This window comes from Sphingomonas sp. CFBP 8760, from assembly GCF_014841615.1.
GTDB lineage: Bacteria > Pseudomonadota > Alphaproteobacteria > Sphingomonadales > Sphingomonadaceae > Sphingomonas.
Window position 1 is genome coordinate 287,378 of the sequence record NZ_JACYUG010000001.1, and the last position, 112,156, is coordinate 399,533.

At 67.0% G+C, this 112,156-nt stretch carries 113 protein-coding genes and 2 tRNA genes (1 of these 115 only partly in view); 40 read left to right on the plus strand and 75 right to left on the minus strand.

Translation table 11 applies throughout. The features are described from left to right. On the plus strand, positions 1-15 hold the end of the coding sequence (locus IFT82_RS01310) for a TonB-dependent receptor (RefSeq protein ID WP_199860270.1). The gene continues 3,012 nt to the left of window position 1, outside the view; only the last 15 of its 3,027 coding nucleotides appear in the window; its start codon lies off the left edge, out of view; its stop codon occupies positions 13-15. 94 nt (positions 16-109) lie between these two features. Next, complete coding sequence (locus tag IFT82_RS01315; protein ID WP_192123626.1) at positions 110-508, plus strand: MAPEG family protein; 399 nt, start codon at positions 110-112, stop codon at positions 506-508. A 6-nt stretch (positions 509-514) separates the two neighbouring features. Here IFT82_RS01315 and IFT82_RS01320 read toward each other — a convergent pair whose 3' ends face one another. From IFT82_RS01320 to IFT82_RS01355, 8 genes are all read right to left on the minus strand, one after another. Further along, entirely contained in the window at positions 515-1,297 is a 783-nt protein-coding gene (locus tag IFT82_RS01320) for a metallophosphoesterase family protein (RefSeq protein WP_192123629.1), read from the minus strand. Between the two features lie 46 nt (positions 1,298-1,343). Next, a complete protein-coding gene (locus IFT82_RS01325; protein ID WP_192123631.1) occupies positions 1,344-2,438 on the minus strand; it encodes a catalase family protein in 1,095 nt (364 codons plus the stop codon). A gap of 27 nt (positions 2,439-2,465) precedes the next feature. Next, the gene (locus IFT82_RS01330) at positions 2,466-3,275 is read right to left on the minus strand and encodes a PIG-L family deacetylase (protein WP_192123633.1); all 810 of its coding nucleotides are present in this window, start codon (positions 3,273-3,275) and stop codon (positions 2,466-2,468) included. Further along, on the minus strand, positions 3,272-4,558 hold the full coding sequence (locus IFT82_RS01335) for a Xaa-Pro dipeptidase (RefSeq protein WP_199860271.1): 1,287 nt from the start codon (positions 4,556-4,558) through the stop codon (positions 3,272-3,274). Before IFT82_RS01335 ends, IFT82_RS01330 begins: the two co-directional genes overlap by 4 nt. A gap of 64 nt (positions 4,559-4,622) precedes the next feature. Continuing rightward, the gene (locus IFT82_RS01340) at positions 4,623-6,041 is read right to left on the minus strand and encodes a hypothetical protein (protein ID WP_192123635.1); all 1,419 of its coding nucleotides are present in this window, start codon (positions 6,039-6,041) and stop codon (positions 4,623-4,625) included. Between the two features lie 224 nt (positions 6,042-6,265). After that, the gene (gene lpdA, locus IFT82_RS01345; protein ID WP_192123636.1) at positions 6,266-7,660 is read right to left on the minus strand and encodes a dihydrolipoyl dehydrogenase; all 1,395 of its coding nucleotides are present in this window, start codon (positions 7,658-7,660) and stop codon (positions 6,266-6,268) included. Positions 7,661-7,699: 39 nt separating this feature from the next. Continuing rightward, positions 7,700-8,113, minus strand: coding sequence for an acyl-CoA thioesterase (locus IFT82_RS01350; protein WP_192123638.1), 414 nt, complete (start codon positions 8,111-8,113; stop codon positions 7,700-7,702). 8 nt (positions 8,114-8,121) lie between these two features. Continuing rightward, positions 8,122-9,498 (minus strand): pyruvate dehydrogenase complex dihydrolipoamide acetyltransferase, encoded by a 1,377-nt coding sequence (locus tag IFT82_RS01355; protein ID WP_192123640.1) that lies wholly within the window; start codon positions 9,496-9,498, stop codon positions 8,122-8,124. Between the two features lie 132 nt (positions 9,499-9,630). Between IFT82_RS01355 and IFT82_RS01360 the strand changes: the two genes are divergently transcribed. Together IFT82_RS01360 and IFT82_RS01365 are read left to right on the plus strand one after the other, a co-directional pair. Further along, positions 9,631-10,086, plus strand: a complete 456-nt coding sequence (locus IFT82_RS01360) for a universal stress protein (protein ID WP_192123641.1) — start codon at positions 9,631-9,633, stop codon at positions 10,084-10,086. A gap of 125 nt (positions 10,087-10,211) precedes the next feature. Beyond that, entirely contained in the window at positions 10,212-12,719 is a 2,508-nt protein-coding gene (locus tag IFT82_RS01365) for a PhoX family protein (RefSeq protein ID WP_192123643.1), read from the plus strand. Between the two features lie 152 nt (positions 12,720-12,871). On the opposite strand, the gene IFT82_RS01370 is transcribed toward IFT82_RS01365, so the two are convergent. The 29 genes from IFT82_RS01370 to rpsL all read right to left on the minus strand — a co-directional run bounded on the left by IFT82_RS01370 (position 12,872) and on the right by rpsL (position 31,161). Then, positions 12,872-13,687: a PEPxxWA-CTERM sorting domain-containing protein gene (locus tag IFT82_RS01370; RefSeq protein ID WP_192123648.1), complete on the minus strand. Its 816-nt coding sequence runs from the start codon at positions 13,685-13,687 to the stop codon at positions 12,872-12,874. Between the two features lie 96 nt (positions 13,688-13,783). After that, on the minus strand, positions 13,784-14,308 hold the full coding sequence (locus IFT82_RS01375; RefSeq protein WP_192123650.1) for a methylated-DNA--[protein]-cysteine S-methyltransferase: 525 nt from the start codon (positions 14,306-14,308) through the stop codon (positions 13,784-13,786). A gap of 5 nt (positions 14,309-14,313) precedes the next feature. Next, positions 14,314-14,958, minus strand: a complete 645-nt coding sequence (locus tag IFT82_RS01380; protein WP_192123652.1) for an adenylate kinase — start codon at positions 14,956-14,958, stop codon at positions 14,314-14,316. Between the two features lie 27 nt (positions 14,959-14,985). Next, positions 14,986-16,350 carry a preprotein translocase subunit SecY gene (gene secY, locus IFT82_RS01385; RefSeq protein ID WP_192123654.1) on the minus strand — a complete coding sequence of 455 codons (1,365 nt, stop codon included), beginning with the start codon at positions 16,348-16,350 and terminating at the stop codon, positions 14,986-14,988. Positions 16,351-16,531: 181 nt separating this feature from the next. Beyond that, positions 16,532-17,074 (minus strand): 50S ribosomal protein L15, encoded by a 543-nt coding sequence (gene rplO, locus IFT82_RS01390; RefSeq protein ID WP_192123656.1) that lies wholly within the window; start codon positions 17,072-17,074, stop codon positions 16,532-16,534. 96 nt (positions 17,075-17,170) lie between these two features. Next, positions 17,171-17,347, minus strand: coding sequence for a 50S ribosomal protein L30 (rpmD, locus tag IFT82_RS01395; protein WP_192123658.1), 177 nt, complete (start codon positions 17,345-17,347; stop codon positions 17,171-17,173). A gap of 6 nt (positions 17,348-17,353) precedes the next feature. Beyond that, complete coding sequence (gene rpsE, locus IFT82_RS01400) at positions 17,354-18,160, minus strand: 30S ribosomal protein S5 (protein WP_244646339.1); 807 nt, start codon at positions 18,158-18,160, stop codon at positions 17,354-17,356. Between the two features lie 2 nt (positions 18,161-18,162). Beyond that, complete coding sequence (gene rplR, locus IFT82_RS01405) at positions 18,163-18,513, minus strand: 50S ribosomal protein L18 (protein WP_192123661.1); 351 nt, start codon at positions 18,511-18,513, stop codon at positions 18,163-18,165. Next, positions 18,513-19,046 carry a 50S ribosomal protein L6 gene (gene rplF / locus IFT82_RS01410; RefSeq protein WP_192123663.1) on the minus strand — a complete coding sequence of 178 codons (534 nt, stop codon included), beginning with the start codon at positions 19,044-19,046 and terminating at the stop codon, positions 18,513-18,515. The genes rplR and rplF overlap by 1 nt, the downstream gene beginning before the upstream one ends. Continuing rightward, the gene (gene rpsH / locus IFT82_RS01415; protein ID WP_055845506.1) at positions 19,046-19,441 is read right to left on the minus strand and encodes a 30S ribosomal protein S8; all 396 of its coding nucleotides are present in this window, start codon (positions 19,439-19,441) and stop codon (positions 19,046-19,048) included. Before rpsH ends, rplF begins: the two co-directional genes overlap by 1 nt. Before the next feature lie 9 nt (positions 19,442-19,450). Beyond that, positions 19,451-19,756 carry a 30S ribosomal protein S14 gene (rpsN, locus tag IFT82_RS01420; RefSeq protein WP_192123671.1) on the minus strand — a complete coding sequence of 102 codons (306 nt, stop codon included), beginning with the start codon at positions 19,754-19,756 and terminating at the stop codon, positions 19,451-19,453. Between the two features lie 55 nt (positions 19,757-19,811). Next, on the minus strand, positions 19,812-20,396 hold the full coding sequence (gene rplE / locus IFT82_RS01425; RefSeq protein WP_192123673.1) for a 50S ribosomal protein L5: 585 nt from the start codon (positions 20,394-20,396) through the stop codon (positions 19,812-19,814). Next, a complete protein-coding gene (gene rplX / locus IFT82_RS01430; protein ID WP_192123675.1) occupies positions 20,389-20,706 on the minus strand; it encodes a 50S ribosomal protein L24 in 318 nt (105 codons plus the stop codon). Before rplX ends, rplE begins: the two co-directional genes overlap by 8 nt. After that, entirely contained in the window at positions 20,706-21,074 is a 369-nt protein-coding gene (gene rplN, locus IFT82_RS01435) for a 50S ribosomal protein L14 (RefSeq protein WP_192123677.1), read from the minus strand. Before rplN ends, rplX begins: the two co-directional genes overlap by 1 nt. 154 nt (positions 21,075-21,228) lie before the next feature. Next, positions 21,229-21,501, minus strand: a complete 273-nt coding sequence (rpsQ, locus tag IFT82_RS01440; protein ID WP_192123679.1) for a 30S ribosomal protein S17 — start codon at positions 21,499-21,501, stop codon at positions 21,229-21,231. A gap of 12 nt (positions 21,502-21,513) precedes the next feature. After that, the gene (rpmC, locus tag IFT82_RS01445; RefSeq protein ID WP_192123681.1) at positions 21,514-21,717 is read right to left on the minus strand and encodes a 50S ribosomal protein L29; all 204 of its coding nucleotides are present in this window, start codon (positions 21,715-21,717) and stop codon (positions 21,514-21,516) included. Next, the gene (rplP, locus tag IFT82_RS01450) at positions 21,717-22,151 is read right to left on the minus strand and encodes a 50S ribosomal protein L16 (protein WP_192123683.1); all 435 of its coding nucleotides are present in this window, start codon (positions 22,149-22,151) and stop codon (positions 21,717-21,719) included. The genes rpmC and rplP overlap by 1 nt, the downstream gene beginning before the upstream one ends. 15 nt (positions 22,152-22,166) lie before the next feature. Then, positions 22,167-22,874 carry a 30S ribosomal protein S3 gene (gene rpsC, locus IFT82_RS01455; protein ID WP_192123685.1) on the minus strand — a complete coding sequence of 236 codons (708 nt, stop codon included), beginning with the start codon at positions 22,872-22,874 and terminating at the stop codon, positions 22,167-22,169. Then, on the minus strand, positions 22,874-23,251 hold the full coding sequence (rplV, locus tag IFT82_RS01460) for a 50S ribosomal protein L22 (RefSeq protein ID WP_192123693.1): 378 nt from the start codon (positions 23,249-23,251) through the stop codon (positions 22,874-22,876). The genes rpsC and rplV overlap by 1 nt, the downstream gene beginning before the upstream one ends. After that, a complete protein-coding gene (gene rpsS, locus IFT82_RS01465) occupies positions 23,251-23,526 on the minus strand; it encodes a 30S ribosomal protein S19 (protein WP_192123695.1) in 276 nt (91 codons plus the stop codon). Before rpsS ends, rplV begins: the two co-directional genes overlap by 1 nt. Before the next feature lie 3 nt (positions 23,527-23,529). Then, positions 23,530-24,369 (minus strand): 50S ribosomal protein L2, encoded by an 840-nt coding sequence (gene rplB, locus IFT82_RS01470; protein WP_056530742.1) that lies wholly within the window; start codon positions 24,367-24,369, stop codon positions 23,530-23,532. A 4-nt stretch (positions 24,370-24,373) separates the two neighbouring features. Further along, complete coding sequence (locus IFT82_RS01475; RefSeq protein ID WP_192123697.1) at positions 24,374-24,685, minus strand: 50S ribosomal protein L23; 312 nt, start codon at positions 24,683-24,685, stop codon at positions 24,374-24,376. Then, positions 24,678-25,304 (minus strand): 50S ribosomal protein L4, encoded by a 627-nt coding sequence (rplD, locus tag IFT82_RS01480; RefSeq protein WP_192123699.1) that lies wholly within the window; start codon positions 25,302-25,304, stop codon positions 24,678-24,680. Before rplD ends, IFT82_RS01475 begins: the two co-directional genes overlap by 8 nt. 3 nt (positions 25,305-25,307) lie before the next feature. After that, positions 25,308-26,042 (minus strand): 50S ribosomal protein L3, encoded by a 735-nt coding sequence (gene rplC, locus IFT82_RS01485; RefSeq protein ID WP_192123701.1) that lies wholly within the window; start codon positions 26,040-26,042, stop codon positions 25,308-25,310. A gap of 245 nt (positions 26,043-26,287) precedes the next feature. Beyond that, positions 26,288-26,596 carry a 30S ribosomal protein S10 gene (gene rpsJ / locus IFT82_RS01490; protein WP_066776796.1) on the minus strand — a complete coding sequence of 103 codons (309 nt, stop codon included), beginning with the start codon at positions 26,594-26,596 and terminating at the stop codon, positions 26,288-26,290. Between the two features lie 198 nt (positions 26,597-26,794). Beyond that, positions 26,795-27,988, minus strand: a complete 1,194-nt coding sequence (gene tuf, locus IFT82_RS01495) for an elongation factor Tu (RefSeq protein WP_192124284.1) — start codon at positions 27,986-27,988, stop codon at positions 26,795-26,797. Positions 27,989-28,073: 85 nt separating this feature from the next. Next, positions 28,074-30,170, minus strand: a complete 2,097-nt coding sequence (gene fusA, locus IFT82_RS01500) for an elongation factor G (protein WP_192123703.1) — start codon at positions 30,168-30,170, stop codon at positions 28,074-28,076. A gap of 98 nt (positions 30,171-30,268) precedes the next feature. Next, positions 30,269-30,739, minus strand: a complete 471-nt coding sequence (gene rpsG / locus IFT82_RS01505) for a 30S ribosomal protein S7 (protein ID WP_192123705.1) — start codon at positions 30,737-30,739, stop codon at positions 30,269-30,271. Between the two features lie 50 nt (positions 30,740-30,789). Beyond that, complete coding sequence (gene rpsL, locus IFT82_RS01510; protein ID WP_069206815.1) at positions 30,790-31,161, minus strand: 30S ribosomal protein S12; 372 nt, start codon at positions 31,159-31,161, stop codon at positions 30,790-30,792. Between the two features lie 267 nt (positions 31,162-31,428). Between rpsL and IFT82_RS01515 the strand changes: the two genes are divergently transcribed. The 3 genes from IFT82_RS01515 (at position 31,429) to IFT82_RS01525 (ending at position 34,284) form a co-directional block, all read left to right on the plus strand. Further along, positions 31,429-31,505, plus strand: a tRNA-Trp gene (locus IFT82_RS01515). A 285-nt stretch (positions 31,506-31,790) separates the two neighbouring features. Further along, positions 31,791-33,098: an MFS transporter gene (locus IFT82_RS01520; RefSeq protein WP_244646340.1), complete on the plus strand. Its 1,308-nt coding sequence runs from the start codon at positions 31,791-31,793 to the stop codon at positions 33,096-33,098. Between the two features lie 40 nt (positions 33,099-33,138). Then, a complete protein-coding gene (locus IFT82_RS01525) occupies positions 33,139-34,284 on the plus strand; it encodes a glycoside hydrolase family 68 protein (RefSeq protein ID WP_342355011.1) in 1,146 nt (381 codons plus the stop codon). Between the two features lie 14 nt (positions 34,285-34,298). On the opposite strand, the gene IFT82_RS01530 is transcribed toward IFT82_RS01525, so the two are convergent. The 5 genes from IFT82_RS01530 to pgsA form a co-directional block, all read right to left on the minus strand. Beyond that, positions 34,299-35,324 (minus strand): LacI family DNA-binding transcriptional regulator, encoded by a 1,026-nt coding sequence (locus IFT82_RS01530; protein WP_192123709.1) that lies wholly within the window; start codon positions 35,322-35,324, stop codon positions 34,299-34,301. Positions 35,325-35,621: 297 nt separating this feature from the next. After that, a complete protein-coding gene (locus tag IFT82_RS01535) occupies positions 35,622-38,039 on the minus strand; it encodes a zinc-dependent metalloprotease (protein ID WP_192123711.1) in 2,418 nt (805 codons plus the stop codon). A gap of 77 nt (positions 38,040-38,116) precedes the next feature. Next, positions 38,117-38,569, minus strand: a complete 453-nt coding sequence (locus IFT82_RS01540) for a molybdenum cofactor biosynthesis protein MoaE (protein ID WP_192123713.1) — start codon at positions 38,567-38,569, stop codon at positions 38,117-38,119. Continuing rightward, positions 38,566-38,823 (minus strand): molybdopterin converting factor subunit 1, encoded by a 258-nt coding sequence (gene moaD, locus IFT82_RS01545; RefSeq protein WP_192123715.1) that lies wholly within the window; start codon positions 38,821-38,823, stop codon positions 38,566-38,568. Before moaD ends, IFT82_RS01540 begins: the two co-directional genes overlap by 4 nt. A 5-nt stretch (positions 38,824-38,828) precedes the next feature. Continuing rightward, positions 38,829-39,380: a CDP-diacylglycerol--glycerol-3-phosphate 3-phosphatidyltransferase gene (pgsA, locus tag IFT82_RS01550; RefSeq protein ID WP_192123717.1), complete on the minus strand. Its 552-nt coding sequence runs from the start codon at positions 39,378-39,380 to the stop codon at positions 38,829-38,831. A 119-nt stretch (positions 39,381-39,499) separates the two neighbouring features. Between pgsA and IFT82_RS01555 the strand changes: the two genes are divergently transcribed. From IFT82_RS01555 to IFT82_RS01570, 4 genes are all read left to right on the plus strand, one after another. Continuing rightward, on the plus strand, positions 39,500-40,798 hold the full coding sequence (locus IFT82_RS01555; RefSeq protein ID WP_192123719.1) for an MFS transporter: 1,299 nt from the start codon (positions 39,500-39,502) through the stop codon (positions 40,796-40,798). A 114-nt stretch (positions 40,799-40,912) separates the two neighbouring features. Continuing rightward, positions 40,913-42,022: a DUF47 family protein gene (locus IFT82_RS01560; RefSeq protein WP_192124288.1), complete on the plus strand. Its 1,110-nt coding sequence runs from the start codon at positions 40,913-40,915 to the stop codon at positions 42,020-42,022. A 13-nt stretch (positions 42,023-42,035) separates the two neighbouring features. Beyond that, a complete protein-coding gene (locus IFT82_RS01565) occupies positions 42,036-43,037 on the plus strand; it encodes an inorganic phosphate transporter (protein ID WP_192123721.1) in 1,002 nt (333 codons plus the stop codon). A gap of 101 nt (positions 43,038-43,138) precedes the next feature. Next, positions 43,139-43,215 (plus strand) — tRNA-Pro (locus IFT82_RS01570). Between the two features lie 320 nt (positions 43,216-43,535). Here IFT82_RS01570 and IFT82_RS01575 read toward each other — a convergent pair. Further along, entirely contained in the window at positions 43,536-44,963 is a 1,428-nt protein-coding gene (locus tag IFT82_RS01575; RefSeq protein WP_192123724.1) for a phospholipase D-like domain-containing protein, read from the minus strand. A gap of 106 nt (positions 44,964-45,069) precedes the next feature. Here IFT82_RS01575 and dinB point away from each other — a divergent pair, with 106 nt between their 5' ends. Further along, a complete protein-coding gene (dinB, locus tag IFT82_RS01580; RefSeq protein ID WP_192123732.1) occupies positions 45,070-46,158 on the plus strand; it encodes a DNA polymerase IV in 1,089 nt (362 codons plus the stop codon). Between the two features lie 6 nt (positions 46,159-46,164). Here the strand turns inward: dinB and IFT82_RS01585 are convergent, their stop codons facing one another. The 3 genes from IFT82_RS01585 to glmU all read right to left on the minus strand — a co-directional run bounded on the left by IFT82_RS01585 (position 46,165) and on the right by glmU (position 50,436). After that, positions 46,165-48,015: a putative bifunctional diguanylate cyclase/phosphodiesterase gene (locus IFT82_RS01585; RefSeq protein WP_244646341.1), complete on the minus strand. Its 1,851-nt coding sequence runs from the start codon at positions 48,013-48,015 to the stop codon at positions 46,165-46,167. Between the two features lie 26 nt (positions 48,016-48,041). Continuing rightward, a complete protein-coding gene (locus IFT82_RS01590) occupies positions 48,042-48,959 on the minus strand; it encodes an ROK family protein (RefSeq protein WP_192123736.1) in 918 nt (305 codons plus the stop codon). A 73-nt stretch (positions 48,960-49,032) separates the two neighbouring features. Continuing rightward, complete coding sequence (gene glmU, locus IFT82_RS01595) at positions 49,033-50,436, minus strand: bifunctional UDP-N-acetylglucosamine diphosphorylase/glucosamine-1-phosphate N-acetyltransferase GlmU (RefSeq protein ID WP_446740935.1); 1,404 nt, start codon at positions 50,434-50,436, stop codon at positions 49,033-49,035. Between the two features lie 62 nt (positions 50,437-50,498). On the opposite strand from glmU, the gene IFT82_RS01600 reads away from it, so the two are divergent. From IFT82_RS01600 to IFT82_RS01640, 9 genes are all read left to right on the plus strand, one after another. Next, on the plus strand, positions 50,499-51,185 hold the full coding sequence (locus tag IFT82_RS01600; protein WP_192123738.1) for an HAD hydrolase-like protein: 687 nt from the start codon (positions 50,499-50,501) through the stop codon (positions 51,183-51,185). Continuing rightward, a complete protein-coding gene (locus IFT82_RS01605) occupies positions 51,185-52,402 on the plus strand; it encodes a sensor histidine kinase (protein WP_192123740.1) in 1,218 nt (405 codons plus the stop codon). The genes IFT82_RS01600 and IFT82_RS01605 overlap by 1 nt, the downstream gene beginning before the upstream one ends. A 58-nt stretch (positions 52,403-52,460) precedes the next feature. Beyond that, positions 52,461-53,504 carry a substrate-binding domain-containing protein gene (locus IFT82_RS01610; protein WP_192123743.1) on the plus strand — a complete coding sequence of 348 codons (1,044 nt, stop codon included), beginning with the start codon at positions 52,461-52,463 and terminating at the stop codon, positions 53,502-53,504. Then, a complete protein-coding gene (pstC, locus tag IFT82_RS01615) occupies positions 53,501-54,886 on the plus strand; it encodes a phosphate ABC transporter permease subunit PstC (protein ID WP_192123745.1) in 1,386 nt (461 codons plus the stop codon). The genes IFT82_RS01610 and pstC overlap by 4 nt, the downstream gene beginning before the upstream one ends. Further along, a complete protein-coding gene (pstA, locus tag IFT82_RS01620) occupies positions 54,879-56,177 on the plus strand; it encodes a phosphate ABC transporter permease PstA (RefSeq protein WP_192123747.1) in 1,299 nt (432 codons plus the stop codon). The genes pstC and pstA overlap by 8 nt, the downstream gene beginning before the upstream one ends. Further along, a complete protein-coding gene (pstB, locus tag IFT82_RS01625) occupies positions 56,174-56,956 on the plus strand; it encodes a phosphate ABC transporter ATP-binding protein PstB (RefSeq protein ID WP_192123749.1) in 783 nt (260 codons plus the stop codon). The genes pstA and pstB overlap by 4 nt, the downstream gene beginning before the upstream one ends. A 13-nt stretch (positions 56,957-56,969) precedes the next feature. Beyond that, on the plus strand, positions 56,970-57,650 hold the full coding sequence (gene phoU, locus IFT82_RS01630) for a phosphate signaling complex protein PhoU (RefSeq protein ID WP_192123751.1): 681 nt from the start codon (positions 56,970-56,972) through the stop codon (positions 57,648-57,650). 46 nt (positions 57,651-57,696) lie between these two features. After that, the gene (gene phoB, locus IFT82_RS01635; RefSeq protein ID WP_192123753.1) at positions 57,697-58,392 is read left to right on the plus strand and encodes a phosphate regulon transcriptional regulator PhoB; all 696 of its coding nucleotides are present in this window, start codon (positions 57,697-57,699) and stop codon (positions 58,390-58,392) included. A gap of 113 nt (positions 58,393-58,505) precedes the next feature. Further along, on the plus strand, positions 58,506-58,964 hold the full coding sequence (locus IFT82_RS01640; protein ID WP_192123755.1) for a hypothetical protein: 459 nt from the start codon (positions 58,506-58,508) through the stop codon (positions 58,962-58,964). A gap of 86 nt (positions 58,965-59,050) precedes the next feature. Here the strand turns inward: IFT82_RS01640 and IFT82_RS01645 are convergent, their stop codons facing one another. Then, complete coding sequence (locus IFT82_RS01645; protein ID WP_192123757.1) at positions 59,051-59,386, minus strand: DUF2794 domain-containing protein; 336 nt, start codon at positions 59,384-59,386, stop codon at positions 59,051-59,053. Next, positions 59,386-60,105, minus strand: coding sequence for a serine O-acetyltransferase EpsC (gene epsC, locus IFT82_RS01650; RefSeq protein ID WP_192123759.1), 720 nt, complete (start codon positions 60,103-60,105; stop codon positions 59,386-59,388). The genes IFT82_RS01645 and epsC overlap by 1 nt, the downstream gene beginning before the upstream one ends. 159 nt (positions 60,106-60,264) lie before the next feature. Between epsC and IFT82_RS01655 the strand changes: the two genes are divergently transcribed. The 3 genes from IFT82_RS01655 to IFT82_RS01665 all read left to right on the plus strand — a co-directional run bounded on the left by IFT82_RS01655 (position 60,265) and on the right by IFT82_RS01665 (position 62,736). Next, a complete protein-coding gene (locus tag IFT82_RS01655) occupies positions 60,265-61,032 on the plus strand; it encodes a sulfite exporter TauE/SafE family protein (protein WP_192123761.1) in 768 nt (255 codons plus the stop codon). Between the two features lie 33 nt (positions 61,033-61,065). Next, entirely contained in the window at positions 61,066-61,980 is a 915-nt protein-coding gene (locus tag IFT82_RS01660) for a hydrogen peroxide-inducible genes activator (RefSeq protein ID WP_192123763.1), read from the plus strand. Positions 61,981-62,076: 96 nt separating this feature from the next. After that, positions 62,077-62,736 (plus strand): fasciclin domain-containing protein, encoded by a 660-nt coding sequence (locus IFT82_RS01665; protein ID WP_192123766.1) that lies wholly within the window; start codon positions 62,077-62,079, stop codon positions 62,734-62,736. A gap of 77 nt (positions 62,737-62,813) precedes the next feature. On the opposite strand, the gene IFT82_RS01670 is transcribed toward IFT82_RS01665, so the two are convergent. Continuing rightward, complete coding sequence (locus IFT82_RS01670; protein ID WP_192124292.1) at positions 62,814-63,131, minus strand: 2Fe-2S iron-sulfur cluster-binding protein; 318 nt, start codon at positions 63,129-63,131, stop codon at positions 62,814-62,816. A gap of 93 nt (positions 63,132-63,224) precedes the next feature. On the opposite strand from IFT82_RS01670, the gene IFT82_RS01675 reads away from it, so the two are divergent. After that, positions 63,225-63,854 carry a DNA-3-methyladenine glycosylase family protein gene (locus tag IFT82_RS01675; protein WP_192123768.1) on the plus strand — a complete coding sequence of 210 codons (630 nt, stop codon included), beginning with the start codon at positions 63,225-63,227 and terminating at the stop codon, positions 63,852-63,854. 83 nt (positions 63,855-63,937) lie between these two features. Here IFT82_RS01675 and IFT82_RS20690 read toward each other — a convergent pair whose 3' ends face one another. Further along, the gene (locus IFT82_RS20690; protein WP_192123770.1) at positions 63,938-64,477 is read right to left on the minus strand and encodes a PEPxxWA-CTERM sorting domain-containing protein; all 540 of its coding nucleotides are present in this window, start codon (positions 64,475-64,477) and stop codon (positions 63,938-63,940) included. Between the two features lie 327 nt (positions 64,478-64,804). Between IFT82_RS20690 and IFT82_RS01685 the strand changes: the two genes are divergently transcribed. Then, positions 64,805-65,119 (plus strand): SMR family transporter, encoded by a 315-nt coding sequence (locus tag IFT82_RS01685; protein WP_192123772.1) that lies wholly within the window; start codon positions 64,805-64,807, stop codon positions 65,117-65,119. On the opposite strand, the gene IFT82_RS01690 is transcribed toward IFT82_RS01685, so the two are convergent. Together IFT82_RS01690 and IFT82_RS01695 are read right to left on the minus strand one after the other, a co-directional pair. Then, a complete protein-coding gene (locus tag IFT82_RS01690; RefSeq protein ID WP_192123774.1) occupies positions 65,120-65,854 on the minus strand; it encodes a hypothetical protein in 735 nt (244 codons plus the stop codon). It abuts the gene before it with no gap. Between the two features lie 98 nt (positions 65,855-65,952). Beyond that, positions 65,953-66,369, minus strand: coding sequence for a DUF2147 domain-containing protein (locus IFT82_RS01695; RefSeq protein ID WP_192123776.1), 417 nt, complete (start codon positions 66,367-66,369; stop codon positions 65,953-65,955). Positions 66,370-66,483: 114 nt separating this feature from the next. Between IFT82_RS01695 and IFT82_RS01700 the strand changes: the two genes are divergently transcribed. The 8 genes from IFT82_RS01700 to treA all read left to right on the plus strand — a co-directional run bounded on the left by IFT82_RS01700 (position 66,484) and on the right by treA (position 80,337). Next, entirely contained in the window at positions 66,484-67,782 is a 1,299-nt protein-coding gene (locus IFT82_RS01700) for an Nramp family divalent metal transporter (RefSeq protein WP_192123778.1), read from the plus strand. Positions 67,783-67,884: 102 nt separating this feature from the next. Beyond that, positions 67,885-70,293, plus strand: coding sequence for a glycogen/starch/alpha-glucan phosphorylase (locus tag IFT82_RS01705; RefSeq protein ID WP_342355012.1), 2,409 nt, complete (start codon positions 67,885-67,887; stop codon positions 70,291-70,293). Further along, positions 70,290-72,473 carry a 1,4-alpha-glucan branching protein GlgB gene (gene glgB, locus IFT82_RS01710; protein WP_192123781.1) on the plus strand — a complete coding sequence of 728 codons (2,184 nt, stop codon included), beginning with the start codon at positions 70,290-70,292 and terminating at the stop codon, positions 72,471-72,473. Before IFT82_RS01705 ends, glgB begins: the two co-directional genes overlap by 4 nt. 119 nt (positions 72,474-72,592) lie before the next feature. Further along, positions 72,593-73,855, plus strand: coding sequence for a glucose-1-phosphate adenylyltransferase (gene glgC, locus IFT82_RS01715; RefSeq protein WP_342355013.1), 1,263 nt, complete (start codon positions 72,593-72,595; stop codon positions 73,853-73,855). Between the two features lie 2 nt (positions 73,856-73,857). Further along, entirely contained in the window at positions 73,858-75,336 is a 1,479-nt protein-coding gene (glgA, locus tag IFT82_RS01720) for a glycogen synthase GlgA (RefSeq protein ID WP_192123785.1), read from the plus strand. Next, positions 75,333-76,946 (plus strand): alpha-D-glucose phosphate-specific phosphoglucomutase, encoded by a 1,614-nt coding sequence (locus tag IFT82_RS01725; protein ID WP_192123787.1) that lies wholly within the window; start codon positions 75,333-75,335, stop codon positions 76,944-76,946. Before glgA ends, IFT82_RS01725 begins: the two co-directional genes overlap by 4 nt. 44 nt (positions 76,947-76,990) lie before the next feature. Next, complete coding sequence (glgX, locus tag IFT82_RS01730) at positions 76,991-78,820, plus strand: glycogen debranching protein GlgX (RefSeq protein ID WP_192124295.1); 1,830 nt, start codon at positions 76,991-76,993, stop codon at positions 78,818-78,820. Further along, complete coding sequence (gene treA, locus IFT82_RS01735) at positions 78,817-80,337, plus strand: alpha,alpha-trehalase TreA (RefSeq protein WP_192123789.1); 1,521 nt, start codon at positions 78,817-78,819, stop codon at positions 80,335-80,337. Before glgX ends, treA begins: the two co-directional genes overlap by 4 nt. 4 nt (positions 80,338-80,341) lie before the next feature. On the opposite strand, the gene cyoD is transcribed toward treA, so the two are convergent. The 4 genes from cyoD to cyoA are packed head-to-tail and all read right to left on the minus strand — an operon-like array spanning position 80,342 to position 84,279. Beyond that, positions 80,342-80,743, minus strand: a complete 402-nt coding sequence (gene cyoD, locus IFT82_RS01740; RefSeq protein ID WP_192123791.1) for a cytochrome o ubiquinol oxidase subunit IV — start codon at positions 80,741-80,743, stop codon at positions 80,342-80,344. After that, on the minus strand, positions 80,740-81,375 hold the full coding sequence (locus IFT82_RS01745) for a cytochrome (ubi)quinol oxidase subunit III (RefSeq protein WP_192123793.1): 636 nt from the start codon (positions 81,373-81,375) through the stop codon (positions 80,740-80,742). Before IFT82_RS01745 ends, cyoD begins: the two co-directional genes overlap by 4 nt. Beyond that, a complete protein-coding gene (gene cyoB, locus IFT82_RS01750; RefSeq protein WP_192123794.1) occupies positions 81,372-83,378 on the minus strand; it encodes a cytochrome o ubiquinol oxidase subunit I in 2,007 nt (668 codons plus the stop codon). The genes IFT82_RS01745 and cyoB overlap by 4 nt, the downstream gene beginning before the upstream one ends. After that, positions 83,368-84,279, minus strand: a complete 912-nt coding sequence (gene cyoA, locus IFT82_RS01755; RefSeq protein ID WP_192123797.1) for a ubiquinol oxidase subunit II — start codon at positions 84,277-84,279, stop codon at positions 83,368-83,370. Before cyoA ends, cyoB begins: the two co-directional genes overlap by 11 nt. Before the next feature lie 68 nt (positions 84,280-84,347). Here cyoA and IFT82_RS01760 point away from each other — a divergent pair, with 68 nt between their 5' ends. Continuing rightward, the gene (locus IFT82_RS01760) at positions 84,348-85,193 is read left to right on the plus strand and encodes an HpcH/HpaI aldolase/citrate lyase family protein (protein WP_192123799.1); all 846 of its coding nucleotides are present in this window, start codon (positions 84,348-84,350) and stop codon (positions 85,191-85,193) included. 152 nt (positions 85,194-85,345) lie between these two features. Here the strand turns inward: IFT82_RS01760 and IFT82_RS01765 are convergent, their stop codons facing one another. From IFT82_RS01765 to IFT82_RS01795, 7 genes are all read right to left on the minus strand, one after another. Beyond that, positions 85,346-85,939 carry an ABC-type transport auxiliary lipoprotein family protein gene (locus IFT82_RS01765; protein ID WP_192123800.1) on the minus strand — a complete coding sequence of 198 codons (594 nt, stop codon included), beginning with the start codon at positions 85,937-85,939 and terminating at the stop codon, positions 85,346-85,348. Positions 85,940-85,947: 8 nt separating this feature from the next. Further along, positions 85,948-86,910: an MlaD family protein gene (locus IFT82_RS01770; RefSeq protein WP_192123802.1), complete on the minus strand. Its 963-nt coding sequence runs from the start codon at positions 86,908-86,910 to the stop codon at positions 85,948-85,950. Beyond that, positions 86,910-87,857 (minus strand): ABC transporter ATP-binding protein, encoded by a 948-nt coding sequence (locus tag IFT82_RS01775; RefSeq protein WP_192123804.1) that lies wholly within the window; start codon positions 87,855-87,857, stop codon positions 86,910-86,912. Before IFT82_RS01775 ends, IFT82_RS01770 begins: the two co-directional genes overlap by 1 nt. Then, positions 87,857-88,954, minus strand: coding sequence for an ABC transporter permease (locus IFT82_RS01780; protein ID WP_192123806.1), 1,098 nt, complete (start codon positions 88,952-88,954; stop codon positions 87,857-87,859). Before IFT82_RS01780 ends, IFT82_RS01775 begins: the two co-directional genes overlap by 1 nt. 70 nt (positions 88,955-89,024) lie before the next feature. Next, positions 89,025-90,287 (minus strand): DUF445 domain-containing protein, encoded by a 1,263-nt coding sequence (locus IFT82_RS01785; RefSeq protein WP_244646345.1) that lies wholly within the window; start codon positions 90,285-90,287, stop codon positions 89,025-89,027. A 61-nt stretch (positions 90,288-90,348) separates the two neighbouring features. After that, a complete protein-coding gene (locus IFT82_RS01790) occupies positions 90,349-93,567 on the minus strand; it encodes an efflux RND transporter permease subunit (RefSeq protein WP_192123808.1) in 3,219 nt (1,072 codons plus the stop codon). 7 nt (positions 93,568-93,574) lie between these two features. Further along, positions 93,575-94,765, minus strand: a complete 1,191-nt coding sequence (locus tag IFT82_RS01795) for an efflux RND transporter periplasmic adaptor subunit (protein WP_192123810.1) — start codon at positions 94,763-94,765, stop codon at positions 93,575-93,577. A gap of 222 nt (positions 94,766-94,987) precedes the next feature. Between IFT82_RS01795 and IFT82_RS01800 the strand changes: the two genes are divergently transcribed. Next, complete coding sequence (locus IFT82_RS01800) at positions 94,988-95,683, plus strand: SIMPL domain-containing protein (protein WP_244646347.1); 696 nt, start codon at positions 94,988-94,990, stop codon at positions 95,681-95,683. 63 nt (positions 95,684-95,746) lie between these two features. Here IFT82_RS01800 and IFT82_RS01805 read toward each other — a convergent pair whose 3' ends face one another. The 3 genes from IFT82_RS01805 to IFT82_RS01815 all read right to left on the minus strand — a co-directional run bounded on the left by IFT82_RS01805 (position 95,747) and on the right by IFT82_RS01815 (position 96,723). Continuing rightward, complete coding sequence (locus tag IFT82_RS01805) at positions 95,747-96,004, minus strand: GlsB/YeaQ/YmgE family stress response membrane protein (protein WP_192123814.1); 258 nt, start codon at positions 96,002-96,004, stop codon at positions 95,747-95,749. Positions 96,005-96,122: 118 nt separating this feature from the next. Further along, complete coding sequence (gene sciP / locus IFT82_RS01810) at positions 96,123-96,422, minus strand: CtrA inhibitor SciP (RefSeq protein ID WP_192123816.1); 300 nt, start codon at positions 96,420-96,422, stop codon at positions 96,123-96,125. Between the two features lie 100 nt (positions 96,423-96,522). Next, entirely contained in the window at positions 96,523-96,723 is a 201-nt protein-coding gene (locus IFT82_RS01815; protein WP_192124300.1) for a hypothetical protein, read from the minus strand. Between the two features lie 197 nt (positions 96,724-96,920). Here IFT82_RS01815 and mnmA point away from each other — a divergent pair, with 197 nt between their 5' ends. Next, complete coding sequence (gene mnmA, locus IFT82_RS01820; protein ID WP_192124302.1) at positions 96,921-98,030, plus strand: tRNA 2-thiouridine(34) synthase MnmA; 1,110 nt, start codon at positions 96,921-96,923, stop codon at positions 98,028-98,030. A gap of 325 nt (positions 98,031-98,355) precedes the next feature. Here the strand turns inward: mnmA and IFT82_RS01825 are convergent, their stop codons facing one another. The 3 genes from IFT82_RS01825 to pdxH are packed head-to-tail and all read right to left on the minus strand — an operon-like array spanning position 98,356 to position 100,685. Continuing rightward, the gene (locus IFT82_RS01825; RefSeq protein ID WP_192123818.1) at positions 98,356-99,153 is read right to left on the minus strand and encodes a PhzF family phenazine biosynthesis protein; all 798 of its coding nucleotides are present in this window, start codon (positions 99,151-99,153) and stop codon (positions 98,356-98,358) included. Positions 99,154-99,156: 3 nt separating this feature from the next. Then, on the minus strand, positions 99,157-100,104 hold the full coding sequence (locus IFT82_RS01830; RefSeq protein ID WP_192123820.1) for a cation diffusion facilitator family transporter: 948 nt from the start codon (positions 100,102-100,104) through the stop codon (positions 99,157-99,159). Beyond that, the gene (gene pdxH / locus IFT82_RS01835) at positions 100,101-100,685 is read right to left on the minus strand and encodes a pyridoxamine 5'-phosphate oxidase (protein ID WP_192123822.1); all 585 of its coding nucleotides are present in this window, start codon (positions 100,683-100,685) and stop codon (positions 100,101-100,103) included. Before pdxH ends, IFT82_RS01830 begins: the two co-directional genes overlap by 4 nt. Before the next feature lie 188 nt (positions 100,686-100,873). Between pdxH and IFT82_RS01840 the strand changes: the two genes are divergently transcribed. Continuing rightward, entirely contained in the window at positions 100,874-103,324 is a 2,451-nt protein-coding gene (locus tag IFT82_RS01840; RefSeq protein WP_192123824.1) for a circularly permuted type 2 ATP-grasp protein, read from the plus strand. A 16-nt stretch (positions 103,325-103,340) separates the two neighbouring features. Then, entirely contained in the window at positions 103,341-104,228 is an 888-nt protein-coding gene (locus IFT82_RS01845; RefSeq protein WP_192123826.1) for a transglutaminase family protein, read from the plus strand. 79 nt (positions 104,229-104,307) lie between these two features. Here IFT82_RS01845 and IFT82_RS01850 read toward each other — a convergent pair whose 3' ends face one another. Then, complete coding sequence (locus tag IFT82_RS01850; RefSeq protein ID WP_192123828.1) at positions 104,308-104,934, minus strand: glutathione S-transferase family protein; 627 nt, start codon at positions 104,932-104,934, stop codon at positions 104,308-104,310. A 33-nt stretch (positions 104,935-104,967) separates the two neighbouring features. Then, on the minus strand, positions 104,968-105,828 hold the full coding sequence (locus IFT82_RS01855; protein ID WP_192123830.1) for a dienelactone hydrolase family protein: 861 nt from the start codon (positions 105,826-105,828) through the stop codon (positions 104,968-104,970). Between the two features lie 275 nt (positions 105,829-106,103). On the opposite strand from IFT82_RS01855, the gene IFT82_RS01860 reads away from it, so the two are divergent. Further along, positions 106,104-106,658, plus strand: a complete 555-nt coding sequence (locus tag IFT82_RS01860; protein ID WP_192123832.1) for an SRPBCC family protein — start codon at positions 106,104-106,106, stop codon at positions 106,656-106,658. An 81-nt stretch (positions 106,659-106,739) separates the two neighbouring features. Here the strand turns inward: IFT82_RS01860 and IFT82_RS01865 are convergent, their stop codons facing one another. The 4 genes from IFT82_RS01865 to IFT82_RS01880 form a co-directional block, all read right to left on the minus strand. After that, on the minus strand, positions 106,740-107,372 hold the full coding sequence (locus IFT82_RS01865) for a CPBP family intramembrane glutamic endopeptidase (RefSeq protein WP_192123834.1): 633 nt from the start codon (positions 107,370-107,372) through the stop codon (positions 106,740-106,742). 291 nt (positions 107,373-107,663) lie between these two features. Then, complete coding sequence (locus IFT82_RS01870; RefSeq protein WP_207105716.1) at positions 107,664-109,358, minus strand: sensor domain-containing diguanylate cyclase; 1,695 nt, start codon at positions 109,356-109,358, stop codon at positions 107,664-107,666. A gap of 162 nt (positions 109,359-109,520) precedes the next feature. After that, positions 109,521-111,836, minus strand: a complete 2,316-nt coding sequence (gene clpA / locus IFT82_RS01875; RefSeq protein WP_192123838.1) for an ATP-dependent Clp protease ATP-binding subunit ClpA — start codon at positions 111,834-111,836, stop codon at positions 109,521-109,523. Positions 111,837-111,957: 121 nt separating this feature from the next. Continuing rightward, positions 111,958-112,149: a DUF1192 domain-containing protein gene (locus tag IFT82_RS01880; protein WP_192123840.1), complete on the minus strand. Its 192-nt coding sequence runs from the start codon at positions 112,147-112,149 to the stop codon at positions 111,958-111,960. Positions 112,150-112,156 lie beyond the last annotated feature (7 nt).

Here is a 112,156-nt window from a genome sequence, read left to right on the forward strand (position 1 = left end):
CAGTACCGGTTCTGACGACTGACGGCCATCGGGAGGGGCCCCGCCCTCCCGATGGCCGGAGCCGCGAGAGGCATGGGGCGTTGGGACCGCGTCATACGAAGGAATAATCATGCCGACCCTGCCCATCGAACTCGTGCTGCTCGGCTGGTCGACGATATTGCTGGTCGTCTACATCATGACCCAGGGGCAGATGGCCACCCTTGATCGGGGCCTCGGCTGGAACGCCGGGCCGCGCGACGGCGAGGCGAAGCCGCTGGGGACATTGGCGGGCCGGGCGCAACGGGCGCTGCGCAACTTTCAGGAAACCTATCCCGCCTTCATCGCCCTGGCCCTCGCGCTGGCAGTCAGTGATCGTGGCGGCGGACTGGGCGCGATCGGGGCGTGGACATGGTTCATCGCGCGGATCGTCTATCTGCCGCTGTACCTGATGGGCGTGCCCTATCTGCGCAGCCTGTGCTGGACGGTATCGGTGCTGGGCCTGATCCTGATGCTCGTCCGATTGCTGTGACCCGGATCAGGCGGGACGGCCGGCGGTGGTCGTCTCGCTGATCGAATGGCGAGGCTGGTCGTCCTGCGTCCGCACGATCGTGTCGAACCGTGTCCCGTCGATCCGGATTTCGTTGAAGGCGGGCGGGCTGTTGCGCACCCGCTTCGACAGGGTGCCCGCCCCGATCATCCGGATCGTCCAGCCCGCGCGGTCGACGGGAACGTCGAACGGATCGTGGACATGGCCCGTCAACACCGCATGGGCACCGGCGGCGGCGAGATCGGCGAGCGCCACGTCGCCCCCTTGCGTCTTGGCGGTGCCCTTCGTCCCGCCTTCGATCAGCGGGTGATGCGCGGCGACGAAGATCAGGTTGCCCGCCGGCGCCTTCTCGATCAACGCCAGCGCGGAGCGGAGCGACCGGGGGCTGACATGGCCCTTCGACCAGTTCCACCGCCACTGCGCGCGCGCCGTCGTCTTGAGTGGCACGATGGTGACGCCGGCCAGTTCCAGCGGCCGCTCGATCATCTTCTCGATCGCGGCATAGCGCGAATAGGGATTGAGGAATCGGCGGATCGGGTCCCAGTAATAGGGGATGTCGTGATTGCCGACTTCCACCGTGACCGGGGCAGCAAGGCTTTTCAGCCAGGCGCCGCCCGCCTCGAACTCGCGCGTGCGGGCGCGCATCGTCAGGTCGCCGGTCATGATGACCGCATCGGGGCGTTCGGCCTCGACGCGTTCCTTGAACCAGGCGATCGCCTGTGGGTCTTCCTTGCCGAAATGGACGTCGCTGACGTGGAAAAGAACGGTCATCGTGCCTTCCTTCCCGCTCGGCGCGATGCCGTCAACCCGGCCGGCATCAGGGCAGGTCGGCCAGAGCGGCAGGCTGATGGATCGGACAGCCGTTGAATTGCCCCCGGAATTCGGCGGAATGGGCGTAGGTGTCCTTGCGTGCCCGGTTGACGTTGCCGAGCGGGCGGTGCGCGGCGATACCATGCCAGACACTGTAGGACAGCGCATCGTCGACCGCATCGGAGCCGCCATGTTCCCATGACGGTTGCGGCGGCACGTCCAGCGTGGCGACGGTCTGGAACGGGCTGTCTTCCTGCGGCCACTCGCTGGTCGGGTCCTCGACCGGCATCGCGTCCAGATCGCGGTTGAGCTGGACCCGCAATTCCCAGCTGCCGCCCTGTTCGATCAGCACGTCGCGCACCGCCTCGCGCAGGGCATCCGGGCGATCGGTGGTGGAGATGATATCGCCGGTCAGCCGGGTCAGCGCGGGGCTGACCGGTGCCAGCTGGAATTTGGCGATGTGATCGCCGTAGCGGAACGGCGTCTGGCTGAAATAGGTTTCGCCGAGTGGATGGACGTTGGCGGCCCCACCCATCTGCTTTAACGTCGCCGATTCCAGTCCGACCGCCTCCAGCGTCGCCTCGAACGCCCGGAGCACGCCGGACAGCAGCTTCTTGCCGCCTTCGGCCTTGTCGGTGGTGCTCGCGAGCAGCTTCAGGTTCTTCGAGAACGCCTTGGCGTCGGGCGCGGCGAAGACGGGCGCATTGACCATGATGAAGTCCTGCGTCGTATCGCCTTCCGATCCCGGCAGCCGCTCACCTTCTACCCCGATCACTTTCAGCGCCAGTCCGCGCGGCAGGCCGATCGAATCGTCGAGGATGTCCCCGGGATTGGTCGAGAGCCGGATGATCGCCTCGTACCGGCCCGGTGAAGCGAACAGTCCCTGCGCCAGTTCAGGTGGCAGACCCGCCGCAACGGTCAGCGTGCCCTTGGCGATGCCATGGGCCTTGGCATGGACCGCGCGGACGGCATGGCCATAATCCTGCGAGGTGGTGTCGAGGATCGACTGGAAGGATTCGTTGAGTTGGCCGATCACCTCGGCCTCATCCGGCTGGACGGTTTCCACCGCGGGATCGAACCGGACCGGGGGATTGAGGGCCATCAGGATTCCTTTCGCTTTCGAAAGGAGTTAACGGCCGCCCCGACCCCGTGTTCCGCGAACCGAAGCAATCGCCGCCGCCGCGTGCTGCCGCCAGCCATCGCCGGTGATGGCCCAGCCGAACCGGTCGTACAGGCACGCGCCCGGCGGGGGCGGCGCGGTGAAATCATGATCGGGGGCGGCGCGCCACCGTTCGACGCGGGGTCGCCAGTCCTCGAACACGCCCGCCTGGCTGGCGTGCGCGGCCAGCGCCGCCTCGATCCGCGCGGCCTCCACCGGGGTAAGCGCGCGGCCATGTTCGGGATGGGCGGCATCGGGCCAGAACTCCGCCCAGATCCGCACGTCGCCGCGCAGGTGATAGCTGGGAAACTCGACCAGCGCCGGTGGCGGATCGAGGCGATCGACCGCCAGCCGCACCGCGCAGGCGACCGCGTCGTGATCGGGATGCCCGCCCTCATAGGCATGGGTCGCCACCATTGCGACGCCGGCCAGTTCGCCGACGAGCCGATCGGCGATCGCGGCGATGCACAGCACGGCATCCTGATCAGCGATGCCATGCCCGATCCTGCGGGGCCGTGCCGCCAGCGCGACCAGCGCGGCATCGACCTCGATCGCCCGCGCCGCCGCATAATCCGCCCGCGTCGCGAAGCCCAAGCGCCGGGCATCGGTCATGTCGCGCGGCGCGCTGTCGGTGACGTGGATCAGCAGCGCATCGTCGGCACGACCGAGCAGCGCGCCGGCAAACAGCGTCTCGTCATCGGCATGGGCGACGACGACCGCGACCGGTTCGGCGATGCGCTCGCCGCCGGCCAGCCGTGCCGCCCATTCGTCCGCCGTCATCGGACGGATACGCCGCCCTTGATGACCGCGACGGGACGTTCGAGGACCCGGACATCGGCGAGCGGATCGCCATCGACTGCGACCAGATCGCCCCAGCGGCCGACCGCGACCTGCCCGACATCGTCGCGGCCCAGCGCCAGCGCGGCATCGCTGGTGGCGCTGCGGATCGCCTCGATCGGGGTCATCCCCCATTCGACCATCTTGGCGAACTGCAACGCATTCTGCCCGGCGGGGAAGACCGCGCCGTTGTCGGTGCCGAACACCATCCTCACCCCGGCGCGGTGGGCGTCGCGGAACGTTTCGCGCTGCTTGCGGCCGATCTGGCGTTCCTTTTCGAGCGACTCCTCGTGCACGCCGTTCTTCGCCCCCTCGGCGAGGATATAGTCGTCGTCATAGATATCCATCGAGAACCAGGCGCCGCGCTCTTTGGCGAGCCTGAACGCGGCGACATCGGCCAGGCTGGCATGTTCGATCGTATCGATGCCCGCGCGCAGCGCCTCCGTGATGCCGGCGGTGCCGTGTGCATGGGCGGCGACCTTCATCCCCAGCAGATGCGCCTCGTCCGCCACCGCCTTCATCTCGTCATAGCTCATCTGCTGCGCGCCGGGCGCGTCGGTGCGGGACAGGACGCCGCCGGTGGCGCAGATCTTGATGACCTGCGCGCCGTATTTCTTCTGGGTGCGGACCAGCCGGCGATACCCGTCGACCCCGTCGGCGACGGAAGGGTTGCGGACGCCCTCGAAACTGGGGGGCAGTCCTTCGCTACCGTCGCAATGCCCGCCGGTCGCGCCCAGCGCATAGCCGGCCGGCACGATGCGGGGACCGGGGACGTAGCCGGCATCGATCGCCTGTTTCAGCCCGACATCGTTGTAATCGGTCGAGCCGACGTTGCGGACGGTGGTGAAGCCCGCCGCCAGCATCGCCCGCGCATTGGCGACGCCCACCGCCTGCCAGAAGCTGTCGGTGTAATCGAGCCGACGATATCCGCTGATCCGGGCATCGGCATCGAGATGGACGTGCATGTCGATCAGGCCGGGCAGCAGCGTCCTGCCCGGCAGGTCGATCCGCTCCGCCCCCTGCGAGATGACGGGGCGGGCACCGCCCCGGCCGGTGACGGTGGCGATGCGGCCATCGGTGATGACGATCACCGGATCGTCGATCGCCCGCCCCTTGTCGACGTCGATCAGCCGTGCGGCGGTGACCACCACCGTCTTCGCCGCCGCCGGTGCGGCCACCGTCGTACCCGCCAGCGCCATCAGCAGCGCCGCCATTTTCCGCGTCATTCGATACCCCTTTGCGATCGCCCGCGATCATGTCGCAGGCGGGGCCGATCGCCAAGCCCCGTGGTCAGGCCATCCAGTCGGCATAGCTTTGCGGCGGCGACGGCAGGACGATGCGCGCGATCCCGCCAATCGCGATCACCCCGGCCAGCACGGCGATCAGCGCGATCCGCCAGTGCCCGCGCCATGGCATCCGCCCCAGCAACGCCAGCGCCAGCGCGGTCGCGATCATCGGCCAGAGATGATAGCGGAGATCGGAGGCGATGCTGATGACGGCGAAGCTGGCTTCCAGCGCCAGCGCCGAGGCCAGCAATGCCCGGGCGATACCCGCGCCGGGACCGGCGATCCGCCAGCCGGCGGCAAGGGCGACGATCGCAACCGCGATCCAGACGACCGGCCATCCCGCCGGCGTCCCGGCAAGCCAGCCGGCCAGCCGTTCCCATTCGGTGGCCGCGCTGCGCGGTTCCGCCAGTCCCAGGTCGTTCGGCTCCGACCCGCCGGGCGGCGCGGCGCCGGGCCAGTGCGCCGGCACCCACCAACGATCGGTGGAATTGAGATGGGCGAGCCGGTGCGACAGATACGCGACCGGATGCGTCGCCGCCGCCAGGGCCAGTTGCCGGTACAACGCCCCCGCCGGCTGCCGCCACATCCGCACCGTCGCCGGGCCGCAACCGGGGGCGTCGCCCAGCCGATCCCAGAAGAACGGCGTGACGCACCGATGCGCGACCAGTCCCCTCGCCTCCGCCGCAGTGAACCCCGTCGCGGTGAACCCGGTCGCGGTCGTACCCGTCCGCGTCGCGATGCCGGCGAGATCGTAGAATGGCTGGGTCTTCTCCACCCCGCTGCCGGTCGCCCGCAGCAGATGGTGGTTGATGGCCGGCGACAGGGCGAGGGTCGCCGCGACGATCGCGACGGCGATGCCGACCCGGCGGACGGGACCGGCGGTGACGGCGAGGCCGGCGATCAGCGGCGCGATCGCGAAGACCGCGTTGGCGCGGACCAGTAATGCGTAGAGAAGGATCGTGGCGACCGCGCACCGCGCCGGCCACGGCACCGCCCTGCCCCCCAGCCGATACCAGCCGACTAGCCCCAGCGCCGCCACCATCGCGGCGACCGCCTGCGCATCCTTCAGCACCACGCCCTGCCATCCCAGGAACGGCGGCCACCAGCCGATCGCCGCGACCGCCAGTGCCGCCCGCGGACGCCCGTCGCGCAGCAGCGCGGCGGCGATCAGGGCCAGCCCGATCACGTAACCGCCCAGTTGCAGGATCAGCATCGGCCCCGTCCCCGGCCCGACAGTCGCGATCAGGACCGACCAGAGTCGCGCCATGACCGGGGGATGCCAGTCGTCGTACCGGCCGCTCAACGCCTGCGCATATTGCAGCACGCTGTCATATTCGGCGATACCCGGCCAGAACAGCGCGAGCGCGGCAGCGAACGACAGGATCGCGGCGAGCGGGACGAGTCGGCGCGGATCGCGCGTCATGGTGCCGGATCGGACCTGCCGGGATGACGACACCGATCCCCCGAGCGCGGAAAGTCACACCGGAAAGTCACGAAAGTCTCATCCTACAGGGGGTGTTCGTGACCGGTCCCGGTGGCGTCCGGTGGTGGGAAAGAGCGGTTCTGTGTCGATAGCGTGGAGCGGCGGTGTAGGACACCCCCGGTGTGGGGCGGCACGACGTTGCGCCGCGCCGCCCCCCATGATCGTCAGATATGGATCGCCCGGCCGTAGGCGCCCAGCACGCTCTCGTGCATCATCTCGCTCAGGGTCGGATGCGCGAAGACGGTTTCCATCAGTTCCTGCTCGGTCGTCTCCAGCTGGCGCGCGACGACATAGCCCTGGATCAGCTCGGTCACTTCCGCGCCGACCATGTGCGCGCCGAGCAGTTCGCCGGTCTTGGCGTCGAACACGGTCTTCACGAAGCCTTCGGCCTCGCCCAGCGCGATCGCCTTGCCGTTGCCGATGAAGGGGAACTTGCCGACCTTCAGCTCGTAGCCGGCTTCCTTCGCCTTCGCCTCGGTCATCCCGACCGACGCCACCTGCGGGCGCGAATAGGTGCAGCCGGGGATGTTGCCCTTGTCCATCTGGTGCGGGTTGCCGCCGGCGATCTTCTCGACCGCGATCACCCCCTCATGGCTCGCCTTGTGCGCCAGCCACGGTGCGCCGGTGACGTCGCCGATCGCCCAGATGCCGTCGACATTGGTCTGGCCATAGCCGTTGGTCTTGATGTGGCCGCGATCGGTTTCGACGCCCAGCGCCTCCAGCCCGATCTCCTCGGTGTTCGGCACGATACCGATCGCGACGATGACGTGGCTGAACTCGGTCGTCTCGACCTTGCCGTCCTTACCCTTGATCGATGCCTTCACCGACGATGCGCCCGGCTCGATCTTCTCGACGCCGGCGCCCTTCAGCAAGGTGATGCCCTGCTTGGTCAGCGCCTTGTCCATGAAGGCGGACACTTCCTCGTCCTCGACCGGCAGGATGCGCGGCAGCATCTCGACGATGGTCACGTCGGCGCCCATGTCGTTGTAGAAGCTGGCGAATTCGACACCGATCGCGCCCGATCCGATGACCAGCAGCTTGGTCGGCATCTCGGTCGGCACCATCGCGTGGCGATAGGTCCACACCCGCTTGCCGTCCGCCTTGGCGAAGGGCAGGTCGCGGGCGCGCGCGCCGGTGGCGACGATGATGTTCTTCGCCTCCAGCTCGACGGTCCTGTCGCCCTGCTTGACGGACAGCTTGCCCTTGGCGGTGATCGTGCCGACGCCCTCGTGGACGGCAACCTTGTTCTTCTTCATCAAGCCCTTGACGCCGGCATTCAGCTGGCCCGCCACCTTGCGGCTGCGATCGACGATCTTGCCGAGGTCGAAACCGGGTTTCTCGCAAGACAGGCCGTAGGAATCGGCATGGGTCATGTAATGATAGATTTCCGACGTGCGCAGCAGCGCCTTGGTCGGGATGCAGCCCCAGTTGAGGCAGATGCCGCCCAGCCGCTCGCGCTCGACGATCGCGGTCTTCAGCCCCAACTGCGCGGCGCGGATCGCGGCGACATAGCCGCCAGGGCCGGAACCGAGGATGATGAGGTCGTAGGTCTCAGCCACGTGGGGTCTTCCTTCTCAGCGTCCGGCGTTCGCCGGCCATTACGGATTGGGGGCGGGATCGACCGCGGGCACGCGCCGCGGCTGGCGATCCTCGCCGATCGCGACGAAGGTGAACTTGGCCTCCGTCACCTTGTAGCTGCGGTCGTCGTGGCGGGCGCGGCGCCAGCTTTCGACCTCGATCGTCATCGACGTGCGGCCGACCTTCGCCAACGTGGCATAGACCGACACCTCGTCACCGACGACGACCGGGCGGTGGAAGGTCATCCCCTCCACCGCGATCGTGACCGCGCGGCCATGGCTGTGGCGCGACGCGACCGACCCGGCGGCCGAATCCATCATGCTCATCAGCCAGCCGCCGAAGATGTCGCCATAGGGATTGGTATCCGCCGGCATCGCGATCACGCGGACCGCCGGCAACCCTTCGGGCGGCATCTCGTCGGGATGGACGTCCATCGCCGGGATCAGGCGAGCATGCCGAGCGGCCGCTCGACCAGTTCCTTGAACATCTTCATCAGCTCGGCCCCGTCGGCCCCGTCGATCGCGCGGTGATCGAAGCTGCCGGTCGCCGACATGACGGTGGCGACGCCCAGTTCGCCATCGACGATGTAGGGCCGCTTCTCACCCGCGCCGATCGCCAGGATCATGCCCTGCGGCGGGTTGATGACCGCTTCGAACTGCTTGATCCCGAACATGCCCATGTTGCTGATCGAGGCGGTGCCGCCCTGGAATTCCTCCGGCTTCAGCTTGTTGTCGCGGGCGCGGGCGGCAAGATCCTTGACCTCGGTCGAGATCGCGGACAGCGACTTGGTGTCGGCCTCCTTCACGATCGGGGTGATGAGGCCCGAGGGCGTCGACACCGCGACCGAGATGTCGGCGCGCTTGAAGGTGACGAGCTGGTCCGGCGTGAACATCACGTTGCACTTCGGCACCGCCATCAGCGACACCGCCAGCGCCTTCACCAGCAGATCGTTGACCGACAGCTTGACACCACGGCTTTCCAGCGAGGCGTTCAGTTCGCCGCGCAGCTTCATCAGCGCGTCGAGACGCACGTCCACCGTCAGGTAGATGTGCGGCACCGTCTGCTTCGATTCGGTCAGGCGGCGCGCGATCGTCTTGCGCATGTTCGACAGCTTGGCCGTCTCGTGCGGGATGTCGGGGATCGCGGCGGGCCTGGGCGCCGATGCGGGGGCCGCGGCGGCGACGGGGGCGTCGGCCGGAGCGGCCTGCGTCGCGGGCTTCGCGCCCGCCTTGGCATTGTCGACGTCCGCCTTGACGATGCGGCCATTGGGGCCGGAGCCGGACACGGCGGCGAGGTCGAGCCCCTTGGCCTCCGCCAGCCGGCGGGCAAGCGGGCTGGCCTTCACGCGGTCGCCCGTAGCCTTTGCGGGGGCGGCGTTCGCGGTACCGGCCTTGGCGGGGCCGGCATCGGCGGGACGGCCATGATCCTCGGCCTGTGTCTCGGTGCGGGGAGCGGCGTCGCCCTCGTTACCCTTGGCGTTGGGATCGGTGGGGTCGGGGCTGCCCTTGAACTGCGTATCGGTGGGCTGCGGCGTTTCCGCCTTCGCGGCCGGCGCGTCGACCGCGGATGCGTCCTCGCCCTCCTCGACCAGGATCGCGATGACGGTGCCGACCTTCACATTGTCGGTACCCTCGGCCACCAGCACCCGGGCGACGACGCCTTCGTCGACCGCTTCGAATTCCATCGTGGCCTTGTCGGTTTCGATCTCAGCCATGATGTCGCCGGACTTGAGGGTGTCACCCTCTTTCACCAGCCATTTGGCCAGCGTGCCCTCTTCCATCGTCGGCGACAGCGCGGGCATCTTGATCTCGATCGGCATGAATGTCCTCGGGCGTTCCGTAACAGGCCGCTTCTCTCGCGCCCCCGCTCGCCCCGGTCAACCCCGCGCGCTTGCATGACCGCCGATCGACCGGCAGACAGGACCCGCAAGGGCAGCGATTGGGGAGCGCAGATGCGGATATATCTGGTGGTGATCGATGAAAGCCCCGAAGCCGAGATCGCGCTCCGCTTCGCCGCGCGGCGGGCGGTGAAGACCGGCGGCGGCGTGGAGATACTGGCGCTGTTGCCGCCGCAGGAATTCATCGCGTTCGGCGGGGTGCAGGCGACGATCGAGGAGGAGGCGCGCCATCAGGCGGAGGCACTGGTGGAACGCGCGGCGGGCGCGCTGTTCGTCGAATCGGGGCTGACCCCCGCGATCACCGTGCTGGAGGGCGAAGGGCCGAAGGTGATCCGCGACGCGATCGCGGGCAACGGCCAGATCGCGGCGCTGGTGCTGGGCGCGGCGGCATCGGGCGCGCCGGGGGCGCTGGTCACCGCCTTCACCGGCGCGGACGCGGGGGCGCTGAGGGTGCCGATCATGGTCGTGCCCGGATCGCTGAGCCCGGAGGAGATCGACCGGCTGAGTTGACGCCGGTCCGGTCCTGTCGCCGTTTCGTCTTCATATCGCCACGGACCTGTCTTCATTCCGCAACGCCCGCGTCATCGTGAGCGGCCAATGCCCGGAACACTGATCTTCCGGGGAACCTTTCTGCGATGACCGATTTCTTGACGGCTTCCGGCTATGACGATGGTGATATCGACACCAATCGATCCGCCAACCCCCATATGAACGAGCTGATCGCCAGCCGTTATTCGCGGCGGCAGACGCTGCGCGGTGGCCTGTCGGCGATGACGGCGGCGGTGTTCGGGGGCATGTTGCTGACCGGCTGCGACGACGACGAGGGCGGCGACACGGTGACGGTCGGGGCCAGCGGCACCGGCACCGTCACCGCCGGGCGCACCGTGACGCTGACCGGCACCACCAGCGGCGCCGTCGCGAGCAGCGTCGCCTGGACGCAGGTGAGCGGCCCGACCGTGACGCTGGCGAACGCCGCCACCCAGACCGCGAGCTTCACCGCCCCCGGCGTGGCGACGGCGACGCCGCTGGTGTTCCGCTTCACCGCCAACAGCGGCGACGGCACCCCCAGCGTGGCGGATACCACCGTGACGGTGCAGCCGGCGGTGCTGGGCTTCACCGCCGTGCCCAAGAGCCTGGCGGACGTGGTGTCGGTGCCCGAGGGCTATGCCGTCACCGTGCTGTACCGGCTGGGCGATCCGATCGCGTCCGGCGTCGCGGCCTATGCCAATGACGGCACCGACGTGAACTTCGCGCAGCGCGCGGGCGACCATCATGACGGCATGAGCTATTTCGGGCTCGCCTCGACGGGCAACACCCCGGACGCCAACAGCAGCACGCGCGGCCTGCTGGTGATGAACCACGAGAACATCACCGAATCCTACCTCCACCCGAACGGCCCGACCAACCTGTCGAACGGCCCGCGCCCGGCCGCCGAGGCGATCAAGGAGATCGAGGCGCACGGCGTGTCGGTGATCGAGGTATCGCGCAGCACGGCGGGGGCATGGACCTACAACCAGGCATCCGCGCTCAACCGCCGCATCACCCCCAACACGCCGATGGCGTTCAGCGGCCCGGTACGCGGCACGCCGGTGCTTCGCACCCGCCAGTCGCCCGACGGCACCACCGGTCGCGGCACCATCAACAACTGCGCCAACGGCACGATGCCGTGGCACACCTATCTGACCTGCGAAGAGAACTGGGCCGGATACTTCCGCCGTGCGAATGGCGATGTGGCGGCACGGGTTGCAGCCGGACGGGGCAAAGAGAACGCCTCGCTCGCCCGCTATGGAATTGGACCCTCTTCATCACCTGCCGGTCGTCTGGGCAACTATCTGTGGTCGACCGCGACGCCGACCGATGCCAGCAGCACCGTGTTCGCCCGCTGGAACGCCAACGTCGTCGCCGACACGCCGACCGACGGCACCGGCGATTTCAGCCACGAGCCGTTCCAGCTGGGCTGGGTGGTCGAGATCGATCCGTTCGACCCCGCCTCCACCCCGCGCAAGCGCACCGCGCTCGGTCGCATGAACCATGAGGGCTGCGAGATCGGCCGCACCATCGCCGGGGTGAAGCCCGCCTTCTACATGGGCGACGACGCGCAGAACGAATATCTCTACAAGTTCGTGTCGGCGACGCCGTGGTCGGCGGCGGACGCGAACGCCACCAACCGGCTGGCGATCGGCGACAAGTATCTCGACAGCGGCACGCTGTACGTCGCGAAGCTGAATGCGAACGGCAGCGGCCAGTGGCTGCCGCTGGTGTTCGGGCAGAATGGCCTGACCGCTTCAAACGCCACCTACCCCTTCGCCGATCAGGCGGACGTGCTGGTCAACACCCGCCTCGCCGCCGACGTGCTGGGCGCGACGCGGATGGACCGGCCGGAATGGACCGCGGTCAACCCGGCGACGGGCGAGATGTACCTGACGCTGACCAACAATTCGTCGCGGACCACCACGGGCACCAACGCGGTCGATGCCGCCAACCCGCGCGCCTATACCGATCCCAAGGTCGATGGCCGCGGCCCCAGCACCGGCAACGTCAACGGCCATGTCATCCGCCTGCGCGAGGCGGGCGACACGTCGGAGGCGACCAGCTTCACCTGGGACATCTATGCCTTCGGTGCGGGCAGCGACCTGGATCCGACCAACATCAACCTGTCGGGGCTGGATGCGACCAACGACTTCTCGTCGCCGGACGGGCTGTGGTTTGGCCTGAACAGCAACGCCACCGGTCAGGGTACGCCGGTGATGTGGATCCAGACCGACGACGGTTCCTATACCGATGTCACCAACTGCATGATGCTGGCCGCGATCCCCGGCACGGTCGGCGACGGCGGCACCCGCTCCGTCACCAGCACGCTGAATGGCACCGCCACGGTGACGACGCGGATCGGCAAGGCACCGGGCGCGACGCTGCGCCGCTTCCTGGTCGGGCCGAAGCAGTGCGAGATCACGGGCATCCATTCCACCCCGGATGGCCGCTCGGTGTTCGTCAACATCCAGCATCCGGGCGAAGGCGGCAGCCCGACCGCGATCAGCAGCAGCTGGCCCGCGAACCAGTCCGGTGCGGTGGCCACCCCGGCGCGCCCCCGCTCCGCCACGATCGTCATCACCAAGACCGATGGCGGTCTGATCGGGCTGTAATCGCCATCATCCGATGACGGCGGGAAAGCCGCCCCCTCTCCCCGGCGGAGAGGGGGCGGCTTTTTCGTATCCGGACGACCGGCGCGGGACCGGCGCACAAAAAAGGGGCCGCGCACCCGGCGGTGCGCGGCCCCTTTCCCCAACCCCCGCGATCAGGCGAAGGCGACGACCGCCCGACGACGGCGGAGTGCCGCGCCCGCCAGACCGAAGCCCGTCAGCATCAGCGCCCAGCTCGCCGGCTCCGGCACCGCCGACACCGGCGCCGCGAGGACCGAGACGTCGTCGATCGCGAGACCGTCATCGGCGCCGGTGGCATCCAGATCGACCCAGCGGAACGCGAAGGTCGAACCGGCCGCGATGCCGAGGTTGGCGATCGTCGCGGTGATCGCGATGCGGTTGGCGACATCGTTGCCGTTGAGCGCGCCCACCGTCGTCGACGTGGAGGGCGAGACGAACGCCAGATCGTCCACTGTGGTCCACGACCCCGTGTCGAGGCTGCCCGCCGCGAGCCGGTACTGGAACGCCAGACCGTCCGCCTGCCGTGGGGTGTCGCCGCGGCGCCACTGTTCACCGGTGTACGACACCGTCAGCGAATCGAGCACCGAGCCCAGTGCGTTGGTGAACAGCGCACCGTAATAGGCCGGCTGGAGATTGCCGCTGGTCACGCTGCCGAGCGCACGTTCCGTGCTGCCGGCCGCGCCGAAGCTGTAGACGTTGCCGCCGTTCGCGCTGCCGATGCCGACCGCATAGGTCTGGTTGGCGTTGCTGCCGTTTTCGCTGACCTGCCAGCCGGCGGGCAGGACGCTGCCGGTGGCGCCGGTGCTGGCCAGCGTGTCGAAATTCTGTGTGTAGGCGGTCGCGCCCAGCGCGATCGGCACCGGGCTGGCCGGATAGACGGTGGCACCGGCGGTGCCGGCCAGCGCGGTGCCGGCGAGAGCGACGGCAACCGCCGCAAGACGAATGTTCATGCTTACCCCTTTGGTGACGCGGCCTTGCGACCGCGATCAAGGTAATTAGACATTAACCGTGACGCTTCGGCGTCACCCGTCTTGATGCGGGTCAGGTCAGCCGAACGGCAGCACCGGCATACCCGACTCGAACGACAGCAGATATTGCTTGGCGGTCAGGCCACCCGCGAATCCGGTCAGCCGGCCACCGCTGCCGATGACGCGGTGGCACGGCACGACGATCGACAGGGGATTGCGGCCGTTGGCGGCACCGACGGCGCGAACCGCCGCCGGACTGTCGATCTGCGCGGCGATCGCGGCATAGCTGCGCGTCTGGCCGTACGGGATCGTCTGCAAGGCGGTCCATACACGTCGCTGGAACGGCGTACCGTGGAAGGCGAGCGGCAGGTCGAAACGCTGCCGGCGACCGGCGAAAAAGTCGTCCAGCTGGATCGCCGCTTCCGCCAGCACCGGTTCTCCCGGATGGTCGTGCAACGGTGGCAGGCGGACGCGGCCGGCACGATCGTCCGGCCATAGCACCGCGACCAGATGGCCCCGATCGGCGACCAGCGTCAGCGCACCGACCGGGCTGGCGACCGTCCGCGCCGGCAGCGATACCGCCGCCCCGGGGCGATCGCCCATCCCGATCACGCGTCGAGGATCGCCGCGATCTGGCCGCCGACCACGTCCATATCCGCCATGCCATCGACCCGGCGGACGAGATCGCGGCTTTCGTAGAACGGCAAGATCGGCGCGGTCTTGGCCCGATATTCCGCCATCCGCGTCGACACCGTTTCGGCATTGTCGTCCGGCCGGCGCTTGAATTCGGTCGACCCGCAGACATCGCAGACGCCTTCGGTCGCCGGCTGCTTGAACCGGTCGTGATAGCCCGTGCCGCAACTGGCGCAGGTGTAACGGCCGACGATCCGCTCGATCAGCGCCGCCTCGTCCACGTCCAGTTCGATGACATAGTCGAGTTGCTGGCCGCGTTCGGTCAGCAACAGGTCGAGCGCCTCGGCTTGGGCCGCGGTGCGGGGATAACCGTCGAAGATGGCGCCGCTGGCGACACCCTCGTCCAGCCGTTCCCCGATCAACGCGGAGACGATGGCATCGGATACCAGCTCACCGGCATCCATCACCGCCTTCGCCTGCACGCCGACCGGCGTGCCCGCCTTCACCGCGGCGCGCAGCATGTCACCGGTCGACAGCTGCACCATGCCACGCTCGGCCACCAGACGGGCCGCCTGCGTACCCTTGCCCGCGCCAGGCGGCCCCAACAGGATGATGTTCATTCCGGCTTCTCCCCTGATCCGCCGCGCTCAGCGCAGACGGCCGCCCTTCAGCTTCGCCTTCTTGATAAGGTCGCCATATTGGTGCGCCAGCAGATGCGACTGGATCTGCGTGACGGTATCCATCGTCACGTTGACCACGATCAGCAGGCTGGTGCCGCCCAGATAGAACGGGATCGACAATGCCGACACCAGATATTCCGGCAACAGGCAGATCACCGTCAGATACGCCGCCCCGATCACCGTGATGCGCGTCAGCACGTAATCGAAATAATTCTCGGTGTTCTTGCCCGGCCGGATGCCGGGCACGAACCCGCCATAGCGCTTCAGATTGTCCGCCGTCTCTTCCGGATTGAACACCACCGCGGTGTAGAAGAACGAGAAGAAGATGATGCCGGCGGCATAGAGCGCCATGTACACCGGGCTGCCATGCTGGAGCCACTGGTTCAGGCTGATGATGAAATCGCCCCAGGCGCTCTCGCCCGCCACGCGCTTTCCCGCGAACTGCGAGATGGTCAGCGGCATCAGCAGCAGCGACGAGGCGAAGATCGGCGGGATCACGCCCGCCGTGTTGATCTTCAGCGGCAGGTGGCTGCGATCGGCCTGCATCCCGCGCTGCGTCTGCCGCTTGGGATACTGGATCAGGATGCGACGCTGCGCCCGCTCCATGAAGCAGATGAACAGGATCAGGCCGACGACCGCGATGACGATCCCGATCAGCTTGATCGGATCGAGGCTGCCGGTGCGGCCGCCTTCCAGCAGGTTGACCAGCGTGGTCGGCAGATGCGCGACGATGCCCGCCATGATGATCAGCGACACGCCGTTGCCGATGCCGCGGCTGGTGATCTGCTCACCCAGCCACATCAGGAACATCGTACCGCCAATCAGGCTGACGACCGCGTTGATGCGGAACAGCATCCCCGGCTCGATCACCGCCTGTACGCCGTTCGACGCGCCCAGCGCCTCCAGCCCCACGGCGATGAAATAGCCCTGGATCGCGGTCAGCAGCACCGTGCCGTAGCGCGTGTACTGGTTCAGCTTCTTGCGGCCGCTCTCCCCCTCCTTCTTGATCGCGGCCAGCTGCGGCGACAGCGAGGTCGCGAGCTGCACCACGATCGAGGCGGTGATGTACGGCATCACGCCCAGCGCGATCAGCGACATGCGGCTGAGCGCACCGCCGGAAAAGGTGTTGAAGAAATCGAGCACGCCGCCCGTCGTCCGCTGGCTGAGCAGCCCGAGCGCGGTCGGGTCGATCCCCGGCAGCGGCACGAAACTGAGCAGGCGGAACACGATCAGCGCGCCGATCGTGAACCACAGCCGCTTCTTGAGGTCGGTCGCCTTGGCGAACTTCGCCAGGTTGATGCTTTGCGCCATCTGGTCGGCTGCGGATGCCATTCGATCACATGTCCTGGAAACAAGAGCGGCGGGTAAGCGTTCTACCGCCCCCGCCGCTCATATAGTCGTCGTGCGAGGCTTGTCTAACCTCGGCGGACATAATCCGTCCCGGCGATCGCCGGCATCCAGTTCGGGCGGCCCGATGCTGGACCCCGGCACGGGCCGGGACGGAGCATGGGGTTCACGCCTTGAACGACGCCTTGTGCGCCGCGCGCTCCTTGTACTTCACGCCCTTCTTGGCGGCGGCCTTTTCGGCGGCGGGCACGACGTGGATCACGTCGACCTTGCCACCGGCCTTCTCGACCGCCTCGATCGCGCCCTTCGACGCGCCGGCGACGGTGAACGACAGCACGGTGGTCAGTTCGCCCTTGGCGAGCAGACGCACGCCGTCCTTGCCGCCGCGCGCCAGATTGGCGGCCTTCAGCGCCGCGTGGTCGAGCGTCGCACCGGCTTCGATCTTGCCGGCATCGACCGCCTTCTGGATCGCGCCGAGATTCACCTCGGCATAATCCTTGGCGAAGATGTTGTTGAAGCCACGCTTCGGCAGCCGCATGTGCAGCGGCATCTGACCGCCTTCGAAACCGGCGATGGACACGCCCTCGCGGCTCTTCTGGCCCTTCTGGCCGCGCCCGCCGGTCTTGCCCTTGCCCGAGCCGATACCGCGTCCGACGCGGATCTTGGACTTGCGGGCACCCTGGTTGTCGCGGAGTTCGTTGAGCTTCATGATAGGCACTCGCTTTCGCTTTTGTCGCGCTGATGGAAAGAAGAAGGGGGCCGTCTAGCCCCCTTCCCCGTATTTGTCACCGATGAAGAGAGGGCCTTAGCCCTGCACTTCGACCATGTGCTGCACCTTGCGGATCATCCCGCGGACCTCGGGGCTGTCCTGCAGCTCCGAGACCTTGTGCATCTTGTTGAGCCCCAGGCCGATCAGCGTCGCGCGCTGATCGCCGGTGCGACGGATCGGCGATCCGGTCTGCTTGATCTTGATGGTCGCCATCGCCTGTTACTCCACCAGTGCCGCGGCTTCGACCTCGGCGGTCTGTGCCGTAGCACCCGCGCCGCGGCCGAGCAGGTCGGCGATCTTCTTGCCACGACGCTGCGCGACGGACTTGGGCGAGGTCTGGTCGCCCAGTGCCTCGAACGTCGCACGGATCATGTTGTACGGGTTCGACGTGCCCACCGACTTCGTCACCACGTCGGCGACGCCGAGCGATTCGAAGATGGCGCGCATCGGACCACCGGCGATGATGCCGGTGCCCTGCGGCGCCGAGCGCAGCGTCACGCGACCGGCACCGAAGTGGCCGTTGGCGTCGTGATGCAGCGTGCGGCCATCCTTCAGGGGAACGCGGACCATCGCCTTCTTGGCGGCGGCCGTCGCCTTGGAGATGGCTTCCGGCACTTCGCGCGCCTTGCCATGACCGAAGCCGACCCGGCCCTTGCCGTCGCCCACGACGACCAGCGCCGCGAAGCCGAAGCGCTTGCCGCCCTTCACCGTCTTCGAGACGCGGTTGATGTGGACCAGCTTCTCGATCAGTTCCTCGCCGCCGTCGTCCGCACCGGGACCGCCACGACCGCGATTGTCGCGACCGCCACGACCGCCATCGCGACCGCCACGGTTGCCGCCGGGACCACCGCCACGGTTGCCACCGGGGCCGCCACGACCGCCACCGGGACCGCCGCGACCGCGACCACCGCCGCCACCGCCCTGATAACCGCCGGTGTTACCCTGCGGCGCGTTGCCCTGCGGCTGTGCGTCCTGCTGCGGAGCGCCTTCAGGCGAACCCGCCTGCTGGTTGTTCTCGTCAGCCATACTCAGAACTCCAATCCGGCTTCGCGCGCGGCTTCGGCCAGCGCCTTCACACGCCCGTGGAACAGGAAGCCGCCACGATCGAACACGACCTGCGTCACGCCGGCCGCCAGTGCCGCTTCCGCGACGCGCTTGCCGACCTCGGATGCCGCGGCGACGTTCGCGCCCGACTGGTCACGCGCGGTGAGCGTCGAGGCGGCAGCGACCGTGTGGCCCTGCTTGTCGTCGATCACCTGCGCATAGATGTGCTTGCCGGAGCGATGCACGGAGAGCCGCGGCCGGGTGCCCGAACGCGCGCGCAGCGCGGTGCGGTTGCGCCGACGGCGCTTCTCGAAGAGTGTCATACCCTTGGACATTACTTCTTCTTCCCTTCCTTGCGGAAGATGAACTCGCCGTCGTACTTGATGCCCTTGCCCTTGTACGGCTCGGGCTTGCGCCAGCGACGGATCTCGGCGGCCAGCTGGCCGACCTTCTGCTTGTCGGCGCCCGAAATCTCGATCGTCGTGTTGTCGGGCGTCTTGACCTCAAGACCCTCCGGCACGGCGACATCGACATCGTGGCTGTAGCCGAGCTGCAGCTTCAGGTTGCGGCCCTGTGCCGCGGCACGGTAGCCGACGCCGGTGATGAGCAGCTTCTTGGTAAAGCCCTCGGTCACGCCGGTCACCAGGTTCTGGACCAGCGTGCGCTGCATGCCCCAGAACGCGCGGGCCTGCTTGCTGTCGTTGGCGGGCTGCACCGAAATGCCGCCATCCTCGATTTCGTAGCTGATCTCGTCGCGCATCGCGAGGGTCAGGCTGCCCTTGGGCCCCTTCACCGTCATGCGCTTGCCCTCGATCGAGGCGGTGACGCCTGCCGGTACGGTGACCGGCTTCTTGCCGATACGGCTCATCAGAAGACCTCCGCGAGGACTTCGCCGCCGACATTCTGCTCACGCGCTTCCGCGTCGGACAGAACGCCGTTCGGCGTCGAGACGATGGTGATGCCCAGGCCGTTCATGACCCGCGGCAGCTCCTGCGAACCGGAATAGACCCGGCGGCCGGGCTTCGAGACGCGCGCGACATGCTTGATCGCGGGCTGGCCCTCGAAATACTTGAGTTCGATGCGCACGCCGGCGGCGGGGCCCATCTGCTCTTCGGAATAGCCGCGGATATAGCCTTCGCGCTGCAGCACGTCGAGCACGCGGACGCGCAGCTTGGACGCGGGCGACAGGACGGAGTCCTTCTTCGCGCGCTGGCCGTTGCGGATGCGGGTGAGCAGGTCACCCAGGGGATCGGTCACTGCCATGATAATTCCTTACCAGCTCGACTTCGTGACGCCGGGGATCAGGCCCTTGTTGGCCAGATCGCGCAGCATGATACGGCTGAGCCGGAACTTGCGGTAATAAGCGCGCGAACGGCCGGTCAGTTCGCACCGGTTACGGATGCGCGTCGGGTTCGCATTGCGCGGCAGTTCGGCCATCTTGAGGCGCGCGATGAGACGATCGGTCTCGTCGAGCGACTTGTCGTTGGCCATCGCCTTCAGCTTCGCCAGCTTGGGAGCGTACTGCTTCACCAGCTGCTTGCGACGCTCGTTCTTGTTGATCGAACTCAGTTTCGCCATGGACTTAAGCTCTTCCTTGAAAGCCCTCTCCCGCATCGGGGAGAGGGGGTAGATGTCAGGCCGCCTTCTTCTCTTCGGCGGCTTCCTCGATCGGGAACGGGAACCCGAACAGACGGAGCAGCTCGCGCGCCTCGTCGTCCGTCTTCGCCGTGGTGGTGACGATCACATCCATGCCGCGCACCTTGTCGATGCGGTCATAGTTGATCTCGGGGAAGATGATCTGTTCCTTGATGCCGCAGGCATAGTTGCCGCGACCATCGAAGCTCTTGGCGTTCAGCCCGCGGAAATCGCGGACGCGCGGCAGGGCGATCGTGATGAAGCGGTCGAGGAACTCGTACATGCGCTCGCGGCGAAGGGTGACCTTCACGCCGATCGGCATGCCTTCACGCAGCTTGAACTGCGCGATCGACTTCTTCGCCTTGGTGATGATGGGCTTCTGGCCCGCGATCAGCTCCATTTCCGAAGCCGCCTGCTCGACGCGCTTCTTATCCTGCGTCGCTTCGCCAACGCCCATGTTCAGGACGATCTTGTCGAGACGCGGGATTTCGAGAACGTTCTTGTAGCCGAACTTCTCGACCATCGCCTTGACGATGGTTTCCTCGTAGATGCCCTTCATCCGGGGCTTGTAGGCATCAGCCATCGATCTTCTCCCCGGTCTTGACCGCGACGCGGACCTTCTTGCCGTCCTGCGTCTCGAAACGAACGCGCGTCGGCTTGCCGTCGGCAGTCACGTGCGCGACCTTGCTGACGTGCAGCGGCGCCTCGATCTTCTCGAGACCGCCCTGCGGGTTCGCCTGGGTCGGCTTGCGGTGGCGGGTCGCGACGTTCACGCCGCCCACGATGACCTTGCCGTCCTTCGGCATCGACTGCGTCACGGTGCCGGTCTTGCCCTTGTCCTTGCCGGACAGGACGACGACCTGGTCACCCTTCTTGATCTTCGCGGCGGCCATTACAGCACCTCCGGCGCAAGCGAGATGATCTTCATGTGCTTCTTGCCGCGCAGCTCGCGCACGACCGGGCCGAAGATACGGGTGCCGATCGGCTCCTCGTTCTTGTTGACCAGGACGGCGGCGTTGCCGTCGAAGCGGATGGTCGAGCCATCGGCACGGTGGATGTCCTTGGCGGTGCGGACGATGACGGCGCGATGCACGTCACCCTTCTTCACCTTGCCACGGGGTGCTGCTTCCTTGATGCTGACGACGATGACGTCGCCCACGGTAGCCGTGCGACGCTTCGAGCCACCCAGCACCTTGATGCACTGCACCCGCTTCGCGCCGCTGTTGTCAGCGACGTCGAGATTGGATTGCATCTGGATCATCGATCCATATTCCTTCTCGCTATGGGGTGGATTCCGACCCAGCCCCGCCTCAAAAATAACGACCCCCGGCGCGAACTTCCGATGAAGTCCGGCACCAGGGGGAGCGGCCCCTTAACCGCTCCGGTGGCGGGGCGCAAGGGCCCCGCCCGCCGGCTTACGCGTCGACGTCGACCCGGTCGGGCGTCGCGTGCGTGTTGACGCGGTCGAGAACCTTCCACGTCTTCAGCTTGGAGATCGGGGCGACCTCCTCGATGCGGACGGTCTCGCCGGCCTTGTACTCGTTGCCCTCGTCATGGGCATGATACTTTTTCGAACGGCGGATGATCTTGCCGTAGAGCGGGTGCTTCACCTTACGCTCGACGTTCACCACCACGGTCTTGTCGCCCTTGTCGGACACGATCAAGCCGGTCAGCACGCGCTTTGGCATGTGCAGGGGTCCTTACTTGGCCGGCACGGCGGCGGAGCGCTGTGCCTGCATGGTCTTGATGCGGGCGATGTCGCGACGGACCTCGCGAACGCGGCTCGGCTTTTCCAGCTGGTTCGTCGCCGCCTGGAAGCGGAGGTTGAACTGCTCGCGCTTGAGCTGGCCGAGCTGTTCGGACAACTGGTCGTCGCTCTGGCCGTTGAAATCGGTCTTGGCCATTACTCGCCTCCGAGATGCGAGGTGTCGCCGAGGCGGGCGACAACCTTTACCTTGATCGGCAGCTTCATCGCCGCCCGCTCGAACGCCTCAGCGGCGATCTTGCCCTCGACGCCGTCGAGCTCGAACAGAATCCGGCCCGGCTTCACGCGCGCCGCCCAGAATTCCGGCGAACCCTTGCCCGAGCCCATGCGGACTTCGGCCGGCTTGCCCGAGACGGGAACGTCCGGGAAGATGCGGATCCACAAGCGCCCCTGGCGCTTGATGTGACGCGTGATCGCGCGGCGGGCCGCCTCGATCTGGCGCGCGGTGATCCGCTCCGGCTCCATCGCCTTCAGGCCGTAAGACCCGAAGTTCAGCGAGAAGCCGCTCTTGGCGTCACCGGAAATCTTTCCCTTGAACGCCTTGCGGAACTTTGTCTTTTTCGGTTGCAGCATGTCTGTTCCTGCCCCTTAGCGGCGATCGTCGCGCGCAGGGCGCACGCCGGAGGTCTGGGCCTCCATCATCAGCCGGTCGGTCGCCATCGGGTCATGGCCGAGAATCTCGCCCTTGAAGACCCAGACCTTGACGCCGCAGACCCCGTAGGAGGTGTGCGCCGTGGCTTCCGCATAATCGATGTTGGCGCGCAGCGTGTGCAACGGCACCCGGCCCTCGCGATAGCTCTCGGACCGGGCGATTTCCGCCCCGCCGAGACGGCCACCGCAATACACCTTGATGCCGTCGGCACCCAGACGCATCGCGGACTGCACCGCGCGCTTCATCGCGCGGCGGAACGCGATACGGCGCTCCAGCTGGTCGGCGATGCCCTGCGCGACGAGACGCGCATCGACCTCGGGCTTGCGGATCTCGACGATGTTGAGCGAGACGTCGGACGAGGTCATCGCCCCGATCGTCTTGCGCAGCTTCTCGATATCGCCGCCCTTCTTGCCGATGATGACACCGGGGCGCGCCGCGAAGATCGAGATGCGGGCCAGCTTGGCCGGACGCTCGATCACCACCTTGGAGATCGCGGCCTGCGGCAGCGTCTTCATGATGAAGCGGCGGATCTTCAGATCCTCCAGCAGCAGCCGACCATAGTCGGCGCCTTCGGCGAACCAGCGGCTGTCCCAGGTGCGGTTGATCTGCAGCCGCATGCCGATCGGGTTGCTCTTGTGACCCATTATGCTTCTTCCTGCTCGCGCACGACGATGCGCAGACGGCTGAACGGCTTCAGGATGCGCGTCGACTTGCCGCGACCGCGGGTCGCGAAACGCTTCATCGTGATCGACTTGCCGACCGACGCCTCGGCGACGACGAGCGCGTCGACATCGAGGTTGTGGTTGTTCTCGGCATTGGCAATGGCCGAAGCCAGCACCTTGCGTGCGTCGATCGCCATGCCCTTGGTCGAAAAGGCGAGGATGTTAAGCGCATCCGATGCCTTCTTGCCGCGGATGAGACCGGCAACGAGGTTGAGCTTCTGGGCCGAGCCGCGAATCTGCGTACCGACCGACAGTGCTTCCTTGTCGCCAACCCGACGGGGAGCTGCTTGCTTGGACATCAGCGCTTGCCCTTCTTGTCCGCGGCGTGGCCGGGGAAATAGCGCGTCGGCGCGAATTCACCCAGCTTCATGCCGACCATATCCTCGTTCACCGTGACGGGAACGAACTTGCGGCCATTGTACACGTTGAACGTGAGTCCCACGAACGACGGCAGGATGGTGGAGCGACGCGACCAGGTCTTGATCGGCGCGCGGCCACCGGAGTCCTGCGCGGTTTCGGCCTTCTTGAGAAGGCTCAGTTCGACGAACGGGCCTTTCCAGACTGAACGAGCCATGTGTTAGCCCTTCCTCTTCGTCGAATGACGCGACCGGATGATCATCTTGTCGGTCGACTTGTTGTGACGGGTGCGCGCACCCTTCGTCGGCTTGCCCCACGGGGTGACCGGATGACGGCCGCCCGAGGTCCGGCCTTCACCACCGCCGTGCGGATGGTCGACCGGGTTCTTGGCGACGCCGCGGGTCAGCGGACGCTTGCCCATCCAGCGCGAACGCCCGGCCTTGCCGAGGTTCTGGTTCTGGTTGTCCGGGTTCGACACCGCACCGACCGTCGCCATGCACTCGCCATGGATGTAGCGCTGCTCGCCCGAATTCAGACGAACGATCACCATGCCGCGATCGCGACCGACGACCTGCACATAGGTGCCGGCCGAACGAGCGATCTGGCCACCCTTCATCGGCTTCATCTCCACATTGTGGACGATGGTGCCAACCGGGACCTGACCCAGTTCCATGGCGTTGCCCGGCTTCACGTCGGTCTTCTTGGCGGCGAGCACCTTGTCACCGACCGCCAGACGCTGGGGTGCGATGATGTAGTTCTGCTCGCCGTCCGCATAGGACACCAGCGCGATGAACGCCGTGCGGTTGGGATCATATTCCAGCCGCTCGACGGTGCCTTCAGAGTCCCACTTGCGACGCTTGAAGTCGATGAAGCGGTACTTCTGCTTGTGACCGCCCGCGATACCGCGGCTGGTCACATGGCCCTTGTTGTTGCGGCCACCGGTCTTGGACTTGCCCTCGGTGAGCGCCTTGACCGGCTTGCCCTTCCAGAGCTGCGACTTGTCAACCAGGACGAGGCCGCGCTGCGCGGGCGTCGTCGGGTTATATTGCTTGAGCGCCATGGTCTCAGATCCCCGTCGTCACGTCGATCGACTGACCGTCGGCGAGCGTGACGATCGCCTTCTTCATGTCCGACCGCTGGTAGGGCGCACCCTTCCACTTCTTGGTCTTGCCCTTCTGGACGATCGTGTTCACGCCCAGGACCTTCACGTCGAAAAGCGCTTCGACGGCGGCCTTGATCTGCGGCTTGGTCGCGTCGCCCGCGACCTTGAACACGACGGCGTTGTGCTCGGAGAGCAACGTCGCCTTCTCGGTGATGTGCGGTGCGACGATCACGTCGTAATGACGGTTGTCGACAACCTTCTGCGGCTTAGCCATTAAAGCGCGCCTCCAGCTTTTCGACCGCAGCGCGGGTCAGCACCAGCGTGTCGGCCTTGATGATGTCATAGACGTTGGCGCCCACGGCCGGCATCACGTTAACCTCATGCAGGTTGCCCGCGGCCAGTGCGAAGCTGTTCTCGACGATATCGCCGTCGATCACCAGCGCGCGGTTGCCGAAGCCCAGCTTGGCCAGATCGCCCTTCAGCGTCTTGGTCTTGCCGCCTTCGACGGTCAGGCTGTCCATGACGACCAGCGACCCTGCCTTGGCATGGCTCGACAGCGCCATCTTCAGGCCCAGGGCGCGGATCTTCTTGTTGAGACCCGGATTGAAGTCACGGACGCGGGCGCCGTGCGCCTTGCCGCCGCCGATGAAGACGGGAGCGCGACGATCGCCGTGACGGGCGGTGCCGCCACCCTTCTGGCGACCGAACTTCTTGCCGGTGCGGGCGACGTCGGCCCGCTCGCGGGTGCCGCGCGCGGTTTCGCGGCGCTTTTCCAACTGCCAGGTGACGACGCGGTGCAGGATGTCGGCGCGCGGATCGAGGCCGAAGACCTCGTCGTTGAGCTCGATGTCCTGCGCGTCGGTACCGGCGAAGGACTTGACGGTGACCTTCACTTCTTAGCCCTCCTGGCCGGTGGTAGCTTCCGGCGCGGGTGCGGCGTCAGCATTGTTCGAATTGGCGACCTTCAGCCCGGCGGGCATCGGGGCGTCGGCATGGCGCGAAACCTTGACCGCGTCCTTGACGAGCAGCCAGCCACCCTTCGAGCCGGGCACGGAGCCCTTCACGAAGATCAGGCCGCGCTCTGCGTCGGTCGACACGATTTCCAGGTTCTGCTGCGTGCGGTTGCGGTCGCCCATGTGGCCGGCCATCTTCTTGTTCTTGAAGACCTTGCCCGGATCTTGACGCTGACCAGTCGAGCCGTGCGAACGGTGCGACACCGACACGCCGTGCGTCGCGCGCAGACCGCCGAAGTTCCAGCGCTTCATCGCGCCGGCAAAGCCCTTACCCTGGGTACGACCCTGGATATCGACATACTGGCCAGCGACGAAATGGTCGGCCGACAGTTCGGCGCCGACGTCGAGGAGGTTGTCCTCGGTGACGCGGAATTCGGCGACGAACGCCTTGGGCTCGACTTCGGCCTTGCCGAAATGGCCACGCTGCGGCTTCGCCACGTTCTTGGCCTTGGCGACGCCTGCGCCAAGCTGGACGGCGGTATAGCCGTCGGTATCAGTCTCGCGACGGGAAACGACCTGCAGGCCGTCCAGCTGGAGAACGGTGACCGGCACGTGCCGACCGTCATCCTGGAACAGGCGGGTCATCCCCAGTTTCTTCGCGATCACGCCGGTACGCATGATCCACACTCCTCGCAGAGGCACATCCGGACCATTCCGAATGTGCGTGGGGGATATCAGCCGGGCGGATGCCCCGATGATATCCGTCAGCCCGGAAATGCGAAGCGTGCCCCCGTCCCGGGCTGGTCGTCCTTGCGATGAAGCGAGAACGTGACGGGAGACGCTGTCCCGGCGGCCGAAGCCACCGGCGGTATCTCAATTGCCGTAACACCGCAGGACCAAGGTCGACTGCGGTGGAGCGGCGCTTACGCCAACTTGATCTCGACGTCAACGCCGGCGGCGAGGTCGAGCTTCATCAGCGCATCGACGGTCTGCGGAGTCGGCTGCACGATATCGAGCATCCGCTTGTAGGTGCGGACCTCGAACTGCTCGCGCGACTTCTTGTCGACGTGCGGGCCACGGTTGACCGTGAACTTTTCGATGCGCGTCGGCAGCGGAATCGGACCGCGGATGAGCGCGCCGGTACGGCGTGCAGTGTCGGCGATGTCGCCGGTCGCCTGATCGAGCACGCGATGGTCGAATGCCTTCAGACGAATGCGGATGTTGCTGTCCATGATCCCTACCGATGCGAAAGAGCGGGGCGACTCGCAAGGCCATCATTCCCGCACGTCGGGAACGACGACCGAAGGGCCGCCTCTTGCTGGTTTAAAATCGAATGTCGAAAGGCAGCGGAGAAACCGTCACGCCTCTATTAAAAGCAAAAGGGCGACCCCGGTTTCCCGGAGCCGCCCCTTCCAAGGCTTGCGCCTATATTACTTGGTGATGCCGCTGACAACCCCTGCGCCGACGGTCCGGCCACCCTCGCGGATGGTGAAGCGCTGGCCGACGTCCATGGCGATCGGTGCGATCAGCTTGATGCCGAGCGCGACGTTGTCGCCGGGCATGACCATCTCGGTGCCCTCAGGCAGCTCGACGGTGCCGGTCACGTCCGTGGTGCGGAAGTAGAACTGCGGACGGTAGTTGGCGAAGAACGGCGTGTGACGGCCACCCTCGTCCTTCGACAGCACGTACACCTCCGACGCGAAGTCGGTGTGCGGCTTGATCGAACCCGGCTTGCAGAGCACCTGGCCACGCTCGACCTCGTCACGGGCGACGCCGCGGATCAGCGCGCCGACGTTATCGCCAGCCTGGCCCTGATCGAGCAGCTTGCGGAACATCTCGACGCCGGTGACCGTGGTCTTGCGGACGGTCGGGTGAATACCGACGATCTCGACTTCCTCACCGACCTTGACGATGCCGGTCTCGACGCGGCCGGTGACGACCGTGCCACGACCCGAGATCGAGAACACGTCCTCGATCGGCATCATGAACGGCTTGTCGAGCGGACGCTCGGGCTGCGGGATGTAGTCGTCGACGGCGGCCATCAGCTCAATGACGGCGTCCTTGCCGAACTTGTCGTTCGAACCCGACAGCGCGCAGGTCGCCGAACCCTTGATGATGGGGATATCGTCGCCCGGGAACTCGTACGAGCTGAGCAGCTCACGGATTTCCAGCTCGACCAGCTCGAGGATTTCCTCGTCGTCGACCAGATCGACCTTGTTCATGAACACGACCATCGCCGGCACGCCGACCTGACGGGCGAGCAGGATGTGCTCGCGGGTCTGCGGCATCGGGCCATCGGTGGCCGACACGACCAGGATCGCGCCGTCCATCTGCGCCGCGCCGGTGATCATGTTCTTCACATAATCGGCGTGGCCCGGGCAATCGACGTGGGCGTAGTGGCGGTTCGTCGTCTCGTACTCGACGTGCGCGGTCGAGATCGTGATGCCGCGCTCACGCTCTTCGGGTGCCTTGTCGATGTTGGCGAAATCGACGGCGGTACCGCCGGTCGTCTCGGCCAGCACCTTGGTGATGGCGGCCGTGAGCGAGGTCTTGCCGTGGTCGACGTGGCCGATGGTGCCGATGTTGAGGTGCGGCTTGTTCCGCTCGAATTTTGCCTTTGCCATTTTCCTACCTTCTGATTCGAATTCGGTGCCGCCGGGGCCACGCGAACGCGGCCCCATAACGGTTGATCGTCGGTTACGCCAGCGCTTAGGCCAGCTTCGCCTTCACTTCGTCGGCGACGTTCGTCGGAACCTCGTCGTAATGCGAGAACTGCATCGAGTATTGCGCACGCCCCTGCGTGAACGAACGCAGCGAGTTAACATAGCCGAACATGTTGGCCAGCGGCACCATCGCCTCGACCGTCTGCGCGTTGCCGCGGCTGTCGGTGCCCTGGATCTGGCCACGGCGGCTGTTCATGTCGCCGATCACGTCACCCAGATAATCTTCCGGGGTAACGACCTCGACCTTCATGACCGGCTCGAGCAGCGTGATGCCCGACTTCTGCGCCGCTTCGCGCATCGCGCCACGGGCACAGATCTCGAACGCCAGCGCCGACGAGTCGACGTCGTGGTACGCGCCGTCATACACGACGATCTCGAAATCGATGATCGGGAAGCCGACCAGCGAACCGCTCGCCGCGGTTTCGCGGAAGCCCTTCTCGATCGCGGGCAGATATTCCTTCGGAATGTTGCCGCCCTTGATCTCGTCCTTGAAGATGATCCCCGACCCGCGCTCGCCCGGGGTCAGCTTCACCTTCACGCGGCCGAACTGGCCGGTGCCGCCCGACTGCTTCTTGTGCGTGTAGTCGATGTCGACCGGCTTCTTCAGATATTCGCGATAGGCCACCTGCGGCGCACCGACGTTCGCCTCGACCTTGAACTCGCGCTTCATGCGGTCGACCAGGATTTCGAGGTGAAGCTCGCCCATGCCCTTGATGATGGTCTGACCCGATTCGGGGTCCGACGACACGCGGAACGACGGGTCCTCGCGCGCGAGACGATTGAGCGCGACGCCCATCTTCTCCTGGTCGGCCTTGGTCTTCGGCTCCACCGACAGCTCGATCACCGGCTCCGGGAACTCCATGCGCTCCAGGATGATCGGTGCGTTCTGCGCGCACAGGGTGTCACCCGTGGTGGTGTCCTTGAGGCCCGCCAGCGCGACGATGTCGCCCGCGAAAGCCTCCTGGATGTCCTCACGGCTGTTCGCATGCATCAGCAGCATGCGACCGACCTTTTCCTTCTTGTCCTTCACCGAGTTGGTGACCTGCGACGCGGCTTCGAGCTTGCCCGAATAGATGCGCGCGAACGTCAGGGTGCCGACGAACGGATCGTTCATGATCTTGAAGGCCAGTGCCGAGAACGGCACGTCGTCCGAGGACGGACGCTCGTCCGGCGTCACGCCGTCGAGCTTCAGACCCTGGATCGCGGGCACGTCGAGCGGGCTGGGCAGATAGTCGACCACGGCGTCGAGCAGGGGCTGTACGCCCTTGTTCTTGAACGCCGAACCGCAGACCACCGGCACGAACGCCATGCTGAGCGTACCCTTGCGGATCAGCTTCTTCAGGTCGGCGACGCTGGGCTCGTTGCCATCGAGATAGGCTTCCATCAGGTCGTCGTCCTGCTCGACGGCCATCTCGATCAGGTCGCTGCGATACTTCGCCGCCTTTTCGGCCATGTCGGCGGGAATGTCCTGATATTCGAACTTCGCGCCCAGCGACTCTTCGAGCCAGATGATCGCGCGGTTCTCGACCAGATCGACCAGGCCCTTGAAGCCGCCTTCCATGCCGATCGGCAGGTACAGGACGGCCGGACGGGCGCCGAGACGCTCGATGATCGAATTGACGCAGAAGTAGAAGTCGGCGCCGGTGCGATCCAGCTTGTTGACGAAGCACATGCGCGGCACGCCGTACTTGTCGGCCTGACGCCACACCGTCTCGGACTGCGGTTCCACACCGGCAACGCCGTCGAAGCACGCGACCGCACCGTCGAGCACGCGCAGCGAACGCTCGACTTCGATCGTGAAGTCGACGTGGCCGGGGGTGTCGATGATGTTGATGAGGTGCTCTTCGCCCTTGCCCTCTTCGGCGCGCCACTTGCAGGTGGTAGCAGCCGACGTGATCGTGATCCCGCGCTCCTGCTCCTGCTCCATCCAGTCCATCGTCGCGGTGCCTTCGTGCACTTCGCCGATCTTGTAGGACTTGCCGGTGTAATAAAGGATACGCTCGGTCGTCGTCGTCTTGCCGGCGTCGATGTGGGCCATGATGCCGATGTTGCGGTAACGGTCGAGCGGATGGCTGCGGGCCATGGTCGGTGCTTCCTTAGCGATGTGGGGAGCCAGGCACATGACCGGCTCCCCACGATATAGTCCAGAACGGGGCTGCTTCCAACCCTGTCAGCGCGGCCTTACCAGCGGTAGTGCGAGAAGGCGCGGTTCGCCTCGGCCATCCGGTGGGTATCTTCGCGCTTCTTCACCGCGTTGCCGCGGTTGTTCGAGGCGTCGAGCAGCTCGCCGGACAGGCGGGCGGCCATCGTGTTCTCGCTGCGGTTGCGCGCGGCGGTGATGAGCCAGCGGATCGCCAGCGCCTGTGCCCGCTCCGGGCGGACCTCGACGGGGACCTGATAGGTCGCACCGCCGACGCGGCGCGACCGCACCTCGATGCCCGGCTTGATGTTGTTCAGCGCATCATGGAACACGCCGATCGGCTCGCGCTTGGCGCGCTGCTCGACGGTTTCCATGGCACCGTAGACGATCAGTTCGGCCACGGCCTTCTTGCCGTCCATCATGACCGAATTCATGAACTTCGACAGAACCTCATCACCGTACTTCGGGTCCGGCAGGATGATACGCTTTTCTGGGCGACGACGACGTGCCATTTCAAATTCCTTCTAAACTTCAGCCATGGTGACGAAACGGGTTCGTCGGCTTACTTCGGACGCTTGGCGCCGTACTTGGAACGGGACTGCTTGCGGTCCTTCACACCCTGCGTATCGAGCACGCCGCGCAGGACGTGGTAGCGAACGCCGGGAAGATCGCGGACACGACCACCACGGATCAGGACCACCGAGTGCTCCTGCAGGTTGTGGCCTTCACCCGGGATGTAGCTGATGACTTCGCGCTGGTTGGTCAGGCGGACCTTGGCCACCTTGCGCAGTGCCGAGTTCGGCTTCTTCGGGGTCGTCGTGTAGACGCGGGTGCAGACGCCGCGCTTCTGCGGATTCGCTTCCATCGCAGGGACCTTCGACTTGGCCTTCTGCGGATCGCGGCCCTTGCGGACCAGCTGGTTGATCGTGGGCATTGAAGCCTTCACCTTTCAGATGGTTACTTTGCTGGGAGCCATCACGCCGTAGAATACAAAAAGAGCCTGCCAGCGACGCGATCGCGCCACCCGAGGCCCCATTCCATTCCAGCAATGTTCAAGCACCACCGGAGACTGACCCCGATGAGCAGGCGCGGCTATACGCCCCCGTGCCGATACGGTCAACCGTCGCGGCACGTTCGTGGCGGCCCCGCCACATCGGCGCTTGCCGAACCGCGCGGATGCCGGTAATGGCGCGATCCGCACAGGGGTGTAGCTCAGTTGGTTAGAGCGTCGGTCTCCAAAACCGAAGGCCCTCGGTTCGAGTCCGAGCTCCCCTGCCAGCGTTTCCGTGATGCATCGCCACAGGCCGTGCCCGCCGGATCGTTCCAGAACGATATTGTCCTTTTCCGATGCCCTCGCACCCGTCCGGCTGTTTGACGATGGCCAGGTTGCGCCCTCGCCCGCTGCCATGACGTGCGCCACGGCGATCCACGTACCGGATATAGTCGCACCCGCTATTGCAATCGATTGTTGCAATGCCGGCGAAAACGATGAATAATCGGGACAAAGCATAATCGAGGGGATGGGCGATGACGACGACGGCAGGGGTTAAGCCAAGGCTGTCGATGGTCCGCATCCTCGAGATGAACCTCGGCTTCCTCGGCCTGCAGTTCAGTTTCGGCCTGCAACAGGGCAACATGACGCCGATCTACAGCTATCTCGGCGCGTCCGAGGCGGCGCTGCCGGTGCTGCAGCTGGCCGGCCCGATCACCGGGCTGCTGGTACAGCCGCTGATCGGCGCCCTGAGCGACCGGACCGATTCGCGCTGGGGGCGGCGGACGCCCTATTTCATCTTCGGCGCGATGCTGTGCGCGATCGGGCTGTTCTTCATGCCGCTCAGTTCGTCGCTGCTGATGGCGGTGTCGATGCTGTGGATCCTCGACGGCGGCAACAACATCACGATGGAGCCGTACCGCGCCTATGTCTCGGACCGGCTGGACGAGAGCCAGCACCAGATCGGCTTCCTGACCCAATCGGCCTTTACCGGACTGGCCCAGATGCTCGCCTTCCTCACGCCATCGTTGCTGGTGTGGTGGGGGATGGATCAGGACTGGGTCGATGCGCACAACATCCCCTACACGGCGCGCATCGCGTTCATGGTCGGGGCGTTCCTGAGCCTGACGACGATCCTGTGGTCGATCTGGCGGGTGCCGGAACTGCCGCTGACACCGGAACAGCGCGCGCACATCGCCGCCCAGCCCACCGGGTTCGGCGCGACGTTGCGGGAAATCGGCGGCGCGATCCGCGACATGCCGATCGCGATGCGCAAGCTGGCGCTGATGAGCCTGTTCCAGTGGTACGCGATGGCCGCCTACTGGGCCTATGTGATCTATGCCATCGGCCGGTCGGTCTATGGCACCGACGTGCCGACCTCGTCGGGTTTCCATTCCGCCGTCCTGACCAATGGCGAGATGGCGGCCTTCTACAATGGCGTCGCGTTCGTCGCGGCCTTCGCGATGGTGCCGCTGGCCCGGCGGATCGGGGCGGCCAGCCTGCATGCCGTCTGCCTGGTCATCGCCGGCGCGGGGATGCTGTGGCTGCCGCATATCACCGAAAAATGGATGCTGTTCCTGCCGGCGATCGGGGTCGGGCTGGGCTGGGCGAGCATCATGGGCAACCCCTACGTCATCCTCGCCGGGTCGATCCCGGCGGAGCGGACCGGCGTGTACATGGGCATCTTCAACATGATGATCGTCATCCCGATGCTGCTGCTCGCGGCCACCCTGCCCTTTTACTACGCGCCGCTGATGAACAGCGATCCGCGCCACGTGCTGACGCTGTGCGGCGTGCTGATGTTCTGTGCCGCCGCGGCGGTGTGGTCGGTGCGGGAACGCAACACGCAGGGCCTGCCCGTCGGTGCGGTCGCGGAATGAGCATGACACCGACCGATATGATGACGGGAAATTGACGACGATGGCATCCGGCCCGAACGATATGGTGACCAGCGCCGCCCATTGGTCTCTCGACGCCGCGCGCGGCGCGCGCGATCGACCCGCGGCCGCGCTGCCGGTGATCGGCGCGGGCGATATCCGCCCGATCGTGCCGGGCCACGACCTGTGGGACATGTGGCAGATCGCCCGCCCCGATGGATCGACCGTGATCGTGGACGGGCGCAGCTGGTGGTTCTTCCTCGCCACCCCGCAGCTCGACGATCCGGAGGCGCGCCACGATCGTGCGCGGATGCGACTGACCAGCCACGGGGCGGACGGCTGGCGCGATCATGGCTGGGTGTTCGCACCGGGCTTCACGCCGGGCAGTCGCGAATGGTCCGGCTCGGCGGTGCTGGAGGACGACGATGTCACGCTGACGATGTACTTCACCGCGGCCGGCCGCACGGATGGGCCGCCCAGTTTCGAACAGCGGCTGTTCGAGACGCGGGCACGATTCGCGGTGACGGACGGCGAACCCATGCTGGCAGGCTGGACGACCCCGATCGAGTCGGTGGCGGCGGACGGCCATTGGTATGCGGTGGCGGCGGAAGTCGAGGCACCGGCACACGGCATCAAGGGCTTTCGCGATCCCGGCTATTTCCGCGACCCCGCCGATGGCGGCGAATATCTGCTGTTCGTCGGCAATGCGGGCTGGACCGATACATGGCCGAACGGCGTCATCGGCGCGGCGCGGCGGGATGACGGCGCATGGACGCTGCGGCCGCCCATGGTCGATGCGCTGGGCGTGAACAGCGAACTGGAACGGCCGCATATCGTGATGCGGGACGGCCATTATTATCTGTTCTGGTCGACCCAGGCGCGCCGTTTCGCCGAGGGTATCGGGGCGCCGACCGGCCTGTACGGCATGGTCGCGGAAAGCATGACGGGGCCGTGGCGGCCGATCAACGGCACCGGGCTGGTCGCGAGCAACCCGCCGGCCGAGCCGTATCAGGCCTATTGCTGGTGGGTGACCGGCGAGGGTGAGGTCATCAGCTTCGTCGATTATTGGGGGCTGGACGGCGCGGGCCTGCCGGCGGACCCCGCCGGGCGCCGTGCCCGGTTCGGCGGCACCGCGGCACCATGGTTCCGGCTGGCGTTCGCGGGCGACCGGGTGACGATCGCCGCCTGACCACCCGCCGGCGATCAGGCGGTGTCGCGCTCGATCAGGGTCGGCGTCATCTCCACCGAGGGGGCGTCCTCCCCCGCCATCCGCCGGAACAGCGCATCGACCATCGCCTGCGCGCCGACCACCAGATCCTGCCGCACCGTCGTCAGCCGCGGCACGGTCTGTTCGGCGAGGGGCAGATCGTCGAACCCCGTGATCGCCATCTCCTCGGGCACGCGGACGCCACGATCGACCAGCGCGCGGACCGCGCGGATCGCGATCCCGTCCGACGCGGCGGCGATGCCGTCGATATCGCCGATCACCCGGTCGAGATGGCCGGCTATCTCCGCCGCCATGATATCGGAGGCGAGATGCGTATCAAGCTGGACGGGCGGTTCGATGCCGGCCGCCGCCGCCGCGTCCTGCAGGCCCAGATAGCGCTGCTGCAACTCGATCGACCGGATCTCGCCCAGGAAAGCGATCCGCCGGCAACCCCGCGCGATCAGCCGCTCACCGGCGAGCCGCCCGCCCAGCCGGTTGTCCACCCCCACCGCGCAATGGACCTGACCGGGCAGATGGCTGCCCCATGCCACCATGGGCCGGTAATGACGCGCGACCCGCTCGATCACCTCGAACTGGTCGGACTGGCCGATCAGCAGCACGCCGTCGAGCAGGCCCGATTCGACGATCCGTTCCAGCCAGTCCTCGGCATCGGGGATGATGCGCGACAGCATCAGATCATACCCGCTTTCCGTCACCGCATCGGCCAGATGCGCGAGGATCGTCATGAAGAAGGGATCGGACAGATGCTGCCGCCGCTCATGCCCCAGCGGAATGACCACGCCGATCACGTTGGTCCGCTGGGTCCGCAGCCGGCGCGCCATCTGGTTGGGGCGGAAGCCGTGCTGCGCCGCCAGCGCCTGAATCCGCTCGCGCGTTTCCGTGTTGACGATCGACTTGCCCGCCAGGGCGCGCGACACGGTGCCGGCGGAAACGCCGGCGATCCGCGCCAGTTCGCTGATGTTGCGCACGCGGGGCGGGTTGCTCGGAGATAGGTCACTCATAATGTCTTTTCGCCGCCATATATCGGGTTGGCAATGCCGCATCGCGCTGTGGCGGCGGGACGGGACGATGATCGCTCACGAACCGGGCGCCACCACCCGTTCGCATTCCACCGCCCGGCGGACACGGACGCCCCCCTCGACAGGCGATCGCACGGTCCGGTCGCCGAGGCGATACGAGGTGCGCCGCAGGTAACGCGGGCCAGCGGCGGTCGCAGCTGTTGCCGCGCCGTCCCGCCAGTGCCGCGGATACCGGGCGTCAGCGCCCCGACGGGGCGGGAGGAAATGTCGCATCCGCGCTCAATCGCCGAACCAGCCGCTGTCGCCACCGATCGGCATCCCCGGGGGAATGGCCGGGACCTTCTGCCGCCTGGCCAGTTCCCGCGCCAGCCGGTCGTCGTCGGCGAGCAATCCGGCCACGTGGCGGCCCCATGCCCCGTCCTCGCCCGTGCCGCCCTTGCCAAGCGTCGCGCCGATCGTGCGCAAGCGGTCGCCCAGCAGCGCGGCGACATCGGGCGAGATCGCCTCGTCCTGCGCTGCATCGGCCATCGACAACAGGGTGCGATAGGCGATGCGCCGGCCCACCGCGTCACGCCGCGCACCGATCGTCGCGGCGGCCAGCCGATCGAGCAGCGTCTCCACCCCCGGCAGGCCGGGATCGCGGCGATGCTGTTCGTACAGCCGCGCCAGCCGCGCCGGAGCCAGCAGCGAATCGAGCGTGATCTGCGCGGCGACATCGGCGGCGACCAACGGGTCGAACGCGGCGGCACCGGCGTTGCGGAACACCTCCTGATCGAACTGCGCGTCGCCGCGCCCGTTCATCGGTGATGACAGCGGCATCACCAGCGCCGCCGGCACCGTCAGCGTTTCCGCCGACAGCGTCGCCAGCAGCGCGTCGATCGCCGTATTCTGCGCGGCGGCGGGCACGGGGATAGGCGCGGGGTGATTGTCGCCCGCCACGGCATAGGCATAATCGATCCCGCCGACGAGCTTGCCGACCGCGTCGACATCATAGCGATGGAGCAGCCACACCGGCACGAACTTGCGCCGCAGATCGGACAGCGCCTCCCCCGGCCGCAGCACGCGTGGGCCGAACCGGCCGATCGCCAGCCGCCGTACCGCCAGCATATGATTGAGCGAAGCGACCGGATCGGGGCCATCGTCCCACATGCTGCCCCACGGACTGGGGGTGTCCGACGCGCGCCCGTCGATATCGGTGATGAAGCGCACGCCCTTCGCCTGGATCGCCAGCGCCTTGGTGGCCGCCGCCGCGTCGAGGTCACGCCCCGGTGCGGGATCGGCATAGAGCCAGTCGACGATGAAATCGTCCCACGCGCCGCCACCGGGCGCATAGGCATCGGACAGGTCGATCCGGCCATCGGTCAGTTTGATGCGCGGCCCCGGATAATCCATCACCGTGGTGCGGCCCTGCGTGCTGCCGGCGAAATTGTGCATGAAGCCGATCGCATGACCCACCTCGTGCGCGCCGAGCTGGCGGATACGGTCGAGCGAGACGCGGACCGGATCGCTGGCGCTGCCGCTGTTGCTTTCGCCCGCACCGACCAGCCCTTCGAAGATCGCCATGTCCTGCCGCACGCGCAGCGCGCCGATCACGACATTGCCCTTCACGATCTCACCGGTGCGGGGGTCGGCGATGCCGCCGCCATAGGACCAGCCGCGCGTCAGCCGGTTCGACCAGTTGACCATGTTGTACCGCACGTCGAGCGGATCGGCCCCCTCGGGCAGGATCTCCGCGCGGAACGCATCGATCAGCCCCGCCTTGTCGAACGCCGCCGCCCAGTAATTCACGCCGTCCTTCAGCGCGGTACGGATTGGCTCGGGCGCGGCGCGATCGATGTAGAAGACGATCGGCTTCTTCACCCGCGACCGTGCGGCGGCGGGATCGACCTTTTCCAGCCGGAACCGGTTGGCGAACTGCTGCACCACGTCCTGCCCCAGCGGGGTGCCATAATCATAATATTGATTGCCCCCCGCCCCCGACCGGATGTCGAACTTGCGCGGCACGAACCCCGGCGCCGGCAGGCGGATGAAGCTGTGATGGACGGTGAAGCCCGGCTGGCGCGGATCGGGGGCGATCCGTTCCACCTCGCGCCCCGGCGTGTCGGACTGATAGGTCTGGAGCGCGTCGATCTCGATATTGTCGGGGAAGATCTTCACCGAGGCCGGGTCGGCGGCACTGAGCGCCTCGACCAGCCGAAACCCCTTGCCCGCCGCCGGGCCGGAGTTGAGCGCGTCGGCGATCCCCATGGTGTCGCGGGTCAGGAACGGCGCGAGATCGACCGTTAGCGCGCCGCCCGGATCGGCCGACACGATATCGAGCATCGCGACGATCGTGGTCGGGAAACTGGTCCGTCCGCCCGCCGCGACGCCGGCATCGCCGGTCGCGCGGAACTGGTGGTTCTCGAACGTCACCGCCATCTTCTTGCCGATGCGGCGGAACGCGACGATCTGTTCCGGCCCCAGCATCCCGCGATCGAGCCGCAGGTTGGCCGACCCCAGCCCGGTGCGCAGCGACGTGGCGTACAGGAAGCGACCGGACACGCCGTCACCATCGGGTGCGGGCAGCGTGACGAGGATACGCCCCTCGGTCGGCAGCGTCTTCACCGGCAACAGCACCGTCTGCTGCGCCACGACGGGCAGCGAACACCCCGTCAGCAGTATCGCCCCGACCGCCCTGGCCCATATCGTCGCGCGCATCGCCATCCCCTTATGTTGCCGTGCAGCGAAGCCAGCATGGGGGAAGTCGTTGATTACGGCAACATGACCGGATCAAATCACCGCCAGCGGTCGGCGGCGGCGGCATCCGCGTCGCGCGCCTCGACCCAGGCGGCCGATTCGCCGCGTATCTCCCGCTTCCAGAACGGCGCATCGGTCTTCAACCGGTCGATCAGATAGGCGCAGGCATCCAGCGCGGCCCCGCGATGCGGGGCGGCCGCCGCGACGAACACGATCCGCTCGCCCGGGCGCATCGGGCCGACGCGGTGGACGATCGTCACCGCGCCCAGCGACCAGCGCGTGGTCGCCTCCTGTGCCAGCTCCGTCAGCGCCGCTTCGGTCGCGCCGGGATAATGTTCCAGTTCTAGCACGTCGACATCGCCTGCCGCCCCGGCATCCGCCCGGACCAGCCCGGTGAAGGTCGCCACCGCCCCGGCACCCGATGCCTGCTCGACCAGCGCCATCTCCGCCGTCAGGTCGATCGGCGCGGGCGCCACGAGGATGCGGATCATCCGCCCGTCACCGGCGGAAAGATCGCCACCTCGCGCGCGCCAGCGATCGGGGCATCGGGTGTCACGAACGCCTGATCCACCGCCGCGCGCAACCGCCCCCGCTCGGCCAGCGCATCGGCATGACCGGCGCTGCGCGTCGCCAGCCAGTCGACCAGTGCCGCGACGGTGGTGACGTCGGCGGGCGGATCGACCAGTTCCTCGCCCGTCCCCACCCGCTCGCGCACCCACGCGAAATAGAGCATCCGTATCGCCATCGCGGTCAGTCCATATGCCTCAGGCCGACGCGCAGATAATCCCAGCCGGTGATCGCGGTCAGCACCGCCGCGCCCCACAACGCCGCCAGCGACACCGGCGCGATCCACCCGACCGAGGGGATCGCCGGCGCCAGGATCAGCCCGCCCAGCGAGACGAGTTGCAGCGTCGTCTTCCATTTCGCCAGCTTCGACACCGGCATCGATACATGCAGCGGGGCGAGGAATTCCCGCAGGCCCGACACCGCGATCTCGCGCAGCAGGATCACCAGCGCCGCGATCAGGTGCAGCCCGGCGATGTCGCGCGTGCCGACCAGCATCAGGATGACCGCGGCCACCATGATCTTGTCCGCGATCGGATCGAGGAACACGCCCAGCCGCGACACCGCGCCGTTGGATCGGGCCAGATAGCCGTCGAAATAATCGGTGATGCCCATCAGGCAATACAGCGCGAACGCGATCGCATAGCCCGCCGCCCATTGCGGCCACCACAACAGGCCCACCAGCAGCGGCACCGCGACGATGCGCGACAGGGTCAGGAGATTGGGCAGCGTCAGCATGCGGTTACCTCCTACCGTGCCAAATCGCCGGCGGGAACCGCTATTAAGAAGATTGGCTTCATCGGCCGGTCTGGGCTAGACCCCCCGCCTGTTCGCCACCACCGAGGCCGCCCGTTGTTATGATAAATGCGCTCGGGCTATTGAGGCAACGTCGCTTCCTGCCCCTGTTCACGACGCAGTTCCTCGGTGCCTTCAACGACAATCTCTTCAAGACGTCGATGGTCCTGTTCGCGACCTATACCGTGTTCAACGATGCCGGACAGGAAGCGAACTTCAACGCGCTGGCGACGGGACTCGGCATCCTCCCCTTTTTCCTGTTGTCGGCACTGGCCGGGCAACTGGCCGACAGTCATGACAAGGCGCGCATCATCCGGCTGGTCAAGACCGCCGAGATCGGGATCATGGCGATCGGATCGGCCGGACTGATCGCCGCGAAGCTGGGACACGTCACCGCCGGCCTGTCGCTGATGCTGGGGGCGGTGCTGCTGCTCGGCATCCATTCCACCTTTTTCGGACCGATCAAATACGCGATCCTGCCGCAGCACCTGCGCCCGTGCGACGTGCTGGGCGGCACCGGGCTGGTCGAGGCGGGGACGTATCTGGCCATCCTGCTGGGCACCGTCACCGCCGGCTTCCTGGTTCGCCTGCCTGTGGGGTGGACGATCGGCGCGGTGATCGGCTTCGCGGTGATCGGGCTGTTCGCCGGCCGGCAGGTTCCCCCTGCCCCGCGTGAGGGGCCGTTGCTGCGCCTGAACTACAACCCCTTCACCGCATCGTGGCGGCTGATCGCGGCGACGCTGCATATCCCCCGACTGTTCCTCGCGATCTGCGCCATCAGCTTCTTCTGGACGATCGCCTCCGTCCTCATCATCGTGTTCCCGCCGCTGGTGAAGAACGTGCTGACCGCCGACGAACAGGTCGCCAGCGCCGCGATCGCGGTGTTTTCGGTCGGCGTCGCGCTCGGTTCCGTCATCATCAACACGATGCTGAAGGGTAATATCTCCGCGCGCTATTCGCCGATGTCGGTGATCGCGATGGGCGGATTCGTCGTCCTGTTCTCGATCCTGTCGCGCAACTGGACGCCGGCGGCGGCGGGGCAGCTTTATGGCTGGACGGGATTTCTGGCGCAGCCGGGGGCGATACCGATCCTGCTCACCCTGCTGGCGATCGCGGTGACGGGGGGGATGTTCGTGGTGCCGCTCTACGCTTTCCTGACCACGACCGTCGAACGCGACCAGACCGCGCGTACCGTGGCGGCGAACAACGTCGTCAACGCCGGCGCGATGACACTGGGTTCGGTCGCGGTGCTGGGCATCACCGCGCTGGGCGCGACGCCGGAGAACATGCTGCTGCTGGTGGCGGGCATGTGCCTGGTCTCTGCCTGGATCGCCCAGCGCCTGCACCGCGCCTGCGACTGAGCGCATCCACCCGTTCCCGCCGCCACGGCATGGCTGGCGTGCGGAATGGGCGTTCGCGGCACCTGTGTTAAGTTATTGAAAATCGGCCGTCGGTAGGGCAGCTTCCCAGCTATGCTGCATCAGGTCGGTGCCTTGCCCTATCGGATCAGGACCGATGGCGCCGCCGAGGTGATGTTGATCACTTCGCGCGATACCCGTCGCTGGGTCGTGCCCAAAGGCCATCCGATCCGCGGCCTCGCCCCCCATATGGCCGCCGCGCAGGAGGCGTGGGAGGAAGCGGGCATACGCGGCCACCCTTGCGCGACGCCGCTGGGTGCGTTCGATTACGTCAAGCGGCGCCGCCGCGGGCCGGTCGATGCGAGGGTCACCGTCTATCCGTTCGCCATGGTCGGGCAGGATGCCGACTGGCCGGAGAAAAGCCAGCGCGATACCCGCTGGTTCGCGCTGATCGATGCCGCCGCGGCGGTGGACGAACCGCAATTGCAGGCGTTGATCGCTGGCTTTCGGCCGCCACCTGCGCCATCGACATTCGCTGAACGAATGCTCCCGGCGATCCGTACCGGGATTAGGAGGCGTTTTCCGATGCTTGGCTGGTTCCAGTCACTAATGCCCAAACAGGGGCGATTCTTCGAACAGTTCGAGGCGCATGCCGCGACGCTGGTTGCCGGCGCGGATGCGCTCGCGCGGCTGCTCCACGGCGATGGCCCGATCGAGACCCAGATCGCCGCGATCGTCGCGCACGAGCATGCGGCCGACGACATCACCCGCGACGTGCTGCAGGATGTGCGCCGCGTGTTCGTGACGCCGTTCGACCGCAGCGCGATCATCGAGCTGATCGGGGTGATGGACGATGCGATCGACCAGATGAACCAGACCGCCAGTTCCATCACGCTCTACGGCGTGACCAGCTTCGAACAGCCGATGCGCGACATGGCCGGCATCATCGTCGAGGCGGCGCGGATCACGGCGGAGGCGATCCCGCTGCTCCGGTCCGTCAATCGCAACGGCGACCGGCTGAACGAGTTGACCGCGCGGATGATCCGGATCGAGGGACAGGCAGATACGATCCACGAGGGCGGCCTGCGCGCCCTGTTCCAGCAGCATCAGGATCAGCCGATGCAGTTCATCGTCGGGCGTGAGATCTACAGCCATCTGGAACGCGTGGTCGACCGGTTCGAGGATGTCGCCAACGAGATCCAGGGTCTCGTGATCGACCACGCCTGAGGGGGCGCGAACCATGATTTCCATGACCCTGCTGGTGGCGCTGGTCGCCTTCGCGCTGCTGTTCGATTTCCTGAACGGGATGCACGACGCCGCGAACTCGATCGCCACCGTGGTGTCGACGCGCGTCCTGAAGCCGCAATGGGCGGTGGTATGGGCGGCGTCGTTCAATTTCCTCGCGCTGTTCGTGTTCGGCGAGCATGTCGCCAATACGGTGGGCAAGGGCATCGTCGATGCCATGGTCATCGATGCGACGGTGATCTGGGGCGCGCTTTGCGGCGCCGTGTTCTGGAACGTGCTGACCTGGGTGCTGGGTATCCCCTCTTCGTCCAGCCACGCGCTGATCGGCGGCCTGCTGGGCGCGGGCCTGGCCAAGGCGGGGTTCGACGGCATCGTGTGGAGCGGCATCGCCAAGACGGTGGCGGGCATCTTCGTCGCGCCCGCCGTGGGCATGGCGCTGGCGCTGGTACTGGTGCTGGTGGTCGCGTGGACCAGCCTGAAACTGACCCCGATCGGCGTCGACCAGCGGTTCCGCAAACTTCAGCTCGTCTCCGCCGCCGCCTACAGCCTGGGGCATGGCGGCAACGATGCGCAGAAGACGATGGGGATCATCGCGGTGCTGCTCTACAGCCAGGGGAAGCTGGGCGACACCTTCTACGTGCCGTTGTGGGTGGTGCTGTCCTGCTATGGCGCGATCGCGCTCGGCACGATGTCGGGCGGGTGGCGGATCGTCCACACCATGGGTTCCAAGATCACCCGGCTGACGCCGGCGCAAGGGTTTTGCGCGGAGACGGGCGGCGCGATCACGCTGGCGATCGCCAATGTCGGCGGTATCCCGATCTCGACCACCCACACCATCACCGGGGCGATCGTCGGCGTCGGCGCGGCGCGGCGGCTGTCGGCGGTGCGGTGGAACGTCGCCTCCAACATCGTCATCGCGTGGTTCGTCACGTTGCCGGCCGCCGGGTTGATCGGTGCCGCCGTCTATTGGCTGACCCACGCGATCGGATCGATGTAGCGACCATGTTGATTGGCGCTTGCGCCCCTGCCGGCTGCTGGGTATAGGCGCGCCTCCAAGCACCGGCAGGCACCCGAAACGGCGCCCGCCCGGTACTCCGTCGGGGAGTAGCTCAGCCTGGTAGAGCACTGTCTTCGGGAGGCAGGGGCCGGAGGTTCGAATCCTCTCTTCCCGACCATTTACTGACTTACGACGGGCGGCACGCTGGTGCTGCCGTAAGCGGTAACAGCGACGGCTTCGGCCGGGTCGCTTTTTTTCCAGAGTTTGATAACATCAGGTCGAACCAGATGTCCGTCATGGCGAGCGCAGCGAAGGAATCCAGGGTGTCCTGATCCGGCACTGGATTGCTTCGCTGCGCTCGCCATGACGGATTGAGTCAGGCCAAGGTCGTCCTGCTGTAAGCGTGTCACTTCACCGTCGCTGATCCCATGGATCGCGCAGCGCCGTTGCAATGCAGGCCGGGCGTGACATGGCATACCGCGCCCGGCCGCGATCCGCCTATTTGCGCCGCCGCAGGCCGAAACGGCGGAACAGCCCGCGCTTCGACAGCGCCTCGAACATCTCCTCCGGCCCTTCGGGGTCGAGCACCTCGTTATCGGCCAGCCATTCCTCGACGGCGGTCAGATCGGGCACTTCATAAGGCACCAGCGTCTTGCCGCGACCACGGAACCGTTCGATCGTCGCGATCAGCGAACCCGTCTCGGCGACCGCCTCCGCCACCTCGACATGCGTCATCCCCAGATGCTCGGCGATCAGGTCGTCGCGGATCGCCAGCACGCGGGCGCGCTCCGCCTCGGTATGCGCCTCGATCGCGAGATCGCATTCGGTGTCGAGCCGGAGCGAACGGTTGTTCATGTTGCTCGATCCCAGCCGGAACACGCGATCGTCCGCGATCAGGATCTTGGCGTGGCAATAGATCGGCGTGCCGCCCGCCGTATAGGGATGGTACATCCGCAACCGCCCGTGCCGGTCGCGACGGCGCAGCGCCTCCATCAGCCGCGCGCGCGCGGTATCCATCGCCAGCGGCTCCAGCCACCCCTGCGCGGTGACGGGGTTGATGATGACGATTTCCGGCCCGTCCGCCTCGTCCAGCCGCCGCGCCACCGCCTCCGCGATCCTGCGCGAGGCGAAATACTGGCTTTCGATATAGAGATGCCGCTCGGCCGAGGCGATCTGCGCCATGAACAGCGCCTCGCTCTCGTGCACCGGTGGCTGGTCGGGCATTTCGGGGAAGGTGCGCGCGATGCCGACGTCGATGCCCTCGAAATCCACCGTCAGCCCCTGGGGCCAACAGGGTCCGCCGGGTTCCACCGGCGTCATCGGCTTGCCGCCCGCCGCCGTCCAGCGATCGCGGAACAGCGTGCCCAGCGTTCCCGCGATCGGCCCCTGCACCGCGCTGATCGCGTCGTGCCATGGCTTGTAGGGCTGGCCGCCGGGGCGCAGCCGCAGCGGCTGGTCGTCGAGATGCTCGCGCGTGTCCCAGCGATCCCCGGTCATGTCGATGCCGCCGCAAAAGGCGAGGCAATCGTCGATGATGACGATCTTCTGATGATGCGAGGCGCCGGTGGGATGATGCCCGTCCAGCTTGGTGTGGATGCGCTTGTGCATCATCCATTTCAGCACCGTGAACGCCGTCGCGCCGCGCCCCAGCGACTTGATCGCGCCCAGATCCCAGCGCAGCAGGAACACCTCCAGATCGGGCGAGGCCTGCACCAGATCGTAGATGAAGGTGCCCAGCGTGCGCCCGCGCCCCTTCACGTCGTGGTCGAGCACGATGCGCGCATCGAAGTCCCAGCCGATCAGCAGGATACGCTTGCGGGCCTGGGTCATCGCCTGACGCGCGATCCGGAAATAATCCGCCGCGTCGACGATCACGCTCATGCGGTCCGCACGCACCACCTGCCAGCAATCGACGCCTGTCTTCATTATCGCGCTTTCCCTTGTCGGCGCTCCTCATGGCGGAGCGGCGGATCGCTGGCAAACGCGAACACCCTCGCACCGGGTCCCGCCGCCCCCTATGTAGCGTGCCGTGATGTCGGACACGCGACCCCGCAAGATCATCCATGTCGACATGGACGCCTTCTATGCATCCGTCGAACAGCGCGACGATCCGGCGTTGCGCGGGCGGCCGGTGGCGGTCGGGGGCAGCCGGGCGCGCGGCGTCGTGGCGGCGGCCAGTTACGAGGCGCGGGTGTTCGGCGTCCGCTCCGCGATGCCGTCCGTCACCGCGGTCCGGCAATGCCCCGATCTGGTCTTCGTGCCACCGCGTTTCGATGTGTACCGTGCCGTTTCGCAGCAGATTCGCGCGATCTTCGCCGATTATACCGATCTGATCGAGCCGTTGTCGCTGGACGAGGCGTATCTCGACGTATCGGAGGATCGCCACGCGCTCGGCTCGGCACAGGCGATCGCCGCGGCGATCCGCGCGCGCATCCAGGCCAATACCGGTCTGACCGCCTCGGCCGGGGTCAGCTACAACAAGTTCATCGCCAAGCTGGCGTCCGATCAGAACAAGCCCGACGGGATGTGCGTGATCCCGCCCCGGCGCGGCGCGGCCTTCGTCGCCGGGTTGCCGGTCAAGCGGTTCTACGGCGTCGGCCCGGTCACCGCGCGGCGGATGGAGGCGCTGGGTATCCTGACCGGGGCCGATCTGGCCGCCCACCCCCTCCCCTTCCTCCAGCGGCATTTTGGCAGCCATGCCACCTATCTGTACGGGGCGGCACGCGGCGAGGATCATCGCCCCGTGCGGGCGCATCGTCAGGCCAAGTCGATCGGGGCGGAGCGGACCTTCGAGCGCGACCTGAGCGAGCCTGAGCCGCTGCACGACGCCTTGGCCATGGTCGCGGCGGCGGCCTGGGCCCGGATCGACCGGGCGGGCGCGCAGGGGCGCACCGTGACGCTGAAACTACGCCGCGCCGATTTCGCCACCATCACCCGTGCGCGCTCCGTCTCCCGGCCCGTGGTCGACGAGGCCGCGTTTCTGGCGATCGGGGCGGACCTGCTGGCGGCGCAACTGCCGGTGCCCGGCGGTGTCCGGCTGCTCGGCCTGACGCTGTCCGCGCTGGGGGATGCGGCGGGCAATGCCGCCGATGACGCGGTTCAGCCGGCGCTGCCGTTCTGACGCCGGTCAGCCGGCCCGCAATTCGTCAGCGGCCGCCCCGACGAAGCGGGCGCCGGCCAGCATACGGGCGCGCGCCGCATCGACCGGACGGCACAGGCCGAAACCCTGGAGATATTGCGCGCCCGCGATCCGCAGCGCCTGAATCTGCACATCGGTCTCCACGCCCTCCGCGGCGACGTCCAGCCCCAGCGCGCGGCCGAGCTGAATGATCGAATGGACGATCGCCGCCGCCTCGCGATCCCGGCCCATTCCGTCGATGAACGACCGGTCGATCTTCAGGCAATCGAGCGCGATGGTGCGGATGTTGTAGAGGCTGGAATAGCCGGTCCCGAAATCGTCGAGCGCGACGCGGAAGCCCATCTGGCGCAGCGAATGCAGCGTGTCGGCCACCTGCCCCGTCCCGTCGAAGATCGCGCGTTCGGTAATTTCGATCTGGACGCGGCCGGGCGTCACTCCCGCCGCATCGGCCTGGTCGAGCAGCCGCTGTGCGAACTGGTGCCGGTGGAACTGGCGCGGCGAGAAGTTGATCGAGACATATTGGCCCGGCCACTCCTTCACGCGCCCCAGCGCCTCCGTCACCACCCAGTCGCCCAGCTCGTGGATGAGGTTGGATTCCTCGGCGATCGGCAGGAACTCCGCCGGCCCGATCGTCGCGCCGAAATCCTCGCTGTGCCAGCGCAGCAACGCCTCGAACCCGACGATCTCCAGATCGGCCTTGGCGACGATCGGCTGATAGACGAGGCTGAGTGCCTGATCCGGGATCGCGCGGATCAGGCGCCGTTCCATCCGGCGGCGCAGACGGATGCTGTCGTCCATCGTCTCGTCGAACCGGCGCGCGATGCCGCGTCCCTGCCGCTTGGCCTCGTTCAGCGCCAGGTCGGCGCGGCGGATCACGTCGATCGGCTCGCGCCCGTCGCCGCCCTCCACCACCACCAGCCCGGCGCTCGCCCCCGCCTGCACGCCGTGACCATAGACCTGAAGCGGCACCGAGCAGGCCGCGATCACCGTCTCGCAGGCGGTGACCGCCGTGGCATCGTCGGGGGTGTCGAACAACAGACCGAACTCATCGCCGCCCAGCCGCGCCACCAGCGCGCCGGCGGGCGCGGCGCGGTGGAGGATGGCGCAGATCTCCCGGATCAGCGCGTCGCCGGCGAGATGGCCGAGCGTGTCGTTGACCCGCTTGAACCGGTCGAGATCGATCATCGCGGTCGCAAAGGTGCCGGGCGCCCGCGTCCGTTCCTTCAACGCACGCTGGAAAGCCAGGCGGTTGGGGGCGTCGGTCAGCGAATCGTGGAAGGCGATATGCACCGCGCGGCTTTCGTTCGCGGCCAGTTCGGCCTTCTGCTCCTGCAGCAGCGCGACCTGTGCCAGCAACTGGCGATGCGTGGCGGCCATGTCGCGATCGCGCCGCCACCGCGCGGCCAGCGCGCTCGCGGTCTGGAGCAGCTCGGTTGCCGCGAATGGCTTGGCGATGAAGAACAGCCGGTCGACCGGTCCCGCGGCGCGGGCGATCTCGGCCAGCGGCACATCGCCGGCCCCGGTCACGATGACGATGTTGGTCGCAGGGTCGATCCGGCGCAGCCGCCGCGCGGTCTCGCGCCCGTTCATGGGCGCCATGTTGAGGTCGATAAAGGCGACGGCGTAATCCTCGCCCGCCATCGCCGCGCGCTTGGCCTCCGCCACCGCATCGCCGCCGCGTTCCGCATGGAACAGGCGGAACGCCCCATCCCCTGCGCCGCCGAGGATGCGTCGATAGCAGTCGTGCAGCACCGCGTCGTCGTCGACCACCATGACGCGCACCGCCTCGGCCGACGATTCGCCGGAGCCCTGCTTCATCGCGTCCTGCCTGTCGACCATGATCGCCGGATACTAAGGCATGGCGATTAACGCGTGGTAAACGATGCCTGCAACTGTGCCTCCAGCGCCTGTGCGCCCAGCACGATCGCCCCGAGCGGCCCGGCATTGCCGCCCAGTGCGGGGGGGACGACGAAGGTGTCGGCATCCGCGACCTCGGGCAGGGCGACATAGCCGCCCAGGCTTTTCGTCATCGCCGCCCGGACCCGGGGGAACAGGTGATCGGTGCCCACCATCACGCCGCCGCCCATCACGATCCGCCGTGGTACGCCGGTCAGCACCAGGGCGTGGAGCAACTGCCCCAGCGCATGGGCGACCATGTCCCAGGCGGGCTCGTCCGCAGCCCATTGATCGCCGGACACGCCGGTGCGCGCCTTCAGCGCCGGCCCTGCCGCCAGCCCTTCCAGACAGGCGCCGTGGAACGGGCAAGTGCCGATCCAGTCGTCGCCGGGGAAACGGACCGGACGAAGGTGACCGAACTCGCTGTGCGTCAGCCCGTCGACCGGCCGCCCCCCCGCGATCAGGCCGACGCCGATGCCGGTGCCGACCGTGGCATAGGCGATGTCCTCCAGTCCCTTCGCCGCGCCCCAGCGGGCCTCCGCCAGCGCGGCGCCGACCACATCGGTATGGAACCCGGTCGGCACGCCGGCGAACCGGCGCAGACGCTCGCCGACATCCTGATTGGCCCAGCCCGGCTTGGGCGTGGAGGTGATGTGACCATAGTCATGGGCATGCGGATCGATCGATACCGGCCCGAAACTGGCGATGCCCAGCGCGGAGAAACCACGCCAGCGTTCCAGCACCGCCTCGATCGCACTCAGCGTCTCCTCGGGCCGGGTGGTGGGCAGCTGGACACGATCCTCGATCGCATCGGGGCCCCGCGCCAGAATGCAGATGCACTTGGTGCCGCCCAGTTCCACGCCGGCCACCAACGGTGCTTCGGTCATCGCGCTCTCCCTTTTCGCTCTGCCCGCCGCTACGCCTCAAATCGATTGTTGGCGATAAATTTCGTGACGCCCGTCAGCGTGCGGCCTTCTTTGCCCGCATCAGCGCGCGGAAGCGGGCCGCCCAGCCGGACCGGCTTTCCTGCCGTCCGCGCGCCAGCGCCAGCGCATCGGGCTCGACATCGCGGGTGATGACCGATCCCGCCGCCACGATCGCCCCCGCCCCGATCGCGACCGGCGCCACCAGCGCGGAATTGGAGCCGACGAACGCCCCCGCCCCGATCGTGGTGCGGTACTTCAGGAACCCGTCATAGTTGCAGGTGATCGTACCCGCACCGATGTTCGCCCCCGGCCCGATATCGGCGTCGCCCAGATAGGTCAGGTGGCTGGCCTTGGCGCCGTCCCCCAGCACCGCGTTCTTCAGCTCGACGAAATTGCCGACCTTCGCGTTCGCGCCCAGCACCGTGCCGGGGCGCAACCGCGCATAGGGGCCGACCTCCGCGCCCGCGCCCACCGTCGCGCGCTCCAGATGGCTGAAGGCATGGATCGTCGCGCCGTCCGCCACGGTGACGCCGGGGCCGAAGACGACGTTCGGTTCGACCGTCACGTCGCGGCCCAGGATGGTGTCGTGCGCGAACCATATCGTGTCGGGGGCGATCAGCGTCGCGCCGTCCCGCATCGCCGCCACGCGCCGCCGCGCCTGCCAGCCGGCCTCCACCGCCGCCAGTTCGCCCCGGCTGTTGACGCCGGCGACCTCGTGCGCGTCCGTTTCGATCACCGCCGACCCGCGACCATCGGCGGCGGCGAGCATGACGATGTCGGGCAGGTAATACTCGCCCGCCGCATTGTCGTTGCCGACCCGCGCGAGCAACGGCCAGAGATCGGCGGCGCGCACCGCCATCAGCCCGGAATTGCACAGGGTTTCCGCCCGGTCGGCGTCGCTGGCGTCCTTGTACTCCACCATCCGCACGATGCTGCCCTCGGCGTCCGCGATCACCCGGCCATAGGCGCCGGGGTCGTCGGGACGGAAGCCCAGCACGACCGCCGCCGGCGCATCGGCGGCCCGCAACCGGTCGAGCATCCGATGCATCGTCGCCGCGGTCACCAGCGGCACGTCGCCATAGAGGATCAGCACGTCGCCATCGAAATCCGCCAGCGCCCCCTCGGCCTGCCGCACCGCATGGCCGGTGCCGAGCTGTTCGGCCTGCAACGCGGTGGCGATGCCGAGCGGGGCGACCGCGGCCTCCACCTGATCGCGACCGGCGCCGGTGACGACCACCACGCCCGCGGGCGCCAGTTCGCCGACCGCGGCAAGCAGATGGAGCAGCATCGGCCGCCCGGCGACCGGGTGCAGCACCTTGTGCGTGTCGGACTTCATCCGGGTGCCCTTGCCGGCGGCAAGCACGATCGCCGCGACGGAACGGGGCGCCGCGACGGAACGGGGCGCGGCGACGGAACGGGGCATGGTCGGCTGGGTCATGGCGGGGTCCGGTGCCACGAAAGCCTTGCCAATGCCATAGGGCCGCTGGCACGCATGCCGCCATGACAGGCTTTCCCTTTTCCCTTGTCGGCTTCGACATGGATGGCACGCTGCTCGACACCAGCGGCGATCTGGCCGCCGCCGTGAACCATGCGCTGGCCAGTGCCGGCCGTGCCGAACTGACGGTCGATCAGATCAAGCCGATGATCGGCGGCGGCGCCCGCCACATGCTGGCGCAGGGCATGGCCCGGACGGGCGGCTGCGACGAGGCGGAACTCGATCTGCTGCATCGCCGCCTGCTCGACTATTACGAGGCGCACATGACCGTGCTCACCGCCCCCTATCCCGGTGCGCTCGCCGCGCTCGACGCGCTCGCCGACATGGACATCACGGTGGCGGTGGTGACCAACAAGCTGGAGGGCTATGCCGTCACCGTGCTCGACGCGCTCGGCCTGACGGATCGCTTCGCCACCGTGATCGGCGGCGACACGCTGGGGCCGGGCCGGGGCAAGCCCGCGCCCGATCCGATCGTGGAGATGATCCGCCGCTGCGATGGCGACGTGGCCACCACCGCCTTCATCGGCGATTCGGTCTACGACGTGCGCTCGGCCAAGGCGGCCGGGGTGCCGGTGATCGCCTGCAGTTTCGGCTTCCTCGACCGGCCGGCGGCGGAGCTCGGCGCGGACGCGGTGATCGACGGTTATGACGGGCTGCTCCCCGCCCTCCGCCGGCTCGGCAGGAGCGGGTGATGCGCGGTCTCCTGCCGGCGTTCGGCACCGCCATGGGGGCGGCGGCCTGCGTGTTCGTGGTCGATGGCCGGTGGGAAGGGCCGGCGATCGCGCTGGTCGGCGGGATCGCGGCGGCCCTGCTGGCGCGGGGGTGGGACGAGACCGTGCCCTCCGCCGCCCTGCCCGCACCGGCCGCGCCGCCGCTGGACGAGGTGCTGGACGCGGTCGGCGATGCGGTGCTGCTGGTCGATCGCGGCCGGGTGGTGCTGGCCAACCGCGCCGCGCGCGACGTGCTGGGCGCGCATGTGGTGGGCGAGGATGCGCGCGTCGCGATCCGCCACCCCGCCGCCGCCGCCGCGCTGGCGCAACCGGACGGGCGGCCGGTCGATCTGGTCGGGATCGGCGCGCGCGACCGGCACTGGGCGATGCGGGTGGCGGGCACGTCGGGCGGCTTGGTCGTGATCGACCTGCACGACCGCACCGAACATGCCGCGGCGGAGCGGATGCGCGTCGATTTCGTCGCCAATGCCAGTCACGAACTGCGTACCCCCCTCGCCTCGATCCTCGGCTATATCGAGACGCTGGACGACGAGGCGGGCGAGGAACCCGCGCTGCGCCGCCGTTTCCTGACGATCATGATGGCCGAGGCGCGGCGGATGCAGCGTCTGGTGGAGGACCTGATCTCGCTGTCGCGGATCGAGGCGGACAAGTTCCGCCTGCCCGACCAGTCGGTCGATCTCGGCACGCTGATGGCGGAGGTATGCGCGGAGTTGCGCGGTTCCGGGTCGCCGCGCGCGATGGACGTCACCTGCGTGACGGCCGGCGCGGTCCCGCCGATCGCCGGCGACCGGGCACAGCTGTCGCAACTGTTCCACAACCTGATCGGCAACGCGATGAAGTACGGCCGGGCGGAGACGCCAGTGGTCGCGCGGATCGAGCGGGTCGCGGCGGGGATCTCGATCGTCGTCACCGATCAGGGCGACGGCATCGCCTCCGAACACCTGCCCCGCCTGACGGAGCGTTTCTACCGCGTCGATCCCGGCCGCAGCCGCTCGCTGGGCGGCACCGGACTCGGCCTCGCGATCGTCAAGCACATCGTCGAGCGGCATCGCGGCCGGCTCGACATCGCGAGCCGGCCGGGGATCGGCACCACCGTCACCGTCACCCTGCCCCATCCCGCGACACCCAATGCCGGTTCGGGTGCCGGGTCGGGCGCCGGCGCTGTCATCAAAGAGTAACGCCACGGTCACATAGGCCGGATCGCCGGGCGGCTCGCCGCTCCCTTCAGGACGATCGATGCGCCGCCTTCTCCTCCTTGGCCTGATGATGCCGCTGGTCGCGTGCCAGGATCAGGCGAACGGCGGCGGCGCCGGCGCGCGCGACCAGATCACCGCGGTGGGATCATCCACCGTCTATCCCTTCACGACCATGGTCGCCGAGCAATATGTCGCATCGGACCCGCAGGCCAAGGCGCCGGTGATCGAATCGACCGGTACCGGCGCGGGGATGAAGCTGTTCTGCGCGGGGGTCGGCGCGGCCCACCCGGATATCGAGGATGCCTCGCGCCGGATGAAGGCCAGCGAGTACAAGGACTGCGCCGCCAACAACGTGCGCGACATCCTGGAAATCCAGGTCGGGATCGACGGCATCGCCTTTGCGGAGGCGAAGAACGGGCCGAAGATGCGGCTGACCCCGACCGATCTCTATCTCGCGCTCGCCGCCGCGCCGAACGGCAAGCCCAATCAGCGGCGTACCTGGGCGGATGTGAACCCCGCGCTGCCCGCCACCCCGATCCAGGTCTATGGCCCGCCCGCGACCAGCGGCACCCGCGACGCGCTGGCCGAACTGATCCTGACCAAGGGATGCGAGGCATCGAACCCCGCCGCGAAGCCGCTCGCCAAATCGGATGCCGATGCGCACAAGGCGTTGTGTACCCGCGTGCGCGAGGACGGCGCCTATGTCGACGCCGGCGAAAACGACAATCTGATCGTCCAGAAACTGCAATCCAACCCCGATGCGATCGGCGTGTTCGGCTACAGTTATCTGGAGGCCAATGCCGAGGTGGTGAACGGCGTGCCGATCGATGGCGTCCCGCCCACCTATGCCGCGATCGCCGCCGGCCGCTATCCGGGATCGCGGCCGCTCTATCTCTACGTCAAGAAGGCGCATCTGAATGCGATCCCCGGCCTGCGCGCGTTCCTGAAGCTCTATGCGGGTGCCTGGACGCCCGATGGGCCACTGGTGCGCCGGGGGCTGATCGCCGCGCCCGACGCGGTCCGCGCCCATGCCGCGCAGGTGATCGCCACCGAAACCCCGCTCGATCCGGCGGCGCTGTCGTGAGCGGGATCGGCATCATCCTGGTCGTCATCGGCCTCGCGCTGATCGGCTGGCTGACGGCGCGGGCGCGGGCGGGCGGTTTCCGCACCGCCGGGGCGGGTACCGTGCAGCGGTTCAGTTCGCTGCCCGGTCACCATGGCTGGTACGTCGCCTTGTGGACCTTGGTGCCGCCGCTCGCATTCCTCGCGATCTGGTCGCTCGTGTCGCCCGCGATGGTGACCGAGACGGTGCTGACCAGCCCGGTCGCGATACGGCTGCCGCCGCCGGGGTTCGACCGCGCCTCGATCCTGTCGGAGGCGCGGGAACTGGGGGCGGGCCGTGCCTATGGCGCCTTCAACGAGCTGTCACGGTTGCTCGCCCCCGCCTATGCCGCCGCGCAGTCGCGCTATGACTGGATCGCCACGGGCCTGTCGCTGCTGCTCGCCTTTGCCGGCGGCGCCTTCGCCTTCACGCGGGTGCGGCCGGGGTTCGGCGCGCGGACGAAGGTGGAGCGGATCGTGATGGGGCTGCTGCTCGCCGCCTCGCTGATCGCGATCCTCACCACGATCGGCATCGTCGCCTCGCTGCTGTACGAGGCGGGGCGGTTCTTCCGCATCGTGCCCGTCACCGATTTCCTGTTCGGCACGCACTGGAGCCCGCAGGTGATCGACGGGCGCGATCCGGGGGCGTCGCTGGGCGCGGTGCCGTTGTTCTGGGGCACATTCTTCATCGGTGCGGTGATCGCGATGGCGGTCGCGATCCCGTTCGGGCTGATGAGCGCGGTCTACCTGACCCAATATGCCGCGCCGCGCACCCGGCGCTGGATGAAGCCCATTCTCGAAGTGCTCGCGGGCGTGCCGACCGTCGTCTACGGCTATTTCGCGGCGCTGACGGTGGCGCCGGCGGTCCGCGATCTCGCGGTGTCGATCGGCATCGGCGGCGCGTCGTCGGAAAGCGCGCTGGCGGCGGGCGCGGTGATGGGGGTGATGATCATCCCCTTCGTGTCGTCGATGGCCGACGACAGCCTTGCCGCCGTGCCCGGCGCGATGCGCGACGGCAGCCTGGCGATGGGCGCCACCTCGTCGGAGACGATCCGCAAGGTGTTGCTGCCCGCCGCCCTGCCCGGCGTGGTCGGCGGCGTCCTGCTGGCGATCAGCCGCGCGATCGGCGAGACGATGATCGTGGTGATGGCCGCCAGCGGCGTCGCGACGCTCACCGCCAATCCGTTCGCCAGCACCACCACCGTCACCCGCCAGATCGTCGACCTGCTGACCGGCGAGGCGGAGTTCGACAGTCCCAAGACGCTCGCCGCCTTCGCGCTGGGGCTGACGTTGTTCATCGTCACGCTGCTGCTCAACATCGTCGCCCTCCATGTCGTCAAACGCTACCGGGAAGCTTATGAGTAATACGCTCGTCGCGCAGACGCCGGTCGTGGGCACGGCGCATGATCCCGTGGCGCGCGTCCCCACCGACTGGTCGACCACGTCGATGCAGCGCCGCATCCGCCGCCGTTACGCCGCCGAGCGGCGGTTCCGCCTGATGGGGCTGGCGGCGGTGGTGATGTCGGCGGGATTCCTCGCCTTTCTGCTCGTCACCATGCTGATGCAGGGGCTGGGCGGCTTCACCGAAACGCGGATCGCGGTGCCGATCGATTTCGGCGCGGCGCGACTGGCGGTGACGCCGGCGCAGATGGAGGGGCGCGGCGCCGATCTCGCGCTGGCGGGCGCAGGGCTGAAAGGGACGGTCGACACCGCCGCCGCCCGCGCCTTTGGCGATGCGACGATCCTGTCGGACGGCGCCTGGCTGCGGGTGCGCGATGCGGTGAAGGCCGATCCGTCGTTGCTGTCGCGCCGGGCGACGTTCGACCTGCCCGCCGCCAGCGGCCTCGATGTCGCCGCCAAGGGGCAAGGCACCGCCGCGGCCGAGACGACACTGGCCGGATTGAGCCAGCGCGGCGTCGTGTCGCGTGGCCTCAATCGCGGCTTCCTCGTGGGGGCCGATGCCACTGATCCCACCCGCGTCGGCATCTGGGGCGCGTTCAAGGGATCGCTCCTGACGATGCTCGTCACGCTGGCGCTGGCTTTCCCGATCGGCGTCCTGTCGGCGCTGTATCTGGAGGAATATGCCCCCCGGAACCGCTGGACCGACCTGATCGAGGTATCGATCAACAACCTTGCCGCCGTGCCGTCGATCATCTTCGGCCTGCTCGGGCTGGCGGTGCTCCTCGGCACGTTCGGGATGCCACGGTCGGCGCCGATCGTCGGCGGGCTGACGCTGGCGCTGATGACGATGCCGGTGATCGTGATCGCGGGCAGGAACGCGATCAAGGCGGTGCCGCCGTCGATCCGCGACGCGGCGCTGGGCATCGGCGCCTCGCCGATCCAGGTGGTGTTCCACCATGTGCTGCCGCTCGCCCTGCCCGGCATCCTGACCGGCACGATCATCGGCATGGCCCGCGCCTTGGGCGAGACCGCGCCGCTGCTGATGATCGGAATGCGCGCCTTCATCGCCGCGCCGCCCACCGGCGTGTCCAGCCCCGCCACCGCGCTGCCCGTCCAGATCTTCCTCTGGTCCGATCAGGTCGATCGCGGCTTCGTGGAGAAGACCTCGGCGGCGATCATCGTCCTGCTCGTCTTCCTGCTCGCGATGAACGGGTTCGCCATCTACCTCCGCAACCGATTCGAGACACGCTGGTGACCGACGCAAACCCCAAGATGCCGTCCCCGAAGATGACGGCGCGCAACGTCAACGTGTCGTACGGCGCCAAACAGGCGCTGCACGACGTGTCGATCGATATCGAACAGGATCGCGTCGTCGCCTTCATCGGCCCGTCGGGCTGCGGCAAGAGCACGTTCCTGCGCACGCTGAACCGGATGAACGACACCGTCGCCTCCGCCCGCGTGACCGGGGACATCCGCCTCGACGGGCAGGATATCTATTCCGCCGAGATGGACGTGGTGCAGCTGCGCGCCCGCGTCGGCATGGTGTTCCAGAAGCCCAATCCGTTCCCCAAATCGATCTACGAGAACGTCGCCTATGGCCCGCGCATCCACGGGCTGGCCGGGGGCAAGGCCGATCTGGACGTGGTCGTCGAACGCTCGCTGACCCGTGCCGGCCTGTGGAACGAGGTGAAGGACCGGCTGGCGGACAGCGGCACCGCGCTGTCGGGCGGCCAGCAGCAGCGGCTGTGCATCGCCCGCGCTATCGCGGTCGATCCGGAGGTGATCCTGATGGACGAGCCGTGCAGCGCGCTCGACCCGATCGCCACCGCGCGGATCGAGGAACTGATCCACGAACTGCGCGGCCGCTACGCGATCGCGATCGTCACCCACAACATGCAGCAGGCGGCGCGCGTCAGCCAGCGGACGGCGTTCTTCCACCTCGGTACGCTGGTGGAATATGGCGCCACGTCGGATATCTTCACCAACCCGGTTCAGGAACGGACGCGGGACTACATCACCGGCCGCTACGGCTAAGGCGGAGGGAACGATGGAACATACCGTCAAGGCATTCGACAACGATATCGGCCAGTTGCGCGGGCTCATCAGCCAGATGGGCGGGCTGGCCGAAGACGCCATCGCGCGGGCGATGCAGGCGCTGCAGCGCACCGACCTGCAACTGGCGGCCGAGGTGCGCGCTGGCGACAAGGCGATCGACGCGATCGAGGCGGAGGTCGAGCGGCTGGCGGTGCGGATCATCGCGCTGCGCGCGCCGCTGGCCGTCGACCTGCGCGAGGTCGTCGCCGCGCTGAAGATCGCCAGCGTGGTCGAACGGATCGGCGATTACGCCAAGAACATCGCCAAGCGCGTGCCGATGATCGAAAGCGAGCACCGGATCGAGCCGGTTTCCGTCCTGCCCGCCATGGGCCGGATGGCGGCGGAGATGTTGCACGACGTGCTCGACGCGTTCGGCGCGCGTGATGCGACGGCGGCGGTACGCGTGTCAGAAAGCGATTCCGCGCTGGACGATTTCTATGACGCGATCTTCCGGACGCTGGTGACCTATATGGTCGAGAATCCCGCGACGATCAGCCAGTGCGCGCACCTGTTGTTCGTCGCCAAGAATCTGGAACGGATCGGGGATCAGGCGACCAACATCGCCGAGATGGTCTATTTCGCCGCGACCGGCGCCCAGATGCCCGACCGCGATCGCGGCGGCGACCAGAACTGAATTGCCAGAACTGAATTGCCAGAACTGAATTGATGGGACTGAACCGATGGCCCGTGTCACCATGCTGCTGGTCGAGGACGACGCGGCGCTCGCCGAACTTCTCGAATTCCATTTCCGGCGCGAGGATTTCGACGTCCACCACACCGCCGACGGCGAGGAGGCGTTGCTGATCGCGCGCGAGCGGACGCCCGATATCGTCCTGCTCGACTGGATGATCGAGGGCGTGATCTCCGGTCTGGAGGTATGCCGTCGCCTGCGCCGCGCGCCGGAGACGCAGAACGTGCCGATCATCATGCTCACCGCCCGCGGCGAGGAGGAGGACCGGGTCCGGGGACTGGAGACGGGCGCGGACGATTACGTCACCAAGCCGTTCAGCCCGCGCGAACTGGTCGCCCGCGTCGGTGCGGTGCTGCGCCGGGTGCGGCCGGGGCTGGCGGGCGAATCGCTCAACTATGCCGATATCGAGATGGATACGGTGGGCCACAAGGTGAAGCGCGGCGGCGAGACGGTGGCGCTCGGCCCCACCGAGTTCCGGCTGCTCAAGCATTTCCTGGAACATCCCGGCTGGGTCTTCTCGCGCGAACGGTTGCTCGATGCGGTATGGGGGCATGACAGCGACATCGAAAGCCGCACCGTCGACGTGCATATCCGTCGCCTCCGCAAGGCGATCAACGTCGGCGACCGGCCCGACATCATCCGCACGGTACGCTCCGCCGGCTACGCGCTCGATTCGGAGGGCTGATCCCGCAACGCGGATCGCGGCGATCGTACCACAGCGGACACATTCCGGACATGGAACGTTGGGCTGCGGCGTGGACAATCACGGTTCGCGTCGACATTCTCAGGAGATTCGCCATGAAGCTCATCCTTCTCGCCGCAACGGCGCTGATCGCCACGCCGGTGATCGCACAGGACATGACCACGCAGACCGCGCCGGCCACGCAGACCGCCCCGACGACGCCGCCGTCCGATCCCGCCGCACCCGCGGACCCCGCCGCGCCGGCAACCCCGGCGGACCCTGCCGCCCCCGCCGACCCCGGCATGATGGCGCAGGATGCCGGTACCGCGCCCGCCCAGACCACGGGCCAGACGCCCGGCACCACCACGGCGTCGCCCGCCGGCATGAGCACGGGCGATCCGGTCGGCGGTTACCAGCCGTCGCAGCCGGCCACGACCGGTGCGCCCGGTGCGCCGACCACGTTCCGCGCCGCGCCCAGCCCGGCGGAGGCATTCCCCGCGCCCGCAGCGCTGGAGAAGTATCCGGTCTGCAAGAAGGGTCAGTACGACAAGTGCCGTCAGCGCGGCGGCAAGTAATCGCCTGATCCGGTGACGTGATCGGGGCGTACGCCATAAAGGCGGGCGCCCCTTTTGCTATGTCGGGGGTAGCTGTGTCGCGGGGCCTATCCGTCGACCAGCTTCATCAGCCGTCGTTCGACCGGAGCCAGCAACGGCCCCAGTTCATGACCGCGCTTCAGGACGACGCCCGCCTCCCCGACCAGCGCCCACATGCCCTGACGCTGGCGCAGGGCGGGACGTTTCTCGATCCTGATCTCGGGTCGCTCGGCGGTACGGCGGAAGGCGGAGAAGACCGCCGCCTCACGCCCCAGATCGATCGCATAGTCGCGCCAGTGGCCGGCGGCGACCATCCGTCCATAGAGATCGAGGATGCGGGTCATCTCCCCGCGATCGAAACCGACCTGCGCCTCGCGTCGCGCGGGAAAGGGTACGACACCCATCAGGCCCGGCCGCGATCCCGATCCCGATCCCGGCTCCGATCGGCCTCTTTCCCGTCCGCCTGCTCGGCCAGCAGCGCGTCGAGCCGCTTGCGCAACTGCTCCACCTCGCACCGCAGCAGCTCGGTCTTCTGCGTCACCGGATCGAACGTCTCGGAGCATTTGGTACCATAGGGCAGGAAATCCGGGCGGGGCGCGACCCCGCCTTCCACCATCGTCGGCCGGGCCGGGATGCCGACCATCACCGCGCCGTCGGGCACGTCGCGCGTCACCACCGCATTGGCGCCGATCCGCGCGCCACGCCCGACGGTGATCGGCCCCAGCACCTGCGCACCCGATCCCACGATCGCCCCGTCGAGCAGGGTCGGATGCCGCTTGCCCGCGACCCCGTTGTCGGGGCTGGTCCCGCCCAGCGTCACGCATTGATAGATGGTCACGTCGTCGCCGATCTGCGCCGTCTCGCCGATCACGACGAAGCCGTGATCGATGAAGAAGTTGCGACCGATCGTGGCGCCGGGATGGATGTCGATCGCGGTCCAGCCGCGCGTGACGTGATTCACGATCCGCGCCATCAGGAACATCCGCGCCCGGAACAGCCGGTGCGCCACCCGGTGGCCCGCCAGCGCCCATACACCCGGATAGGTGAGCACTTCCGCCCGGCTGCGCGGCGCGGGATCGCGGGCGCGGATCGAATCGATATAGGCGACGAGGCGGCTCGGCATAGTGTATTTCCTTGCGCTGCGATCGCGCCCTGTCGCCGATCTAGGGTGATGGCCCCCGAATTGCCAGCATCGCGGCGAACCGGGGCCTGCATCGGATAAAGCCGATCTATCTTGTGGATATTCCGCACTACGGTCACGTTGCCCCCGGAAAGGATATCCATGCCCGATTTCGCGACGTTCGATTTTTCCGCCATCCTGCCCTTCATCCTCATCGGATTCGGCGCGCAGGTGGTGGACGGCGCGCTGGGCATGGCGTTCGGCGTGATCTCGAACACCGCGCTGTTGTGGATCGGCGTCCCGCCCGCCGCCGCGTCGGCGGGCGTGCATACCGTGGAGACGTTCACCACCGCGGTATCCGGGATCAGCCACACCCTGCATCGCAACGTGAACTGGAAACTGTTCCTGCGGTTGATGATCCCCGGCGTGATCGGCGGCGTATTGGGGGCCTATGTCCTGTCCAACATCGATGCCGCGGTCGCGAAACCGTTCATCCTCGCCTATCTGGCCGGGATCGGCGTCTATCTGCTGTATCGCGCTGCGCGCCATGCGCCGACCACCAAGGAGCCGAGGATCGTCGAGCCGCTGGGGCTGGCCGGTGGGTTCCTCGATGCGGCGGGCGGCGGTGGCTGGGGACCGGTCGTCACGTCGAACCTGCTGGTGCAGGGGGCGACGCCGCGGACCACGATCGGCACGGTCAACACCGCCGAATTCTTCCTGACGCTCACCATCTCGATCACCTTCCTGACCCAGCTCGGCTGGGCGGCGTTCACCGTCGCGACGGTGGGCCTGTTGATCGGGGGCGTGCTGGCGGCACCGTTCGGGGCGATGCTGGCGAAGCGGGTGCCGGCGAAGACATTGCTGACCATGGTCGGCGTCATCCTCGTCATCACCAGCCTGTTCGGATTGTGGCGCGCCCTCTATCATTGATGGATAGGGCTCCCTTGGGGTAGCGGGACACTGATGGCCGCCACCTACCTACCCACGCTGAAGCAACTCCAGTATCTGGTCGCCCTGCACGACCATGGTCATTTCGGCCGCGCCGCGGAGGCGTGTTTCGTCACCCAGTCGACGCTGTCGGCGGGGTTGCGCGATCTGGAGGTGCTGATCGGCGTGGTGCTGGTGGAGCGGACGCGCCGCATCGTCCGCTTCACGCCGCTGGGCGAGCGGATCGTCGCCAAGGCGCGGCGGGTGCTGCGCGAGGCGGACGAACTGGGCGACCTGGCCCGCGCCGCCGGCCGGCCGCTCACCGGCGACATGCGGATGAGCGTGATCCCGACGATCGCGCCCTTCATGCTGCCGCGTATCCTGCCCAAACTGCGCGCCGACTATCCCGACCTCCGCCTCTTCCTGCGCGAGGAACCGAGCGCGGCCGCGTGCGAAGGGTTGCAGAACGGCCGTACCGACTGCGTCCTCCTCGCCCTGCCCTTCGCCTGCGGCGAGGTGGCGTCGGCGCCGCTGTTCGACGACCGCCTGTTCATGGCGTTTCAGGGCACCGAGGCGGACAGCCTGCCTGCGGCGATCACCGACGACACGATCGACGGCAGCCGCCTGCTGCTGCTGGAGGATGGCCACTGCCTGAAGGATCATGCGCTGGCCGCCTGCAACCGGCCGGAGACGCGGGCGGAGGCGACGATGATGGGCACCTCGCTCCACACCATCGTCCAGATGGTCGATAATGGTCTGGGCATCACCATGCTGCCGGAAATGGCGATCGAGGCGGGTATCCTGGACCATACCAGCGTCACCGCCCGGCCGCTGGCCTCTGCCGACGCGGTGCGGCAGATCGCACTGGTCTGGCGCCGTGCCTCGCCCCGGGAAAGCGATTTCAGGCTGTTGGCCGGTATCCTCGGCGAGGCGAAACAGGGTCGCGCCTGATCCCGATATGCGCGCGGATCGTCGCGTTTCGGGAACAAAATCGCGTCCTGCGCGGTCAACCGCCGGTTACACCATCGCAACGATCGGGAGCTTTGTATGCGATCCACCTTCCTGCTTACCGCCGGCCTGATGCTGGCCCCCGCCATCGCCACCGCGCAGACCACGGCACCCGCCGCTCCTGCAACCGCGCCGCAGACTGCACCGGCGACGGGCGCACCGACGACGACCGCCCCCGCCGGTACGCCGCAGACGGCACCGGGCACCGCCGCCCCCGCGACGGCCGCCGCCGCTCCGGTCGGCACCGGTACGATCGTCCAGGCACTGCCCAGCATCCCCGCCCATGCCACGCTGGTGCGCCTGCTGACGGCGGCGAAGCTGGACGCGCAACTCGGCGGCCCGGGTCCGTTCACGCTGTTCGCGCCCAATGACGAGGCTTTTTCGCGTCTGCCTGCGGGAACGCTGGATACGCTGCTGGCCCCCGCCAATGTCGCGAGCCTGACGACGATCCTGAAGAACCACGTCGTCTCCGGCGCCCTGACCAGCGACCAGATCAAGTCGCAGATCACCGCCGGCGGCGGACGGGCCACGCTGACGACGCTGTCCGGCCAGCCGCTGGTCGCGACGATCGACAACGGGTCGATCCTGCTGACCGATGCGGTCGGCAACAAGAGCTATGTCGACAAGCCCGCCGACGTGCGTGAGGCGAACGGCGTCATCCATTCCACCAACGGCATCAGCCTGCCCAAGCTGGGCTGACCCGATCGTTCAGACCGGCGGGCCACGTCCGATCGATCGGACGTGGCCCGTACCGGCGGTGCCGGGCGGGCCTTCCGTCAATCCTCCGCCGCGATCCTGACGCGCATCCCGTCGAGCGAGTCATCAAACGGGATCTGGCACGACAACCGGCTGGTCGTGTCCCGTTCACCGACGGAATCGAGCAGATCGTCCTCGTCGGGGCCGATCGGCGGCAGGCGATCGACGAACGCGGCGTCGACATGGACGTGACAGGTCGCGCACGAGCAGCAACCGCCACACAGGGCCAGCAGTTCGTCGATGCCGCCGTCACGGATGACCTCCATTACCGACAGTCCCGCCTCGCCGTCCAGTTGGCGTTCTTCCCCTGTGCGCGTCGTGACGATAAGCGTCGGCATCATGCAATCTCCGGTATCATCGCTCCGCCATGCCGCCCGACGCCACCGGGTTCAAGTATCCCGGTCCCCACAATCGCAATGGAATCAACCATCATGGGGCTGAGTGCGGAACAGCTGAAGGCAGGTCTCGACGCGCTCGCGCTGATCGAGCCGGCGATCGCCGACGCCATTGCCCGCATCGGCTATCCCGCACCGCGCCTGCGCGAACGCGGCTATGCCACGCTGCTCCGCACGATTCTGGGCCAGCAGGTCAGCGTGCAGTCCGCCAATGCCGTGTGGCGCAAGCTGGACGCGATGCTGGGCGATGCCAGCGATCCCGTCCGCGTCGCCGCCGCCAGCGACGAGACGTTGCGCGCCGCTGGCCTGTCACGCCAGAAGGCCGGCTATGCCAAAAGCCTCGCCGACGAGGTGACGAGCGGTCGCTTACCCCTTGATGCACTGGCGGAGGATGACGAGGAGGCGATCGCCCAACTGGTGCGGGTCAAGGGCATCGGCCGCTGGTCGGCGGAAGTCTATCTGCTGTTCGCGGAGGGCCGCCCCGACATCTGGCCGGCAGGCGATCTCGCCGTCCAGATCGAGGTGGGGCGCATCTTCGGGCACGATACCCGCCCCTCCGAGAAACTGGTCCGCTCGCTGGCCGAGGCATGGCGCCCGCACCGCGGCGCATTGGCGATCTTCACGTGGCACCATTATGGCGCGGGGCCGGATACCGCCCCGGTGTGACCCGGCCGTCCTGACCCCTGTAACCGGGGGTACCGGACGCCCGCCGGCGTCCGGTACCCCCTGCCGGGAACGGCGCGCGATCCTCAGGCGAACACGATGTTCGCGCGGCGGCGATAACGCACGGCGGCACCGATCATGCCGAACCCGAGCAACATCATCGCCCAGGTGGCCGGTTCCGGCACGGCGGCGGCGAAGGCGTTGCTCATCACCGCGATATTGCCGCGGCCATAGACATTGTCGGTCGTGTCGACATAGAATCCGTATTCGTCACCGGCATTGACGAGGAACGAGAAACCTCCATTCTGGGAATTCGGCCCACCATCGTTCGTCAACTGCACGCGGTTGCCCTTCACGATGTAGCCGGCCGTGTCATATCTGGCTCCATCGACCGTGCTGTACCCGAACGTACCGAAGATGGTCTGGGTGAAGGTGGCGATATCGGCATAGATCGTGGAGCCGGCCAAGATCGTCTGATTGTCACCACCGCTCAGTGTGAAATTACCGGCGGCGTCGTTTTTAACGACAAAGCCATCCGCATTGCTGTTGACCAGAATAGGCGCTGCCGCCGCCGGAACGGCAGACAGTGCGACGACGGCTGCTACTGCATAAGCGAACGACTTCATCTGTTTTCTCCGTAATACCGCAAACACGAACTTGTGTGTTGCAGCCTTCTATCCGGCGAAACGATGCTTTGAAATTGCGTACTTCGGTTAATTTATCCCAGAATATGACAATAATAGTTGTTATATAGTTGATATAACATTTACCAGATCTGTCAGCAATATATTAACCGTTGTTTACCCGCCTTGAATTGGTTTTACGTGATGACCGGCATGTGATTGAAATCCAAGCGACACCATCCTATACCTGTCCTGCGGCGACCACGTTCCCGCCCCGTTTCGGGCAATTCAAGACCGGGACGGCCCGGCAGCCTGAAGGGAGGCTGTCACGTGGCATGGATATCGCTGATACTTGCGGGTTGCTTCGAGATCGTGTGGGCGACGGCGATGAAGCAGTCGCACGCCTTCTCGCGGCTGTGGCCCAGCGTGGTGACGATCTGCGGAATGATCGTAAGTTTCGCACTGCTGTCATGGTCGATGCGGTCGCTGCCGCTGGGGACGGCCTATACGATCTGGACCGGCATCGGCGCGGTCGGGGCGTTCGCGATCGGGATCGTCGTCTTCGGGGAGGCGGCGACGCCGATGCGAATCGTGGCGGCGCTGCTGATCGTCGGCGGACTGGTGCTCATGAAGCTGTCGAGTTGATCAGTCGTCCGGCTTCTCGGTGAAGTCGAACCGGATGCTGACCCAGGCGCCGATCATTGCCCGCCCGCCGACCCGCGGCGGCAGCACGCGGAACTGCCACGCCGCCTGCCGCATCGCGCTGCCGATGCCCGACCCCATCGGCGATTCACTCAGCACCCGACAGTTTTCGACCTGATAATCCTCGATCGTCCGGCACGCGATCACCCCCCACCCACCGGCCGGCGCGCCGCGCGGCAGATAGGCGGCCAGCGCGCCACGTGGCGGTCGGCGATACCATTCGGCCCGGTAGAGCCGCTGCCCGCCCGGCCCCTCGCCCGGCCCCGCGACGTTACCGCTGTCGCTGCCGGTCGCCGATCCGCGCCCTTTACCCGCGCCGCTGCCGGCATCGGCACTACGCGTGCTCATGGCACGGCCGCTGCCGGCGAACAGCGCCTCGCCGCCCGGCAACAGGCCGGGGATCGTGATGGGCGGCGCCTCGCTGGGGCTGCGCAGCGGCGGTAGCGGCGGCAGCGATGCGGCGGGCGGCGTTGCCGCTCGTGGCGCCCGGGGCGGCGCGCCGCCGCTGCGTGCGGTGCGGCTGGCGGTGGTCGCCCGCGATCCGGCGACGCTCGCCGCCGGATTGGCGCTGACGTCGAAGGTGGTCAGCGTACCGTCCTGTGCCGGCTGGGTCAGGCGGGGGGCGATCCGCAGCAGCAGCCACAACAACAGCAGATGCGCCAGGACGGTGAGCACCATGGCGGTCGCCCGACGACGGTCCGACGAAGCCGTGTAAGATGTCGATGCCATCGCGCTGCCCGCCTAGACGGCGGTGTCGCGCATCGCAACCGATACGGTCAGCGCACCGGCGTCCACCGCTGCGTGCGGCAGAAAAAGGCGATGCAGCCCTGCACCTTCAGCGAGCCGTCTTCGTCACGCTTCAGGATGGACTTGTAGGTCTTGCCCGATTTCGGATCGTAAATCCGGCCGCGCCAGTCGCTGCCGACGTCGGTGAAACCGGTCAGGATCACCAGCCCTTCGATCGGCCGGTCGCGCAGTTTGGGGTCGGGATTATTGGCGTCGACCGGCGGGCCGGACGGTGGCCCCTTGAGCAGGCGGGTGATCCGGCCGCAGGTCGATGAGCCGCACGGGGCGATCGTCACCACCGCCGTCTTCTCCTCGGTCAGCCAGCGGCCGGCGATCGGCGTGGCCGCATCGGCGGCGGCGGGGACGAGGGCGATCGCCGCGACGAGCGACAGAAGGTTGGTTCGCATCGATTGTTTTTGTCGTGGCCCGCGGCGAAAGGCAATGGGACGGAAAAAACGCTTGTCCCACAAGGCTTCACACGGGGTTGCCCGCCCCGCCCGCATCCGGCAGGACCCCCGTCGATGATCCCGACCACCTCCCGCTCGCTCGGTGACAGCCACCGGAGCATCGCGTTGCCCCCCGCCGGGGGAATCTTCCGGCGTTTCCTGGCCTTTGCCGGCCCCGGCTATCTCGTCGCGGTCGGTTACATGGATCCCGGCAACTGGGCGACGGACATCGCCGGCGGTTCGGCCTTCGGCTACACCCTGTTGTCCGTCGTGCTGCTGTCGAACCTGATGGCGATGGTGTTGCAGGCATTGTCGGCACGACTGGGCGTCGCCGCCGGGCTCGATCTGGCGCAGGCATGCCGTGCGCACTATTCGAAACCCGTCACGGTCATGCTGTGGCTGCTGTGCGAGATCGCGATCATCGCCTGCGACCTGGCGGAGGTGCTGGGCACCGCGATCGCGCTGAAACTGCTGTTCGGCCTGCCGCTGGTCTGGGGCGTGATCGTCACCGCGGTCGACGTGTTCCTGATCCTCGCGCTGCAACGCTATGGCTTCCGCAAGCTGGAAGCGTTCATCATCGCCCTGCTCGTCATCATCGCGGGCTGCTTCGTCTTCGAACTGATCCTCGCCCGGCCGGACATGGCGGCGGTGGCAGGCGGACTGGTGCCGACGCCGGAGATCCTGACCAATCCCGCGATGCTCTATATCGCGATCGGCATTCTCGGCGCGACGGTGATGCCGCACAACCTGTATCTCCATTCCTCGATCGTCCAGACCCGCGCCTTCGCACAGGACAGCGCCGGCAAGCGCGAGGCGGCGAAGATGGCGACGATCGACGGCACCATCGCGCTCGGCCTCGCCTTCTTCATCAACGCCGCGATCCTGATCCTGGCGGCCGCCACCTTCCACACCGCCGGCCGCACCGACGTGGCGGAGATCGACGAGGCATACCGCCTGCTCGCCCCTTCGCTGGGGCTGGGGGCGGCGAGCGTGGTGTTCGCGGTGGCGCTGCTCGCCTCGGGCCAGAACTCCACCGTGACGGGGACGCTCGCCGGGCAGATCGTGATGGAGGGGTTCCTCAACATTCGCCTGCCCGTCTGGGCGCGGCGGCTGGTCACGCGGGCGCTGGCGATCGTGCCGGCGGTACTGGTGGTGGGCGCCAGCGGCGATGCCGGCGCAACGCAGCTGCTGGTGTTGAGCCAGGTGATCCTCAGCCTGCAACTGCCGTTCGCGGTGGTGCCGCTGGTCGCGTTCACCGGCCGGCGCGACATCATGGGCGAATTCGCCAGCCCGATCTGGCTGCGGCTACTGGCTTGGGGAATCGCAGGCATCATCATCGGGTTGAACGGCACGCTGCTTTACGGAATGTTGTGACGGCGGTGCATACGAATGGGGCGTGACTTCGGCGCCGCCGCGGTACACACCGATCCGGACCAATTATTCGGGATACCCCTTTTGGCCTCTTCCGTTCCTGCCGTGCCCGTCGCCGACGCCGATCCGCTGGCCGACGCCATCCTCGAAACGCTCGTCCATCGCATCGGTAAGGACCGGCGCGCCGCGCGACCACATGACTGGCTGACCGCGACCATCCTGACGGTGCGTAACGACATCATCGAGAAGTGGATGGCCTCCACCCGCGAGGCGCATACGATGGGCGCCAAGCGCGTCTATTATCTTAGTCTCGAATTCCTGATCGGCCGGCTGCTGCGCGATGCGCTGGCCAATCTGGGACAGACCGGCGAGATCGGCCGCGCGCTGGCCTCGCTCGGCGTCGACCTTGCCGAGATCGAGGAGATCGAGGCGGATGCGGCGCTGGGCAATGGCGGCCTCGGCCGGCTGGCGGCGTGCTTCATGGAGAGCATGGCGAGCCTCGACCTGCCCGCCTATGGCTATGGCATCCGCTATGTGAACGGCATGTTCCGGCAGCGGATCGACGACGGGTTCCAGGTCGAACTGCCCGAAAACTGGCTCCAGCACGGCAATCCGTGGGAGTTCGAGCGGCGGGAGAGCGCCTATTTCGTCGGTTTCGGCGGTGAGGTGGTCGGCAGCGAAAGCGGCCATATCCACTGGAAGGTCGGCGAGGCGGTGGAGGCGATCGCAGTCGATACGCCGATGGTCGGCTGGCGCGGCAAGCGGGTCAACACGCTGCGGCTGTGGACCGCCCGGGCGATCGACCCGTTGCAGCTCGACCGGTTCAACGCGGGCGATTTCGCCGGCGCGCTGGCGGGCCAGTTGCGCGCGGAGACGCTGACCCGCGTCCTCTATCCCAACGACTCCACCGCGGCGGGGCAGGAACTGCGGCTGCGGCAGGAATATTTCTTTTCGTCCGCGTCGATCCAGGACATCGTGCGCCGCCACGTCCAGTATTTCGGCGATATCCGCACCCTGCCCGACAAGGCGGCGATCCAGCTGAACGACACGCATCCGGCGGTGTCGGTGGCGGAACTGATGCGGGTGCTGCTCGACTTCCACGATCTCGGCTTCGACGAGGCGTGGGAGATCACGAAGAAGACGTTCGGCTACACCAACCACACGCTACTGCCCGAAGCACTGGAAAGCTGGCCGCTGCCGCTGTTCGAGCGGCTGCTGCCGCGCCACATGCAACTGGTCTATGCGATCAACGCCCGCCTGCTGCGCGAGGCGCGGGCGGCGGGCAGCGACGACGCGGCGATCAAGGCGATCAGCCTGATCGACGAGGGCGGCGAGCGGCGGGTACGGATGGCGAATCTGGCCTTTGCCGGCAGCCATTCGGTCAACGGCGTCGCCGCGCTCCACACCCAGTTGATGAAGCAGACGGTGTTCGCCGATCTGCACAAGCTGTATCCCGACCGGATCAACAACAAGACCAACGGCATCACCCCGCGCCGCTGGCTGCAACAGTGCAATCCGGGCCTGACCGGTCTGATCCGCGAGACGATCGGCGACGCGTTCTGCGACGACACGACCAAGCTCGACGCGCTGGCCGCCCATGCCGACGACAGCGCCTTCCAGCAGAAGTTCGCCGCGGTGAAGCGTGCGAACAAGGTAGCGCTGGCGCAATATCTGAAGGGCACGATGGGGGTCCGTCTCGATCCCGACGCGATGTTCGACGTGCAGATCAAGCGCATCCACGAATACAAGCGCCAGTTGCTCAACCTGATCGAGACGGTGGCGCTATACGACCAGATCCGCAGCCACCCAGAACGCGACTGGGTGCCGCGCGTGAAGCTGTTCGCAGGCAAGGCGGCGTCGAGCTATCACAACGCCAAGCTCATCATCAAACTGGCCAACGACGTCGCGCGCCGCATCAATGCCGATCCGGCGATCGGCGGGCTGTTGAAGGTGGCGTTCGTTCCCAACTACAATGTTTCGCTTGCGGAGAAGATCATCCCGGCCGCCGACCTGTCCGAACAGATCAGCACCGCCGGCATGGAGGCATCGGGCACCGGCAACATGAAGTTCGCGATGAACGGCGCGCTGACCATCGGCACGCTGGACGGCGCGAACGTCGAGATCCGCGACCATGTCGGCGCGGAGAACATCGTGATCTTCGGCATGACCGCCGACGAGGTCGCGGCCAAGCGTGCCGGTGGCTACAACCCGCGCGAGGCGATCGAGGCATCGCCCGAACTGGCGCAGGCCCTGGCCAACATCGCGTCCGGCGTCTTTTCCCCCGACGATCCCGACCGGTACAAGGGGCTGATGGCCGGTTTGTATGACGGCGACTGGTTCATGCTGGCCGCCGATTTCGACAGCTATGCCGCCGCGCAGCGCGAGGTGGACCGCCGCTGGTCGAGCCGTCCCGAATGGAATGCGGCGACGATCCGGAACGTCGCCCGCGTCGGTTGGTTCTCGTCTGATCGAACGATCGGCGAATATGCCAGGGATATTTGGGGAATCATGTGAACCCACCGAGTGACGCCATCTCCGCCCTGATGGAAGGGCGTCACGACGACCCCTTCTCGCTACTGGGTGTGTTTCCCGGACCGGGAGGGAGTTTCGCCCGCACCTGGATACCGGGCGCGGAAACCGTGGAGGCGTTCGACCTGTCGGGCGCTTCGCTCGGCACGCTCGCCATGGCGAACGATGCCGGCCCCGACGCCGAGGGGTTGTTCGAGGGACCGATCCCGGGTGATCCGCAGCCGGTGCGCTATGTGGCGCGCGGGCACGGATCGGAATGGTCCGTCACCGATCCGTACAGCTTCGGCCCGGTGCTGGGCGAAACCGACGAATATCTGTTCGGCGAAGGCACCCATCTGCGCCTGTGGGACAAGATGGGTGCCCATCTGATCGAGCATCAGGGCGCGACCGGCACCCATTTCGCGGTCTGGGCGCCCAACGCCCGCCGCGTATCGGTGGTCGGCAATTTCAACGCCTGGGACGGCCGCCGCCATGTCATGCGGCGCCGTGGCGGGGTCGGCATCTGGGAATTGTTCCTGCCCGATCTCGGCGCGGGTCATGCCTACAAGTTCGAGATTCTGGGGTCGGATGGCCGGTTGCAGCCGCAAAAGGCCGATCCGTTCGCCTTTGCCGCCGAACTGCGGCCCCGTACCGCCTCGCTCACCACCGGGCCGATGCGGCATGTGTGGCAGGACGACGGCCACCGCGCGCACTGGGCCTCGGTCGATCCGCGCCGGGTGCCGGTGTCGATCTACGAAGTCCATGCCGGGTCGTGGGACAAGGACGAGAATGGCTGGTTCCTCAGCTGGGATGCGCTGGCCGACAAGCTGATCCCCTATGTCGTCGAGATGGGCTTCACCCATATCGAATTCATGCCGATCACCGAGCATCCCTATGATCCGTCATGGGGATATCAGACGACCGGGCTCTACGCCCCGTCGGCGCGGTTCGGCGATCACGAGGGGTTCGCGCGCTTCGTCGATGGCGCGCACCAGGCCGGTATCGGCGTGCTGCTCGACTGGGTGCCCGCGCATTTCCCGATGGACCCGCATGGCCTGATCCGGTTCGACGGCACTGCGCTCTACGAGCATGACGATCCTCGGCAGGGCTATCACCCCGACTGGAACACCGCGATCTACAATTTCGGGCGGCGCGAAGTGTCGAGCTATCTCGTCAACAACGCGCTGTTCTGGGCCGAACGCTATCACCTCGACGGTCTGCGCGTCGATGCGGTCGCGTCGATGCTGTACCGGGACTATAGCCGCAACGCCGGCGAATGGATTCCCAATGCGGAGGGCGGTCGCGAGAATTGGGAGGCGGTGGAATTCCTGCGCGCCGCCAACCGCGCGGTGTACCGCGAGCATCCCGGCATCTTCACCGTTGCCGAGGAATCGACCTCATGGCCCGGCGTGTCCAGTCCGGCACCCGCCCCCGGCGAGCGGGATGGCGGACTGGGCTTCGGGTTCAAGTGGAACATGGGCTGGATGCACGACACGCTTCAGTACATGGCGCGCGATCCGCTCCACCGGCAGCACCATCATGGCGAGATCACTTTCGGCCTCGTCTATGCCTATTCCGAGAATTTCGTCCTGCCGCTGAGCCATGACGAAGTCGTGCATGGCAAGGGATCGATCCTTGCCAAGATGCCGGGTGACGACTGGCAGCAATTCGCCAATCTCCGCCTCTATTATGCGTTCATGTGGGGCTATCCCGGCAAGAAGCTGCTGTTCATGGGGCAGGAGTTCGCCCAGCGCGGCGAATGGTCCGAGGAACGCGCGCTTGATTGGCATCTGCGCGCCAGCCCGGCGCATGAAGGGGTCCGCAACCTCGTCCGCGATCTCAACCGGCTGTACCGCGACACGCCCGCCCTGCACGCCCGCGATTGCGAGCCGGACGGGTTCGAATGGCTGGTCGGCGACGATGCCGCCAACTCGGTCTTCGCCTGGCTGCGCAAGGCGCCGGGGGAAAAGCCGGTGGCGGTGATCGCCAACATGACGCCGATCGCGCGCGCGCCGTATCGGATACCCCTGCCCCATGACGGCCGCTGGCGCGAGATCATGAATTCCGATGCCGCGGACTATTGGGGGTCGGGGCTCGGCAACATGGGCGGCGTCGAGGCGAAGGACGGTGCGGCCTGGGTGACGCTGCCGCCGCTGGCGACCGTCATGCTGGAATATGAAGGATAATCGCGTGCCGGTCTTGTCCGGGCATCGGCGCTACCGCACAGTCGCGGCCGCAACGCCGATCCCGGACCGGAACCGGGCAATCATAATGGGCCATGACCGGCCATAACGGGAGAGTGACCGTGGATCATCGTCGGGGCCAGCCGCTTGCACGCGATGCGATGGCCTATGTGCTGGCCGGGGGGCGCGGCAGCCGGTTGTTCGAAATGACCGACACGCGCGCCAAGCCCGCGGTCTATTTCGGCGGCAAGAGCCGGATCATCGATTTCGCCCTGTCCAACGCGATCAATTCGGGCATCCGCCGGATCGGCGTGGCGACGCAGTACAAGGCGCACAGCCTGATCCGCCACCTCCAGCGCGGCTGGAACTTCCTGCGCCCCGAACGCAACGAAAGCTTCGACATCCTGCCCGCCAGCCAGCGCGTGTCGGAATTCCAGTGGTATGAGGGCACCGCCGACGCGGTGTTCCAGAACATCGACATCATCGAAAGCTATGCGCCGGAATTCATGGTCATCCTGGCCGGCGACCATATCTACAAGATGGATTACGAGATCATGTTGCAGCAGCACTGCAACAGTGGGGCCGACGTGACCGTCGCGTGCATGGAAGTGCCGCGGATGGAGGCAACCGGCTTCGGCGTGATGCATGTCGACGAGCAGGACCGCATCGTCGATTTCATCGAGAAACCGGCCGATCCCCCCGCCATTCCCGGCAGCCCCGACATCGCGCTCGCCAGCCTGGGCATCTATGTCTTCGCGACCCGCTTCCTGTTCGAGGAACTGCGCCGCGATGCCGCGACGCCGGGGTCGAGCCGCGATTTCGGCAAGGACATCATCCCCCATCTCGTCAAGCACGCCCATGCGCAGGCGCATCGTTTCAGCGCGAGTTGCGTCCGTTCCTCGGAGGAACCGGGTTCCTACTGGCGCGATGTCGGGACGATCGATGCCTATTGGGAGGCGAATCTCGACCTGACCGATGTGGTGCCCGAACTCGACCTCTATGAGAATAGCTGGCCGCTCTGGACCTATTCGGAGATCACGCCGCCGGCCAAGTTCGTCCATGACATCGACGGCCGGCGGGGATCGGCGGTCGCCAGCCTCGTGTCGGGCAATTGCATCGTATCGGGTGCCTCGATCAACCGCAGCCTGCTGTCCACCGGCACCCGGGCGCACAGCTTCTCGATGCTGGACGAGGCGGTGGTGCTGCCCAACTGCCATATCGGCCGGGGATCGCGATTGCGGCGGGTGGTGATCGACGCGGGGGTGAAGATCCCCAACGGCCTCGTCGTCGGCGACGATCCGGTACTGGACGCCGCTCGCTTTCGTCGGACCGACAAGGGTGTATGCCTGATTACCCAGCCGATGATCGACCGGCTGGACGCGTGACAATGCCGGCATTCCCCCCTCTCTCATCGGGAGGGGGATCGGCGACGCCGGTCCTGTCGCTCGCGTCCGAGGCCTATCCCCTCGTCAAGACCGGCGGACTGGCCGATGTCGTCGGCGCGCTGCCGGCGGCGCTGGCGGCGCATGGCTATCTGCTCACCACGCTGCTGCCGGGTTATCCGGCACTGGCACCGATGATCCGAGGGGGCCGCGAGGTATATCGATGGCCGGACCTGATCGGTGCCGAAGCACGATTGGTGGAGGCCAGCCTTGGCGAACACCCGCTGCTGATCCTCGACGCGCCCGCCCTGTTCGGCCGTGACGGCGGTCCCTATGGCGACAAGGACGGCCGCGATTGGGACGACAACTGGCGTCGCTTCGCCGCCCTTGCCCGCGTCGGAGCGGAAGTCGCGGGCGGGGTCGTACCGGGTTATCGTTTCCCGCTGCTCCATGCGCACGACTGGCAGGCGGGCCTTGCCCCTGCCTATGTCCGTGCCATGGATTTGCCGGTAAAGACGGTGATGACCGTCCATAACATCGCCTTCCAAGGGCGGTTCGACCTTAGCCTGTTCCCGGCACTCGGCCTGCCCGAGTGGATGGCGAGCATCCACGGCGTCGAATATTACGGCGCGCTCGGCTATCTGAAGGCGGGATTGCAGGCCGCCGATGCGATCACCACCGTGTCCCCCACCTATGCCCGCGAAATCCGCGATCCGGCATTCGGCATGGGACTGGAAGGGTTGATCGCCACGCGCACCGCCAGCGTCAGCGGCATCGTCAACGGCATCGATCCCGCCGTCTGGAGCCCCGCTGCCGATACCGCGCTGCCCGCGCGGTATACCGCCGCCACGCTGGACGATCGCGCCGCCAATCGCCCCGCGGTCGAGACGACGTTCGGACTGACGCCGGCGGACGGCCCGATCTTCACCGTCATCAGCCGGCTGACGTGGCAGAAGGGAATGGATGTCCTCGTCGACCTGCTCGACGATCTGGTCGCGAGCGGCGGGCGGCTTGCCTTGCTGGGTTCAGGCGACAAGTCGCTCGAAACGGCGTTCCTCGCCGCCGCCGCGCGGCACCCCGGTCGGATCGGCGTGCGGATCGGCTATGACGAGGCACTATCGCACCTGTTGCAGGGGGGGGCGGACGCGATCCTGATCCCGTCGCGGTTCGAGCCGTGCGGACTGACGCAGCTCTATGGCCTCGCCTATGGTTGCGTGCCCGTCGTCGCCCGTACCGGTGGCCTGGCCGATACCGTGATCGACGCGAACGAGGCGGCACTGGCCGCCGGGGTCGCGACCGGCATCGTCCATGACGGCGTCACGCCCGATGCACTGCGCCATGCGATCCGCCGCGCGATCGATCTCCACGCCCGCCCCGAGACATGGCGGAGGCTGCAACGCAACGGCATGGCGGCCGACTTCTCTTGGCGCGAGAGCGGACGGCGCTATGCTTCGCTCTATCACGACCTGATGGAGCCGGCATGATCCGCGACTATCCAACGACCCCCTATCCCGACCAGAAGCCCGGCACCTCCGGCCTTCGCAAGAAGGTCCGCATATTCCAACAGCCTAATTATGCGGAGAATTTCGTCCAGTCAGTGTTCGACGTCATCGACGGCAAGGACGGCGCGACGCTGGTGATCGGTGGCGACGGCCGCTTTCTGAACCGCGAGGTGATCCAAGTCGCGATTCGGATCGCCGCCGCGAACGGCTTCGCGCGGGCGATCGTCGGGCAAGGCGGCATCCTGTCGACGCCCGCCGCCAGCAACCTGATCCGCATCCGGGGCGCGCTGGGCGGCCTCGTCTTGTCGGCCAGCCACAATCCCGGCGGGCCGGACGAGGATTTCGGCATCAAGTACAACATCGCCAATGGCGGCCCCGCGCCGGAAAAGGTGACGGAGGCGCTGCACGCCCGCACGCTGACGATCGACCGCTGGCGTGCGGTGGAGGCGGACGACATCGACCTCGACGCGCCCGGCGAAGTCCGCGTTGGCGACATGATCGTGGAGATCGTCGATCCCGTTGCGGACTATGCCGCACTGATGGAGAAGTTGTTCGATTTCGATGCGATTCGCGCCGCGAAGCTGACGATGGCGTTCGATGCGATGAGCGCGGTCACCGGCCCCTACGCCACCGAAATCCTCGAACGCCGGCTGGGTTTCGCGCCCGGCACGGTCCGGAACGGCACGCCCCTACCCGATTTCGGCGGCCATCACCCGGACCCCAATCTGGTCCACGCGCACGCATTGTACGAGACGATGATGGCTGCGGACGCACCCGATTTCGGGGCGGCATCGGACGGGGACGGCGACCGCAACCTCATCATCGGGCGCGGCCGGTTCGTCACGCCGTCGGACAGTCTGGCGATGCTCGCCGCCAACGCGCATCTCGCGCCGGGGTACAAAGACGGACTGAAGGGCATTGCGCGATCGATGCCGACCAGCGCCGCCGCCGATCGTGTCGCCGCAAAACTCGGTATTCCCGCCTATGAGACGCCGACCGGCTGGAAGTTCTTCGGCAACCTGCTCGACGCCGGCATGGCGACGATCTGCGGCGAGGAAAGCGCGGGCACCGGTTCCGACCATGTCCGCGAGAAGGACGGGCTGTGGGCGGTGCTGCTCTGGCTCAACATTCTGGCCGCGACGGGCAAATCGGTGGATGCCATCGCGCGCGATCATTGGGCGACCTATGGCCGCAACTATTATGCCCGCCACGATTACGAAGGCGTGGAGAGCGAGCGGGCCGATGCGCTGATGGCGGAACTGCGTGGACGGCTGGCAACGCTGCCGGGCGAGCGGTTCGGTAGCCTGACCGTGGAGACGGCGGACGACTTCGCCTATCAGGATCCCACCGATGGCTCGGTCAGCCGCCATCAGGGTGTCCGCGTGCTGTTCGAAGGCGGCAGTCGCGTCGTGTTCCGCCTGTCGGGCACGGGGACGAGTGGTGCCACGTTGCGCGTCTATCTCGAACGGTTCGAACCAGACGCGATCGATGGCGACACCAATGCGATGCTGGAGGAGATCGTCACGGCGGCGGACGCCATCGCCGGCATCATCCGCCATACCGGACGCACCGGGCCCGACGTCGTCACGTGACGACGTCGCCGCGCGGCTGGCTGCGGCGGGTCGCCGACCTCGTCCTGCCAGCCGCCCCCTCCCCGCCCGACCGGACCTGCGGCGCCCATGTCCGGGGCGACGCGACCAGCTTCACGGTCAGGGCGCCCGCCGCCAGCGCCGTCACGCTGTGTCTGTTCGATGGCGCGGTCGAACGACAGGTGCCGATGGCCCGGGAAGGCGAGCGGTGGACCGTCACCATGCCCGGCATCGGCGCGGGCCAGCGTTACGGCTATCGGGCGACCGGCGTTCATGATCCCGCCGCCGGATACTGGTTCGATCCGGCCAAGCTGCTGGTCGATCCCTATGCGATCGAACTCGACCGACGCTTCGTCTATGATCCGGCACTGTCGCGATACGGGTTCGATACCGCGGCGTTGGTGCCCAAAGCGGTCGTCTGCGCGCCGTCCGATGCCGGCCCGCCGCCACCGCCGCTGTTCGCGCCCGGTGGCCTGATCTACGAACTCAACGTTCGCAGCTTCACCATGCGGCATCCGGATGTGCCCGCGGAACAGCGCGGTACCGTCGGCGCGCTGGCGCACCCCGCGATCATCGCCCATCTGCGGAAACTGGGGGTCGCGGCGGTCGAACTGATGCCGATCGTGGCATGGATCGACGAACGCCATCTGCCTCCGCTGGGGCTGACCAATGCATGGGGGTACAACCCTGTCGCCTTCATGGCGCTGGACCCGCGATTGTGCCCTGGCGGGGTTGCGGAACTGCGCGACACCATCGGGGCGTTGCGCGAAGCGGGGATCGGCGTGTTGCTCGATCTCGTCTTCAATCATACCGGGGAAAGCGACACGGGCGGGCCGACGCTCAGCCTGCGCGGGCTCGATCCCCTTTCCTATTCCCATGCGCCGGACGGATCGCTGGTCAACGACGCCGGTACCGGCAACACGCTCGATTTCGGACAGCCGCATGTCCGCGATCTGGCGATGACGGCGATGCGGCATTTCGCGATGCTGGGCGTCGACGGATTTCGCTTCGATCTTGCCCCGGTCATGGCGCGGTCACCGGGGTTCGACCCTGCCGCCCCGATCTTCACCGCGATCGCCGCCGATCCCGTGCTGGCAAGCCGGGTGATGATCGCGGAGCCATGGGATATCGGCCCCGGTGGCTATCAGCTGGGCCGATTTCCCGACAACTGGCTGGAATGGAACGACCGTTTCCGCGACGACGTCCGCCGGTTCTGGCGCGGCGACGGCACCGCCGGCACGCTTGCCACCCGCATCGCCGGGTCGTCCGACATCTTCACCGGCCCCCATATCCGCAGCGTCAACTTCGTCGCCGCGCATGACGGCTTCACCCTGGCCGACATGCTGGGCTTCGCCACCCGCCACAACCACGCCAATGGCGAAGACAATCGCGATGGCCATGCCGGCGAAATCTGCTGGAACAACGGCGTGGAGGGACCGAGCGATGATCCCGCCATCCGCGCCGCGCGTGACAGCGATGCCAGGGCGCTGCTTGCCACGTTGTTCGCCTCGCGCGGTACACCGATGCTGACGGCAGGTGACGAATTCGGCCGCAGCCAGCGCGGCAACAACAACGCCTATGCGCAGGATAACGAGACGACGTGGCTCGACTGGGCGAACCGCGATACCGCGCTGGAGGATTTCGTCGCCCGCCTGTCGCGGTTCCGGCGCGAGGGGCCTTTGGCCGATCAGGACTGGCTGACCGCCGCCGACTGGCGCGACATGACCGACCGGCCGATGACGCCGGATCGCTGGGCCGACACCGGCGGATTCCTGCTCCGCCTGCCGGCGGGTGACGACACCGTCTATATCCGTATCGACCGCGGCGAACGGCGGGTTACGCTGGCCCGCGCCATCCTTCTGGAGAGTCGACCTTGATCGCCCGCCTGATCCTCGCCGCCACCGCCCTGCTGACGGTCGCCGCGACACCGCTGTCGCCGGCACAGCGGTTTGGCCGACTATATCATGATGTGCAGATGCGGCGGCTGTTTCCCGACGGCAAGACCTTCGCGGATGCCGTGCCGAAGCGTTCGGATGCCCGCATCATCGCCGCCTATCGTCATTGCAGGTGCGGTAGCGATGCCGGTCTCCGCCGGTTCGTGCTGACGCATTTCACGCTGCCCGAAGCACCCGTCACCAAACTGCAGCCACGCCGCACCCTGACGCAGCATATCGACGAACTATGGCCGCAACTGACCCGTACCACCACCGATGTGCCCGCCGGATCGTCGGCGCTGACATTGCCGCGCCGCTATGTCGTACCGGGCGGGCGGTTCCGGGAGATGTACTACTGGGACAGCTGGTTCACGATGCTCGGCCTGCCTGCCGCCGGGCGACAGGATCTGGTCGAGGACATGGTGGTCGATTTCGGCAGCCTGATCGATCGATACGGCCACATCCCCAACGGCACCCGCACCTATTATCTCAGCCGGTCGCAACCCCCCTTCTTCTACCTGATCGCGGGACTGTCGCGCGATGCCGCCACGCTTGCCGTCCGCAACCGGCAATTGCGGACGGAACATGCATATTGGATGGCCGGCGCAAGCGCGCTTGCCCCCGGCACCGCGCAGGCACGTGCCGTTCGGTTGCCCGACGGGGCGCTGCTCAACCGGTATTGGGACGACCGGGATGACGCGCGCGACGAAAGCTACCGCGAGGATACCGAACTTGCGGATGCCACCCCCGGCCGGCCGCGGGGCGAACTGATGCGCGATCTGCGCGCGGCGGCGGAAAGCGGCTGGGACTTTTCCTCGCGCTGGCTGGGTGACGGCCGGACACTGGCGACGATCCGGACGACGCGACTGGTGCCGATCGACCTCAACAGCCTGATGGTGGGGATGGAACAGGCGATCGCCGCCAATTGCCGCACCTTGGGCGATGCGGCCTGCGCCGCCTCGTTCGATGCACGCGCCACCGCGCGGATCGCCGCCATCCGCCGGCACCTGTGGAACGGCCGGTTCTTTGCCGATCACGATCTCGATACCGGTCGCGCCAATGACAAGGTGACGGCGGCCATGGCGTTCCCGCTGTTCACCGGCGTCGCCACCCAGGATCAGGCCCGCCTCACCGCCCGTGCGCTCACCGCGTTGATCGGCGAAGGCGGCGTGCGGACCACGCCGGTCGCCTCGGGCCAGCAATGGGACGATCCCAATGGCTGGGCGCCGCTGCAATGGATCGCCTATCGCGGCCTGCGCCGGTACGGTGAGGACAGGCTGGCGATCCGCATCCGCACCGCGTGGCTGGCCACGGTAACCCGCGAATATGATGCGTCGGGCAAGCTGCTGGAAAAATACGATGTGGTCGATCGCCGGCCCGGCGGCGGCGGCGAATATCCCAATCAGGACGGGTTCGGCTGGACCAACGGCGTGACCCGCGCGATGCTGCTGGAGAAATGACGCGTCATCGCTGACGGGCCATCATCTCCTGCATCGGCATCAGATTGTGGTGCAGGTGATCCATGATCCACAGCGATCCGACCAACACCAGCACCACGATCAGGATACCGAACACCAGCGCCAGCGTGTTGTTGGTATTATCCGGCCCGGTGGTGATGTGGAGGAAGAAGACGAGGTGCACGCCCATCTGCGCCACCGCCAGCGCGATCAGCGCGACGGGAATGGCAGGCGCATAGATCAGGCCGCTGCGCGCCGCCGCGAATGACGCGACCGACAGCAATGCCGCCAGACCCAGCCCCACGAGATAACCCGTAAGCCCCGCCGCGACCGATTCAGGCTCGCCTTCCTCACCCGGCGCCTGATCGTCGCCGCGCGGCGTATCGTCGGGGTGGCGCGTATCGCTCATGCGGCGGTTCCCAGCAAATAGACGACGGTCAGCAACGCCACCCAGATGATGTCGAGGGCGTGCCAGAACAGGCTGAAACAGGCGATCCGGCGCCGGATATCCTCGCGAAACCCCTTCGCCCGCACTTGTGCCATCATCGTCGTCAGCCACAACAGCCCGAGAAAGACGTGGACGCCGTGACACCCGACCAGCGCGAAGAATGCCGACAGGAACGCGCTGCGCGATGGTCCGGCCCCCTCGCCGATCAGGTGCGTGAACTCGTACAGTTCCAGGCACAGGAACGCGGCGCCCAGCACGCCCGTCGTCGCCATCGCGATCTGGAACAGCCCGCGCCGGTCGGCGATCATCGCCAGTCCCGCCAGTCCGCACGCGAAGGACGACAACAGCAGCAGGGCCGTTTCCCACCCGACCAGCGTCAGGTCGAACAGATCGGCACCGCGCGGCCCGCCCGCCGTCTCGCCGACCAGCACCGCATAGGCGGCGAAGAACGCCGAGAACATGATGAAGTCGGACAGCAGGAAGATCCAGAAGCCGTAACCGACCACGATCCGTTTGGGCGCCGGGCCGCGCTGGTCGCCCGGTATCTCACCATGCCCCAGCTGATGCGGGTCGGCGGGTGCGGCGTTGCTCATGCCAGTGCCTCGTCGGGAACGCCCAGCAGATCGGCCTTGCCCTGACGGCGCAGGCGGTCACGGCGTTCCACCTCGTCACCGGCGATGGTGTATTCCGCCTCGTCACGCCAGGCAAAGACGACGAACGTCGCCCATGCGCCCAGGAAACCGACGATGACCAGCCACCAGATGTGCCAGACCAGTGCGAAGCCCATCGCGCTGGCGAAGAACGCAGTGACGATCCCGGTCGGTGAGTTACGCGGCATCTCGATGTCCCGGTAATCGGGTTTCTGCGACAAGGCCCGGTTTTCACGCGCGGTTGATTTCAGGCCCCAATAGGCTTCCTCGCCGCGCACATCGGGCAGGGTCGCGAAGTTGAAGATGGGCGGCGGCGAGGTCGTCGACCATTCCAGCGTGCGCCCATCCCAGGGATCGCCGCTGACATCGAGGCGGTCCTGCCGGGTACGGATCGATACGACGAACATGATGACCTGACAGCCGATACCGCACGCGATCAGCACCGCCCCCCCTGCCGCCGCGATCAGCCACGGCTGCCAGCCGGCGACGTCGTAATGGCCCAGCCGTCGCGTCATCCCCATCAGCCCCAACACGTATAACGGCATGAAGGCGAGGTAGAATCCCGACAGCCAGAACCAGAACGACCGCTTTCCCCATTTCTCGTCGAGCGTGAAGCCGAACGCCTTGGGCCACCAGTAGGTCAGCCCCGCGAAGGCGCCGAACAACACGCCGGGGATCACGATGTTATGGAAATGCGCGACGAGGAACAGCGAGTTGTGCAGCACGAAATCGGCCGGCGGCACCGCCAGCAGCACTCCCGTCATCCCGCCGATCACGAAGGTGACGATGAACCCCACCGACCACAGCATCATCGACGTATAGCGGATGCGCCCGCCATACATGGTGAAGATCCAGTTGAAGACCTTCACCCCGGTCGGCACCGCGATGATCATCGTCGAGATGCCGAAGAAGCCGTTGACGTCCGCCCCCGCCCCCATCGTGAAGAAATGGTGCAGCCACACCATGAACGACAACAGGCAGATCGCCATCGTCGCGAGGATCATCGATCGATAGCCGAACAGCGGCTTGCCGGAGAAGGTCGACACCACCTCGCTGAATATCCCGAACGCGGGCAGGATCAGGATATAGACCTCCGGGTGGCCCCACGCCCAGATCAGGTTCACGAACATCATCTGGTTGCCGCCCAGTTCGTTCGTGAAGAAGTGGAAACCCAGATACCGGTCCAGCGTCAGCATCGCCAGCGTCGCGGTCAGGATCGGAAAGGCGGCGACGATCAGCAGGTTGGTCGCTAGCGATGTCCAGCAGAACATCGGCATCCGGGTATAGCCCATGCCGGGCGCCCGCATCTTCAGGATGGTGGTGACCAGATTGACGCCGGACAGCAAGGTGCCGACCCCCGACACCTGCAACGCCCACAGGTAGTAATCGACACCCACCCCGGGGGAGAAGCTCAGTTCGCTGAGCGGTGGATACACCACCCAGCCCGTCTTCGCGAATTCACCGATGACGAGGCTGATGTTGACCAGCAACGCCCCCGCCGCCGTCAGCCAGAAACTGACCGAGTTCAGCGTCGGGAACGCCACGTCGCGAATGCCCAGTTGCAACGGCACCGCGAAATTCATCAGCCCGATCATGAACGGCATGGCGACGAAGAAGATCATCATCACGCCGTGGGCGGTGAATATCTGGTCGTAATGGTCGGGCGGCAGGTATCCGGGATTGCCATAGGCGATCGCCTGCTGCGCCCGCATCAACAGCGCATCGGAAAATCCGCGGAGCAGCATCACCGCGGCCAGGATGCAATACATCACCCCGATCCGCTTATGATCGACGCTGGTGATCCATTCGCGCCACAGATAGGGCATGTGCCCCGCCCGCCATGTCCAGCCGAGCAGGGCGAGGATACCCAGTCCCGCCAGCCCGAACGCGACCAACGGCAGCGGCTGTTCCCACGGAATGGAATCCCAGCCGAGTCTACCGAACATGATTGTCCTCCCGCCCCGACCGGGCTTCATCGTGCACGCCGACACCGGCATTGGCGACGATCCGGTCGTACAATCCCGGCATCACCGCGCGATAGGCGTGTGGCGCCACATCGACCGTCGGTCGCGACAACATGGCAAGACGTCGACCGTCCAGCGCCGGCCCGGCGGCCTTCGTGCGGGCCACCCAATCGGCGAACCGTGCGGGCGGCAACGCGTCGACCGAAAAGTCCATATCGGCGAAACCCTCGCCGCTATAATGCGCGGACAGACCGTGAAAGCGGCCGGGTTGATCGGCCTGCAGATGCAACCGCGAATCCATGCCCGACATCGCGTAAATCTGACTGCCGAGTTGCGGCACGAAGAAACTGTTCATCACGGTGCCGCTGGTGATCCGGAACGCGATCGGCGTGCCGGCCGGGATCACCAGGCGATTGACCGTCGCGATCCCCTGTTCCGGATAGATGAACAGCCATTTCCAGTCGAGCGCGACGACCTGCACCATCACTGGTTTCCGCTTGGACACCAGCGGCCGTTCCGGCGCGAGTTGATGGGTAGCGATCCATGTCAGCCCGGCGAGGAAGATGACGATCAACGCCGGCACCGACCAGACCAGCAGTTCGATGCGGCCAGAATACGACCAGGTTGGGCGATAGGTCGCCCGCTTGTTGCCGGCGCGGAACCACCAAGCAAAGGCGAGCGTCACGACGATCGTCGGCACCACGATCAGCATCATGATCGCCAGCGCGTTGAACAGGATGGTCCGCTCGCCCGCGGCGACCGGACCGGCTGGTGACAGGACACCGGGCGCACACGCGCCGAGCATCAGTGCTGCGGCCGGTGTCAGCGAACGGACAATCGCGCGTCGCGCACGTCGTCGGTCTTGTTCATCCCAGACAGCCATCAGGCCTGCCCCCTTTACGTACCCGACCGTCACTTCCCACCGGCAACGTCGAACGCTAGTCTGAAACCATGCGTCCGATCCGCCACCGCAGCGCCCTGTTCATGCCCGCGTCAAACGCACGGGCCCTGGAAAAGGCCCGTGACCTGCCTTGCGATATCGTGATTCTCGATCTGGAAGATGCCGTCGCACCCGAACGCAAGGTAGCGGCACGCACCGCGGCCCTCGCCGCCACGGCTGATGGCGGATTCGGAGATCGGGGATGCGTGATCCGCGTCAACGCCACGGGCACCGCGACGGGCAAAGATGACCTGACCGCCGTGGTCGGGAATGTCGTTGATGCGGTGCTGCTGCCCAAGGTCGACGGCGTTGCCGATCTGATCGACGCGCGCGCCCTGCTGGGGCCGACAATTCCGTTATGGGCGATGATCGAAACCGCGAAAGGGATCGTCGCGCTGCCGGACATCGCCAGGGCAGCCGGTAAACTGGGATTGAAGGCGCTGGTCGCGGGCACGAACGATCTGGCGCTCGACCTGCGCTGCCGCGTCGACGATCATCGCACTGCGCTCCTGCCGCATCTGGCCGCGATCGTCGCGGCCGCCCGGGCGGGCGGCATGATGGCGCTGGACGGGGTCCTGAATGCGATCGAGGACGAAGATCGGCTGGTTCGGGACTGTCTACAGGGGCGCGACTGGGGATTCGATGGCAAGACGCTGATCCATCCGTCGCAGATCGCGGCTGCCAATGCGACGTTCGGCCCGGATGCCACCGAAATCGCCTGGGCGGAACGGGTCGTCGCCATCTTTGCCGAACCCGCCCATGCAAATCGTGGTGCGGTGCGGATGGACGGCGCGATGGTGGAGCGGCTTCACCTTGCCGAAGCCGAACGGATATTGGCGCTGGCCGGGCCACGCTGACGATCCGCCTGTCGCTTTGACCAGTACGTAACGTTGGCATTACATCAGCGACGCCCACGACGTCTGACGGATAACAGCATACGTACGGTTCGCATCGCGCCAGCTGCGGTCGGGCAGCTCCGCCACCCGGTCAACACCCCCTGCCGCGCCGATTACTGTCCTACCCAGTCCGCCACCTGTTGCGCGACCTGATTGGCCGCCTGGTTCAGCGCCGGCCCGGTCGATGCCGCATCGATCGCACCGATGGGAACACGCGCCTCGAACCGGCGCTTTTCCGTGCCCGTGGCACCCGATCGGGTCAGCGCGCCATCGAACGTGACGACTGCCATGCGCGCATCGGCGTCGAGTCCGAAGTTGCGCAGTTCGCCGGCAAGCTGGTCGTTCGCCTCCGTCACCGCCTGAACCTGGCTCAACACCACGCGTCCGGTGCGTGCGGTCGTCATGTCCGACAGCAGCCGGGCAAACAGCCGGGCAGGCGGTTCGGCCCATTGCGCGTCCTTTACATAGGCGATGCTGGTCGTGCTGGTCTGGACCGGCACCCGCGTCGTGGCCAGCGACTGCGGCGTGACCGGCACCGCGATCACGATCGACTTCGCGGTCGCGCTGTTCTGCATCTGCCCGACCGGCAGGGCGGCGGTGCTGGTCAGCGTCAACAACGTATCGGGCGGCGTCGCACCGAAGCTGATGCATCCCGAAAGTGGCAGCGCGGCGATCAGCGCCATCGGCAGTAGAAGCGATCTTGTCATGGCGACCCTCACTTACCCTTATAGTCCGGCAGCTTCTGCTGCCCGATCAGCGAGCTGGCGCCCTGCTGGTCCACCTTTTCAGCCACCGACGACAGGGCCGCCGCGGTCACGCGCAGGTCGCGCACCAGCCTGTTCGCCTCCGGAACGGTCTGCCGCGAGAAGGTCTGGAGGCCGGGGCGAGCGTCGCCGATCGCGGCGTTCAGCGTGTCGGCGGATTTACGCGCGGAGTCGATCGCACCGTTCAGGTTGCGGATCGTCGGCTGGATGTCGTTCGCCAGCAATCCGTTGGTGGTCGCCGCCAGATTGCCGATCTGCTTCGACGCCTCACCGGCCTGCTGGATCGCGATGCGGGTCTGCGCCAGCGTTGCGGCGATTTCCGGTCCACGATCGGCCAGCGCATCGGTCAACCGATTGGTATTCTCCAATATCCCCGCGATCGATGCCTGATTTCGATCGGTCAGCAGTCCCGTCAGCCGTTCGGTCAGCGTGGACAGGCGTTCCAGCAACTGCGGCGCGGAATTCAGGATCGCCCCGATCCCGCCCTGCTTGGTCGCGATCACCGGCACGCCATACGGACATTGGGCGGGGTTGGGCGGATCGGGGCAGACGATCGGCTGTGCGCCCTTGCGCGCGCCGTCCAGCGAGACGGTGCTGGTGCCGGTGAAGCTGCCGACGACCGTCGCCGTCGTTCCCTGCAATACCGGCGTATCGTCGTTCACGCTGATACGGACGCGCACGAACTGCGGATCGTTCGCCCACAGCGCGATCTGCTTCACCTGTCCGGACGGCACGCCAGAATAAGTCACGACCGATCCACGCGCCAGGCCATCGACCGACTGGCGGAAGAAGATGTCGTATTCCTTCTCCTCCGCCCCGCCGACGCGGGCGATCCACACCGTGAACAAGGCGAGCATCGCGAGCAGGATCAGTACGACGGCACCGACCAATATGTGGTTAGAACGGGTTTCCATCAGCCTGTCCCTGTTGCCTTACGGCCTGTATCGTCGGTGGTCGGGGTAGCCCCGCGGGCGTGATCGTCGGCAAGCGTGCCCTGCGAACGGGTGTCGGTACGGTTCGTCGCGACCTCGGTCGGGTGGGCATCCGCCTCACGATCGGTGTCCTGCAACTCCTGCGTGGAGGCAGCGGCACGGCCGCGTGGGCCCTTGAAATACTCCTGGATCCAGGGCTGGTCGGTTTCGAGCAGTTCGTCGATCGTGCCGACCGCGATCACCCGCTTTTCCGCCAGTACCGCCACCCGATCACAGATCGCATACAGCGTATCAAGATCGTGAGTGATGAGGAAGACGGTCAGCCCCAGCGTCCGGCTCAACGACCGGATCAGCTCGTCGAACGCCGCCGCGCCGATCGGATCGAGTCCGGCGGTCGGTTCGTCCAGAAACAGCAATTCGGGATCGAGCGCCAAGGCCCGCGCCAGCCCGGCCCGCTTTTTCATGCCACCCGACAGTTCGGCAGGATATTTCGGACCGGCATCGGCAGGCAGGCCGGTCATCACCACCTTGTACGACGCGATCTCGTCGATCAACGATCGCGGCAGTTCGCGGTAGAATTCCCGAAGCGGCACCTGCACGTTTTCCGCCACCGTCAGCGTGGAAAACAAGGCGCCGCCCTGGAACAGCACGCCCCAGCGTTTGCGGATATCGGTCGCCTCGGTTTCGTCGCGACCGATCGTCGGCTCCCCGAACACCGTGATCTCACCGGTATCGGGCGTCTGAAGCCCGATGATCGAGCGCATCAGCACAGATTTGCCCGTACCCGATCCACCAACGACGCCGAGGATTTCGCCACGGCGAACCTGCAGGTCGAGATTGTCGTGAATCACCGACTCGCCGAAGCTGTTACGCAGCCCCTTCACCTCGACGATGATATCATCCGTGTTGCTGGCCCGGTCGTGCGGCATCAGTTCCACCCCACCCAGGTAAAGAACACCGCGAAGAACGCGTCCAGCACGATGACCAGGAAGATGCCCTGCACCACCGCGGAGGTGGTACGCAGACCGACCTGCTCCGCGTCCGCTTCCACCTGCATCCCTTGGAAACACCCGGCGATCGCAATGATGGCGCCGAATACGGGGGCCTTGATCAGGCCGACGTACAGGTCGGTGATCGGCACCACTTCGCGGATGCGGGCGACGAAGGTGACGGGCGGGATGCCCAGCGACACCGCGGCCAGGAAACAGCCACCCATGATCGCGACCATCGACGCATAGAAACCAAGGAGCGGCATCAGCACGATCGCCGCCAGCGTCCGCGGCAGCACCAGCGCCTCCATCGGCGACACGCCGATCGTGCGCATCGCGTCGATCTCCTCGGTAAGCTTCATCGTGCCGAGCTGCGCGGCGAACGCGGAGCCGGACCGGCCGGCGACCATGATCGCGGTCATCAGCACGCCCAGTTCACGCAGCGTCAACCGCCCGACGAGGTTGATGGTGAACACCTCCGCGCCGAATTGGCGCAACTGCACCGCACCCTGCTGGGCGATCACGATGCCGATCAGGAAACTCATCAGTCCGATGATGCCGAGCGATGCGACCCCGACCGTCTCGAACTCGTGCACCACCGAATTGAACCGGAACCGGCGCGGATGGCGGATGACCGACAGGAACGCGAGTGTCGTCGCCCCCAGGAAACCAAGCAATCCCAGCAGGGTACGGCCGGTCACGACCACCGCTTCGCCCACTTCGCCCAATACCCGGGTGAAACCGCTGCCGTGGCTGGGGCGCATCGCGACCTGCTGATCGGACTGGACCACCTGATCGAACAGCTGCTTCCCGTCCGGCTCCAGTCCTTCGACCGGCGCATCGTGACGGGCGGCGAAGCGGTGAACGACATAGGCGCCGACCGTGTCGATCCGGTCGACCCCGGACAGATCGACCCGTGCGACCTTGCCATCCACCTTGTCGAGACGATCGGGCAGTGATCCGAGCCGCGCCAGCGACAGATCACCCGAGAAGCGGATCACATCTCCGTCTGCGCTGAAATCTGCCGTGGCGGTCATCGTCCACACCATTGGGCGAAACCGGCAGCGACAGCAAGCGGCATGCAACCGCCCCCGGAAACATACCGTTTCACAGCATCACGTCGATCAAATGGATGGCCAGCCCTACCAGCCCGCCGACCACCGTGCCATTGATGCGGATAAACTGGAGATCCCGGCCGACCGCATTTTCCAACCTGTTGGTAATCGTCCGTTCGTCCCAGCCGCGCACGGTTTCCGATACCAGCCGCACGATCGCATCGCCGTAGCTGGCAGCGATGCCGACCACCGCCCGGCGGACGAAGCGATTGATCGACAGCGCCAGCCGACGATCGTCGCGCAAGGTGGCACCGATCTGATGCAGCACCTCTCCCAGTTGCCCGGTCATCGCCGCCTCCGGATCGCGGGCGATTCGCAGCAGGGCGGCGCGTGCCTGTTCCCACAGGCCATCCAGCCACCGCGCCATCGCCGGATTGGCGATCAGTTCTGCCTTTACCCGCTCGACCCGCTCACGCATCGCCGGATCGTGCTGGAGGTCCCAGGCCAGCCGGTCCAATCCTTCCTCCGCCTTCAAACGTAGCGGATGCGCGGGGTCGGCCGCCATCTCGACGAGCAGGTTGTTGAGTCCAGCGATCAGCTTGTCGGCGATGGTTTCGTCCAGCCCGGTCCAGCGCAGGATCGCGCCGGCCCGCTGATGGATCATCGCGCGCATCAATGGTTCGTTGCTGCCGAGTGCCGCGCCCGCCCATCGGATCGCCGCGTCCAGCACGGGCTGATGCCGCTCCTGCGCCATGGCCGCGTTAAGCAGTTGGCCGGCGATCGGCGACATCTCGGTCTGACGCAGGCGGTTGGCGACCGCGGCCTTGGCCATGCCGCCGAACCGCGTCGGATCGAGCGACTCCAGTACCTGCGCGACCATTCGCGACGCCCCCTGCCGAAAGCGTCCGCCCGCCCCCTCCGGCGGATCGGTCAGCCAGCGCGCCACGGCATTCGCCACGTCCAGCCGCCGCATCCGCCGCCCGACGACCCGCGGCACGAGGAAATTGGTACGCAGGAACAAGGCCAGCGTATCGCCGATGCGATCCTTGTTCTTGGGCACGATCGCGGTGTGCGGGATCGGCAGGCCGAGCGGATGGCGGAACAAGGCGGTCACCGCGAACCAGTCGGCCAATCCACCGACCATCGCCGCCTCGGCAAAGGCCCGCACGAAGCCCCAGGCCGGATGCGATGCCACCAGCGACCGGCTGACGAGGAACAGTATCGCCATCGCGATCAACAGGGCCGTCGCGACGCGCCGCATCCGCACCAGACCGGGGGGGGCCGTATCGAGAAGGCGCGCGCCGATCACTGTCATCCCCGTAACAATGACCGGCGGCGCGGATGGTTCATGTCGTGACGTTCGCCGCGACGCGCGATCATTCCGCCGGCTGGGTGCCGCCCTCGCGATAACCGATCGTGCCCGGCCCCCGGCCGATTCGCGTATCGCCGACCGGTCCCTCGATCACGGTCGCGCCATCGTCGCCCGGGCGGAAGGTGAGCAGGCGCCGCCCCAGACGACTGCCCATCCGGCTTTCGACCCCGACCGCCAGGCTGAATCCCGCCGGCACGATCAGCAACGTCAGCAGCGTCGACAGGATCAATCCGCCGATCACCGTCACGCTCATCGGCGCGCGGAACGATCCGTCGCCGGTCAGCGACAGCGCCGTCGGCACCATGCCGGCGACCATCGCCACCGTGGTCATCACGATCGGCAGCGCGCGCTTGTGCCCGGCATCGACGATCGCCTCGAATTTCGGCACGCCGTGGCTTATTTCCTCCAGCGCGAAATCGACCAGCAGGATCGAATTCTTGGCGACGATGCCGAGCAGCATCAGCAGCCCGATATAGACCGGCAGCGATACCGACATGCCCGCGATCCACAGCGCCACGCATGCCCCCAGCGGCGCCAGGAACAGCGATCCCAGATTGACGAACGGCGGCAGGAAACGGCGGTAGAGCAGCACCAGCACGGCAAACAGCAGGAAGAAGCCCGAGGTGACGGCGAGGATGATGTTGGTCACCAGCTCCGCCTGCGCCTTGGACTGTCCCACCGTCAGGCGGCTGACCCCGATCGGCATCGACGTGACGGCGGGCAGCGCCAGGATCTGCTTCATCGCATCGCCCTCGACGATGCCCGGCGCCAGATCGGCCCCGATCGTCAACTGACGTTGCTGGGCGATCCGGTCGACCTGCGTCGGCCCCGCGCCGAAGCCGATATCGGCCACCACCTTCAGCGGCACCGAGCCGCCATTCTGCGTGGTGACGGGCAGGTTCTCGATGCTCGACAGCTTTTCGCGCGCGCTTTCGGCAAGGGCGACACGGATCGGGATCTGCCGGTCGGACAACGAGAAGCGGGCGCTGTTCTGGTCGATATCGCCCAGCGTCGCGACGCGGATCGCATTGGACAACGCGCTGGTGGTGATGCCCAGATCGGCGGCAAGGTCCATGCGGGGCCGGATCACGATCTCCGGCCGTTGCAGCCCGCCCGCGGTGCGCGGCGCGCGCAGGATCGGCAGGCGACTCATCTGTTCGACGATCCGGTCCGCGGTCTGTTGCAACAGGATCGGATCGTCGCTGCCCAGCGTGATCTGGAGATCGCGGCTGGGCCCGCCCCAGCCATTCTGATTCTGGAACGACACGCGGGCATCGGGAATGGCGGCCAGCGTCGGCGTCAGCGCACGCTCGAACTCCACGCTGGTCTGCTGGCGATCCTCCGCCAGCGTCGCGGTCACGCGACCGGTGCCGACAAAGGCGCGTTGATAGACCGACATCACCGTGGGCTTCTGCGCCGACAGGATGCCGGCGACATTGCTGACGACGGCATTGGTCTGTTCCAGCGTCGACCCCGGCGGCAGTTCGACCAGTACCGTGCTGCGATCATTGTCGCGCTGCGGCTGGAATTCCTGCGGCAACAGCATGAAGATCGCGACCGTCGCGACCAGTGCCAGCACGCTGAATCCCATCACCCAGACACGGTGGTCGACCAGATGCCCCACCAGCCGCCGCCAGCCGCCCCGCGCCGCCAGCGTGCGCTGGCGCGACTGATCGAGCGTCCAGCGCAACACCTTCACGTAATTGCGCATCACCGGGCCATCCTCGGCGATCTCATGCCCGCCGGCCTTCATGAAATACGCCGCGATCATCGGCGTGATGAGGCGCGCCACCGCCAGGCTCATCAGCACGGCGGCGACCACGGTCAGCCCGAAATTCTTGAAAAACTGGCCCGACACCCCCGGCATCAGCGCCACCGGCAGGAACACCGCGACGATCGACATCGTCGTCGCCAGCACCGCCAGCCCGATCTCGTCCGCCGCGTCGATCGATGCCTGATAGGCGTTTTTGCCCATCCGCATGTGGCGGACGATGTTCTCGATCTCCACGATCGCATCGTCCACCAGCACGCCCGCCACCAGACTGAGCGCGAGCAGCGTCATGTTGTTGAGGCTGAACCCCAGCAGATCCATGAACCAGAAGGTCGGGATCGCCGATAGCGGGATCGCGAGCGCGGAGATGAACGTCGCCCGCCAGTCCCGCAGGAACAGGAACACGACGATCACTGCCAGCACCGCGCCCTCGATCATCGAGTCGATCGCGATCTCGTAATCGCGTTCGGTATAGGTGACGCTGGTCGACAGCAGCTTGAAGTGAACGGACGGATTGCGCTTTTCCAGCGCCGCCAGCTTCTGCTCCGCCTCGTGGAAGACGGTGACGTCGGATGCGCCCTTGGTGCGCGTAAAGCTGAACGACACCACCTGCCGGCCATCCACCGCCGCCGCCGATTTCTGTTCGGCATAGGCGTCGCGCACGTCGGCGATATCCGCCAGCCGCACCGTGCGGCCATTACCCAGCGAAATCTGCGTCTGCCCCAGTGCATAGGCATTCTTGGCATTGCCCAGCACGCGGACAGACTGTTCGGAGCCGGCGATCTCTGCCTTGCCGCCGGTGGCGTTCAGGTTCACCGCGCGCAGCTGCGCGTTCACCGCATTCGCGGTCAGGCCCTGCGCCTGCAGCTTGATGGGATCGAGGATGACGCGGATTTCGCGGCTGACGCCGCCGTTGCGCTCCACCGCCCCCAGCCCCGGCACCGACAGCAATTCCTTGCTGACCGTATCGTCGATATACCAGCTGAGCTGCTCCACCGTCATGTCGGTGGTCAGCGCGGAGAAGCTGGCGATGTCATTGTCGCTGGTGTCGACCCGGCCGATCTGCGGTTCCAGGATGCCGTCGGGCAGATCGCCGCGAATCTGCGTGATCGCGTCGCGCAGATCGTTGACCGCACGGTCGATGTCGGTACCCAGCTGCAGCTGCACGACGGTCTGCGAATTGCCTTCCTTCACGGTCGAGCGGATCTCGTCGATCCCGCGCAGGCTGCGGGCGGCGGCCTCGACGCGCTTGGTGACCTGCGTCTCCAGTTCGCTGGGCGCCGCGCCCGGCTGGCTGATCGCGACGAACGCGATGGGGAAATCGATATCCGGCTGCTGGTTGACGTCCATGCGCATGAAGCTGACGATCCCCGCCAGCGTCAGCGCCACGAACAACACGATCGGTACCACCGGGTTGCGGATCGACCATGCGGAGATGTTACGGAAGTTCATCGTACCATCATCCCTTCGCCGCGGCCGGCGGCGTCGCCCGCTTCAGCACGGGGTTCACCTTCTGCCCCGGGGACAGGAAAGCCCCGGCAGCCATCACCACGCGCTCGTTACCGGCCAGGCCATCCACCACCGAGACGCCGGCATCGGTGACCTGACCGACCGTCACGGCGCGCCGCGCCGCCCGGCTCTGGGCATCGATGATGTAGACGTAATTGCCCTTGCCGTCGCTTTGCACTGCGGATTCGGGCAGCAGCGGCACCGAACTGACCCCGCCGACCACCTGTGCGGAAGCAAAACCGCCGGGGCGCAGCGCCGGATCGTAGCGCAACGCGATCCGGGCGATGCCCTGTCGCGTCTGCGGATCGATCACCGGCGATACCTGCCATACCTCGCCGGTGAAGGATCGTGTGCTACCGACCGGCGTCACCACCGCGCGCGCACCGGCACGCAGGCCCTGAAGGTCCGCCTCGCTCATCTGCGCGCGCATCTCCATCTGGCCGCCCTGTGCCATGCGGAACAGCACACCGCTGCCCGAACTGACGATCTGGCCGGGTTCCGCCTGCCGGGTCAGGACCAGTCCGTCGGCCGGTGCGCGGATGTCGAGCCGGCCGTTGCGCGCGGTCGATTCGGCATAGCTGGCGCTGGCCACCTTCACCCGCGCCGCCGCCGCATCGCGCGTCGCGGTACGGCGCTGGAGATCGGCCTTTGAGATGAAACCGCGATCGACCAGCGTTGCCGCGCGGTCCAGTTCGGCCTGCGCCAGCGTCAGGTCCGCGCGGGCGACGCTGACCTGCGCGCCCAGCGCCGCCGCGGTCTGCGTCTGGACCGAACGGTCGACCGTCGCCAGCACCTGCCCGGCGCGCACCCACTGGCCGGGTTCGACCGCCACGCGGGTGATCATCCCGCCCTCGCCCGCCACGCCGACCGGCATCTCGCGCCGTGCCGCCAGCGTTCCCGTCGCGGCAATCCCGCGGTCGACGCTGGTCCGGCCGGGCACCACCACCGATACGCTGGGCAATTGTTCGCCACCGCTGGCAGCGGTGGCGGCCGGCGGCTGTTCGCCCCGCCGCGCGAACGCCCAGACGCCGGCGGCCAGCAGCAGCGCGATCACCGCCCCGATCACCCACCGCTTCCGGGACGATGTCGTCCCGTCCGCCGTCAGCTGACCTTGCGTGAACGAGCCCGTTTCGTAATTCATGCCGCCGCCATCCCCATCGCGCCCGACTTCAAGCGCACCCATCCGAGCTGTGTTATCGAAATAGATCACCCGGCTCAAGTCCTATACGGCCAAGCCGGCGCCGACGCTACCGATCCTGTTCAGCAACCGTTGTATCGCAACGCCCTAGGCGGCCACCAACCTTTTCCGGAGACTTTGATGAACCGCGTTGCCCCTTTCGCCGCTCTCACCGCCGTCGTGGCCATGGCTTCCCCCGTCGTGGCCCAGACCGGCCATACCGGCATCGCCCCGATGATTCCGGCCACGGGCACCGTCCTCGATGTCACGGCCGAGGGACGGACGACGCGGGTGCCAGATCTGGCGACGATCCGTGCCGGCACCGTCACGCAGGGTGCAACGGCGGCAAAGGCGATGGCCGACAATGCCGCCGCGATGGCCCGCGTGCTCGCCGCGGTGCGCAAGGCCGGGGTAGCTTCGCGCGATCTCGCCACCGCCACCGTGCAGTTGCAGCCGCAATATCGTTATGTCGAGAATCAGGCGCCGGTGGTCACGGGGTATCAGGCGACCAACAGCGTCTCGATCCGGTTTCGCGACATTGCCCGGTCGGGCGCGATCCTCGACGCGCTCGTCGGGGTCGGCGCGAATCAGATCGATGGACCGTCGCTATCGGTCGGCGAACCCGATGCCGCCCTGGACGAGGCACGCGCCGATGCGGTGAAGCGCGCCCGTGCCCGCGCTGACTTATATGCCCGCGCTGCCGGGCTGCGGGTGATCCGCATGATCTCCGTCGCAGAGGCTGGACAGGATGCCGGTGGCCCGGATCGCCCCCCCGTGATGTTCGCCCGGATAGCCAAGGCGGATGCCGCGCCCACCGAAATCGCGCCGGGCGAGAAGGACATCACCGCCACGCTTCAGGTCCGCTTCCTGCTCGACCAGTAACGACGAAAGGGCCGCCCGGTCGCCCGGACGGCCCTTTTCAGAAATCGTCTGACGATGGTTGGATTAACGCACCCGACCGCGACGAACGAGGTTCACGATCGCCAGCAGGATGATGGCACCCAGCAGCGACACGAGGAACGAGGTGATGTTCAGTGGCGCGTTGTTGATCGACCCGCCCGAGATGATCAGGCCACCCAGAAACGCACCGACGATGCCGACGATGATGTTCAGGAAAATGCCCTGCTGCGCATCGGTGCGCATGATGATGCTGGCGAGCCAGCCGATGACGCCGCCGATGACCAACCAGATGATAAGGCCCATGTTCCAGTCCCTCCGTTGTGCCCGCGACCGGAGCGGGCGATGGGGAGGTAACTGTGTGCGGACTATCTTGTTCCGGCACCGGATCGATTGTTACCGGCCCGGTAACCGGAAACGAGACTCAATATTTGAGCTGACGTTCGTATAATGAGCGGTAATGCTGGATCCGCGTGACCCGCAATCCCGGCATTCCGGAGCGGTCGATCGCCCGCTGCCAACCGGCAAATTCCTCGGCCGTCAGATTGTAGCGCTCGCATACCTCGTCGACGGACAGCAGCCCGCCATTGACCGCCGCGACCACCTCCGCCTTGCGGCGCACGACCCAGCGGGTGGTGGACGGCGGCGGCAGCGTTTCGACCGTCAGCGGCTCGCCGAGCGGACCGATGACTTTCGCGGGACGGATCTTCTGGTTCTGGATCATGGTCAACCTCTATCGGGGCTTCTGCCCCTCTCGATACGCGTTTCGACGGTATGGACGATGCTGTTGAAGATCGGCTGAAACGCCGCGGTAAATACGCTCTTCATCTTTGCCGCCAGCGGATGAGACGGGCCGCGACCCTGGCGTTGAACGATCCGTGCGCCGGCGCGAACGGCCCCGCCGCCACCCGGGCCACCCCGGCCATCTGCAACCCGGCCTGGATCATCGCGGTCGCGCTGCTCCCCTGCCGCACCGCCGCATCGAGCAACAACGCGACGCCCGATCCCGACGGCAGGGCCGGCATGACCCCGGGCGGCCGGTCGAAAAAGGTAAAACTTAGGTCCACGGGCGTCTTCTCGTCATCGCTGCTGAGGATGCCGCTTTACGACAAGGGTCGTGAATGTCGGGTAAAGCCATGCCTAAGCCCTCATGAACCTTTGTGAATTTTCCCGCGCATCGTGCGGCTTTGCACCAGCGGCCCCCGCCCCCTATGTGACGGAGATGGAACAGGAAGCCGATTTCCAGCTGACCGGCGACGGTGCGGGCCAGCGTATCGTGGTGGCGATGTCGGGCGGGGTCGACAGTTCGGTGGTCGCCGCACTGGCGGTACGCACCGGGGCGGAGGTGATCGGCGTCACCCTGCAACTCTACGATCACGGTGAGGCGGTGGGCCGGGCCGGCGCCTGCTGCGCGGGCCGCGACATTCGCGATGCACGCGCAGTGTGCGACCGGCTGGGTATCGCCCATTACGTATTCGATCACGAAAGCGCCTTCCGGGCGGCGGTGGTCGACACCTTCGCCGACGAATATCTCGCCGGGCGCACCCCGATTCCCTGCGTCCAGTGCAATACCGGACCGAAATTCACCGACCTGCTGGGGCTGGCGCGTGAACTGGGTGCGGATTGTCTGGCGACGGGCCATTATGTCCGCCGCGTCGTGGGACCGTCAGGGGCGGAACTGCATCGCGGGACCGATCCCGCCCGCGACCAGAGCTATTTCCTGTTCACCACCACCCAGCAACAGCTCGATTACTGCCGCTATCCATTGGGCGGCCTGCCCAAGTCCCGCGTTCGCGAGATCGCCGCCGAACTGGGGCTGGGGGTCGCGGCCAAGCCGGACAGTCAGGACATCTGCTTCGTGCCCGACGGCGATTATGCCGGACTGGTCCGCAAGTTGCGCCCCGAGGCGATCCATGGCGGCGATATCGTCGACCTCGCCGGCGCCAAGCTGGGCGAGCATCGCGGCCTGATCCACTTCACCGTCGGCCAGCGTCGCGGGCTGGAAATCGGGGGCAGCGTCGAGCCGCTCTATGTCGTCCGCCTCGAACCCGCCACCGCGCGCGTCGTGGTCGGCCCGCGACGGGCCCTTGCGGTCGATGCGGCGCGGCTGGAACGGATCAACTGGATCGGCGGGGATCATCGCGGCCCGCTGACGGCCAAGGTGCGATCGATGGCGCGGCCGGTGCCGGCCCGACTCGACGGCGATATGGTGGTATTCGATTCGCCCGAATACGGCGTCGCGCCCGGTCAGGCCGCGGTGCTGTATGCCGGTGACCGGGTGCTGGGTGGCGGCTGGATCGCGGGGACCGAAGCGGCCGCGATCGCCGCCTGACGCGGACGACCACCTTATCCTGTTTTGGTGAAGGCGGCGGGAGAGAGCATGATTGCCGCTCGATCTCCCGCCCTATCGTGTCGCCGGTGCCGGTTTGACCGGCGGCTCCGCTCCGAATTCGTCTTTGTTATTGACGGCGCAACGACAGTGAGGATCGGTTAGCCGGATCGCGGACGAAAAAAAAGGCCGGACGAGCCGGCCTTGTGAAAGTTTTTAGGAGAGGATGCCTGAAAGGCACAATCGTTGTGCATTGCAGCGCAGCATTTCGCAAGTGCAACTTGATCGTATCTGCGTGCGTTTTTTGCATCTGTAAGGCTCTGGCCTGTCAGGGCAGCAGGAAAGAACCCTCGATCACCGTGACGCAGCGACCGCCCAGCACGACGCGATCACCGTCGAGCCGGCACGACAGCCGCCCGCCACGCTCGCTTGCCTGCCACGCGCTGAACGCATCGCGACCCAGCCGCTGCGCCCAATAAGGCACGATTACGGAATGGGCGCTGCCGGTTACCGGGTCTTCCGGAATGCCGAAGGCGGGGGTGAAGGCACGGCTGACGATATCGGTGGCATCCCCCGGCGCCGTCACGATCACGAGCAGCCGCCCCTCGGCCGCCAGTGTCTGCTGATCCGGCCGGCACGCCCGCACCGCCGCCTCGTCGCGCAGGACCACCACCGCATAGCCGCCGTCATGGAACAGCGTGTCGACGACGTCGGTCACCCCGAGCGCCGCGACGATCGCCGGCAGCGGCCGGGGAACCGGCGCCATCGCCGGCAGGGCGAGCAGATACCCCGCCCCCTCGCGCCGGACCTCCAGCACCCCGGCTTGCCGGGTGCGGAACCGCACCCGATCCAGCGCGGTGTCCGAACTCAGGACGACATGCCCGCTGGCAAGCGTCGCATGGCCGCACAGCGCGATCTCGGCCGTCGGGGTGAACCAGCGCAATTCGAAGTCGGCGGCACCGCTGTCGTCCGGCAGGAAGAAGGCGGTTTCGGACAGGTTGTTCTCCTGCGCGATTCGGAGCAGCATTCCGTCGTCCAGCCAGCGCGACAGCGGCATCACCGCCGCCGGATTGCCGCCGAACGCCGTATCGGCGAAGGCATCGACCTGCGTGAAGGGAATACGCATTAGTTAAAGCCTCTTGCCGAACCAGTGCGGCGTCACGTCCGCCTCGACCAGCGGGTTGTCGGTATCGACATGCCCTTCCGGATCGAGGTGGATCAGCACCTCTACCTTGGGGAATGCCGTTTTCAGGTTGGATTCCACCGCCTCGACCAGATCATGGGCGGCACCGACCGTCAGGTTGCGGTCGACCTCCATATGGAACTGCGCGAAATCATGGCTGCCGGAGCGGCGGGTGCGGAAATCGTGGATGCCGCGCAGGCCCGGCTGGCGCGCCGCCACGTCGAGGAACGCCGCGCGCTGATCGTCGGGCCATTCCTTGTCCATCAACTGGTCGATCGCGTTGGACGACGCCTGAAACGCGCCCCAGGCGAGCCACAGCGCGATGACGATACCGAAGATCGGATCGGCCCGGGTCAGCCCGAAATACTGGTCGAGCACCAGCGCGACGATCACCGATCCGTTCAGCAGCACGTCCGACTGGTAATGGACATTGTCCGCCATGATCGCGACCGACCCGGTCTCGCGGATGATGCGACGCTGGTACCAGAGCAGCACGGCGGTCGCCGCGATCGCGACGACCGACACGCCGATGCCGAACTCGGCGTCCTGGGTCGGCGTCTCGTTGCCCAGCGCCATGATCGCGCGCCAGGCGATGCCGACCGCGGACGCGGTGATGAGGCCGACCTGGAACAGCGCCGCCAGCGCCTCCGCCTTGCCGTGGCCGAAGCGATGGTCGCTGTCCGCCGGCGTCGCCGCCAGCCGCACGCCGTACAGCGTGACGAGGCTGGCCAGCAGGTCCAGCCCGGTATCCGCCAGCGACCCCAGCATCGCCACCGATCCGGTATGCCAGGCGGCGAAGCCCTTCAGTCCCAGCAGGAAGGTCGCCATCGCGACACTGGCCAGCGCGGCCCGCGTCGCGTGTGGCACCATCTGCCGGCGTTCCTCGCGCGTCATGGGAACAGCAGTCCCTCGTTCCAGCCGTCGCCCTCATCGTCACGGATGAACACCCGGCGCTCATGCAGCCGGTGCGCGCGATCCTGCCATAACTCGATGCGCTGCGGCACAACGACATAGCCGCCCCAGAAGGGCGGGCGCGGAACATCGCCGCCGTCGAAGCGCGTCGTCACCTCGGCGAAGCGGGTCTCGAAGGTGGCGCGGCTGTCGAGCGGGCGGGACTGGTCCGATGCCCACGCCCCCAGTTGCGAATCGCGCCCGCGCGACGCGAAATAGGCATCCGACTGCGCATCGGTCGCCAGCGTCACCGGACCTTCGATCCGCACCTGCCGGCGCAGCGATTTCCAGTGGAACAGCAGCGCCGCCGCCGGATTGGCGGCGAGATCGGCGGCCTTGCGACCCTCCCGATTCGTGTAGAACACGAACCCATCCGCGCCATGCCCCTTCAGCAGCACCATACGCACCGACGGGCGGCCGGCAGCATCGGCGGTGGCGAGGGCCATCGCATTGGGATCATTCAGTTCCGCCGTCTTCGCTTCGGCATACCAGCTATCAAAGAGTGCGAGGGGATCGTCAGCCATCCGCGCGCCATACCCGATCACGGGGTCGAACGGAACGAGTCCGCGCGCGGGATCGACGGGTTTTCGAACGGGGCCGGATAGATGGCCGCCCATGTCGGGGTCCGTGCCGATTTAGGTTGCATCATCGCCCCCACCTGCGAAACGTCGCCCGTCACTGATTGGAAGGCGCGTCGATAACCGTGATCGCGATGCATCCCGCGCCCCTGTTCGATGCGGCGACCCATGCCGGTCGCTGGATCGAGGATTACCTCAGCCGTGCGCCGGCGCACGACATGATCCGCGCCGGCCCGGTCGCGCCGTGGCAGGCGATGTTCGAGGAACTGGCCGCGGTGGCGTCCGACGATCTCGGCCATGCGCGTGAACGGGTGCAGCGCCATGCCACCGATATCGGCACCGGTTTCCGCATCATCGGCGATGGCGAGGAACGGCCCTGGCCGGTGTCGCCGGTACCCCTGCTGATCGACGGCGCGGAATGGGCGGGGATCGCCGCCGGGGTGCGCCAGCGTGCCGAACTGCTGGAACGGGTGACGGCCGATCTCTACGGACCCGGACGGCTGGTCGCGGATGGCACGATCCCCGCCGCGCTGGTCACCGGCAGCCCGCTGTTCCTGCGGCCGATGGTCGGACTCGATCCGCCCGGCGGACGCCATCTGCAATTCGTCGGCATCGATCTGGCACGCGGACCGACGGGCGAGTGGCGGGTGCTGGCCGATCACCTGCGGGCGCCCGCCGGCGCCGGCTACGCGCTGGAGAACCGGCTGGCGGTTGCGCGCACGCTGGGCGGGTTGCAGGACAAGCTGAACATCCAGCGCCACGCCCCCTTCTTCACCGCGTTCCGGGCCGGCATCGCCGCCTTGTGCAAGCGTACCGATCCGCGCATCGGCCTGTTGACGCCGGGGCGGTTCAACCCGTCCTATCCCGAACAGGCGCATCTGGCGCGCTATCTGGGATTGCTGCTGGTGGAGGGCGCCGATCTCGCGGCGCTGGAGGGCAAGGTGTATGTCCGCACCATCGCGGGGCTGAAGCGGATCGACGCCCTGTGGCGGCGGCTGGACCCGCGACTGCTGGACCCCCTCGCCTTCGACACCCATTCGCAGATCGGCGTCCCCGGCCTGATCGACGCCTATGCCGATGGCGAGGTCGTGCTGGCCAACGCGCCCGGCGCGGGCGTGCTGGAGGCCCCTGCGTTCGCCGCGTTCATGCCGACGCTGGCCAGGGCGATGCTGGGCGAATCGTTGCTGCTGCCGACGATCGCCACCTGGTGGTGCGCGGGCGCGGCACAGCGCGCGCATGTCGAGGCCAATCTGGACCGGCTGACGATCGGCCCCGCCTTCGGCCACCTGCCGCTGGGGCTGGCGGACCATGCGTCGCGCGCCGATCTGCTCGCCGATCTGGCGCGGCGACCGCAGGATTATGTCGGGCAGGAGGAGGTCGCGCTGTCGACGATGCCGGCGGTGGTCGGCGACCGGCTGGAACCGCGACCGTTCGTCCTGCGGGTCTTCGCGGCGCGCGGCGGCGACGACGAATGGGTGGTGATGCCGGGCGGCTTCGGGCGGATCGGCGAGCATCCCCGCGCCACCGTCGCCGCGATCGGCGAGGGGCTGTGGTCCGCGGACGTCTGTATCCACGGCCCCGATCCGGTCACCCCCGTCTCGCTGCTGACCGCGCTCGATTCGCTGCACGTCCGGCGCAACCCCGGCACCCTGCCCAGCCGGGTGGCGGACAATTTCTACTGGCTCGGCCGCTATCTGGAACGGGGCGAGGCGTTGCTCGGCGCGATCCGGGTGCTGCTGGGCAATTCGATCGATATCGATGGCGGCGCGGTGCTGCCCCCCGCCACGCTCGGCAAGCTGGTCGGCATGATCGTGGGCGCCGGCGCGGCGGCCCATCCCGCCAACCTGTCGCGATCGACGCTGACGGGCTTCGCCCGCACCGCGATGGAGGACGAGGGCTGGCAATCGGTCGCCACCGTGAACCGCCATGCCCGCGCGATCGGCGAGGCATCGCGCGACCGGCTGTCGGCCGACATGGTGCGCCTGCTGGAGGCGCCGTTTCCGGCGCAGCGCGGGATGCTGGAACGGGCCGGGTCGCTGCAACGCCGCTATGCCGCGATCGCCGGCCTGTCCGCCGAGCACATGGTGCGCAACGAATCGTGGCGGTTCCACGATCTCGGCCGCCGGATCGAACGCGCGATGGCCAGCGCGCGCGCGCTGCGGCTGTTCGGCATGGCGGACGGCGCGCGCGGCGGCGGGCATGACGACCTGTCGACGCTGCTCGACCTGGCCGACAGCCAGATCAGCTATCGCCAGCGTTACCCGACGGGCATCGCCCGCGTGCCCGTGGTCGATCTGGTCGCGCTCGATCCGGGCAATCCGCGCAGCCTGGCGTTCCAGGCGGCGCGGATCGCGGAGCATGTCGCCACCCTGCCGGTGCTGGGTGACGACGACATGGCGGAACCGCAACAGGCCCATGCCACCGCGCTGATGGCGACGATCGCCACCGCCGACGCCGCGACGCTGAACCCCGATACGCTGGGGGACGTGGAACGGCGGCTGGGCACCCTGTCCGATGCGATCGCCCGGCGCTATTTCCTGCAGGGCGCGGAGCCGCTGCGCGCGGTCGGACTGACGCTGGCGTGACGGTGGACCTGACCCGATGATCTACGACATTCGCCACATCACCCGGTTCGATTACGGCATTCAGGTGAAGTTCGCCCGGTGCAACCTGCGGCTGAAACCGATCGACTGGCCGGGCCAGACGCTGGACGATTACCGGCTGACCGTGGAGCCGGTCGGGCGGCTGGGCGCGGCACGGGCGGAGGCCGGGCTGGCCAATGTGACGCGGCTGGTGATCGACACCCCGGTCCGCACGCTGTCGATCGAAAGCGCGGCGCGGGTGACCGTCGACCGGCTGGTGCCGGTGCCCGACGCCACCGACCCGACGCTGGCCGAGATCGCCGCATGGGCGCGCGACAGCGGCGACCCGTCCGCCGCGGGACCGGCCAACTACATCTATCCATCGCCGCTGATCCCGCTGGACCGCGATATCGGCGACTGGTGCGCGGTCGATCTCGATCCCGCCCGCGGGTGTCTGGAGGCGGGGATGGCGCTGGGGATGCGTATCCAGCGCGAGTTCCAGTTCGACGGCACCGCGACCTTCGTCGACACGCCCCCCAGCGAGGCGTTCCGGCAACGGCGCGGCGTGTGCCAGGACTTCGCGCAGATCATGATCACCGGGCTGCGCGCCGCCGGCCTGCCCGCCGCCTATGCCTCCGGCTATATCCGCACCATCCCGCCCCCCGGCCAGCCGCGACTGGTGGGGGCGGATGCGACCCATGCCTGGGTGCTGCTGTGGTGCGGCCCGGTGCGCGGCTGGGTCGGGATCGATCCGACCAACGGCATCTGGATGGCGGCCGACCATATCGTGATGGCGGTCGGCCGCGACTATGCCGAGATCGCGCCGGTCGACGGCGTGGTGCTGGGTTCCGGCGCGCAGCAGATGGACGTCAGCGTCGACGTCGCGCCGCTGGACCGGGGCGGCTGATCCGCCCGGTGGCGTCGGCGGTGCGGAAAGTCACACCGGAAAGTCACGAAAGTCGCATCCTACAGCCCCTGTCCGCGGATCAGGTCGCGGCGGCGGCATCGTCCAGTTCGGCGGCACGGATATAGGCCGGGCGGGCGTGGAGCCGATCAAGATAGGCGGCGAAGGCCGGCGTCCGTTCGATCAGGCCGAACTGCGTGTACCAGCCGATGCTCGCCCCGACATAGACATCGGCGGCGGTGAACCGGTCGCCCGCGATCCAGTCGCGCGCGGCCACCGCCCGGTCGAGCACCGAGGCGGCGAGATCGAGATGGCCATAGCCCGCCATCTGCCGCTGTTTTTCGTTGGGGGTGAGGCCCATCGCCTTGTCCAGCACCGCCGCTTCCAGCGGACCGGCGGCGAAGAACAGCCAGCGGTAATAATCCGCCCGGTCCGCCGGCGGGGGCGCCAGCCCGACATCGGGAAAGGCATCGGCCAGATAGGCGCAGATCGCCGCCCCCTCCGTCACCACCCGGTCGCCGTGGCGGATCGCGGGCACCTTGCCCATCGGGTTCACGCCCAGATAATCCGCGGTCTTCATCGCGCCGGCATAGTCGAGGACCACCGTGTCGTAGGGTGCGCCGACCTCCTCCAGCATCCAGCGGGCGATGCGCCCGCGCGATTGCGGATTGGTGTAGAAGGTGAGTCCCGTCACGATGTCTTCCCCCATGCTGTTCTGGAACAGAAGTAGAACATTTTCGGTTCAGCCGTCAAGCCGGGCGTGGAGGAACGTGGTGGTCCGCTGCCACGCCAGATCGGCGGCGGCCTTGTCGTACCGCGCGATCGAGGTGTCGTTGTTGAAGGCGTGGTCGACGCCCGGATAGGTGAACGCCTCGACCGGCTTGCCCGCCGCCTTCAGCGCCGCGACCCATGGCTCGCCGGTCGTGTTCACGCGCGTATCCTTGCCCGCATAGTGGAGCATCAGCGCGGCGCTGACCCGCGGCGCCTCCGCCGGAGCGGGGGCCGGGCCGTAATAGGCGACGCCCGCCGCCAAGGCCGGGCCGGCCGCCACCGCCAGCCGGTTGACGAACGCCCCGCCCCAGCAGAAGCCGACCGCCCCTGCCCGGCCGGCCCGGCCCGTACCCAGCAGCGTGCGGGCCTGCGCCAGCGCCAGATCGTAGTCGAGAGTGCCGATCATGGTCCGCGCCTTGTCCTCATCGGCGGGGGTGCCGCCCTGCGGCGCGAGGAAATCGGGCGCGACGGCGCGGAAACCGGCCAGGGCGACCCGGCGGGCCACATCCTCGATATGCGGGGTCAGCCCGCGATTCTCATGGATGACCAGCACGGTGGCGAGCTTGCGGGGAGCCTTGCGCGGCATGGCGACATAGGCGATCGCCGGAGCCCCGGCCTGCGTTCCCGTGGTGCGCTCCACCGACAGGCGCGCATCCCGCGGATCGATCACCGCCGCCGCGACGGGGGAAGCGGCGATCCCCAGGATCAGCGCCTCCGCCGCCGCCGTGGAGCCGACCAGCAGCGTCATCTGCCGCAGCAACTCGCGCCGGTCGCGATGTTCGTGCGTGAAGGCGTCGTAAAGCTGGATCGCGCGGTCGCGGATGTCCGACATGGCTGGCCTCTCCTGATGATCCGGCGGAGGCTAGGCCGGATGGGGAGGCATGAGAAGGGGTTGGCGGGTGTTCCCCACGCATGTGTCGGGAGGGACAGGCATGGGCCGGGCCGGGCCGGGCGACGAAGGACTGATTTTGAAAAGGCGGGCGTTGATAATCGTCATTGCATGATGCCTACATGCTTTCCGAAAAGCATCGGCGTAGCGGGCATGGATCAGCGCAAGACGAAAGCGTATGACGCACCATACCGCACCTAACCCGAGATGGATCGACCATGAACATCACCGCGCGGCTTTCTGCACTCTCTTTGCTCATATTTGGGGTGAGCGGCTGTGGTATGTCCGAACAAGATGCCACGGCGATGGCCGCCACTTACCGGGTTGACGAACGGGCGCCCATAAAATCAGCAGGATCGATCATCATATCTGCTCCGCCCCGAACGGTGTGGAAATACATAACCGACATAAATAGTTGGCCATCCTGGCGGCCGGAAGTGAGCGCCAGTCATCTAGATGGATCGCCTGCGGCAGGTACATCCTTCACATGGACTGTTGATGGTACTGATATCAAATCGCAAATCGCCGGAGTTGACGTACAAAGACGGATTGCGTGGACTGGTTACACCATGGGTTTGACGGCGATCCATCTTTGGATGGTCCAGCCGCTCGGTCCAGACAAGACATTGGTACGGACGACGGAAAGCATGACAGGCTTTCCATCGTCGTTGTTATATTCATCTGCCGATCTACAGTCGACAAACGCGAAGTGGTTGTCAGACCTCAAACGGATTTCGGAGAAGGACGACACAATCAATGATAAGCGGAAATGACATTCCCAGAATTGAACATCAACCAACATGGAAGCGGCGGCATCTGAACCGATAATAGAGTATAAATTTCAAATTATAGTTTTATGATGGCTGCTCGCGGGGCGCCATCAAAGCTATCAGCGGCAACCCTGTGTGGATGAGCATGAGCCACAGAATTTCATGCGTCACCCCATAAGCGGTGGTGAACACAAGAGCGGATGCGATGCTCGCCATCAACATCCGGCGATCTTTAATACCATGTGCGACACCGTAGGCGAGCACTGCCAATCCTATGGCCGCTACGATTCCCACTAACGGTATCAGAAACCACAGCAAAAATCCCCTATATAGGATCTCCCAACCCGACCCGGCGGCAAATGCGAACAGGATATAGCCGGCACGTTCGACTGTCGTTTGAGGAAACGGATCGTCAGCGTCTTTCGCGCTTACATCCTCTTTGCGTCGGGCAGCTACAGCTAGAGTCGCCATAAGCAATGCCGCGCCCAGCAGGCAAATCCAACCTAGCTTTGTGGGTGGAAGTCGCAATCCCAGCGCGGATGCATTTCTATTCGCGAAAGCCCATTGCAGCGCCAGAACGCTCAGGCAGCCTGATATCATCAAAACTGCCGAACGATAACGCGCGATACGAGAGCGACGAATACCGGATCGTTCCCGCCACACCACCAGCATAGGTATGCCGATCAACAGGAACGCTGCCAACGCGATATCTACCATGTCTCGGATATCGCTCCTACCGAAATGCTTCGCCGATGGCCCTTCTGTATTGAAATTATCAAAAAATCGCGAAGTGTCTTTGCCGCTAACGAACCCTTGTCGATACAGTCGTTCCGGCGTTGATACCGACAGCCGTTCGGACCCTGCGATTTCCTGAAATCTGTTCCCGATTGCTCTTTTCCAACATTGTCGCGCGGAGACGGGCATGACCGCTTTCGGGTTCGCGGATCGTCAGCCAGAGCGTCCGGCGTCTGGGCGACAGCCGCCGTCGCCGTGCCCCATGTCGAAAGCTTACACCGCCAACCCCAGCGAGGCGGCGTCGCAGGCGCGGTCGCGGCCGGCGGCCTTGGCGGCGTAGAGGGCGCGGTCGGCCTGCCGGTACAGCGCTTGCCAGTCGGCCTCGCCCAGCAGCGGGCCGGTGCAGGTGCCAATGCTGGTGGTGACCGGGATGTCGAAGGGCATCCGGGCGCGACGCAGGTCGGTCAGCAGCGTGGCGGGCGCGATGCTGGTGGCGGCGTCGCCCAGCACCGCGAACTCCTCGCCCCCCAACCGGGCGACCAGCGCGCCCGGCGGGGCGGCGGCGGTCAGCGCCCGGGCGACCGCGCGCAGCACCTCGTCCCCGCCGTCATGGCCGATCGATTCGTTGATCGTCTTGAAATGGTCGAGATCGGCGATCGACAGCGTCTGCGGCCCCGATCGGCCGATCGCCTGGGTCAGGAACGCGCGACGGTTGAGCAGCCCGGTCAGCCCGTCGATATCCGCCAGCGCGCGTGCCACCGCCTCCCGCTCGCGCGCGGCGTCGCGTTCGCGGCTGAGGGTGCGGATGCGATAGGCGATGCCGATCGCCGACAGCAGCGCCTCCAGCGCCATCGCGCCGATCGTCGAATGTTCGATCCAGCCGCCCCAGACGATCAATCCCATCGCTGCGGCGACCCGCGTCGAACCGACCGCGATCGGCGCCCCCCAGGCGATGGCGAAGACCCACAGGTAATTGCTGCGCCGCCGCCACGCCTGCACCAGCACCCACACCACGATCCCGACCAACAGCAGATAGGTGGCGGTGACCAGCGCATCGAGCAGCCGGATGTGCCAGGGGGCGGCGGCGGCGAACAGCGCGGTGGAACTGAGCAACGCGGCGACGACGACCGCATTCGCGCGTTTCAGCGGCCCATCGAACACGCGGGGTTCGAAGAAGAAGCGGGCGAACACCAGCACCGAGGCCGCCGATCCACCGAGCAGCAGGCCGCTCCACCGCAGCCGGTCGGTATCGCCCATCGTCGGCACCCATTCGACGATGATCCCCGACGAGGTCAGGCCATAGCCGATCAGGCAGAGCAGCATCAGGCAATAGGCGGGCTGGAACGCCTGCCGCAGCGCGCCCCACAAGGCGAGATTGTACACGAGCAGCGCCACCGCCATGCCGAAAAACGCGGCATAGATGGCCCGCATCGTGCCATCGCGCCGCGCCGCGCCCTCGCGATCGATCAGCATCGGCTCCAGCAGCAGCCCACGGATATTGGCCGCGCCGCGGATATGCCAGAGCAGCCGGACGGGGGGCGACGATCCGGCGGGCAGCGCCAGTTCGACGACCGACCCGACCCGCAGATAGGGGGCGATCGCTTCGCTGTTATAGCCGACCCGGTCGATCGTGCCATCGGCGCGCAGGACGTGCAGCGTGACATGCGTACGCCACAGGCTGCCGGTGCGGACCACCGGCATCGATCGCCCTGCCCCGCCTGGGCCCCCGATCGCCGCCCCGATGGCGGGTAGTCTCTCGCTCAACAGCCAGAAATCGCCGCTGCCCAGGACGCGCTGATCGATATGGCAGTCAAAGGCGGACGGCCGCGCGAACAGGGCGGCGGCGGTCATTGCCGGGCGAGCGGGCAGGACGCAGACGGACAGGACCCGGCCATCCGTGCCGCCCCCGGCATCGGCCCGGGGGCCAGCCGTCGCGGGGGCCGCCAGCATCGCCAGCAGCACCGTCATCCATCCGCAAAGCCACTGCCACCCGGTCATGGGGACGGTCTGTTAGCGCCCCGGCATGGAAACGTTAATAGCCTTGGACGCACGAACGGAGATGGAACACCGTTTCGGTTCCATCTCCGTCGGACATTTCATGCACCCGGCGGCGCGACGGTGCCTGGATCACTAGACCTCGACCGGCTCGGTCTTGCCACCCTTCTTGCGCGGCTTCTTGGGCGCGGAGGGTTCGATGGTGAACGACAGCGCGCCGTCCTTCATCCGCACCGTCACCTCGCCACCATGGACCAGCTTGCCGAACAGCAGTTCCTCGGCCAGCGGCTGCTTGATCTTCTCCTGGATCAGGCGGCCCATCGGGCGGGCACCATAGAGCTTGTCATAGCCCTTCTCGGTCAGCCACGCCTTGGCGGCATCGTCGAGATTGATGTGGACGCCGCGGTCGGCCAGCTGGAGTTCGAGCTGGAGGATGAACTTGTCCACCACCCGCGCCACTACCTCGGTCGGCAGATAGCCGAACGGCACGATCGCATCGAGCCGGTTGCGGAATTCCGGCGTGAACAGCTTCGTGACCGCCTGCTCGTCCTCACCCTCGCGGCTGAGGTTGCCGAAGCCCAGCGTCTCGCGTGCCATGTCCGACGCGCCCGCATTCGTCGTCATGATGAGGATGACGTTGCGGAAGTCGACGGTCTTGCCGTGCTGATCGGTCAGGCGGCCATTGTCCATCACCTGCAACAGGATGTTGAACAGGTCCGGATGCGCCTTCTCGATCTCGTCGAGCAGCAGCACGCAATGCGGGTTCTGGTCGACCGCGTCGGTCAGCAGGCCGCCCTGATCGAACCCGACATAGCCGGGAGGCGCGCCGATCAGCCGGCTGACCGAATGACGCTCCATATATTCCGACATGTCGAACCGCTGGAGCGGGATGCCCATGATCGCCGACAGCTGCTTGGCCACCTCGGTCTTGCCGACGCCGGTGGGGCCGGTGAACAGGTAGTTGCCGATCGGCTTCTCCGGATCGCGCAGGCCGGCGCGCGACAGCTTGATCGCGGAGGACAGCTTCTCGATCGCGCTGTTCTGGCCGAACACGACGCGCTTCAGATCGGTTTCGAGCGATTCGAGCGCCTTCTTGTCGTCGGTCGACACGCTTTTCGGCGGGATGCGCGCCATGGTCGCGATGACCTGTTCGATCTCCTTGGGGGTGATCGTCTTCTTGCGCTTGGCGGCGGGCACCAGCATCTGCATCGCGCCCACTTCGTCGATCACGTCGATCGCCTTGTCGGGCAGCTTGCGGTCGTTGATGTAGCGCGCCGACAGCTCGACCGCGGACTTGATCGCATCGGGCGTGTACTTGACGTTGTGGTGATCCTCGAACGCCGAGCGCAGGCCGGCGAGGATCTTGATCGTATCCTCGATCGTCGGTTCGTTGACGTCGATCTTCTGGAACCGGCGCAGCAGCGCGCGATCCTTTTCGAAGTGGTTGCGGAATTCCTTGTAGGTGGTCGAGCCGATGCAGCGGATGCTGCCGCCCGACAGCGCGGGCTTGAGCAGGTTCGACGCGTCCATCGCGCCGCCGCTGGTCGCGCCGGCACCGATCACGGTGTGGATCTCGTCGATGAACAGCACCGCGTGCGGCAGTTTTTCGAGTTCGTTGACGACCGCCTTCAGCCGCTCCTCGAAATCGCCGCGATAGCGGGTGCCGGCGAGCAGCGCGCCCATGTCGAGCGAGTAGATCACCGCCTCCAGCAGCACGTCGGGCACGTCGCCCTCGATGATCTTGCGCGCCAGCCCCTCCGCGATCGCGGTCTTGCCGACGCCGGGATCACCGACATAGAGCGGGTTGTTCTTCGACCGGCGGCACAGGATCTGGATCGTGCGATCCACCTCCGGCCCGCGCCCGATCAGCGGATCGACCTTGCCGATCTTCGCCTTCTCGTTGAGATCGACGGTGAATTGCTTGAGCGCGCTTTCCGTCTTGCCCTTCTCCTGTTGCCTGGCGGGCTTCTCTTCCTCGGCCGCGCCCTTGGGGGGCGTCGCCTCCGCGGTGCCGCCCTTGCCGACACCGTGGCTGATGAAACTGACCGCATCCAGCCGGCTCATGTCCTGCTGCTGCAGGAAATAGACGGCATAGCTTTCCCGCTCGCTGAACAACGCGACCAGCACGTTGGCGCCGGTCACCTCGTCGCGGCCCGACGACTGGACGTGCAGGATCGCGCGCTGGACGACGCGCTGGAACCCGCTGGTCGGCGACGGATCAGTCGCCGCCTCCACCTTCAGCGCGTCGAGTTCGGTATCGAGATAATGGGCGACCGTGGTCTTCAGTTCGCCGAGATCGACATGGCAGGCGGTCATCACCTTGGACGCGTGCTCGTCGTCGATCAGCGCCAGCAGCAGATGCTCCAGCGTGGCATATTCGTGGCGGCGGGCCGATGCGGCCTCCAGCGCCTTGTGCAGCGTGGTTTCGAGGGCGGGAGCGAATGACGGCATTACGATACTCCAGTCGGGTCCGAGGCCGGACCCTTTCCGTCTATGTCGGAACGCACCCCCCCGGCATCAAGCGCCCCGTCGATCGAAGGGGCCGGGTGCCGGGGGAAAGCTACGTTCATCATCACCGGAATAGGGCGTCGGCACTTGCGCGGTGATTAACGGCGCGTTCCAGATGGCGGCGGGACCGCCCGATCTCGCGTTCCAGCGCGGTGATCCGCGCCTCCAGCTCGGCGACCGATAGCGGGTCCAGATCCTGCATGGCCAGCACGCCGACCGGATCGTCGGACAGCGGGCGGGGATCGTCGGGTTCCATGATGCAA

What these genes read in the sequence shown, in the direction of transcription:
- IFT82_RS01315 (WP_192123626.1), top strand. Translation starts at nt 110, where the DNA reads ATGCCGACCCTGCCCATCGAACTCGTGCTGCTCGGCTGGTCGACGATA.
- IFT82_RS01320 (WP_192123629.1), bottom strand. Translation starts at nt 1,297, where the DNA reads ATGACCGTTCTTTTCCACGTCAGCGACGTCCATTTCGGCAAGGAAGAC.
- IFT82_RS01325 (WP_192123631.1), bottom strand. Translation starts at nt 2,438, where the DNA reads ATGGCCCTCAATCCCCCGGTCCGGTTCGATCCCGCGGTGGAAACCGTC.
- IFT82_RS01330 (WP_192123633.1), bottom strand. Translation starts at nt 3,275, where the DNA reads ATGACGGCGGACGAATGGGCGGCACGGCTGGCCGGCGGCGAGCGCATC.
- IFT82_RS01335 (WP_199860271.1), bottom strand. Translation starts at nt 4,558, where the DNA reads ATGACGCGGAAAATGGCGGCGCTGCTGATGGCGCTGGCGGGTACGACG.
- IFT82_RS01340 (WP_192123635.1), bottom strand. Translation starts at nt 6,041, where the DNA reads ATGACGCGCGATCCGCGCCGACTCGTCCCGCTCGCCGCGATCCTGTCG.
- IFT82_RS01350 (WP_192123638.1), bottom strand. Translation starts at nt 8,113, where the DNA reads ATGGACGTCCATCCCGACGAGATGCCGCCCGAAGGGTTGCCGGCGGTC.
- IFT82_RS01355 (WP_192123640.1), bottom strand. Translation starts at nt 9,498, where the DNA reads ATGCCGATCGAGATCAAGATGCCCGCGCTGTCGCCGACGATGGAAGAG.
- IFT82_RS01360 (WP_192123641.1), top strand. Translation starts at nt 9,631, where the DNA reads ATGCGGATATATCTGGTGGTGATCGATGAAAGCCCCGAAGCCGAGATC.
- IFT82_RS01365 (WP_192123643.1), top strand. Translation starts at nt 10,212, where the DNA reads ATGACCGATTTCTTGACGGCTTCCGGCTATGACGATGGTGATATCGAC.
- IFT82_RS01370 (WP_192123648.1), bottom strand. Translation starts at nt 13,687, where the DNA reads ATGAACATTCGTCTTGCGGCGGTTGCCGTCGCTCTCGCCGGCACCGCG.
- IFT82_RS01375 (WP_192123650.1), bottom strand. Translation starts at nt 14,308, where the DNA reads ATGGGCGATCGCCCCGGGGCGGCGGTATCGCTGCCGGCGCGGACGGTC.
- IFT82_RS01380 (WP_192123652.1), bottom strand. Translation starts at nt 14,958, where the DNA reads ATGAACATCATCCTGTTGGGGCCGCCTGGCGCGGGCAAGGGTACGCAG.
- secY (WP_192123654.1), bottom strand. Translation starts at nt 16,350, where the DNA reads ATGGCATCCGCAGCCGACCAGATGGCGCAAAGCATCAACCTGGCGAAG.
- rplO (WP_192123656.1), bottom strand. Translation starts at nt 17,074, where the DNA reads ATGAAGCTCAACGAACTCCGCGACAACCAGGGTGCCCGCAAGTCCAAG.
- rpmD (WP_192123658.1), bottom strand. Translation starts at nt 17,347, where the DNA reads ATGGCGACCATCAAGATCAAGCAGACCGGATCGCCGATCCGTCGCACC.
- rpsE (WP_244646339.1), bottom strand. Translation starts at nt 18,160, where the DNA reads ATGGCTGACGAGAACAACCAGCAGGCGGGTTCGCCTGAAGGCGCTCCG.
- rplR (WP_192123661.1), bottom strand. Translation starts at nt 18,513, where the DNA reads ATGTCCAAGGGTATGACACTCTTCGAGAAGCGCCGTCGGCGCAACCGC.
- rplF (WP_192123663.1), bottom strand. Translation starts at nt 19,046, where the DNA reads ATGAGCCGTATCGGCAAGAAGCCGGTCACCGTACCGGCAGGCGTCACC.
- rpsH (WP_055845506.1), bottom strand. Translation starts at nt 19,441, where the DNA reads ATGGCAGTGACCGATCCCCTGGGTGACCTGCTCACCCGCATCCGCAAC.
- rpsN (WP_192123671.1), bottom strand. Translation starts at nt 19,756, where the DNA reads ATGGCGAAACTGAGTTCGATCAACAAGAACGAGCGTCGCAAGCAGCTG.
- rplE (WP_192123673.1), bottom strand. Translation starts at nt 20,396, where the DNA reads ATGGCTGATGCCTACAAGCCCCGGATGAAGGGCATCTACGAGGAAACC.
- rplX (WP_192123675.1), bottom strand. Translation starts at nt 20,706, where the DNA reads ATGGCCGCCGCGAAGATCAAGAAGGGTGACCAGGTCGTCGTCCTGTCC.
- rplN (WP_192123677.1), bottom strand. Translation starts at nt 21,074, where the DNA reads ATGATCCAGATGCAATCCAATCTCGACGTCGCTGACAACAGCGGCGCG.
- rpsQ (WP_192123679.1), bottom strand. Translation starts at nt 21,501, where the DNA reads ATGCCAAAGCGCGTGCTGACCGGCTTGATCGTGTCCGACAAGGGCGAC.
- rpmC (WP_192123681.1), bottom strand. Translation starts at nt 21,717, where the DNA reads ATGGCCAAGACCGATTTCAACGGCCAGAGCGACGACCAGTTGTCCGAA.
- rplP (WP_192123683.1), bottom strand. Translation starts at nt 22,151, where the DNA reads ATGCTGCAACCGAAAAAGACAAAGTTCCGCAAGGCGTTCAAGGGAAAG.
- rpsC (WP_192123685.1), bottom strand. Translation starts at nt 22,874, where the DNA reads ATGGGTCACAAGAGCAACCCGATCGGCATGCGGCTGCAGATCAACCGC.
- rplV (WP_192123693.1), bottom strand. Translation starts at nt 23,251, where the DNA reads ATGTCCAAGCAAGCAGCTCCCCGTCGGGTTGGCGACAAGGAAGCACTG.
- rpsS (WP_192123695.1), bottom strand. Translation starts at nt 23,526, where the DNA reads ATGGCTCGTTCAGTCTGGAAAGGCCCGTTCGTCGAACTGAGCCTTCTC.
- rplB (WP_056530742.1), bottom strand. Translation starts at nt 24,369, where the DNA reads ATGGCGCTCAAGCAATATAACCCGACGACGCCCGCGCAGCGCGGCCTC.
- IFT82_RS01475 (WP_192123697.1), bottom strand. Translation starts at nt 24,685, where the DNA reads ATGGCTAAGCCGCAGAAGGTTGTCGACAACCGTCATTACGACGTGATC.
- rplC (WP_192123701.1), bottom strand. Translation starts at nt 26,042, where the DNA reads ATGCGTACCGGCGTGATCGCGAAGAAACTGGGGATGACCCGCCTGTTC.
- rpsJ (WP_066776796.1), bottom strand. Translation starts at nt 26,596, where the DNA reads ATGGACAGCAACATCCGCATTCGTCTGAAGGCATTCGACCATCGCGTG.
- tuf (WP_192124284.1), bottom strand. Translation starts at nt 27,988, where the DNA reads ATGGCAAAGGCAAAATTCGAGCGGAACAAGCCGCACCTCAACATCGGC.
- fusA (WP_192123703.1), bottom strand. Translation starts at nt 30,170, where the DNA reads ATGGCCCGCAGCCATCCGCTCGACCGTTACCGCAACATCGGCATCATG.
- rpsG (WP_192123705.1), bottom strand. Translation starts at nt 30,739, where the DNA reads ATGGCACGTCGTCGTCGCCCAGAAAAGCGTATCATCCTGCCGGACCCG.
- rpsL (WP_069206815.1), bottom strand. Translation starts at nt 31,161, where the DNA reads ATGCCCACGATCAACCAGCTGGTCCGCAAGGGCCGCGATCCGCAGAAG.
- IFT82_RS01520 (WP_244646340.1), top strand. Translation starts at nt 31,791, where the DNA reads ATGGTCCGCATCCTCGAGATGAACCTCGGCTTCCTCGGCCTGCAGTTC.
- IFT82_RS01525 (WP_342355011.1), top strand. Translation starts at nt 33,139, where the DNA reads ATGGCATCCGGCCCGAACGATATGGTGACCAGCGCCGCCCATTGGTCT.
- IFT82_RS01530 (WP_192123709.1), bottom strand. Translation starts at nt 35,324, where the DNA reads ATGAGTGACCTATCTCCGAGCAACCCGCCCCGCGTGCGCAACATCAGC.
- IFT82_RS01535 (WP_192123711.1), bottom strand. Translation starts at nt 38,039, where the DNA reads ATGCGCGCGACGATATGGGCCAGGGCGGTCGGGGCGATACTGCTGACG.
- IFT82_RS01540 (WP_192123713.1), bottom strand. Translation starts at nt 38,569, where the DNA reads ATGATCCGCATCCTCGTGGCGCCCGCGCCGATCGACCTGACGGCGGAG.
- moaD (WP_192123715.1), bottom strand. Translation starts at nt 38,823, where the DNA reads ATGGCGATACGGATGCTCTATTTCGCGTGGGTGCGCGAGCGGGTGGGG.
- pgsA (WP_192123717.1), bottom strand. Translation starts at nt 39,380, where the DNA reads ATGCTGACGCTGCCCAATCTCCTGACCCTGTCGCGCATCGTCGCGGTG.
- IFT82_RS01555 (WP_192123719.1), top strand. Translation starts at nt 39,500, where the DNA reads ATGATAAATGCGCTCGGGCTATTGAGGCAACGTCGCTTCCTGCCCCTG.
- IFT82_RS01565 (WP_192123721.1), top strand. Translation starts at nt 42,036, where the DNA reads ATGATTTCCATGACCCTGCTGGTGGCGCTGGTCGCCTTCGCGCTGCTG.
- IFT82_RS01575 (WP_192123724.1), bottom strand. Translation starts at nt 44,963, where the DNA reads ATGAAGACAGGCGTCGATTGCTGGCAGGTGGTGCGTGCGGACCGCATG.
- dinB (WP_192123732.1), top strand. Translation starts at nt 45,070, where the DNA reads ATGTCGGACACGCGACCCCGCAAGATCATCCATGTCGACATGGACGCC.
- IFT82_RS01585 (WP_244646341.1), bottom strand. Translation starts at nt 48,015, where the DNA reads ATGGTCGACAGGCAGGACGCGATGAAGCAGGGCTCCGGCGAATCGTCG.
- IFT82_RS01590 (WP_192123736.1), bottom strand. Translation starts at nt 48,959, where the DNA reads ATGACCGAAGCACCGTTGGTGGCCGGCGTGGAACTGGGCGGCACCAAG.
- glmU (WP_446740935.1), bottom strand. Translation starts at nt 50,436, where the DNA reads ATGACCCAGCCGACCATGCCCCGTTCCGTCGCCGCGCCCCGTTCCGTC.
- IFT82_RS01600 (WP_192123738.1), top strand. Translation starts at nt 50,499, where the DNA reads ATGACAGGCTTTCCCTTTTCCCTTGTCGGCTTCGACATGGATGGCACG.
- IFT82_RS01605 (WP_192123740.1), top strand. Translation starts at nt 51,185, where the DNA reads ATGCGCGGTCTCCTGCCGGCGTTCGGCACCGCCATGGGGGCGGCGGCC.
- IFT82_RS01610 (WP_192123743.1), top strand. Translation starts at nt 52,461, where the DNA reads ATGCGCCGCCTTCTCCTCCTTGGCCTGATGATGCCGCTGGTCGCGTGC.
- pstA (WP_192123747.1), top strand. Translation starts at nt 54,879, where the DNA reads ATGAGTAATACGCTCGTCGCGCAGACGCCGGTCGTGGGCACGGCGCAT.
- phoU (WP_192123751.1), top strand. Translation starts at nt 56,970, where the DNA reads ATGGAACATACCGTCAAGGCATTCGACAACGATATCGGCCAGTTGCGC.
- phoB (WP_192123753.1), top strand. Translation starts at nt 57,697, where the DNA reads ATGGCCCGTGTCACCATGCTGCTGGTCGAGGACGACGCGGCGCTCGCC.
- IFT82_RS01640 (WP_192123755.1), top strand. Translation starts at nt 58,506, where the DNA reads ATGAAGCTCATCCTTCTCGCCGCAACGGCGCTGATCGCCACGCCGGTG.
- IFT82_RS01645 (WP_192123757.1), bottom strand. Translation starts at nt 59,386, where the DNA reads ATGGGTGTCGTACCCTTTCCCGCGCGACGCGAGGCGCAGGTCGGTTTC.
- epsC (WP_192123759.1), bottom strand. Translation starts at nt 60,105, where the DNA reads ATGCCGAGCCGCCTCGTCGCCTATATCGATTCGATCCGCGCCCGCGAT.
- IFT82_RS01655 (WP_192123761.1), top strand. Translation starts at nt 60,265, where the DNA reads ATGCCCGATTTCGCGACGTTCGATTTTTCCGCCATCCTGCCCTTCATC.
- IFT82_RS01660 (WP_192123763.1), top strand. Translation starts at nt 61,066, where the DNA reads ATGGCCGCCACCTACCTACCCACGCTGAAGCAACTCCAGTATCTGGTC.
- IFT82_RS01665 (WP_192123766.1), top strand. Translation starts at nt 62,077, where the DNA reads ATGCGATCCACCTTCCTGCTTACCGCCGGCCTGATGCTGGCCCCCGCC.
- IFT82_RS01670 (WP_192124292.1), bottom strand. Translation starts at nt 63,131, where the DNA reads ATGCCGACGCTTATCGTCACGACGCGCACAGGGGAAGAACGCCAACTG.
- IFT82_RS01675 (WP_192123768.1), top strand. Translation starts at nt 63,225, where the DNA reads ATGGGGCTGAGTGCGGAACAGCTGAAGGCAGGTCTCGACGCGCTCGCG.
- IFT82_RS20690 (WP_192123770.1), bottom strand. Translation starts at nt 64,477, where the DNA reads ATGAAGTCGTTCGCTTATGCAGTAGCAGCCGTCGTCGCACTGTCTGCC.
- IFT82_RS01690 (WP_192123774.1), bottom strand. Translation starts at nt 65,854, where the DNA reads ATGGTGCTCACCGTCCTGGCGCATCTGCTGTTGTTGTGGCTGCTGCTG.
- IFT82_RS01695 (WP_192123776.1), bottom strand. Translation starts at nt 66,369, where the DNA reads ATGCGAACCAACCTTCTGTCGCTCGTCGCGGCGATCGCCCTCGTCCCC.
- IFT82_RS01700 (WP_192123778.1), top strand. Translation starts at nt 66,484, where the DNA reads ATGATCCCGACCACCTCCCGCTCGCTCGGTGACAGCCACCGGAGCATC.
- glgA (WP_192123785.1), top strand. Translation starts at nt 73,858, where the DNA reads ATGCCGGCATTCCCCCCTCTCTCATCGGGAGGGGGATCGGCGACGCCG.
- IFT82_RS01725 (WP_192123787.1), top strand. Translation starts at nt 75,333, where the DNA reads ATGATCCGCGACTATCCAACGACCCCCTATCCCGACCAGAAGCCCGGC.
- cyoD (WP_192123791.1), bottom strand. Translation starts at nt 80,743, where the DNA reads ATGAGCGATACGCGCCACCCCGACGATACGCCGCGCGGCGACGATCAG.
- IFT82_RS01745 (WP_192123793.1), bottom strand. Translation starts at nt 81,375, where the DNA reads ATGAGCAACGCCGCACCCGCCGACCCGCATCAGCTGGGGCATGGTGAG.
- cyoB (WP_192123794.1), bottom strand. Translation starts at nt 83,378, where the DNA reads ATGTTCGGTAGACTCGGCTGGGATTCCATTCCGTGGGAACAGCCGCTG.
- cyoA (WP_192123797.1), bottom strand. Translation starts at nt 84,279, where the DNA reads ATGGCTGTCTGGGATGAACAAGACCGACGACGTGCGCGACGCGCGATT.
- IFT82_RS01760 (WP_192123799.1), top strand. Translation starts at nt 84,348, where the DNA reads ATGCGTCCGATCCGCCACCGCAGCGCCCTGTTCATGCCCGCGTCAAAC.
- IFT82_RS01765 (WP_192123800.1), bottom strand. Translation starts at nt 85,939, where the DNA reads ATGACAAGATCGCTTCTACTGCCGATGGCGCTGATCGCCGCGCTGCCA.
- IFT82_RS01770 (WP_192123802.1), bottom strand. Translation starts at nt 86,910, where the DNA reads ATGGAAACCCGTTCTAACCACATATTGGTCGGTGCCGTCGTACTGATC.
- IFT82_RS01775 (WP_192123804.1), bottom strand. Translation starts at nt 87,857, where the DNA reads ATGCCGCACGACCGGGCCAGCAACACGGATGATATCATCGTCGAGGTG.
- IFT82_RS01780 (WP_192123806.1), bottom strand. Translation starts at nt 88,954, where the DNA reads ATGACCGCCACGGCAGATTTCAGCGCAGACGGAGATGTGATCCGCTTC.
- IFT82_RS01785 (WP_244646345.1), bottom strand. Translation starts at nt 90,287, where the DNA reads ATGACAGTGATCGGCGCGCGCCTTCTCGATACGGCCCCCCCCGGTCTG.
- IFT82_RS01790 (WP_192123808.1), bottom strand. Translation starts at nt 93,567, where the DNA reads ATGAACTTCCGTAACATCTCCGCATGGTCGATCCGCAACCCGGTGGTA.
- IFT82_RS01795 (WP_192123810.1), bottom strand. Translation starts at nt 94,765, where the DNA reads ATGAATTACGAAACGGGCTCGTTCACGCAAGGTCAGCTGACGGCGGAC.
- IFT82_RS01800 (WP_244646347.1), top strand. Translation starts at nt 94,988, where the DNA reads ATGGCTTCCCCCGTCGTGGCCCAGACCGGCCATACCGGCATCGCCCCG.
- IFT82_RS01805 (WP_192123814.1), bottom strand. Translation starts at nt 96,004, where the DNA reads ATGGGCCTTATCATCTGGTTGGTCATCGGCGGCGTCATCGGCTGGCTC.
- sciP (WP_192123816.1), bottom strand. Translation starts at nt 96,422, where the DNA reads ATGATCCAGAACCAGAAGATCCGTCCCGCGAAAGTCATCGGTCCGCTC.
- IFT82_RS01815 (WP_192124300.1), bottom strand. Translation starts at nt 96,723, where the DNA reads ATGCCGGCCCTGCCGTCGGGATCGGGCGTCGCGTTGTTGCTCGATGCG.
- mnmA (WP_192124302.1), top strand. Translation starts at nt 96,921, where the DNA reads ATGGAACAGGAAGCCGATTTCCAGCTGACCGGCGACGGTGCGGGCCAG.
- IFT82_RS01825 (WP_192123818.1), bottom strand. Translation starts at nt 99,153, where the DNA reads ATGCGTATTCCCTTCACGCAGGTCGATGCCTTCGCCGATACGGCGTTC.
- IFT82_RS01830 (WP_192123820.1), bottom strand. Translation starts at nt 100,104, where the DNA reads ATGACGCGCGAGGAACGCCGGCAGATGGTGCCACACGCGACGCGGGCC.
- pdxH (WP_192123822.1), bottom strand. Translation starts at nt 100,685, where the DNA reads ATGGCTGACGATCCCCTCGCACTCTTTGATAGCTGGTATGCCGAAGCG.
- IFT82_RS01840 (WP_192123824.1), top strand. Translation starts at nt 100,874, where the DNA reads ATGCATCCCGCGCCCCTGTTCGATGCGGCGACCCATGCCGGTCGCTGG.
- IFT82_RS01845 (WP_192123826.1), top strand. Translation starts at nt 103,341, where the DNA reads ATGATCTACGACATTCGCCACATCACCCGGTTCGATTACGGCATTCAG.
- IFT82_RS01850 (WP_192123828.1), bottom strand. Translation starts at nt 104,934, where the DNA reads ATGGGGGAAGACATCGTGACGGGACTCACCTTCTACACCAATCCGCAA.
- IFT82_RS01855 (WP_192123830.1), bottom strand. Translation starts at nt 105,828, where the DNA reads ATGTCGGACATCCGCGACCGCGCGATCCAGCTTTACGACGCCTTCACG.
- IFT82_RS01860 (WP_192123832.1), top strand. Translation starts at nt 106,104, where the DNA reads ATGAACATCACCGCGCGGCTTTCTGCACTCTCTTTGCTCATATTTGGG.
- IFT82_RS01865 (WP_192123834.1), bottom strand. Translation starts at nt 107,372, where the DNA reads ATGGTAGATATCGCGTTGGCAGCGTTCCTGTTGATCGGCATACCTATG.
- IFT82_RS01870 (WP_207105716.1), bottom strand. Translation starts at nt 109,358, where the DNA reads ATGACGGTGCTGCTGGCGATGCTGGCGGCCCCCGCGACGGCTGGCCCC.
- clpA (WP_192123838.1), bottom strand. Translation starts at nt 111,836, where the DNA reads ATGCCGTCATTCGCTCCCGCCCTCGAAACCACGCTGCACAAGGCGCTG.
- IFT82_RS01880 (WP_192123840.1), bottom strand. Translation starts at nt 112,149, where the DNA reads ATGGAACCCGACGATCCCCGCCCGCTGTCCGACGATCCGGTCGGCGTG.